The 112,788-nt window shown below is 60.5% G+C and carries 103 protein-coding genes and 5 pseudogenes (2 of these 108 cut by a window edge); 36 read left to right on the plus strand and 72 right to left on the minus strand.

Annotated features, from left to right (window positions below; genetic code table 11):
- Positions 1–75 carry the 5' portion of a UMP kinase gene (gene pyrH, locus ACSAMP_RS11710; RefSeq protein WP_147563509.1) on the minus strand. 642 nt of this gene lie to the left of the window's left edge, so the window shows 75 of its 717 coding nt (coding positions 1–75); the start codon lies at positions 73–75; its stop codon lies off the left edge, out of view.
- Positions 76–247: 172 nt separating this feature from the next.
- On the opposite strand from pyrH, the gene ACSAMP_RS11715 reads away from it, so the two are divergent.
- A complete protein-coding gene (locus ACSAMP_RS11715) occupies positions 248–1,078 on the plus strand; it encodes a putative RNA methyltransferase (protein WP_457800579.1) in 831 nt (276 codons plus the stop codon).
- A gap of 186 nt (positions 1,079–1,264) precedes the next feature.
- Here the strand turns inward: ACSAMP_RS11715 and gltX are convergent, their stop codons facing one another.
- A complete protein-coding gene (gene gltX / locus ACSAMP_RS11720) occupies positions 1,265–2,749 on the minus strand; it encodes a glutamate--tRNA ligase (RefSeq protein WP_457800580.1) in 1,485 nt (494 codons plus the stop codon).
- A 182-nt stretch (positions 2,750–2,931) separates the two neighbouring features.
- On the opposite strand from gltX, the gene ACSAMP_RS11725 reads away from it, so the two are divergent.
- The gene (locus ACSAMP_RS11725; RefSeq protein WP_457800581.1) at positions 2,932–4,152 is read left to right on the plus strand and encodes a hypothetical protein; all 1,221 of its coding nucleotides are present in this window, start codon (positions 2,932–2,934) and stop codon (positions 4,150–4,152) included.
- 105 nt (positions 4,153–4,257) lie between these two features.
- Complete coding sequence (locus ACSAMP_RS11730; RefSeq protein WP_457800582.1) at positions 4,258–5,973, plus strand: CvpA family protein; 1,716 nt, start codon at positions 4,258–4,260, stop codon at positions 5,971–5,973.
- 190 nt (positions 5,974–6,163) lie between these two features.
- Here ACSAMP_RS11730 and ACSAMP_RS11735 read toward each other — a convergent pair whose 3' ends face one another.
- The 11 genes and pseudogenes from ACSAMP_RS11735 to ACSAMP_RS11785 all read right to left on the minus strand — a co-directional run bounded on the left by ACSAMP_RS11735 (position 6,164) and on the right by ACSAMP_RS11785 (position 15,448).
- Positions 6,164–6,964, minus strand: a complete 801-nt coding sequence (locus ACSAMP_RS11735; protein ID WP_457800583.1) for an RnfABCDGE type electron transport complex subunit B — start codon at positions 6,962–6,964, stop codon at positions 6,164–6,166.
- 21 nt (positions 6,965–6,985) lie between these two features.
- On the minus strand, positions 6,986–7,582 hold the full coding sequence (locus tag ACSAMP_RS11740) for an electron transport complex protein RnfA (protein ID WP_147563880.1): 597 nt from the start codon (positions 7,580–7,582) through the stop codon (positions 6,986–6,988).
- A pseudogene (gene rsxE / locus ACSAMP_RS11745) lies at positions 7,582–8,258 on the minus strand (electron transport complex subunit RsxE). The gene ACSAMP_RS11740 and the pseudogene rsxE overlap by 1 nt, the downstream one beginning before the upstream one ends.
- Positions 8,259–8,274: 16 nt before the next feature.
- Positions 8,275–8,808 carry an RnfABCDGE type electron transport complex subunit G gene (locus tag ACSAMP_RS11750; RefSeq protein ID WP_457800584.1) on the minus strand — a complete coding sequence of 178 codons (534 nt, stop codon included), beginning with the start codon at positions 8,806–8,808 and terminating at the stop codon, positions 8,275–8,277.
- On the minus strand, positions 8,805–9,755 hold the full coding sequence (locus ACSAMP_RS11755) for an RnfABCDGE type electron transport complex subunit D (protein WP_457800585.1): 951 nt from the start codon (positions 9,753–9,755) through the stop codon (positions 8,805–8,807). The genes ACSAMP_RS11750 and ACSAMP_RS11755 overlap by 4 nt, the downstream gene beginning before the upstream one ends.
- Positions 9,755–11,065 carry an electron transport complex subunit RsxC gene (gene rsxC, locus ACSAMP_RS11760; RefSeq protein ID WP_457800586.1) on the minus strand — a complete coding sequence of 437 codons (1,311 nt, stop codon included), beginning with the start codon at positions 11,063–11,065 and terminating at the stop codon, positions 9,755–9,757. Before rsxC ends, ACSAMP_RS11755 begins: the two co-directional genes overlap by 1 nt.
- A 647-nt stretch (positions 11,066–11,712) precedes the next feature.
- Complete coding sequence (locus tag ACSAMP_RS11765; protein ID WP_457800587.1) at positions 11,713–12,717, minus strand: hypothetical protein; 1,005 nt, start codon at positions 12,715–12,717, stop codon at positions 11,713–11,715.
- A complete protein-coding gene (locus ACSAMP_RS11770; RefSeq protein ID WP_457800588.1) occupies positions 12,717–13,274 on the minus strand; it encodes an RNA polymerase sigma factor in 558 nt (185 codons plus the stop codon). The genes ACSAMP_RS11765 and ACSAMP_RS11770 overlap by 1 nt, the downstream gene beginning before the upstream one ends.
- A 142-nt stretch (positions 13,275–13,416) precedes the next feature.
- Entirely contained in the window at positions 13,417–13,572 is a 156-nt protein-coding gene (locus tag ACSAMP_RS11775) for a hypothetical protein (RefSeq protein WP_457800589.1), read from the minus strand.
- Between the two features lie 110 nt (positions 13,573–13,682).
- Positions 13,683–14,780, minus strand: a complete 1,098-nt coding sequence (locus ACSAMP_RS11780; protein ID WP_457800590.1) for an S-layer homology domain-containing protein — start codon at positions 14,778–14,780, stop codon at positions 13,683–13,685.
- Complete coding sequence (locus ACSAMP_RS11785) at positions 14,777–15,448, minus strand: redox-sensing transcriptional repressor Rex (RefSeq protein WP_457800591.1); 672 nt, start codon at positions 15,446–15,448, stop codon at positions 14,777–14,779. Before ACSAMP_RS11785 ends, ACSAMP_RS11780 begins: the two co-directional genes overlap by 4 nt.
- 731 nt (positions 15,449–16,179) lie before the next feature.
- Here ACSAMP_RS11785 and ACSAMP_RS11790 point away from each other — a divergent pair.
- Positions 16,180–17,215, plus strand: a pseudogene (locus ACSAMP_RS11790) (3-deoxy-7-phosphoheptulonate synthase).
- A 66-nt stretch (positions 17,216–17,281) separates the two neighbouring features.
- Here the strand turns inward: ACSAMP_RS11790 and sigE are convergent.
- The 9 genes and pseudogenes from sigE to nth all read right to left on the minus strand — a co-directional run bounded on the left by sigE (position 17,282) and on the right by nth (position 26,198).
- Positions 17,282–18,004, minus strand: a complete 723-nt coding sequence (gene sigE, locus ACSAMP_RS11795; protein ID WP_457800592.1) for an RNA polymerase sporulation sigma factor SigE — start codon at positions 18,002–18,004, stop codon at positions 17,282–17,284.
- Between the two features lie 19 nt (positions 18,005–18,023).
- Positions 18,024–18,887 (minus strand): sigma-E processing peptidase SpoIIGA, encoded by an 864-nt coding sequence (locus ACSAMP_RS11800; RefSeq protein ID WP_457800593.1) that lies wholly within the window; start codon positions 18,885–18,887, stop codon positions 18,024–18,026.
- A 120-nt stretch (positions 18,888–19,007) separates the two neighbouring features.
- A complete protein-coding gene (locus tag ACSAMP_RS11805) occupies positions 19,008–19,604 on the minus strand; it encodes a ribonuclease M5 (protein WP_457800594.1) in 597 nt (198 codons plus the stop codon).
- A gap of 107 nt (positions 19,605–19,711) precedes the next feature.
- Positions 19,712–20,749, minus strand: a complete 1,038-nt coding sequence (holA, locus tag ACSAMP_RS11810; RefSeq protein ID WP_457800595.1) for a DNA polymerase III subunit delta — start codon at positions 20,747–20,749, stop codon at positions 19,712–19,714.
- The gene (locus tag ACSAMP_RS11815; RefSeq protein WP_457800596.1) at positions 20,704–23,097 is read right to left on the minus strand and encodes a ComEC/Rec2 family competence protein; all 2,394 of its coding nucleotides are present in this window, start codon (positions 23,095–23,097) and stop codon (positions 20,704–20,706) included. Before ACSAMP_RS11815 ends, holA begins: the two co-directional genes overlap by 46 nt.
- Positions 23,098–23,133: 36 nt before the next feature.
- Positions 23,134–24,423, minus strand: a complete 1,290-nt coding sequence (locus ACSAMP_RS11820; RefSeq protein ID WP_457800597.1) for a replication-associated recombination protein A — start codon at positions 24,421–24,423, stop codon at positions 23,134–23,136.
- A 33-nt stretch (positions 24,424–24,456) separates the two neighbouring features.
- Positions 24,457–25,143 (minus strand): YczE/YyaS/YitT family protein, encoded by a 687-nt coding sequence (locus ACSAMP_RS11825; protein WP_457800598.1) that lies wholly within the window; start codon positions 25,141–25,143, stop codon positions 24,457–24,459.
- Positions 25,140–25,541, minus strand: coding sequence for a DUF2500 domain-containing protein (locus ACSAMP_RS11830; protein ID WP_457800599.1), 402 nt, complete (start codon positions 25,539–25,541; stop codon positions 25,140–25,142). Before ACSAMP_RS11830 ends, ACSAMP_RS11825 begins: the two co-directional genes overlap by 4 nt.
- Positions 25,538–26,198, minus strand: a pseudogene (nth, locus tag ACSAMP_RS11835) (endonuclease III). Before nth ends, ACSAMP_RS11830 begins: the two are co-directional and overlap by 4 nt.
- A gap of 213 nt (positions 26,199–26,411) precedes the next feature.
- Between nth and ACSAMP_RS11840 the strand changes: the two are divergent.
- A complete protein-coding gene (locus ACSAMP_RS11840; RefSeq protein WP_441795923.1) occupies positions 26,412–26,624 on the plus strand; it encodes a hypothetical protein in 213 nt (70 codons plus the stop codon).
- A gap of 79 nt (positions 26,625–26,703) precedes the next feature.
- On the opposite strand, the gene ACSAMP_RS11845 is transcribed toward ACSAMP_RS11840, so the two are convergent.
- From ACSAMP_RS11845 to ACSAMP_RS11915, 15 genes are all read right to left on the minus strand, one after another.
- A complete protein-coding gene (locus ACSAMP_RS11845) occupies positions 26,704–27,324 on the minus strand; it encodes a SpoIIIAH-like family protein (protein WP_441795924.1) in 621 nt (206 codons plus the stop codon).
- Between the two features lie 18 nt (positions 27,325–27,342).
- Positions 27,343–27,876: a SpoIIIAG-related protein gene (locus ACSAMP_RS11850; RefSeq protein ID WP_457800600.1), complete on the minus strand. Its 534-nt coding sequence runs from the start codon at positions 27,874–27,876 to the stop codon at positions 27,343–27,345.
- Positions 27,873–28,352, minus strand: a complete 480-nt coding sequence (locus ACSAMP_RS11855) for a hypothetical protein (RefSeq protein WP_441795926.1) — start codon at positions 28,350–28,352, stop codon at positions 27,873–27,875. The genes ACSAMP_RS11850 and ACSAMP_RS11855 overlap by 4 nt, the downstream gene beginning before the upstream one ends.
- Before the next feature lies 1 nt (position 28,353).
- The gene (locus ACSAMP_RS11860; protein ID WP_457800601.1) at positions 28,354–29,424 is read right to left on the minus strand and encodes a stage III sporulation protein AE; all 1,071 of its coding nucleotides are present in this window, start codon (positions 29,422–29,424) and stop codon (positions 28,354–28,356) included.
- On the minus strand, positions 29,421–29,810 hold the full coding sequence (locus ACSAMP_RS11865) for a SpoIIIAC/SpoIIIAD family protein (protein ID WP_457800977.1): 390 nt from the start codon (positions 29,808–29,810) through the stop codon (positions 29,421–29,423). Before ACSAMP_RS11865 ends, ACSAMP_RS11860 begins: the two co-directional genes overlap by 4 nt.
- A complete protein-coding gene (spoIIIAC, locus tag ACSAMP_RS11870; RefSeq protein ID WP_147561203.1) occupies positions 29,810–30,004 on the minus strand; it encodes a stage III sporulation protein AC in 195 nt (64 codons plus the stop codon). Before spoIIIAC ends, ACSAMP_RS11865 begins: the two co-directional genes overlap by 1 nt.
- A gap of 32 nt (positions 30,005–30,036) precedes the next feature.
- The gene (locus tag ACSAMP_RS11875) at positions 30,037–30,546 is read right to left on the minus strand and encodes a stage III sporulation protein AB (RefSeq protein WP_441795928.1); all 510 of its coding nucleotides are present in this window, start codon (positions 30,544–30,546) and stop codon (positions 30,037–30,039) included.
- Position 30,547: 1 nt separating this feature from the next.
- Positions 30,548–31,459, minus strand: coding sequence for a stage III sporulation protein AB (locus ACSAMP_RS11880; RefSeq protein WP_457800602.1), 912 nt, complete (start codon positions 31,457–31,459; stop codon positions 30,548–30,550).
- Positions 31,460–31,720: 261 nt separating this feature from the next.
- Positions 31,721–32,422 carry a nicotinamide riboside transporter PnuC gene (gene pnuC / locus ACSAMP_RS11885; RefSeq protein ID WP_457800603.1) on the minus strand — a complete coding sequence of 234 codons (702 nt, stop codon included), beginning with the start codon at positions 32,420–32,422 and terminating at the stop codon, positions 31,721–31,723.
- 16 nt (positions 32,423–32,438) lie between these two features.
- Positions 32,439–33,032 (minus strand): sugar O-acetyltransferase, encoded by a 594-nt coding sequence (locus tag ACSAMP_RS11890; protein WP_441795931.1) that lies wholly within the window; start codon positions 33,030–33,032, stop codon positions 32,439–32,441.
- A gap of 70 nt (positions 33,033–33,102) precedes the next feature.
- A complete protein-coding gene (locus ACSAMP_RS11895; RefSeq protein ID WP_457800604.1) occupies positions 33,103–33,525 on the minus strand; it encodes a DUF2000 domain-containing protein in 423 nt (140 codons plus the stop codon).
- A 5-nt stretch (positions 33,526–33,530) separates the two neighbouring features.
- Positions 33,531–34,367 (minus strand): helix-turn-helix domain-containing protein, encoded by an 837-nt coding sequence (locus tag ACSAMP_RS11900; RefSeq protein ID WP_457800605.1) that lies wholly within the window; start codon positions 34,365–34,367, stop codon positions 33,531–33,533.
- 123 nt (positions 34,368–34,490) lie between these two features.
- A complete protein-coding gene (locus ACSAMP_RS11905) occupies positions 34,491–34,682 on the minus strand; it encodes a LysE family translocator (protein ID WP_457800606.1) in 192 nt (63 codons plus the stop codon).
- A gap of 11 nt (positions 34,683–34,693) precedes the next feature.
- A complete protein-coding gene (locus ACSAMP_RS11910; RefSeq protein ID WP_457800607.1) occupies positions 34,694–34,921 on the minus strand; it encodes a LysE family translocator in 228 nt (75 codons plus the stop codon).
- A gap of 231 nt (positions 34,922–35,152) precedes the next feature.
- Entirely contained in the window at positions 35,153–36,073 is a 921-nt protein-coding gene (locus ACSAMP_RS11915; protein ID WP_457800608.1) for a LysR family transcriptional regulator, read from the minus strand.
- 174 nt (positions 36,074–36,247) lie between these two features.
- Here ACSAMP_RS11915 and ACSAMP_RS11920 point away from each other — a divergent pair, with 174 nt between their 5' ends.
- The 9 genes and pseudogenes from ACSAMP_RS11920 (at position 36,248) to ACSAMP_RS11960 (ending at position 43,912) form a co-directional block, all read left to right on the plus strand.
- Entirely contained in the window at positions 36,248–36,727 is a 480-nt protein-coding gene (locus tag ACSAMP_RS11920; RefSeq protein ID WP_147561195.1) for an Lrp/AsnC family transcriptional regulator, read from the plus strand.
- On the plus strand, positions 36,724–37,914 hold the full coding sequence (locus ACSAMP_RS11925) for an aminotransferase class I/II-fold pyridoxal phosphate-dependent enzyme (RefSeq protein ID WP_441795933.1): 1,191 nt from the start codon (positions 36,724–36,726) through the stop codon (positions 37,912–37,914). Before ACSAMP_RS11920 ends, ACSAMP_RS11925 begins: the two co-directional genes overlap by 4 nt.
- 91 nt (positions 37,915–38,005) lie before the next feature.
- A complete protein-coding gene (thrH, locus tag ACSAMP_RS11930; protein WP_441795934.1) occupies positions 38,006–38,605 on the plus strand; it encodes a bifunctional phosphoserine phosphatase/homoserine phosphotransferase ThrH in 600 nt (199 codons plus the stop codon).
- A gap of 64 nt (positions 38,606–38,669) precedes the next feature.
- Complete coding sequence (locus ACSAMP_RS11935) at positions 38,670–39,953, plus strand: DUF1015 domain-containing protein (protein WP_457800609.1); 1,284 nt, start codon at positions 38,670–38,672, stop codon at positions 39,951–39,953.
- Between the two features lie 15 nt (positions 39,954–39,968).
- Positions 39,969–40,391 (plus strand): annotated as a pseudogene (locus ACSAMP_RS11940) (4-(cytidine 5'-diphospho)-2-C-methyl-D-erythritol kinase); the annotation flags it as partial.
- Between the two features lie 223 nt (positions 40,392–40,614).
- A complete protein-coding gene (locus tag ACSAMP_RS11945; protein ID WP_457800978.1) occupies positions 40,615–40,923 on the plus strand; it encodes a 4-(cytidine 5'-diphospho)-2-C-methyl-D-erythritol kinase in 309 nt (102 codons plus the stop codon).
- Positions 40,908–41,525 carry a stage II sporulation protein R gene (locus ACSAMP_RS11950; RefSeq protein ID WP_457800979.1) on the plus strand — a complete coding sequence of 206 codons (618 nt, stop codon included), beginning with the start codon at positions 40,908–40,910 and terminating at the stop codon, positions 41,523–41,525. The genes ACSAMP_RS11945 and ACSAMP_RS11950 overlap by 16 nt, the downstream gene beginning before the upstream one ends.
- A gap of 301 nt (positions 41,526–41,826) precedes the next feature.
- Entirely contained in the window at positions 41,827–42,939 is a 1,113-nt protein-coding gene (locus ACSAMP_RS11955) for a pyridoxal phosphate-dependent aminotransferase (RefSeq protein WP_457800610.1), read from the plus strand.
- Positions 42,940–43,054: 115 nt separating this feature from the next.
- Positions 43,055–43,912, plus strand: coding sequence for an aldo/keto reductase (locus ACSAMP_RS11960; protein WP_457800611.1), 858 nt, complete (start codon positions 43,055–43,057; stop codon positions 43,910–43,912).
- Between the two features lie 68 nt (positions 43,913–43,980).
- Here ACSAMP_RS11960 and ACSAMP_RS11965 read toward each other — a convergent pair whose 3' ends face one another.
- Both ACSAMP_RS11965 and ACSAMP_RS11970 read right to left on the minus strand, forming a co-directional pair.
- The gene (locus ACSAMP_RS11965; protein ID WP_457800612.1) at positions 43,981–45,720 is read right to left on the minus strand and encodes a cobaltochelatase CobT-related protein; all 1,740 of its coding nucleotides are present in this window, start codon (positions 45,718–45,720) and stop codon (positions 43,981–43,983) included.
- A 12-nt stretch (positions 45,721–45,732) separates the two neighbouring features.
- Positions 45,733–46,587 carry an AAA family ATPase gene (locus ACSAMP_RS11970; protein ID WP_441795941.1) on the minus strand — a complete coding sequence of 285 codons (855 nt, stop codon included), beginning with the start codon at positions 46,585–46,587 and terminating at the stop codon, positions 45,733–45,735.
- Between the two features lie 211 nt (positions 46,588–46,798).
- On the opposite strand from ACSAMP_RS11970, the gene ACSAMP_RS11975 reads away from it, so the two are divergent.
- From ACSAMP_RS11975 to ACSAMP_RS11985, 3 genes are all read left to right on the plus strand, one after another.
- Positions 46,799–48,520, plus strand: a complete 1,722-nt coding sequence (locus ACSAMP_RS11975) for an RNA-guided endonuclease InsQ/TnpB family protein (RefSeq protein ID WP_457800613.1) — start codon at positions 46,799–46,801, stop codon at positions 48,518–48,520.
- 710 nt (positions 48,521–49,230) lie between these two features.
- On the plus strand, positions 49,231–49,608 hold the full coding sequence (locus ACSAMP_RS11980) for a BlaI/MecI/CopY family transcriptional regulator (protein ID WP_457800614.1): 378 nt from the start codon (positions 49,231–49,233) through the stop codon (positions 49,606–49,608).
- The gene (locus ACSAMP_RS11985) at positions 49,605–51,059 is read left to right on the plus strand and encodes a M56 family metallopeptidase (protein WP_457800615.1); all 1,455 of its coding nucleotides are present in this window, start codon (positions 49,605–49,607) and stop codon (positions 51,057–51,059) included. Before ACSAMP_RS11980 ends, ACSAMP_RS11985 begins: the two co-directional genes overlap by 4 nt.
- Positions 51,060–51,124: 65 nt before the next feature.
- Here the strand turns inward: ACSAMP_RS11985 and ACSAMP_RS11990 are convergent, their stop codons facing one another.
- From ACSAMP_RS11990 to ACSAMP_RS12005, 4 genes are all read right to left on the minus strand, one after another.
- The gene (locus ACSAMP_RS11990; protein ID WP_441795944.1) at positions 51,125–52,573 is read right to left on the minus strand and encodes an ATP-binding protein; all 1,449 of its coding nucleotides are present in this window, start codon (positions 52,571–52,573) and stop codon (positions 51,125–51,127) included.
- 157 nt (positions 52,574–52,730) lie between these two features.
- Positions 52,731–54,851, minus strand: coding sequence for an O-acetyl-ADP-ribose deacetylase (locus ACSAMP_RS11995; RefSeq protein ID WP_457800616.1), 2,121 nt, complete (start codon positions 54,849–54,851; stop codon positions 52,731–52,733).
- 178 nt (positions 54,852–55,029) lie between these two features.
- Positions 55,030–55,947: a LysR family transcriptional regulator gene (locus tag ACSAMP_RS12000; protein WP_457800617.1), complete on the minus strand. Its 918-nt coding sequence runs from the start codon at positions 55,945–55,947 to the stop codon at positions 55,030–55,032.
- A 183-nt stretch (positions 55,948–56,130) separates the two neighbouring features.
- Positions 56,131–57,693 (minus strand): HAL/PAL/TAL family ammonia-lyase, encoded by a 1,563-nt coding sequence (locus ACSAMP_RS12005; protein WP_457800618.1) that lies wholly within the window; start codon positions 57,691–57,693, stop codon positions 56,131–56,133.
- Positions 57,694–58,079: 386 nt separating this feature from the next.
- On the opposite strand from ACSAMP_RS12005, the gene nudC reads away from it, so the two are divergent.
- The 3 genes from nudC (at position 58,080) to ACSAMP_RS12020 (ending at position 60,697) form a co-directional block, all read left to right on the plus strand.
- The gene (gene nudC / locus ACSAMP_RS12010; protein ID WP_457800619.1) at positions 58,080–58,916 is read left to right on the plus strand and encodes an NAD(+) diphosphatase; all 837 of its coding nucleotides are present in this window, start codon (positions 58,080–58,082) and stop codon (positions 58,914–58,916) included.
- 93 nt (positions 58,917–59,009) lie between these two features.
- On the plus strand, positions 59,010–59,522 hold the full coding sequence (locus tag ACSAMP_RS12015) for a nitroreductase family protein (protein ID WP_457800620.1): 513 nt from the start codon (positions 59,010–59,012) through the stop codon (positions 59,520–59,522).
- On the plus strand, positions 59,519–60,697 hold the full coding sequence (locus tag ACSAMP_RS12020; RefSeq protein WP_457800621.1) for a PDDEXK family nuclease: 1,179 nt from the start codon (positions 59,519–59,521) through the stop codon (positions 60,695–60,697). Before ACSAMP_RS12015 ends, ACSAMP_RS12020 begins: the two co-directional genes overlap by 4 nt.
- A gap of 188 nt (positions 60,698–60,885) precedes the next feature.
- Here the strand turns inward: ACSAMP_RS12020 and ACSAMP_RS12025 are convergent, their stop codons facing one another.
- From ACSAMP_RS12025 to ACSAMP_RS12065, 9 genes are all read right to left on the minus strand, one after another.
- Positions 60,886–61,389, minus strand: coding sequence for a hypothetical protein (locus ACSAMP_RS12025; protein WP_457800622.1), 504 nt, complete (start codon positions 61,387–61,389; stop codon positions 60,886–60,888).
- 9 nt (positions 61,390–61,398) lie between these two features.
- Complete coding sequence (locus ACSAMP_RS12030) at positions 61,399–62,517, minus strand: exonuclease domain-containing protein (protein ID WP_441795952.1); 1,119 nt, start codon at positions 62,515–62,517, stop codon at positions 61,399–61,401.
- Between the two features lie 167 nt (positions 62,518–62,684).
- Positions 62,685–63,530 (minus strand): IS3 family transposase, encoded by an 846-nt coding sequence (locus ACSAMP_RS12035; RefSeq protein WP_457799222.1) that lies wholly within the window; start codon positions 63,528–63,530, stop codon positions 62,685–62,687.
- A complete protein-coding gene (locus ACSAMP_RS12040; protein WP_457799214.1) occupies positions 63,524–63,877 on the minus strand; it encodes a transposase in 354 nt (117 codons plus the stop codon). The genes ACSAMP_RS12035 and ACSAMP_RS12040 overlap by 7 nt, the downstream gene beginning before the upstream one ends.
- A 95-nt stretch (positions 63,878–63,972) precedes the next feature.
- Positions 63,973–65,778 (minus strand): TIGR03986 family type III CRISPR-associated RAMP protein, encoded by a 1,806-nt coding sequence (locus ACSAMP_RS12045; RefSeq protein ID WP_457800623.1) that lies wholly within the window; start codon positions 65,776–65,778, stop codon positions 63,973–63,975.
- Positions 65,771–66,145 carry a hypothetical protein gene (locus ACSAMP_RS12050; protein WP_457800624.1) on the minus strand — a complete coding sequence of 125 codons (375 nt, stop codon included), beginning with the start codon at positions 66,143–66,145 and terminating at the stop codon, positions 65,771–65,773. The genes ACSAMP_RS12045 and ACSAMP_RS12050 overlap by 8 nt, the downstream gene beginning before the upstream one ends.
- Positions 66,142–67,410, minus strand: coding sequence for an RAMP superfamily CRISPR-associated protein (locus ACSAMP_RS12055; RefSeq protein WP_457800625.1), 1,269 nt, complete (start codon positions 67,408–67,410; stop codon positions 66,142–66,144). Before ACSAMP_RS12055 ends, ACSAMP_RS12050 begins: the two co-directional genes overlap by 4 nt.
- Position 67,411: 1 nt before the next feature.
- Positions 67,412–69,373, minus strand: coding sequence for an RAMP superfamily CRISPR-associated protein (locus ACSAMP_RS12060; protein WP_457800626.1), 1,962 nt, complete (start codon positions 69,371–69,373; stop codon positions 67,412–67,414).
- On the minus strand, positions 69,370–70,854 hold the full coding sequence (locus tag ACSAMP_RS12065) for a Cas10/Cmr2 second palm domain-containing protein (RefSeq protein WP_457800627.1): 1,485 nt from the start codon (positions 70,852–70,854) through the stop codon (positions 69,370–69,372). Before ACSAMP_RS12065 ends, ACSAMP_RS12060 begins: the two co-directional genes overlap by 4 nt.
- A gap of 155 nt (positions 70,855–71,009) precedes the next feature.
- On the opposite strand from ACSAMP_RS12065, the gene ACSAMP_RS12070 reads away from it, so the two are divergent.
- Positions 71,010–71,543: a methylated-DNA--[protein]-cysteine S-methyltransferase gene (locus ACSAMP_RS12070; protein ID WP_457800628.1), complete on the plus strand. Its 534-nt coding sequence runs from the start codon at positions 71,010–71,012 to the stop codon at positions 71,541–71,543.
- A gap of 85 nt (positions 71,544–71,628) precedes the next feature.
- Here ACSAMP_RS12070 and ACSAMP_RS12075 read toward each other — a convergent pair whose 3' ends face one another.
- The 5 genes from ACSAMP_RS12075 to ACSAMP_RS12095 form a co-directional block, all read right to left on the minus strand.
- A complete protein-coding gene (locus ACSAMP_RS12075; protein ID WP_457800629.1) occupies positions 71,629–72,687 on the minus strand; it encodes a sensor histidine kinase in 1,059 nt (352 codons plus the stop codon).
- A complete protein-coding gene (locus ACSAMP_RS12080; protein ID WP_457800630.1) occupies positions 72,662–73,435 on the minus strand; it encodes a hypothetical protein in 774 nt (257 codons plus the stop codon). The genes ACSAMP_RS12075 and ACSAMP_RS12080 overlap by 26 nt, the downstream gene beginning before the upstream one ends.
- The gene (locus ACSAMP_RS12085; RefSeq protein WP_457800631.1) at positions 73,432–74,070 is read right to left on the minus strand and encodes a hypothetical protein; all 639 of its coding nucleotides are present in this window, start codon (positions 74,068–74,070) and stop codon (positions 73,432–73,434) included. The genes ACSAMP_RS12080 and ACSAMP_RS12085 overlap by 4 nt, the downstream gene beginning before the upstream one ends.
- A gap of 149 nt (positions 74,071–74,219) precedes the next feature.
- Positions 74,220–74,438: a helix-turn-helix domain-containing protein gene (locus tag ACSAMP_RS12090; RefSeq protein ID WP_457800980.1), complete on the minus strand. Its 219-nt coding sequence runs from the start codon at positions 74,436–74,438 to the stop codon at positions 74,220–74,222.
- On the minus strand, positions 74,438–74,644 hold the full coding sequence (locus ACSAMP_RS12095) for a helix-turn-helix domain-containing protein (protein ID WP_457800632.1): 207 nt from the start codon (positions 74,642–74,644) through the stop codon (positions 74,438–74,440). Before ACSAMP_RS12095 ends, ACSAMP_RS12090 begins: the two co-directional genes overlap by 1 nt.
- Positions 74,645–74,734: 90 nt before the next feature.
- Here ACSAMP_RS12095 and ACSAMP_RS12100 point away from each other — a divergent pair, with 90 nt between their 5' ends.
- Positions 74,735–74,893 (plus strand): hypothetical protein, encoded by a 159-nt coding sequence (locus tag ACSAMP_RS12100; RefSeq protein WP_457800633.1) that lies wholly within the window; start codon positions 74,735–74,737, stop codon positions 74,891–74,893.
- Between the two features lie 56 nt (positions 74,894–74,949).
- Here ACSAMP_RS12100 and ACSAMP_RS12105 read toward each other — a convergent pair whose 3' ends face one another.
- From ACSAMP_RS12105 to ACSAMP_RS12120, 4 genes are read right to left on the minus strand one after another with little or no spacing between them, the layout of a single operon-like run.
- A complete protein-coding gene (locus ACSAMP_RS12105) occupies positions 74,950–76,149 on the minus strand; it encodes an SbcC/MukB-like Walker B domain-containing protein (protein WP_457800634.1) in 1,200 nt (399 codons plus the stop codon).
- Positions 76,089–77,714: an AAA family ATPase gene (locus ACSAMP_RS12110; RefSeq protein ID WP_457800635.1), complete on the minus strand. Its 1,626-nt coding sequence runs from the start codon at positions 77,712–77,714 to the stop codon at positions 76,089–76,091. Before ACSAMP_RS12110 ends, ACSAMP_RS12105 begins: the two co-directional genes overlap by 61 nt.
- Positions 77,711–78,847 carry an exonuclease SbcCD subunit D gene (locus ACSAMP_RS12115; RefSeq protein ID WP_457800636.1) on the minus strand — a complete coding sequence of 379 codons (1,137 nt, stop codon included), beginning with the start codon at positions 78,845–78,847 and terminating at the stop codon, positions 77,711–77,713. The genes ACSAMP_RS12110 and ACSAMP_RS12115 overlap by 4 nt, the downstream gene beginning before the upstream one ends.
- 18 nt (positions 78,848–78,865) lie before the next feature.
- The gene (locus ACSAMP_RS12120; RefSeq protein ID WP_457800637.1) at positions 78,866–81,340 is read right to left on the minus strand and encodes an excinuclease ABC subunit UvrA; all 2,475 of its coding nucleotides are present in this window, start codon (positions 81,338–81,340) and stop codon (positions 78,866–78,868) included.
- A gap of 357 nt (positions 81,341–81,697) precedes the next feature.
- On the opposite strand from ACSAMP_RS12120, the gene ACSAMP_RS12125 reads away from it, so the two are divergent.
- Both ACSAMP_RS12125 and ACSAMP_RS12130 read left to right on the plus strand, forming a co-directional pair.
- A complete protein-coding gene (locus ACSAMP_RS12125) occupies positions 81,698–82,315 on the plus strand; it encodes a transporter substrate-binding domain-containing protein (RefSeq protein WP_457800638.1) in 618 nt (205 codons plus the stop codon).
- Between the two features lie 197 nt (positions 82,316–82,512).
- Positions 82,513–84,315, plus strand: a complete 1,803-nt coding sequence (locus tag ACSAMP_RS12130) for a GGDEF domain-containing protein (protein ID WP_457800639.1) — start codon at positions 82,513–82,515, stop codon at positions 84,313–84,315.
- Positions 84,316–84,389: 74 nt separating this feature from the next.
- Here the strand turns inward: ACSAMP_RS12130 and ACSAMP_RS12135 are convergent, their stop codons facing one another.
- Positions 84,390–89,102, minus strand: a complete 4,713-nt coding sequence (locus tag ACSAMP_RS12135) for a PDDEXK-like endonuclease domain-containing protein (RefSeq protein ID WP_457800640.1) — start codon at positions 89,100–89,102, stop codon at positions 84,390–84,392.
- A 154-nt stretch (positions 89,103–89,256) separates the two neighbouring features.
- Entirely contained in the window at positions 89,257–92,370 is a 3,114-nt protein-coding gene (locus tag ACSAMP_RS12140; RefSeq protein ID WP_457800641.1) for an S-layer homology domain-containing protein, read from the minus strand.
- 274 nt (positions 92,371–92,644) lie between these two features.
- Between ACSAMP_RS12140 and ACSAMP_RS12145 the strand changes: the two genes are divergently transcribed.
- The 7 genes from ACSAMP_RS12145 (at position 92,645) to ACSAMP_RS12175 (ending at position 99,236) form a co-directional block, all read left to right on the plus strand.
- Positions 92,645–92,929, plus strand: a complete 285-nt coding sequence (locus tag ACSAMP_RS12145) for a helix-turn-helix domain-containing protein (RefSeq protein ID WP_457800642.1) — start codon at positions 92,645–92,647, stop codon at positions 92,927–92,929.
- 368 nt (positions 92,930–93,297) lie between these two features.
- Positions 93,298–93,984: a hypothetical protein gene (locus ACSAMP_RS12150; RefSeq protein WP_457800643.1), complete on the plus strand. Its 687-nt coding sequence runs from the start codon at positions 93,298–93,300 to the stop codon at positions 93,982–93,984.
- Positions 93,985–94,111: 127 nt separating this feature from the next.
- On the plus strand, positions 94,112–94,585 hold the full coding sequence (gene greA, locus ACSAMP_RS12155) for a transcription elongation factor GreA (RefSeq protein ID WP_441795976.1): 474 nt from the start codon (positions 94,112–94,114) through the stop codon (positions 94,583–94,585).
- Between the two features lie 54 nt (positions 94,586–94,639).
- Positions 94,640–96,565, plus strand: a complete 1,926-nt coding sequence (lysS, locus tag ACSAMP_RS12160; RefSeq protein ID WP_457800644.1) for a lysine--tRNA ligase — start codon at positions 94,640–94,642, stop codon at positions 96,563–96,565.
- Positions 96,566–96,645: 80 nt separating this feature from the next.
- Positions 96,646–97,116 carry a hypothetical protein gene (locus ACSAMP_RS12165; RefSeq protein WP_441795978.1) on the plus strand — a complete coding sequence of 157 codons (471 nt, stop codon included), beginning with the start codon at positions 96,646–96,648 and terminating at the stop codon, positions 97,114–97,116.
- A 120-nt stretch (positions 97,117–97,236) separates the two neighbouring features.
- Complete coding sequence (locus ACSAMP_RS12170; RefSeq protein ID WP_457800645.1) at positions 97,237–97,797, plus strand: hypothetical protein; 561 nt, start codon at positions 97,237–97,239, stop codon at positions 97,795–97,797.
- Positions 97,798–97,970: 173 nt separating this feature from the next.
- Positions 97,971–99,236: a chloride channel protein gene (locus ACSAMP_RS12175; protein WP_457800646.1), complete on the plus strand. Its 1,266-nt coding sequence runs from the start codon at positions 97,971–97,973 to the stop codon at positions 99,234–99,236.
- A gap of 73 nt (positions 99,237–99,309) precedes the next feature.
- Here ACSAMP_RS12175 and ACSAMP_RS12180 read toward each other — a convergent pair whose 3' ends face one another.
- From ACSAMP_RS12180 to ACSAMP_RS12190, 3 genes are all read right to left on the minus strand, one after another.
- Entirely contained in the window at positions 99,310–99,576 is a 267-nt protein-coding gene (locus ACSAMP_RS12180) for a DnaJ domain-containing protein (protein WP_457800647.1), read from the minus strand.
- Between the two features lie 346 nt (positions 99,577–99,922).
- On the minus strand, positions 99,923–100,711 hold the full coding sequence (locus ACSAMP_RS12185; RefSeq protein WP_457800648.1) for a CPBP family intramembrane glutamic endopeptidase: 789 nt from the start codon (positions 100,709–100,711) through the stop codon (positions 99,923–99,925).
- 421 nt (positions 100,712–101,132) lie between these two features.
- Positions 101,133–101,828 (minus strand): Crp/Fnr family transcriptional regulator, encoded by a 696-nt coding sequence (locus ACSAMP_RS12190; protein ID WP_457800649.1) that lies wholly within the window; start codon positions 101,826–101,828, stop codon positions 101,133–101,135.
- Between the two features lie 87 nt (positions 101,829–101,915).
- On the opposite strand from ACSAMP_RS12190, the gene ACSAMP_RS12195 reads away from it, so the two are divergent.
- The 5 genes from ACSAMP_RS12195 (at position 101,916) to ACSAMP_RS12215 (ending at position 106,372) form a co-directional block, all read left to right on the plus strand.
- Positions 101,916–102,629: an ATP-binding protein gene (locus ACSAMP_RS12195; RefSeq protein ID WP_457800650.1), complete on the plus strand. Its 714-nt coding sequence runs from the start codon at positions 101,916–101,918 to the stop codon at positions 102,627–102,629.
- A 25-nt stretch (positions 102,630–102,654) separates the two neighbouring features.
- Entirely contained in the window at positions 102,655–102,810 is a 156-nt protein-coding gene (locus ACSAMP_RS12200) for a rubredoxin (protein WP_457800651.1), read from the plus strand.
- 25 nt (positions 102,811–102,835) lie between these two features.
- Positions 102,836–103,525, plus strand: coding sequence for a DUF2249 domain-containing protein (locus ACSAMP_RS12205; RefSeq protein WP_457800652.1), 690 nt, complete (start codon positions 102,836–102,838; stop codon positions 103,523–103,525).
- A gap of 23 nt (positions 103,526–103,548) precedes the next feature.
- Positions 103,549–105,147, plus strand: a complete 1,599-nt coding sequence (gene hcp / locus ACSAMP_RS12210; RefSeq protein ID WP_457800653.1) for a hydroxylamine reductase — start codon at positions 103,549–103,551, stop codon at positions 105,145–105,147.
- A gap of 301 nt (positions 105,148–105,448) precedes the next feature.
- On the plus strand, positions 105,449–106,372 hold the full coding sequence (locus ACSAMP_RS12215) for a DUF4300 family protein (RefSeq protein ID WP_457800654.1): 924 nt from the start codon (positions 105,449–105,451) through the stop codon (positions 106,370–106,372).
- A 241-nt stretch (positions 106,373–106,613) separates the two neighbouring features.
- Here the strand turns inward: ACSAMP_RS12215 and ACSAMP_RS12220 are convergent.
- The 6 genes and pseudogenes from ACSAMP_RS12220 to ACSAMP_RS12245 form a co-directional block, all read right to left on the minus strand.
- Positions 106,614–106,949, minus strand: a pseudogene (locus ACSAMP_RS12220) (ATP-binding cassette domain-containing protein); the annotation flags it as partial.
- Between the two features lie 200 nt (positions 106,950–107,149).
- Complete coding sequence (locus ACSAMP_RS12225) at positions 107,150–108,832, minus strand: recombinase family protein (RefSeq protein ID WP_457800655.1); 1,683 nt, start codon at positions 108,830–108,832, stop codon at positions 107,150–107,152.
- A 116-nt stretch (positions 108,833–108,948) separates the two neighbouring features.
- Positions 108,949–109,215, minus strand: a complete 267-nt coding sequence (locus tag ACSAMP_RS12230; protein ID WP_117465016.1) for a DUF6870 family protein — start codon at positions 109,213–109,215, stop codon at positions 108,949–108,951.
- A 433-nt stretch (positions 109,216–109,648) separates the two neighbouring features.
- Positions 109,649–110,059: an RNA polymerase sigma factor gene (locus ACSAMP_RS12235; RefSeq protein ID WP_117465015.1), complete on the minus strand. Its 411-nt coding sequence runs from the start codon at positions 110,057–110,059 to the stop codon at positions 109,649–109,651.
- A 430-nt stretch (positions 110,060–110,489) separates the two neighbouring features.
- The gene (locus tag ACSAMP_RS12240) at positions 110,490–111,362 is read right to left on the minus strand and encodes a hypothetical protein (protein WP_226818873.1); all 873 of its coding nucleotides are present in this window, start codon (positions 111,360–111,362) and stop codon (positions 110,490–110,492) included.
- Between the two features lie 131 nt (positions 111,363–111,493).
- Positions 111,494–112,788, minus strand: partial view of a sensor histidine kinase gene (locus tag ACSAMP_RS12245; protein WP_343221143.1) — the 3' portion only. Its footprint extends 118 nt past the window's final position; 1,295 of the gene's 1,413 nt are visible here — the last part of the coding sequence; its start codon lies beyond the right edge, outside the window — the gene reads right to left on this strand; it ends in the stop codon at positions 111,494–111,496.

Genomic DNA, 112,788 nt, shown 5'->3' on the forward strand with positions numbered 1-112,788 from the left:
CCCACGGGAGGCGTCGCCCGCCAGGGCCTCGCCGCTGATCTTCAGCAGCACTCGTTTATACTTAGGTTGCTCCATTGGAACCACTCCTGTCTGTTTTCTTACGGTCTATTCTAATATAATTCTATCCGTTTGCATAGGGGGAATCACAAAATTTTTCATTTTATTCCGCCGGAACCTGTTTTGCCGGACGAAATCGGGCTTGCCATTTTCTCCGTTTCACGCCATAATGGTAGTTGAGGTGAACCATGTGACAAGCTTATTCCGATGCCCCCTGTGCTCCGCCCCCCTGACGCGGGAGGAGCAGGGCTATCTCTGCCCCGGCGGCCACTGCTTCGACGTGGCCGCGGCCGGCTATACCCATCTGCTCCCCGCCAACCGAAAGCACTCCAAAAATCCCGGGGATGACAAGGCCATGGTGGCCGCCCGCTCCGCCTTTCTGGACCGGGGCTACTACGCCCCTTTGCGGGATGCCCTGTGTGCCCGGGTGGCGGAGGAGTGCAAGGCCCTCCCCTCCCCCGCTCTGCTGGACAGCGGCTGCGGCGAGGGGTACTACACCGCCGGGCTGTATCAGGCCCTGACCGCCGCCGGGTGTGTGCCCAGGCTCGCCGGAGTAGATATCTCTAAATTCGCCCTGCGCCGGGCGGCCAAGCGCCTGCCCCAGGGGGAATTCGCCGTGGCCTCCGTCTATCACCTGCCCCTGGCCGACGAGAGCGTGGACGCCCTGGTGAACGTGTTCTCCCCACTGGCCCCGACGGAGTTTTTCCGGGTGCTGCGCCCCGGCGGGCTGTTCTGCTATGTGGTGCCCTCCGCCCGGCACCTGTGGGAGATGAAGCAGGTGCTCTATGCCAGGCCCTATGAGAACCCGGTGAAGCGGGAGGACTACCCCGGCTTTGTCTGGCAGGGGGCGGACCAGGTCCGCTGCACCCTGTCCCTCTCCTCCAATCAGGACATCATGGCCCTGTTCGGCATGACCCCCTACGCCTGGAAGACCCCAAAAGAGGGCGTAGACCGTCTGTCCGCTCTGGAGCAGTTGGACTGCCAGGCGGGATTTGATATCCACGTATATCGAAAACAGTAAGAAACGGATTGCCGCGTCGCTGCGCTCCTCGCAATGACAAAAAATCGGCTGCTGCGTCAAAACAGCACCGTCCCGAAAACCTGTCATTGCGAGGAGGCGCAAAGCGCCGACGCGGCAATCCGTCTTTTTACAAAACCCTCGCTGCCGCAAAATTTTGGCGACAGCGAGGGTTTTTCTCTCTTAAATTTACTTCAGCTTCTCCAGCCCCAGCTCCAGGCGCTTCAGGGTCTCCTCCCGGCCCAGGATGCGGCAGATCTCCACCGCGCCGCCGGGGGTGACGGCCTTGCCCGCAGCGGCGATGCGCACGGGCCACATCAGGGTGGCGTTCTTTACCTCCAGCTGGGCGGCCAGGTCCACCAGTCCGTCGTGGATGGCGTCCTGGGTCCAGTCGGGCAGCTGGCGCAGCATGGGAATGGCCGCCTCCAGCATCCGCTTGGACACCTCGGGGTTGGTCTTGGACTTCTTGTTGGTGAACAGCTCCGCGTCATACTCGGGCAGGGCCTGGAAGAAGTCCACCTTCTCGGGGATGTCGGTGAGCTTCTCGCACCGGGCCTGGAGCAGGGCGGCGATGTCGTCGACGGAGATGTCCTCCCGCTGCACCGCCTGGCGGATATAGGGCCGGGCCGCGTCGGCAAAGGCCTCCGGGGTCATGGCCCGGAGATAGATGGCGTTGAAGTGGGTCAGCTTCTCGATGTCGAAGATGGCGGGGGACTTGGACATGCCCGCCAGGTCAAAGGCCTTGGCCAGCTCCTGGAGGGAGAACACCTCCTGCTCCGCGATGTCGCCCCGGGGGGACCAGCCCAGCAGGGCCACATAGTTCAAAATGGCCTCGGTGAGGAAGCCCTGGGCCCGCAGGTCCTCGTAAGAGGGGTCGCCGTGGCGCTTGGACATCTTGTTCTGAGCGTCCCGCATGACGGGAGAGCAGTGGACGTACACGGGCACGTCCCAGCCGAAGGCCCGATACAGCAGGTCATACTTGGGGGCGGAGGACAGATACTCGCTGCCCCGGACCACATGGGTGATGCCCATCAGGTGGTCGTCGATGACGTTGGCAAAGTTATAGGTGGGCAGGCCGTCCCGCTTGAGCAGCACCTGGTCGTCCAGGGTCTTATTCTCCACGGTGATGTCCCCGAAGATGGCGTCGTGGAAGGTGGTGGAGCCCTCCTGGGGAATTTTCTGGCGGATGACATAGGGCTCCCCCGCCTCCACGCGGGCCAGGGCCTCCTCCAAAGGCAGGTCCCGGCAGGGGTCGGCAGCGCGGGCAAAGTCGCCGGAGTCCTCCTCCGACTCGCACTTCTCGCAGAAGCAGTAGTAGGCGTGGCCCTTCTCCGCCAGCAGCTTGGCGTACTTGCCATAGGTGTCCCGGCGCTGAGACTGGATATAGGGGGCCACGGGGCCGCCCACATCGGGACCCTCGTCGTGGTCCAGGCCGCACTCGGCCAGGGTGCGGTAGATCACGTCGGTGGCGCCCTCCACCAGCCGGCCCTGGTCGGTGTCCTCGATGCGCAGGATAAAGGTGCCCCCGGCGTTCCGGGCGATAAGCCAGGTATACAGGGCGGTGCGCAGATTGCCCACGTGCATATATCCCGTGGGAGAGGGGGCAAAGCGGGTGCGCACCTTCCCCTTGGGGATCTTGGCCTCCATCTCCTCAAAATACTTCTGATCCAGCATATTGTTTCCTCCGTTACTGCGGCCCAGCCGCATGATCTCATTCTAGTCCCATATTATAGAGGAAATCCCCCCGTTTGGCAAGGGCGCTTTGCCGCCCCGTCCAAACTTCCTGTTGCCCGCCCCTCGGCCCCCATGATATAATCAAGAAAAAGAGACCACCCACATCTGGAAAGGAGCCGACCATGACTTCCGCCACCGGTCTGTTTCAGCTTCTCCTCTCCCCGCTCCTCAGCCGGAGCGCCATGGCATTCTTCCTGCTGCTGTTTTTCCTCTGCACGGTCCTGTTTTTCAAAAGCAGGGGCCGCCCTACCCTGCACCTGGTCAGCGGCCTGCTGGCCCTGGTCTGCCTGATCTATGGCCTGTTCATCCTCTTCTTGGTCTTCGCCTTTGGACACTCTGACGGCAGTCTGACTGAATTGTCCGGCGAGGTGGTGGAGTGGAGCACGGACGGGGACACCAGTCTCTCCTCCTTTGTGGTGCAGACGGAGGAGGGAGACCGCTTCGGCGTCCTGATGACCGGACAGGCCATCGTCCTGCCCAGCGACACCCTGTCGGCGGAGGACTTCCTGCGCCAGCCGCCGGAGGGCGTGGTGGTCTCCGTCTTCTGCCAAAGGGGCCGCCAGACCCTCACCGCCCAGGATGGCAGAACGCTGGCCGCTTTTTCCGCAGATCAGATCTCCATCATCGGCCAAGTGACGCAGAATGTCTTTGCTCTGTCCGACGGGACGGAGATCGACCTGATACAGTATGACAGCAGTCCCTTCGCCTCCAACATCTACCGCCTGCGGGACGGGAAGCAGCTGCTGCGGGAGCTCCCGCCCTCCGGCCCGGAAAACGTGTCCGTTGGCGGGGTGGCCAGCTTCGATGATCTCAGCCCGGCGGCCCAGGAGGCGGTCTCCGCCTACTATGACCGGCAGGGTCTGCTGTACGACATAAAGCAGCAGGTGGAGACGGCCTATCAGGACTATCGGACGAACCCGGACTTCCGTCCCTTCTATGTGGAGCGGACTGTCTCCCCCAGCGCCGCCAGCAGCCGGGTCATATATTTCCTCACCACCGTGACCCTGTTGAGCAATGACGGCTCCGGAACAGAGCTGCGCCTGGGGGACGCCTTTGACCGGGAGACCGGGGCGCGGCTGGACCCCCTCTCCCTGTTCTCCATTTCGCCGGAGCAGGTGCCGGAGGCCCTGGTCTCCCTGTCCAAACCCGAGAGCCCTACCCTGAAGGCTGAAATGATCGCGGCGTTTCAGCCGGACCATCTGGTCTTTCTCCCGGATGGTCTGGAGATAAATTTCCCCCTGGGGACCCTGCCCAGTCAGGAGTATGACTATATTGCAGCGCTGGACTACACCCCCCAGCTCACCGCCCTGCTGCAAAGCTGGGCCATCCCGCTAGACAACTGACAAAATTCCCGGGCGGGTCCTGTATGGCCCGCCCGGTTTGCTTTTTTCGGAAAAATCGTGTATCCTAATATAGCATCTATCCACCCACGTTAAAGGAGGTCTATTTTGTCACACAATCGAATACGCCTGCCCAAAAGCCGGTTTGGGCGCACCCTGCTCAGCCTGGCGGTGACGGCGGCGGTGGGCTTTGGGTACTTCTATGTCACCCTGCCCGCCCTGAACCCCCACGCCGGGGAGTTCTACAGCTTTCTCGGCCTGCTGTGCGCCGTATACGTCGTCTGCGTCTTTCTCCTGTCCGGCGCACCCCACGACAACGTGATCCGCACCCCCAAGGAGAAGCTCCGCGAGTGGCTGAAATTCATCAAGAGCCGCTGTCTGCCGGTGGGACTACTGTTTGTGGCGGTGGTCGTGATAGCCGCTGTGGGCAACGTCGTCTCCATGCCCCTGCTCCGGGCGGCGGCCTATCGGGACCTGCTGACGGTGCAGACCGGGGACTTTGCCTCTGACGTGGCCCAGATCTCCTTCAACGAGATCCCCACCCTGGACCGCACCTCCGCCGAATTCCTGGGGGATCGGCAGATGGGCACCCTCAGCGACATGGTCAGCCAGTTCGAGTACTCCGGCGACTCCACCCAGATCAACTATCAGGGCCGTCCGGTGCGGGTGGCTCCCATCGCCTATGCCGACCTGTTCAAGTGGCTGACCAACCGCGGCCAGGGCCTGCCCGCCTATGTGGTGGTGGACATGGTCACCCAGGAGGCCACCGTCACCCGCCTGCCCCAGGGGATGAAATACTCCTTCTCCGAGCCGCTGAACCGGAACATCGTCCGGCACCTGCGCTTCCACTACCCCACCATGATGTTCTCCACCCCGGAGTTTGAGATCGACGAGAGCGGCCACCCCTGGTGGATCGCCCCCCGGGTGGTGAAGACCATCGGCCTGTTCGGGGGCACGGACATCCAGGGCGCGGTGCTGGTGGACGCCATCACCGGCCAGTGCCAGTATTACAAGGAGGTCCCCACCTGGGTGGACACCCTGTATGTGCCCGAGCTCATCATGCAGCAGTATGACTACCACGGCACCCTGATCCACGGCTTTATCAACTCCCTGCTGGGCCAGCGGGACGTGACCATCACCACCGACGGCTATAACTACATCGCCATGAACGACGATGTATACGCCTACACCGGTGTGACCTCCGCCAACGCCGACCAGTCCAACCTGGGCTTTTTGCTGTGCAACATGCGCACCAAAGAGACCCACTTCTACGAGGCCCCCGGCGCGACGGAGGCGGCGGCCCGGGCCTCTGCCGAGGGCGTGGTCCAGGACCTGGGCTATGTGTCCACCTTCCCCCTGCTGCTGAACATCGCCGGGGAGCCCACCTATTTCATCCCCCTGCTGGACAACACCAATCTGGTGAAGAGCTACGCCATGGTCAACGTGGCCCAGTATCAGCTGGTGGCCACCGGGGCCACCGTCTCCGCCTGCGAGCAGACCTATATCCAGATGCTCTCTGACAAGGGGGTCACCACCCCGGAGGAGCTGCCCAAGACCCAGGCCAGCGGCGCCATCGCCGAGATCCGCTCCGCCGTTTTAAGCGGCAGCACCTATTACTTCCTTCGCCTGGAGGGCGAGACCGTGTTCTATGCCCTCTCCGCCGCCCAGGACCGCCAGGCCGTCACCCTGAATATCGGGGACCGGATCACCCTGGACCACGCCCTGCCCGGCGAGGAGGAGACCGACATTCTGGACGCCTACGCTTTGACCATCGACGGGCGGGCTTCCATCCAGAGCGTTTCTCCTGACACCGCTGAGGGCTGACTGCCCTCTCAGTCACGGCTCACGCCGTGCCAGCTCTCCCACAGGGAGAGCCAAGTACGCACCTCTCCCCTCCTTGCCTCCCCCTTTGGGGGAGGTGGCCAGTGCGCACACTGGACGGAGAGGGTCTCTTTATCACAAAAAAATTCCGTCTGCCTTGAGCAGACGGAATTTTTTATGGAGTATTGACTTTTTACTCGTTGGCGGGCACGTGGATGACGCCCACGGGGCACTCCTTCACGCACAGCTGGCAGCCCACGCACTTGTCCTGGTCGATGTGGGCCAGGTTGTTCTCCACGGTGATGGCCTCCTTGGGGCAGGCCTTGGCGCACTTCATGCAGCCGATGCAGCCCGCAGTGCAGGCCTTGCGGGTGTCGCCGCCCTTGTCCTTGTTCTGGCACAGGACCACGGGCTTGCGCTTGTGCTCGGGAATGACGGAGATGACGGAGTTGGGGCACACCGCAGCGCACGCGCCGCAGCCCACGCACTTGGCCCGGTCCACCTTGGCGATGCCGTCCACGATGTGGATGGCGTCGAAGGGGCAGGCCTTCACGCAGTCGCCATAGCCCAGGCATCCGTACTTGCACATGCCGTCGCCGCTGTACAGGCCCTTCACGGCCTGGCAGCTGTGGATGCCCTCAAACTCGAACTGCTTGCCGGTCTTCTCACAGGTGCCGGAGCAGCCCACCACGGCCTTCATGGCCACGGAGGCGCCGGCCTCCACACCCATGATCTCGGCGATGGCGGCAGCGGCCTTGGCCCCGCCGGGGACGCACTTATTTACGGGCGCGCCCTCTTCCACCACGCACTTGGCGTAGTCGGCGCAGCCGGCGCAGCCGCAGGCGCCGCAGTTGGCGCCGGGCAGAGCGGCGGTGATCTTCTCCACCCGCTCGTCCACGGGCACATACATGAAGATAGAGGCGGCCACCAGGATCACCGCGCCTACCAGGCCGATGACGGTGACAACGATAATTGCCATTAAAATAGGACTCATACTACTAACTCCCCCTCCCTATCACACACCGAAGATGGCTTCCACAATGCCGCCGAAGCCCATGAAGGACAGAGACGTCATAGCGGCGGCCACCAGGGTAATGGGCAGGCCCTTGAAGCACTCGGGCACGATGGCCTGCTCCACCTTGCGGCGCACGCCGGAGAACAGGACCATGGCCACCAGGAAGCCGATACCGGCGCCGGCGGCACAGACGATGCTCTCGGGGAAGGAATAGCCGTTGTCCAGGTTCAGGATGGTCACGCCCAGGATGGTGCAGTTGGTGGTGATCAGGGGCAGATACACGCCCAGGGACTTATACAGGGCGGGGATGAACTTCTTCAAGAAGTTCTCCAGCAGCTGTACCAGGATGGCGATGACCAGGATGAAGACGATGGTCTGTAAATACTCCAGGCCGTTGGGAGCCAGGATGCCCATGTACAGGGGCCAGGTGGCGGCGGTGGCCATGACCATGACGAAGGTGACGGCCAGGGACATGCCCACGGCGCTGTCCAACTTCTTGGACACGCCCAGGAAAGGACAGATACCCAGGAACTTGGCAAGGACGTAGTTGTCCACCAAGATCATGGTGAAGAAAATGCTGGCGAGCTTAATGGCCATTACGCATTACCTCCTTCCGCAGCGGGGGCGCTCTTCTTGGGGCGGGTGGTCAGCCAGGTGGCGCCGGCCATCATCACGCCGAACACGAAGAAGCCGCCGGGGGCGCTGGTCATCAGAAGAAGGAGTCGATGGACTCGGGGATGACGCGGATGGCGAAGTCAGAGCCCAGAGCGGGGATCAGGCTGCCCAGGCCGGACATCCAGGTGCCGGAGCCCAGGATCTCGCGGATGCTGCCCATGATGGTCAGGGTGATGGTAAAGCCGATGCCCATGCCGATGCCGTCCAGGGCGGAGTCCACGATGCCGTGCTTAGAGGCGAACATCTCGGCGCGGCCCAGGATGATACAGTTCACCACGATCAGGGGCAGGTACACGCCCAGGGCGGTGTCCAGATCGGGCACATAGGCCTTCACCAGCATCTGCACCAGGCTGACGAAGCCGGCGATGACGGTGATGAAGCAGGGAATACGCACCTGGTCGGGGATGATCTTCCGCAGGGCGGAGATGGCCACGTTGGAGCACAGCAGCACGAAGGTGGCTGCCAGGCCCATGCCGATGCCGTTGGACGCCATGGTCGTCACGGCCAAGGTGGGACAGGTGCCCAGCACCAGGCGGAGCACCGGGTTCTCATTCAGAATACCGTTGGTAAGAATGCTCAGTTTGCTATTATTACTCATCTTGACTCACCTGCCTTTAAGGAATCTGGTTGTAGGCTTCGATGGCGGAGTTCACGGCAGTCAGCACAGCGCGGCTGGAGATGGTGGCCCCGGAGTAGGCGTCGATGTCCTGGTTCAGGACCAGCGCCTGGGCGGCGGACACGCCCTCATACCGCTCCCAATAGGAGGGGGTGGCCACCACGTTGCTGCCGATACCCTTGGTCTCGGACTGCTCGGTGACCTTGATCTGCTTGATGTTTCCGTCGGGGGTGATGGCGGTCATGACCACCACGTCGCCGCCGTAGCCCTTGGCGCTGCTGGTAATGACCACGCCCACGTCGTTGGTGGTGCGGTACACATCGCTGACGTTGGCCACGTCGATGCCCTCTACCTTTTCAAAGCCCTGGGCGTCAGGCAGCAGCTCGGTACGGGCCGCCTCCTGGGCCGCCAGGGTGGCCGCCTCGATGATGGGGGCGGTCATGCCGTTGGTGGCCGCCAGCGCGCCGGTGACCACGATGCAGATGACGCACAAAACCACGATGGGCTTAAAGATCTTGTTCCAGTTGCTCATTTCGCTGCACCCTCCTTCTTGGCCTTGGCCTTGGCAATGCCCAGCCGGTCCTGACGGGTGAGGATCTCGATGTAAGGCACCAGCAGATTCATCAGCAGGATGGCAAAGGACACGCCCTCGTTCATGGTGCCCAGGAACCGGATGGCGCAGGTAATGATGCCCAGGCCGATGCCGAACACCAGCTTGCCCTTGTTGGTGGTGGGCGAGGTGACATAGTCGGTGGCCATGAAGAAGGCGCCCAGCATCAGGCCGCCGGAGAGCAGCTGCACGATGGGGTCATGGCCGGAGACGGCGCTGAGCACCGCCACGGTGGCCAGATAGGTCACGGGGATCACAGGGCTGATGACCTTGGTGGCGATCAGATAGATGCCGCCCAGCAGCAGGGTGATGGCGCAGGTCTCGCCCAGCACGCCGCCGTGGTTGCCCAGCAGCAGGGTCACATAGTTGGCCGCGCCCAAATCGCCGCTGACGGCCAGAGGGGTGGCGGAAGCCAGGGCGTCGATGCCGTTGGCGGGGTGAGGATAGTTGGCCATGCGGCTGGCAAAGCCCATGGCCAGGGCGATGCGGGCCACGATGGCGGGGTTGGCCACGTTATAGCCCAGGCCGCCGAACAGCTGCTTGACGATGACGATGGCGATGAACGCGCCCACGATGGCCATCCACCAGGGCAGGGTGGCGGGCAGGTTAAAGGCCAGCAGCACGCCGGTGACGGCGGCGGAGAAGTCGCCCACGGGGACCTCACGGCCTGTCAGCTTGCAATAGCCCCACTCGAAGAACACACAGGCGGCCACCGAAATGACCGTGAGGATCAGGGAGTTAAAGCCGAAAATAAGGATGGAAGCGATCAGAGTGGGCAGCAGGGCGATACACACCCGCTGCATGATCTTCTGCGTGGTGTCCGGCCCGGTGATGTGGGGCGCGGCGGTAACGATGAGTTTGTTGCCCATTACTTTTTCCCTCCGTTCTTCATCATGATCTTAGCCAGGGCGATGGAGGGGGCCAGAGGCCGCTTGGCCGGGCAGACGAAGGAGCAGGTGCCGCAACTCATACACAGGTCGGCGTTGAGCTCCTTCAGCAGGTCCACGTTCCCGTCCTGATAGGCCTGGACGATCTCCTTGGCGGACAGGCCCAGGGGGCAGGCGTTGGTGCACCGGCCGCAGTGGATACAGTTGGTCTGCTTGGGCAGATGGGCCCACTTCTTGGAGAAGGCCATCACCGCGTTGGTGTTCTTCAGCACGGGCTGGGACAGGTCGGCGATACAGGCGCCCATCATGGGGCCGCCGTAGAGCACCTTGCCCGGCTCGTCGGTGAGGCCGCCGCAGAAGTCCAGCAGCTCCTGAACGGGGGTGCCGATAATGACCTCTACGTTCTTGGCCTCCTTAATAATGTCGCCCTCCACAGTCAGGCGCTTGGTGGTCAGGGGCATACCGGTCTCCAGGTACTTGCCCACAAAGGCCACGGAGGTGATGTTCATCACGATGACCCCCACGTCAGAGGGCAGACCGGGGAAGGGAACTTCCCGCCCAGTGCAGTTCTCGATGAGCACCTTCTCAGCACCCTGGGGGTAACGGCAGGCCAGGGTCTTGACCTCGATGCCCGGGGCGTCGATGGCATCCTTCATCTTGGCGATGGCCTCGGGCTTGTTGCCCTCGATGCCGATGACGCACTTGGGGATGTTCAGATACTTCATCACGGCCTTGATGCCGCTGAAGATGAAGTGGGTGTCCTCGATCATGCAGCGGTTGTCAGAGGTGATATAGGGCTCGCACTCTGCGCCGTTGATGACCAGCGTGTCGATCTCGTCCAGGTTCTTGGGGGCCAGCTTCACCGCCGTGGGGAAGCCTGCGCCGCCCAGACCCACCAGACCGCTGGCACGCACCGCGTCCTGGAAGGACTTCAGGTCCGTGACCTCAGGTGGGGCCACGGCGGGGTCGGGGGTCTGCTCCCCGTCGGGGATGATGACCACCGCGGTCTGCTTGGACCCGTTGGACCCGATGATGGTAGTGATGCCATCCACCTTGCCGGACACGCCGGAGTGGATGTCAGAGGAGACAAAGCCGCCGGCCTTGCCCACCACTGTGCCCACATAGACCTGATCTCCCTTTTTCACCGTGGGCGCGGCGGGCGCTCCGATGTGCTGGGACATGGACAGGACAATCTTGGAGGGCAGAGGCATCACTACTGTCTCCAGATTGGAAGTCCGCTTCTCATGTGGGACCGCCGCACCGTGTGCGGCTCGCTTGAGAAAATTGCTCATTCAGATTTCGACCTCCCTATGACTGCAATCGCGCTGACCGGAAGATACTTGCCTTTCGTCTGCGGTCCTCCGGTGCTCACCTGTGTGTGCTTGGGCGCTTTGGATATGCCCGGAACTGCTTTCTGGATGCGCTTCGTATCTCCGTTCGTCCGCCCTGGCATGGGAACGGGCGCACGACAAAACCCGCCGGTCCGCCCCTGCGTCTAATTTTTTGTCAAAATCCCGGACGCAGAACAAAAGACCGTCGGCTTTCTTCACAGGGTATATCATACACCTCTTTTGTGAAAAATGCAAGATTGAATTCTATTCCGCCCAACCGAAGCTCGTCCCATTTCCGGGGGATTTTTCCGGTTTTCCGGGGAGAAATTCCGGCTTTTCCCCGCTGTGCCGTCCCCACGCCCCAAAACGGCTTTCGTTTATTTTGCATGGTTTCGTGCATCCTGCGCAATTTTAGGTGGTACGCTGTTCTTCATTTCGAAACATTGTGCTTTCCTTTTCCAGAAAACGCCGAAAATGCAGCCTCCCCTCCCCCCACCCCGCCATTTTCTTTTTCATGCTGCGGCAACAGTAAATCGACGAGGGCGTTCGGTGGGAAAATGGTCAGAGGGACGGTTCTCTGATTATAAGAACCGTCCCCGTGATTATGATTATTGAATATCAATTTGCGTATTTCCGATTTGAATTGCAGCTACCTCGTCGATGTTAATAGGGATTCTCCATTGATATGAACAAGCTAGTGTAACATCATCTGCAAGAACATAGCCGCTCCCGCTGCTGCAATCGACCGTTATTCCGTTATCCAAAATAGCTGTGATCGGCTCAGGTGGATCAATCTCTCCGTTATGATAATCATACTGAAAACGGATCTCTGTGCAGGTCAATTCGATGTTTGTAATTGTAACGGACGCATCTTCTTGTTTATAAGGATCATAGACCTGCATTTCGGCATCAGGTAATTTTGCAGTTTGAGGAAATTGGCTGCGGTCAAGCGTGAATGTAAAATCCCATGTTCCCTCTGCCAGCACTTTATCTACTTTTACATTTTTGTTTCGGACAAAGTTTGTCAACCTCAAAGTTATCTCTAAAGGGCTGTTATCTTGCTCGGTATCATTGTGACCCACATATTCATGCTTGAATAGCATCAAGGCCGTTCCGTCATTGTCAAGCCCCAAATATTGAGTTCCAAACCCTCCCACGCCGGAAGCGGCTGTAAAGGGATCTGGTTCAATTTTCGAGTCAAAGTCCTCAAATCCATAATCGTACTTTTCGGATAATTCCACGCCAGACACGCGTAACAGCAAATAGAAGCAGTCGTTGCCAACTGTCGCAGAATCCACACGAACCGTGACGCCTTCTGCAGATCGACTCATACCAATGTTCTGACTCAGATGGTCAATGATTGCAGCCTGATCGTTGCTCATAGGCTGTCCGGTAAGTGCCTCCCATTGGCTGGCAAACCAGCTTTGAATATCAGAGCCATAGATGGCCGCAGCTGCAGCCACTCCCATCAAAAGGACTGCAATTATAGCTGCGATCAAGGCTGTTGGAATACGCCGAAAATGGTGAACGCCTGTGTCTCGATATGCTTTAGCATCCTGTACGGCCTCATCATTGATTCCGCCGATGGCATCAAGAATCTTCTCATTTGTCATTACAAAAACGCCTCTCTTTCTAAAATAGATTGTAGTTTCTGTCTCTGCCTATGTAATATCATTTTCACCTTGCTCTGCGAAAAGCCAAACTGCTCGGCAATCGCTGAAATTGGGTCAAGATACCAATAGCGGCAGATAAAAACTCGTCGCTCCATAAGGGGCAAACTCATTACAAAATCATTGATTATCGTTTCCAATGTTGCGGCTTCTACTTCGCGTTCTACGCTATGGTCGGACGGAACACATTCCGCCAATTCATCAAGTGCCAACACAATTTCGCTGCCGCCACGCTTATCTGCGGTACGCCCCCGCCATTTATCAATGGATACTCTGCGGGTGATTTTTCCCAAGAATGTAGAGAGAATAGACGGACGGTGCGGCGGCATATTATGCCAAGCGTCAAGGTAGGTATCATTCACGCTTTCCTCCGCGTCCTCTGCATTTGAAAGAATATGATAGGCGATGGCATAGCAGTATTTCCCGTACTTTTCCGAGGTTTCTGTGATCGCATCTTCTGAGCGCGCCCAATAGAGGTCAATAATGTGATCGTCCTCCATCTTCATTTCTCCTCTCGTTGTGATAGAGCCTCTTCACCTATCTACTCGATAAATTTTCGTTTTGGTCACAGGTTTTTTCAAAAATTTTTGATAATGCAAAAGACGCGGACCCGCAGGCCCGCGTCTTCTGCCAAGTATTTGTTTAGCAGCAGCCGTTGTTGCAGCCACAGCCATTGTTGCAGCCGTTGTTGCACCCGCAGCCGCCCCAACCGCCGCCGCAGCAGCAGCACAGGATGATGATGAGGACGATGATCCACAGACAGCCTCCGCCGCCCCAACCGTTATTGCAGCACCCCATATGAGTACCTCCCGTTATGAAAGTTTTGAGATGGCTGTTTGCCGCTCTCAATCCTATCATATGCGCCGGGGGCAAATGGGTTCTGGCCGGTCAGGCCCTCTCAGACTATCTCAGGCCATCTTTTCGGAGAATGCCCGGAGCATGGCGGCCACCTCCGCCCGGCTGGCGCTCTTCTGGGGGCTGAGAGTCAGCCTGTCGCTGGAGGAGCTGCCCATGATCCCCGTGCCCACCGCCCAGGACAGGGCCTCTCTGGCCCAGTCGCTGGCCTGGTTCAGGTCGCTGTAGCCAGACAGGTCGGCCCGCTGGTCGGTCTGCTTGCCCAGATAGTTCCCCGCAAAGCTGTACAGCAGCACCGCCACCTGCTGGCGGGTCACCTGCTGCTCCGGGGCAAAGGTGTCCGGGCTGGTGCCCGCGGTGATCTTCTGGGCCGCCGCCCACTTCACATAGGGGGCGTACCAGGCCGAGTCGGCCACATCCCGGAAGGACACGTCGGCGCTCTGCAGCTGCCCCGAGGGGGAGCCGCCCATGCGGTAGAGCACCGTCATCAGCATGGCCCGGTTCATGGCCCCGTTGGGGCTGAAATGGTGGTCGTCCATGCCGGAGAACAGGTTTTTCTCATACACATACCGCACCGGCTCATAGTACCAGTCGGCGCTGCTCACGTCGTAAAACGGGGTGGCGGCGGTGCCGCCCTTGGTGGAGGTATAGCTGCCCTGCACCCCCATGCTGGCCCCGCCGGACAGAACGGTGAACTGGGCGGAGGTGTCCTCCCCCACCAGATAGCGGTGGTTCGTTTTCAGCGTCTGGCCGGAGGCCACCTCTCCCCCGGCGGTGACGTCCACCACCGCCCCGGCGTGCGTCACCCGCACGGTGCCCTCCAGCAGCAGGACCCCGCTGCCCGTGGGCAGGGTGACGGCGTCCCCCTCCCCCCAGCTCTTGGGGGCCAGGGTGGCGCTCTCCTCCTGCTTGCTCCCGCCGGAGGTGTTCTTCCCCGCCAAAGAATCTAACGTGGCCTTGGCGCTGTCATAGGTTTGCTGCAGCTTGTTATAGGCCGCCGTTGTCCCCTTCTCCACGGCGGAGGGGATGAACGTATTGTTCAGATAGCTCAAGCTCACCAGCCCGTCCGGGGAGGTGAGGGCCCAGGCCCCGCAGGCCATGGCCGCCAGCACCCCGGCGGCGCACAGCAACCGGATCATTCGTTTTTTCATTGGGGCTCCTCCTCCGGCGGTTCGTTCTCCTTCTCCGACTGGGAGATCATATAGCTCAGGGCCAGCAGACTATCGGAGAAGTGGACCGACTCCACCACCACGCCGCTGTCCTGGGGGATGTTCAGTTCGTAATTGGTGAAGTTCCAAAGGCCCTTCACCCCGGCGGCGGCCAGCCGGTCCCCCGCCTCCTGGGCGGCGGCCATGGGCACGGTGAGCAGGCCCACGTGGACCTGGTGCCCGGCCAGAAATTCCTCCAGCCGGTCCATGTGATACACGGGCACCCCCGCGATCTGGGTCCCCACCACCTTGGGGTCTACGTCAAAGGCGGCCAGCAGCTGAAAGCCGTTGCTGGAAAACTTAAAGTTTTTGATGAGGGCACGGCCCAAGTTGCCCGCCCCCAGCACCACAAGGGTGTGGCCCTGGTTGATGCCTAAGATCTCCCCGATCTTCCCCTTCAGGCTGTCCACTTTATAGCCATAGCCCTGCTGGCCGAAGCCGCCGAAGCAGAACAGGTCCTGGCGGATCTGAGAGGCCGTCAGGCCCATGGACTTACCCAAGGCGCTGGAGGAGATGCGCACCACCCCCGCCTCCTGCAATTCCGACAGCTGGCGGTAGTACCGGGGCAGACGGCGGATCACCGCCGTGGAAACTTTCGTATTTCGTTTCATGGCTCTGTCACTCACGCACCTTAAAACAGCGAGATTTTATGTTCAGTTTACTCTATCTCCCCGCCGGTGTCAAACCTTTTCCCGATAAACTCGTCCCGGCAGATGCAGCAGACCGTCCGCCGTGCTATGGGGCAGCGTGTCAATAAACCCGTTTCTGTCATTCCGAGGAGCGCAGCACCCGCAAGGGGTACGCCCCCCTCGTTCCCTTGGCTCCCCCTGTGGGGGAGCTGGCACGGCGTGAGCCGTGACTGAGAGGGCAGCCTCCCTTGTCAAAGGCCGATTCCCCTTATCAAGGGGAAATGTCCCGAAGGGACAAAAGGGATAGGGCTAGGTGGCACGGCGAAGCACCCGCAAGGGGTACGCCGCATCCGTAAGGCAGCAGAGCTGCCAACGGCTGCGCAGCCCGTGACGGAAGGATTCCGACCCTCGGAAAGCTATCCTAAAACCGGAATCCCTCAGTCAGCTTCGCTGACAGCCCCCTTTCACAAGGGGGCCAAGGGACGGGGGGTTACGGATTGCCACGTCGGGCTTTGCCCTCCTCGCAATGACAGGCTTTTTTGACACTCTCACCATGGGGATGGATGCGCCCCGCTCTGCCGGCACTGCACCCGGCACGGGCTGTTTCGACAGACTTTGTGAAAAAACGGCCCATCCGGTCAATCTTTCCCTTGTGTTACCGGGGAAAACGCAGTAAAATAAAAAGACTATTGATTCGTTAGGAGTATTCAGATATGCGGCAAAACGCCAGGTTCATTCGCAAACTGCCCATCCCCATGGAGATCAAAAAGGAGTTTCCCCTGTCTGAACGGGTCTCCGCCACGCGCCTGGCCCGGGTGGAGGAGATGCGCGCCATTCTGGACGGCCGGGACAGACGGCTGATGCTGATCATCGGCCCCTGCTCCGCCGACCGTGAGGACAGTGTGATGGACTACGTCCACCGCCTGGTCCCCGTGCAGGAGCAGGTGAAGGACAAACTCCTCATCGTCCCCCGGGTCTACACCAACAAGCCCCGCACCAACGGCGCCGGCTATAAGGGGATGCTCCACCAGCCCGACCCCAGCAAAAAGCCGGACATGCTGGCTGGCATTATCGCCATCCGCCGTCTCCATACCCGGGTGGTGGAGGAGACCGGTTTCGCCTGTGCCGACGAGATGCTCTACCCCGAGGACCACCGCTACCTGTCCGACATCCTGGGCTATGTGGCCGTGGGTGCCCGCTCGGTGGAGAACCAGCAGCACCGCCTGGTGGCCAGCGGACTGGACGTCCCCGTGGGCATGAAGAACCCCACCGGCGGCGACCTGAGCGTGATGATGAACTCCATCTATGCCGCCATGGGCGACCACATGTTTCTCTATCGCGGCTGGGAGGTGGAGACCTATGGCAACCCCTACGCCCATGCCATCCTGCGCGGCTGCGTAAACGAGCGGGGGGAGAGCCGTCCACAACTACCACTACGAGGACCTGGTCCAGCTGTACAAGCTGTATACGGATCGAGCCATCAAAAACCCCGCCTGCATCGTGGACTGCAACCACGCCAACTCCGGCAAGCAGTATCTGGAGCAGACCCGCATCGCCAAGGAAGTGATGCACTCCAAGCGGTACTCCGCCGACATCAACGCCCTGGTCAAGGGCCTGATGATCGAGAGCTATATCCAGGACGGCAGCCAGAAGATCACCGAGTGCACCTACGGCAAGAGTATCACCGACGCCTGTCTCGGCTGGGAAAAGACCCGGCAGCTGATCTTTGATCTGGCCGAGCTGCTGTAAGTCTCTCCCCCAAAATCTCACACAAAGCACAGGAAGCAGGAGCCGCCCGGCCCCTGCTTCCTCTTTTCACATCATTCTGACCAGTTCTTTTTTCAGCCGGGCTATAATTCGTTTTTCCAGGCGGGAGATATAGGACTGGGAGATCCCCAGCCGGTCGGCCACCTCTTTCTGGGTGCGCTCCCGGCGGCCATCCAGACCGAAGCGCATGGTGATGATCCGCCGCTCTCTGGGGGACAGGCGGGACATGGCCTGGCGGAGCAGCTGCCGGTCCACATCCGCCTCGATGGGCTTCATAACTAAATCCCCCTCGGTGCCCAGCACGTCAGACAGCAGCAGCTCGTTCCCGTCCCAGTCGGTGTTCAGCGGCTCGTCAAAGGACAGCTCCGTCTTCTGGTTGGCCGTCTTGCGCAGGTGCATCAAAATCTCGTTTTCAATGCATCGGCTGGCGTAGGTGGCCAGCTTGATGCTCTTGGCGGGTTGATAGGTCCCCACCGCCTTGATGAGGCCGATGGTGCCGATGGAGATGAGGTCCTCGATGTTGATGCCCGTGTTCTCAAACCGCCGGGCGATGTAGGCCACCAGGCGCAGATTGTGCTCGATGAGCAGATTCCGGGCCTGGTCGTCCCCCTGCTTCAGGCGGGCGATGAGGGCCCCTTCCTCCTCCCGGCTCAGGGGGGCTGGCAGGGTGTCGCTGCCCCCGATATACATGATCTTTCCCGGCTGCGCCAACCCCAGCCGGGCCAGCAGCGCCGCCAGCCGCTCTCTCAGCCCCCGTAGGAACCTGTTCATCCTCCATCCGTCCTTTCCATCATAAAGGGGCGATCAGCGCCCCATAGCCGCCCCCGTCCGACACCGGCGTGGGGGACAATGCCACCAGCAGCGGCCCCCTGTCCTCCCCCGCCAGCTGGATCTGGTCCACCCGCACCGCCAACAGCAGGCCACGGCTCACCCCCACCGCCCGATAGGGCAGCAGAGAGAACCGCCCCCGCCACGCGCCCCGGCCCAGCCGCACCAGGCCGGAGGTGGGGTCCTCCAGGTCATCCCGCTCCGGGCGGCACTCTTTGGGGAACAGAGCCGTCAGCCTGTCCCCCTCCGCCACCATCACCGGGCGGCCCGATGCCGGGTCGGTGAGGGTGTTCCCCGTGTCTACCAGGGCCACCAGCTCCGCCGTCCGCTCCCCTATGGTCAGCCGCACCGGCAGCAGCTCCCCGGAGGCGGCGGTGTGCCGCCCCACCCGGCTGAACACCATGGTCAGCGCCCCATAGCACCCCGCCGCCGACAGCAGCACCAGCTTCAGGTCCAAGGGGGAGTAAATGACCCCGCTGCGCCCCAGAGCCAGACCCTGGCCGCCCATCAGCCCCACCGCCAGCACACCCCCGGCAAAGGCGCAGGACAATGCCAGAAAGATGACCCCCTGGCGGACCAGACGGCGGCTGCCCCCATAGGCCGCCAGCAGCATCAGCACCGCCGCCGCCCCCCGGCACAGAGGATGGCGGAGAAAGGCCAGCCCCGGCAGGAAAATGGCCACCGCGTACCCCCCGCCCAACAGGGCGCCCAGCAGAAAGCGCAGCCGGGCCAGCGGCTCCCCCGCCAGCCGGGCCGCCGCCAGCAGCAGCAGATAGTCCACCATGGCGTTGAGCAGAAACAGGGTGTCCACATAGATCACCGTCATACCTGTCCCCCCTGTCGTGCCCTCTATTATACCGGCCAGGCCGGGAGAAAGCGGTCGCAATGGGGCATAGAAAAGGCCGCCTGCATTTTTAGCAGACGGCCTTTTTTCAAAATCAGACTTTTACGAAAGCCCCAGCAGCTCTCTTGCCTCCTCTCGGCTGTAACAGCCGTTTAAGACGTTCAGCAGGGCGTTGGCGCTCATGTGTTCGGGCAGCTCCAGCCGCTTCAGCAGCGCCAGACGGCGGGCGGCGCTGTCCGGTCTGCCGGTGAGCCCGGCGGAAAACAGGTCGGCCTTGGTCAGGGCGGGGGCGGTCTTTGCGTCCTGTCCGGGGGCTTCATCTAAAACGGTGGCCCCGGCCCGGCGGAGCACCTGCTCCAGTACGGCGGGGGTCATGCCCTCCACCCCCAGCTTGCCCTCTTTCCCCTGCTGGCGCTTGCGGCGTTCCTTGCCGTAGACGTCGGGGATGTAGGCGTGCTTCACCTGGCTCTGGGGCACCGCCCCCCGGATGCGGTTGCGGATGACAAAGCCCGCCCCGTCTGAATCGGTGAGGACGATGAGGCCCCGGCGCTGGGCCGCACGGCGCAGCAGGGCCATCTGCTCCGGGTCCTTGAAGATGTGAAAGCCCCCTGTCTCTAAGATCAGGGTGTCCACCACCTGGGACAGGGTGTTTTTGTCATAGCGGCCCTCCACCACAATGGCCTCTTTGATGCGCAGCATAGGTACTCTCCCATTCTAATTCTAATTTCGTGACCGTAGGGGCCGCTGTCCCCAGCGGCCCATTTTACGGTCTGGTTTCGGGCCGATGAGGACATCGGCCCCTACGGTCAGGTGGGGTTGGCCAGTTCCAGCATCAGGCCGGTGAGCAGCTCTTTTCCGTCCTGGCCGGAGGACTTCATGGCCAGGTCGATCTGGCCGCAGCGCACCACCGCCCGGCGGCACCACTTCAGGCTGAACCGCTTGGCGCTGCGCATCAGCTTCTCCGAGGGATAGGGCTTGATGCCCCACAGCTGGGCGACGTAGGCCGGTCCCCTGCCCTGCTCCAGGGCCAGGCGGGCGGAGTACAGCTGCCGCATCTGCCGCCCCACCGACCACATGATCTTGATGGGCGGCTCCTGCATTTGATATAGCTCCCCCAACACGGACATGGCCTGGTCGAACTTCCCCTCGCCGATGGCGTCGGTCATGCGGAAGACCACCGCGTCCAGCTGGGGGGTGGCCACCGCCTGGATGTCCCCCATGGTGATGTGCTTCTGCCGGGCGTATGCCCCCACTTTCTCGATCTCCCCGATGAGGTTGGTCATCAGGTCGCCGCACAGAAAGATCATGTCCAGGGCCAGGCGGGAGTCGATGTCCTTGCCCAGCGCCCGGAACCGGCGGCGCACCCAGTCCACCAAGTCCCCCTGATCCTGGCGGACGAAGTTGGCCACCGTGCCATGCTCTTTGATGGCGGCGGCCAGCTTGGTCCGGGCGTCCCCCTTATAGTCGATGAGATCATAGACAAAGACCACGCACACATAGTCGGGCAGCTGAGAAAACAGCTTGATATAGCCCTCCCGGTCCTTCTCCCCGCACTTGAACAGGTCGAAGTCGGTCACCTGGACCATGGTCCGCTCCCCCATCATGGGCAGGCAGTCGATGGCCTCCTCCAGGGCGTGGGGGGACATGTCCTTTGGTTCGATCTGGTGGAAGTTGAAGGTCCCCATGCCCCCGGTGAGCAGCTGCTCCCGCAGGCGGCCCAGGTAATAGTCCCGGAGATAGGTCTCCTCCCCGTGGAGGATATACAGCTGCCCCGGGCGCTGGTCCGCCAGGTCCTTTTTCAGTTTTTGATATCCGGCGGTGTCCGGCTTCTTCTTGGGCGGCATGGCTGCCCCTCCTCGCTTTTTGGTTTAGTCTGCCCCGCTGCGGACGGTGACCGTCCCCTGTAGGTCGGTGCGGTAGATGTTGGTCCCGGCCAGGGCCAGCCGCTCCAGTGTCTCCTGGGCGGGGTGGCCATAGCGGTTGTTTTTGCCCACGGAGATGATGGCCGTCTCCGGCTGTATTCATCCAGCAGGGGCTGGGTGGTGGAGGTGGCCGAGCCGTGGTGTCCCGCCACCAGCACCTCGATCTTGGGCAGCTGAGTGTGGGCGAGCAGCCGCGCCTCCCCCTGGCCGCTCATGTCCCCGGGGACGAGCGCATCAAAATCCCCGGCGGAGGCCAGCACGCACAGCCCCAGTTCGTTGGTCTCCCCCGCCGACTGCAAAGGTGGGAAGACGGTCAAACTTTGGCCGCCGGGGAAGTCCAGCCGGGTGTCCGAGTGAACGAACCGGACCTCCACGCCCCGCTCTGCCGCCAGAGTTAGTATCTCCTCCCGCAGGGGGTCGCCCTCCTCCACGTCGGGCAGGAGGAGCAGATCCACCTCCACCCGGCGCAGCAGCTCGGGCACACCGTTGGCGTGGTCGCTGTGGTAGTGAGAGACCACCAGCGCGTCCAGCTTGTCCCCGCCCCGGGTCTGGAGATAGTCCGCCGCCGTGTCCCCCGCGTCCTGTACTCCGTCGCCGCCGCAGTCCACCAGCACCAGGCGGCTGTCCAGCCGGAGGAGGACGCTCTGCCCCTGACCCACATCCAGCACCGCTGCCGTCAGCCCACCGGACTGAAAGCTCAAGGCGGTGAACCAGAAGCAGGCGGTCAGCGCCGTCACGGCTGCGCAGCCGGGGATGATCCACCCCTTCTGTCCCCGCACCAGGGCCGCCAGGGCCAGCAGCAGGCACAGATAGACGACCCACGCCTTGTAATAGAAGGAATTCAGGGGCAGCGCGGCCAGCGGCATCCGCCCCAGGCTCTGCACCACCCAGTTCAGATAGTGCCCCAACAGTGTAAAGGGAAAAGCCAGCACAGCCGCCGGTCCAGGCAGCACGCAGGCCACCAGGCCCACGCACAGGCCGCCCAGAAATAGTCCCGCCACCGCCCACAGGGTGAGCAGGTTGGACAGGGGCGACACCAACGACACCAGGCCGAAGTGCAGGGCCGCCAGGGGCACCGTCAGCACCGACGCGCCCAGGGTGGCCGACAGGGTGGCCACCAAAAACCGGGGCACGGCCAGGGCCAGCCGGACCACCAGGCTCTTTCTGGGCCGGTCCAGGTGAAAGAAATCGATCATGGCATCCTGCACCCGGTCCGACACCAGCAGAATACCCGCCACCGCCCCGAAGGACAGCTGCAAGCCCACGTGGGCGGCGGAGAAGGGGTTCCACAGCAGCAGCACCGCCAGGGCGAAGGCCAGGGCCGTGAAGCTGTCCCGCTCCCGGCCCAGCAGCGGGGCGATCTGGAGCAGGGCCAGCATCATCGCCGCCCGGCTCACCGAGGGGGTCCCTCCGGCCACACCCCAGAACAGCACAGCCAGGATCAACGTACACACGGCCCCGCTCCGCTTGCCCCGGCCCAAAAGCAGGGTCACCGCCCCTGCCAGAAAGGCCAGGTGCATCCCGGACACCGCCACCGTGTGAGACAGTCCCGTGCGCTGGAGGGAGCTGGTGAAGGTATCGCTGAGATTTTCCCGCCCGCCGGTGACGATGCCCTGGACCACCGGGGCCACGTCCGCCGGAAAGGCCCGGTCAATGCCCCCTTTCAGCGTTCGGGACAGATAGGCGGGCCAGTACTGCCAGGAGGGCTCCGCCCCCGGCTCCACTTCCAGCTTGCCGTATAGATCCGCCTGGAGAAAGATGCCCTTGGCGGTATAGTAGGTGATGTCCTCCCCCGTGCGGGTGTGGGTGGCGGCGGTGCAGTGGGCCACCCCTGTCACCCGGTCCCCCGGACGCAAACTAGCCCCCTGGTCATCGGTGAACAGCAGGGCGGACAGGGCTTTTTCGCCCTCCTCCCCGCCCTCCACGGGGACCTGCCAGCGGCCATGGTCCCGGCTGACGGGCCACTCCCGGACCACGGCCTCGAACCGCACCGTCCGCCCGTCCAGGGCCTGGACCGGGGTCAGAACGACTTGGCGATAGCCCACTGTGTACAGCAGGCCCAACGCCGCGCCGCCGCAGATGAGAGCCGCCCGAAGGAAGTTCCGGCGGCGTTTTGCCTCTGTTTTCGCCGTACACCGGCGCAGGAGGGCGCACAGGGTCATACCCGCCAGGGCGGCCAGGCCCATGGGGAGCCAGCTGCCCTCCGGCAGGACCAGGGTGCTGAACACAGCGGCGGCAAAGGCAAAGGCCGCCGTGGCCAGAATACGCACAGGCTCCCTCCTCTCTCGCCGGGTCATACCAGGAATTTACGGTTTTGTCTGATCCAGGTCTTTAGGCTTTTTGATCTCCTCCCAATACCGCCGGGCCGCTTGCTCCGTCTTGTTGGGGCCAAAGTGGTAATACTGGGTCCCCGCCAGCTCGTCGGGCAGGTATTGCTGCTGCACCCAGTGGTTGGGGAAGTCGTGGGGATAGAGATAGCCCTGCTCCCGCTCCATCCCGGAGGAGTCGGCGTGGACATTCTGCAAGTGCCGGGGGATGTCCCCGGTCTTGCCGTGGCGGATGTCCGCCATGGCGGCGGCCAGACCCTCGTACACCGAGTTGGACTTGGGGGCGGTGGCCAGCAGCACCGCCGCCTGGGCCAGGGGCAGCCGTGCCTCGGGCAGACCCAACTGCAACGCGTTGTCCACGCAGGCTTTCACAATGGGCACCGCCATGGGATAGGCCATGCCAACGTCCTCGCTGGCCGAGCACAGCAGCCGCCGGATGGCGGTGAGCATATCTCCCGCCTCCAGCAGCCGGGCCAGATAGTGCAATGCCGCGTCCGGGTCAGAGCCCCGCAGGGACTTCATCAGGGCGGAGGCGATGTCGAAATGGGCGTCTCCCTCCCGGTCATAGCGCATGGCCGACTTCTGGGCCACCGTCTCCGCGTCGCTCAGAGTGACAAGGAGTTTTCCTTGCTGGCGCTTGGCGGCACTGAGCAGAAGCTCCACCGCGTTCATGGCCTTTCGGATGTCGCCGCCGCAGGCCTGGGCGATGTATTCCTTCACCCCCGGCTCGCACTGGGCCTGGGCCCCCAGGCGCTGCTCCATAATGGAAAAGCCCCGCTCCACGGCGGGCAGGGCGTCCTGGGCGGTGATCTGCTTGAACTCGAACACCGTGGCCCGGGACAGCACCGCTCCGAACACGGCGAAGAAGGGGTTCTCCGTGGTGGAGGCGATGAGGGTGATGCGCCCGTCCTCCATGAACTCCAGCAGGGACTGCTGCTGCTTTTTGTTGAAATACTGGATCTCGTCCAGATAGAGCAGCACCCCCTCCGGGGCCAGCAGGGTGCCCACCTGGCCCATGATCTCCTTGATGTCAGAGATGGCGGCGGTGGTGGCGTTCAGCCGGTGGAGGGGCCGCCGGGTGCGCTGGGCGATGATGTTGGCCACGGTGGTCTTCCCCGTGCCCGAGGGGCCATAGAAGATCAGGTTGGGCACGTCGCCCCCCTCGATGATGCGGCGGAGCAGGCCGTCTTTGCCCAAAATGTGCCCCTGTCCCACCACGTCGTCCAGGGAGCTGGGGCGGATCTCATCCGCCAGAGGGCGGTATGCCATTTGCGTACTTCCTTTCTGAAAAAGCGGCGGTTTTTAAGCCATCCCCGCCGCGCGGCACATTTTTTCCTTAAAAAAGTGGTTCACCAGGGAAATGGCCCGGCCCACGAACAGCATGGCCAGCACCGTGCCCAGGCCCACCGCCGTGATCTTGCCCAGCGTCGCCAGGCTGAGGATCACCGTGAGGACCACGCACACCAGGTCGAAGCAGTTCTTGGCAAAGCCCTGGTCCCGGCCAATGAGATCGGCGATGGCCTGGACGATGCCGTCCCCGGGGTTGGGCACCAGGCGCATGTTCACCGTCATGGCCACGCCGATGCCGGTGACGATGATGGCCAGGGCCAGACAGACCAGGTTAGAGGGCAGGCCGTGCTTGGCCGGGTCATAGGTGATGAAGCGGTCATACAGATTCAACACCCGGCTGAACACCAGACTCAGGGGCAGCTGCAGCAGGTCATACCACTGCCGGTGCTTGCCCCGGATGATGAGCTGGGCGATCACGAAGATGGTATACAGCACGAAAGTGGCGTCCCCCAGGTTCACGCCCCAGATCTGGGTGCTGCAATAAGCCAGGGACAGAATGGGGGACACCCCCAGCCCCGTCTTGGTGTTCAGGGTCAGTCCCAGGGCCAGCACCAGCATCCCCAGCACATAGATGGCCCAGCGGCTCATCGTCTGTTTCTTTGTTCTCGTCTCTGTTCTCTCAGTCAATGTAAAGTTCAAGTCCTTTCCGCCTTTTCCCGTTCAAAGCCCAGGTATCTTGTCCCCTGGAAGGTCAGCTTGCCCCGGTCCCCTTCGGCCAAAAGGCCGTATTCCTGGCCGCTGACGGAGAACTCCATCCGGTCCCCGCTGTCCACCTGGAAGGTCACATAATAGGTGGTGCTGCTGCTGGTGTGGCACATGTCGGTCCCGTTGTGGCCGCCGTGGTGAAAGGTGGACACCTCAGTGCGGCGGCTCACCAGCTCGGCCTCCACCGTCAGCCGGGGAGACTGATTGTTCCGGTGCCATTGGGCCGTGCCCCGCACCGCCATGACGATGAACGAACCGATGACCACGATCACGAGGACGATGGCAAACGTGTTCTCAAAGGAGCTGAAACCAAAGCCGGGGTCCATCATCATGGAGTCTCCTCCTCTCCGTTTTTCATGAAGTAGTCGCACCAGGGCCGCAGGGTGCAGCTCTGGCACTGGGGCCGCCGGGCGATGCACACCGCCCGGCCATGGAGGACCATCCGGTGGCAGAAGTTGTTGGACTCCTCCGGGGGCAGCACCCGGCGCAGCTGCTGCTCCACCTTCCCCGGGTCCTTGGACCCGTCGGTGAGGCCCAGCAGCCCGGTAATGCGGATGCAGTGGGTGTCCGCCACCACCACCCCGGGCACGTGATACACGTCGCCCAGGATCAGGTTAGCCGTTTTCCGCCCCACCCCGGGCAGCTTTAACAGCTCCTCCATGGTGTCGGGCACCCGGCCCCCATACGTCCCGCAGCAGCATCTGGGCCGACAGGACGATGTCCCGGGCCTTGGCCCGGAAGAAGCCGGTGGAGTGGACCAAGCCCTCCACCTCCGCCACGTCCGCCTGGGCCAGGGCCTCCAGGGTGGGGAACCGGGCGTACAGGGCGGGAGTGACCTTATTCACCCGCTCGTCGGTACACTGGGCGGCCAGGCGCACGGCAAACAGCAGTTCATAATCCTTTTCATATTGCAGGGAACACAGGCTGTCTGGATAGAGGACCTTCAGCTCCTCCACAATGGCCCGCACCTGCTCCGGCGTTTTCCTCACGATGGCAGCGACTCCTTCTCATTTTTCGTTAAAATAAATCATACCATATCCGCCGCCGTTTTTCGAGCCTTTTTTCAAGCCGGGCAGAAATAATCATAGGGACGGTTCTTGTGATTAGTGCCTAATCAGAAGTCCCCGTGATTACCGATGCATTTCCAGGCACTGAAACAGCGTGCGAAATATTTCAAAGAAGAGCCGAAAGGAGTTGGGACTATGTGCCGAGCAGTGGAAGACCTTGTTAAGAAGGAAGTCGATAGAACTGTTGAAGATATTGTCAAGAAGCAACTCAACGAAGCGTTCCTTCAGTTTATCCAGAGCATGAGCGAACAGAAATTTTCACTTGCGCAGATGACCACATTGTCCAAACGCAGCGAGGACGAGGTCATTTCAGCGCTAAAGAAACTGGGGCTTCCTATCCCCGAGTAAAAATAGTCATAATCAGGGGGACGGTTCCTGTGATGAAAACCAATCACAGGAACCGTCCCCCGACTTTTGCTTAAATTGCTTAATTCACCTGAATGATCTTGATCTGGTCGGCGGTGAAGCCTGCGGTCTGGTTCACCACATCTACCAGCTTGGCGGTGTCCGCCTCGGTCAGGCCGCTCTCCGGCGCGGCCACCGCCAGACTGAGGGAGTCCTCCCCGATGAAGGCCACGCAGTCGGCATATCCCTTGGCCAGCACCAGATTTTCGATCTGGGCCTCGGTGACGGTATAGTCGGCCATGGTCTGGATGGCGGTGTTCACCTGGTCCTTCACCGTCTGGTCCGCGTCCTCCCGCCCCGCTGCGTCCTGGAGCAGAGACAGGGCGCTGTCCCGGGCCTGCTGGCGGTTCAGGCGGGCGGCGGCAAAGTAGTCCCCGCTGGCGCTGCCCGGCTCCGCCGTCTCCTGGGCGGGGGCGGAGGTGGAGGTGTCCCCGGCGGAGGCGTCCGTCTCCTGAGAGAGCAGGGGGTCCTGGCTCTGGCCCCCCACCATGGTGGACTGTCCCAGGGTCTTGCCCGCCTGGGCCTGCTGGTCATAGCTCCAGTTTAAGTATACCGCCGCGCAGACGAACAGGGCGATGGCCGCCACCACCGCGTTGCGCTTCCACAGCTGCACCCAGTTCGTCCCCTTTTTTCCCGTTCTCATGTTCATTCCTCCCGCTTGTTAATTTGTCCCCTGACAAATGGATATCCTGTCGCTGCCTAAGCCCGTGAGGGCGGCCACCGCCTGGCTCAGCCGCAGCCGCACCAGCGGGTCTCCGCCCCCGGGGCACACCACCAGCGCCCCCCGAAAGCTGGGGGTGAGGGTCTGCACCGGCACCACGCTCTGGTTCCCGGAGCCCCGGCCCACGGTGACCACGGTGGAGCTGCCGCTGCCGTCGCCATCTGTCTGGCTATCCCGGGCCAGCACGCTCCGGGCGCCCCCGTCCAGGGTGAGCACCACCCGGGTCTCCCCCGCCCCCTCCACCCGGGACAGGGCCTCCGCCAGCCGAGTCTCAAAGCCCTCCAGGTCAAAGTCCTCCGCCGCCCCGGCGCTGACCTCTGCTGACGCCTCACCGGCGTTTCTCCCGCTCCCGGTGGGCAGGGCCATGAGCAGCGCCCCCACCGCCACCACGATCAGCGCCCAGCGATAAGTGCCCAGCAGCTCCCGCCATCGCTGGTCCAGCCGGTTCAGAAGTTTGCTTTCCGGCTCCTTCACGGCGCGCCCTCCTCCCGAAACTCCTGCCGCTCCGGGGGCACGCCCAGTTCCTCCTCCAGGCAGCGGCGCAGCCCGTCCCAGTCCCCCTGGGACAGGTCCCCCGTCACCTGCACCCGGTCCGGCACATATATCTCTCCCTCCTCCCGGCAGTCCACCTGGGCCTGACAGTTCAGCCCCAGCTGCGCCCCTTTGTCCTCAATGTATGCCCGGTATTTCTCCCCTATGACGGCCATTTGGATTTCCTCCCCCTGCTCCGCCAGGGCCGCCCGGCTGTCCGCCAGGGTCGCCCGATAGTTGGTCAGCCATTGGCTCCCCGCCGCCATGTCCAGCGTCTTCACCGGGGAGAGCACCACGCACAGCAGCACCATGGCGCACACCAGCCGCCCCACCTGCTTCACGCTGCCTTTTGGGGACAGGTCCTGGGCGATGGTACACAAGATGGCCGCCGCGATGACCCGCATCAGCCACGTTTTCATCCTATCCACCTCCCACCGCCGTCAGGGCGGAGGCCACACTGACCAGCAGCACCAGCGCCCCCGCCCCCGTCATGCCCAGTACCATGCCGAAGGCCCCGCCCAACGCATCGATCAGGCCGCTGAGCCTGGGCTGGGCGATCAAAGCGCACAGAGCCGCTGCGGCCTTGTATACCAGATAGTGCAGCCCCAGGTGGAGGAAGGGGGTCAGACAGATGGCCAGCACCACCAGCATCCCCGCCGTCCCCACCGTGCCCCGCAGGACCCCCGCCCCGGCCAGCACCGTCTCTGACGCGTCGGCCAGAATCCCCCCCACCACGGGGATGGCCCGGGAGATGGCCAGCTTGGCCGTTTTCACCGCGGCGGCATCCACGCTGCCCGCAATGGCCCCGCTGGCGGTGAGATAGCCCACAAAGGCCAGCAGCAGCCCCGTTAAAATCAGGGCGGCGGCCCCCTTCATCAGCTCCCCCAGCTTTTTCAGCCCCGGACTGTCCACCGCCGCCCAGGCGCAGCTGACGGCCACATAGCCGTCGATGAGGGGGATGAGCAGGCCATCCATGGCGTCTAACAGCAGCTGGGAGAAGAGCACCGTCACCCCCTGGCCCACCGCCGCGCCGGACACCCGGCCTGTGGCGGCGGTGAGGGCGGCCATCACCGGCAGCAGAGCCTGGGCGAAGTCGTCCATCCGCCTCAGGGTCTCCCGCCCTAAGCCGATCATGGCGGCCACGTCGGTCATGGTCAGGGCGGTGATGGCCAGCGCTCCCGCCAGCTCTGCCGCCTGGACTCCCTCCTGCTGCCCCGGCAGGGCGGCGCTCTGAGCCAGGCCGCACACCAGCACCACCGCCAGCAGCTTCACTCCCGTGGCGATGCTCCGCCCCGCCAACGCTTTCAACTGCTCCAAACCCTGGACGACCAGTTGAGATAAGCCGCCCTCCAGTCCTGTGTCCTGGGACACGCCATAGTCCTCCGCCTGGTCCCACAGCCCATCCCAGCCGGGGACAGTCTCCCCGTCCAGCGCCGCCGCAGGGATAATACACAGCACCAGCGTCAATACAAATATCACCCATCGTCTCATATCAGCATCTCCGCCAGCAGGACCGTCACCGCCCGGGCCAGGGGCAGGGCTGCCCCCAGGGCCAGGATCGTCCCCGCCGTCTCCACAAAGGCGGCCAACCCTCCCTCGCCGGAGGAGCGGCACACCTCCGCCGTCAAACGGGTGAGGATGGACAGCGCCACCGTTTTCACCACCGGCTCCAGCAGGGCCTCGTCCAGCCCCGCCAGACCGGCCAGTTCCTCCATCAGGGCCACCGCCGCCCCCAGGCTGTCCGCCGCAGAGAGGAGCATCCAGGCTCCGGCGCACAGCACCAATACCAGGGAGAACTCCGGCGCGCCCCGGCGGAGCACCCCCGCCAGCAGGGCCGCCGTCACCCCCACGGCGGCCACCTGGACCATGCCGTCCATCACAGGTGGAACAAGGTCTTCACCAGGTCGAACAGGTCGGCGATCTCCCGCACCACCATCATCAGCACCACCACCAGCCCCGCCAGGGTGGTCATCATGGCCTGTTCCTCCCGGCCCGCCCGGCTGAGCACCTGGTTGAGCACCGCCACCAGAATGCCCACGGCGGCGATCTTAAAAATAAGGTCCACGTCCATTTCCGTCCCCCTCTTTCGTATCCCCGCCGCCTTTACAGCAGGAGAATGACCAAAAACGACCCTCCGGCGGCCCCCAGCGCCCGGCAGACCTTCCCCTGCCGCCGCTGCTCCTCCTCCGCCTGGGCGCGGAGGGTCTCGATGCGGCCCCGGACGGCGGCCACCCGGCGCTGCTGCTCCTGCCAATCGCACCGGCCCAGGGTGTCCCCCAGGGGACTTAAAGCCCGGCGGGCCTCTTCGTCCAGGCCGGGCAGGGTCTCCGTCAGCCTGCGCCAGCTCTGTGAGAAGGGCTCCCGGCTCAGACGATCCAGGCTCTCCCGGCAGCCCTGGAACAGCGCTCGGGCGGGGCCTGCGCTGCGGGAAATGAGCCGCTCCATCAGCTCGGGCAGGGGCGGGCTGTCCAGCTCCAGCTCCTGCTCCAGCAGGGACAGACCGTCCACCAGGGCATCCAGCGCCCGGACGCGGCGTTTTAATCCCTCCGCCGCGGACAGTCCCGCCCAGGCCGCACCCCCGGCCACCAGCACCGCACCCAGCAGACGCACCATGTCAGTTCAGCTCCTCCACCACGTATTCCCGTCCCGTCTGTCCCCGGCGGATGGTCACCAGGCGGCGGAACAGGCCCCGCTCCCACAGGGGGGCATACACCGCCCGCCGGAGCAGGTCCTCCCGGTTTTCCCCGTGGGCGGTGGCCAGCACCGTCACCCCGCAGCCCGCCGCTGCGCACAGGGCAGCCACGTCCTCCGGGGCGGTGATCTCGTCCACCGCCAGCACCTGGGGGTTCATGGCCCGCAGCAGCAGCATCAGCCCCTGGGCCTTGGGGCAGCCGTCCAGCACGTCGGTGTGCGCCCCCACGTCCAGCTGGGGCAGCCCCTGATACAGGGCGGCCACCTCCCCCCGCTCGTCCGCCAGGGCCACCCGCAGGGGTTCGCAGTCTGTCCCGTCGGACACCTGGCGGATCAGGTCCCGCAGAAGCGTCGTCTTGCCCAGCCCCGGGGGCGCTAAGATCAGGGTGTCCGTCAGCCGTCCCCCCTGGCACAGCCGGGGCAGCAGGCCGTCCGCCGCTCCCTTCACCTGCCGGGCGATGCGGACCGACGCGGAGGACAGGTTCCGCAGCTGGACGATCTCCCCCTCCCGCATCACCGCCGTGCCGCACAGGCCGATACGATGGCCCCCCTCTATGGTGAGAAAGCCCCGGCGCAGCTGGGGCAGGGCCGCGTGGACCGAGGCCCGGGTGGCCAGCTCCAGCAGCTGCTCCAGCTCTCGTGGCTCCACCGGCGGCCCACCCAGGCTCCGCTCTCCCGTTGGAAATACCACCGACAGGGGCTGTCCCGCCCGCAGCCGCAGCTCCTCCGCCCAGGCCCGCTCCCCCGGGGGCAGGGTCAGGGCCAGCCGCCGCAGCCGCTGGGGTAGCGCCCCCGCCGCCTGGTCAAAGGCCCAAGTCCGTTTTTCCGTCTCCATGCCTGTCCCCTCCTTTGCCCCCATCCTATGCCTGTCCCCCTTAGACTAGAACCAAAAACGGACCCGCCGCGGTTCAATCTCCCGCGACGGGTCCGTTTTACATCTTGTCATTGCGAAGAAGGGCGCAGCCCTGACGCGGCAATCCGTTCCTCTCGTCCAAAAGGACGGATTCCCACGTCGCTGCGCAGCCGTTGGCAGCTTTGCTGCCTTACGGATGCGGCGTACCCCTTGCGGGTGCTTCGCTCCTCGGAATGACATCACTCAGTTCTCTTGTTGTGCTTTCAGCATCTCCTGCTGCCGCTGCCGTCTGCGCCAGCTGACAAAGCCATATAGATCGTTGCAGAAAAACATGGCAAAGCAGATGGCCATGGACCAGTTGGCCGGGTCGTTCCGGGCGGCCAGCACCCACAGGCCGATGAGCACCAGGTCGTTGGCGGCGTAGGCCACGGCATACATGCTGCTGCGAAACAGCATGAGGTACGATGCCAAAAAGCTGGTGGTGACGGACAGGGTGCTCAGGGGCAGCTGAGCGGTATGGAAGTATTTTAAAATGTAGTAAAAGGCCCAGGTGGTCACCGCCGCGCTGACCGCCATGATCCGGCGCAGCCGTGGGGACAGGCGGGCTGCCTCCACCTGATTTTCCTCCTGACTGGGGTGGCGCAGCCAGGTGACCACCGTCATGGCGGAGATGGGCCCGGTCATGCCCATATAGGTGACCATCTCCCCATAATACTGGCACTGAAAGGACAGATAACCATAGACCAGGCTGAACACCACCATCAGCACCTGGCCCAGCACCGCCCCCCGGGCGATGTAAATGAGGGCCGTCACCCCGATGACGGGGCCCAGCACCCCCGCCGCCGTGGTCTGGCCCCCCAGCACACTGGCCAGAGCCACCACAGCCACCGAGAAAAGCCACAGCCCCCGCTCCCCGGGCGACAGGGCAAACCATTCTTTTTTCACGCCTTCGTCCTCCCCGTCAGAACAGAATGTCTTCCGGGGCGATCTTGTCCTCCGGGGTGATGGCCCGAATAACCCGGCAGGGCGCGCCTGCGGCGATGACCCCGGCGGGGATATCGTGGGTGACCACGCTGCCCGCGCCGATGACCGAGCCTGCGCCGATGGTCACGCCGCCGCACACTGTGGCGTTGGCCCCGATCCACACGTTCTCCTCCAGGGTGATGGGGGCGGAGGTGCCCACGCCCTGCCCCCGCTGCTCCGGGTCGATGGAGTGGCCGGAGCAGGCCAGACAGACCCCCGGGGCGATGAAGGCTCCCCCGCCGATGTGGACCGGGGAGGTATCTAAGATCACGCAGTTATAATTGATGACGGCCAGGCCGTGGAGGTGGATGTTAAAGCCATAGTCACAGTGGAAGTCCGGCTCGATGCCGGTCATAGGGCCGCAGGTGCCCAGCAGCTGCTTTAATATCTCCCGGCGCTTCTCCTCCTCGTCCGGGGCGGTGCGGTTATACTCCCAGCACAGGCGCTTTGCCCGGCGCTGCTGGGCCACGGGGGTGTTCTCATATCCGCTGGCATAGCCCGCGCTCCCCTTCATGATGTCCAATATGTCCATGTTCTGCTCCCTTCGGTGCGGTTTTGCCCGTATTATACCACATGTTCCGCCCCGACGCAAAGCAGCTCTGTCACCGCAGCAGCGGCAGGTTCCCTGTCAGCTTGTTCACCTTTTTCTTCGCCCCGCAGATGGCGACGCCGAAATAGCCCAGGTCGGTCTCCGGCGTCTGGCTCATCTTCCCTATGAACTCGTCATAGGTCTTGCAGCCCTGGGCCAGGTCGGAAAAATCCACCACGGTCAAATCGGAGAAGTCCGGGTCATAGAGCTTCTCCCGGATCTCCTTTAAGCGCTCCCCGCTCCCTTTCAAAATGGGCACGGGGAACTCGATGATCCCCAGGTGCTCGTTTCCTGTCTGGTCGGTCACATCCGCCCCCACCACCTGGGGCAGCTTCTTCCCCAGGGTGATGCCCATGATGGCTGCCGTGTTGGCGATCAGCCCCAGGGGCAAACGCTCGTCCATCACCATGACGCATTTTTCATTTTGTATATCCATGTCAGTCATCCTTTCTCTTCTGTTTGTGCTCTGTTGAAAAACATCTCCCGATATACGCCGGGGGCCAGGCCGATGAAGCGGCTGAAGTAGTTGGTGAAATGGCTCTGGTCGGAAAATCCCGTCCGGGCGGCGGCCTCGATGGGCGGGACGCCCTGCTCCAGCAGCGCCTTTGCCCGGTTGATGCGCACGGTCTCTAAATATCGGTACGGGGTAACGCCCTTTGCCCTGGTAAACGCCCGGAGGAGCGCAGACTTGCTCAGCCCCCCATGGCGGCATATCTGGTCTAAGCTGATCCGCCGGTCAAAGTTCTGCTCCATAAACGCACATGCCCGTTCGATCTCCCGGGTACACTCCGGCGCGCAGTCTTCAAAGGGCTGCCCATACTTCTGGATCAGGGCGGAGACCAGAAGCAGCAGGTTTTCCTCCGCACCAACGTCGGAGACGCCCTCCATCACCAGCTGGTGGAGGGAGCGCAGACAGCAGACGATCTCCTCGTCCCGGATGACGTTTTTACAAAAGCCGGGCAGTTCCCGCCGCCCCGTCACCTCCTCCGCCAGGGCCAGCATCACGTCCTTGGCGATATGAAAGCCCCGATAGTCAAACGTCCCGCCGCCCAGCTGGGCGCAGCCGTGGTCATCGCCCGGATCGAATAAAACGATGTCCCCCGGGGCGATGGAATACTCCCGATTTTTGCAGCTCAGCGTCCGCTGCCCGTCCTCCACAAGACCGATCACATAGTGCTCGTGAAAGTGGTTGGGAAAGGGCTGGGCAAAGCCCTGAAAGCGATAGGCTTCGATGTGCAGCGCGTCGTCATAGACCGCCGTCCGCTCCTCTTTTCTCATGCTTCTCCCCTCCTTTCCGGGCCCTATTTTAGCGCCGGAACATCCAAAAGTCTTGTAAAATATCTTCAATTTTATATCTGCCCACGACAAAGGGCCCCGCACGTGGCGGAGCCCTTCGGCAGCTTATTTCAGTATCCCATAGACGCACTCCAGCAGGGTCAGGGCCAGCAGGATGTTCACCGGCCTGTAGTGGGCCCGATAGAACCGCTGGATCAGCATGCCTGCGGCGATCCAGGTGCCGGTGGCGACAGTCCCGATGGTGGCGATCATCCCCTCGAAAAACAGCAGGGCGGGCAGGGCCGAAGTATAGGGCACGATATAGCCCGTCAGAGGGCCGTGATCCCGAACATATAGATCTTCACGTTGACGAACTGGAGCACAAAGCCCTTCCAAAAGGAGGCCGACTGCTCCCCCTGGTCCAGGTCGGGGCGGCTGAGGGCGATGTGGACGGCCAGCCACAGGATATAGGCCGCCCCCGCATACCTGATGACACCCATCACCCCGGGCAGCATGGCGTTCACCCCATACACCACCAGGGCGCACAAGAACTGCACGGCATAGTACCCGGCGAATATCCCGAAGAACAGCGGCTTTCCCTTTTCCAGCCATAGTTGGTCACCGTGTTCAGGGCCAGGATGTTCCCCGGCCCCGGCGTGAAGGAGTTCACCAGACAATAGATCAAAAAATTTACAAGGGCATAGGCGGGCATTCCCATCATCCTCTCTCTGTCCGGCATTATACCAGACGGAGAGTGCCCATACATAATTCCTATTCTTTATACAATTTCATAGTTTTTCCCTATAGCCATCCAGGGCATACCGTCTCATGGCGTCCACATACGCCTGCCCCAGGGGGCTGAGCTCCTGCTTCTCCGGCAGGACATAGCCGATCTGCATCCGGGCCTGCTCCGCCAGGGGCACCGCCACGATGCGCTCCCCGTTCAGATACTTGGGAAAGATGCCGCTGGAGATGGTGTAGGCATTCAGGCCCAGCATGAAATTGACCACGGCCCCCCGGTCATTCACCCGGATCTCTCGATCTGCGGGAACCGCGCTGAACAGCTCCTCGGCGTAATACACCGCCTCGTATGCCCCCTGCACAAAGTTCAGCCGGGGGTAAGGGGCCAGGTCGTCCAGCGTCACCCGGGCCTTGCCCGCCAGAGGGTGGTCCTTTTGCAGGAACACGTGGGGCCGGGCATAGAACATGGGCACAAAGACCAGGCCGTATTCCTCCAGCACCTTTCCAAGGGCGGCCTCGTTCTCCGCTGAGAGATAGATGACCCCCAGCTCGCAGATGCGGTTTTTCACGTCCTCTAAGATCTGATGGGTCCCCGTGGCGTTATAATAGAATTCATACCGATCCTGACCATACTCTTTTACCAGCTCCACAAAGGCGTTCTCCGCAAAGGTATAGTGCTGGGCGGACACGCCGAAGCGGACCTTTTCCGGGCGCTTGGCCACATAGCGGTCCTCCAGCACCTCCATCTGCCGCAGCACCTGGCGGGCATAGCCCAAAAACTCCATGCCCTCCCGGGTCAGGGTGATGCCCGTGCGCCCCCGCAGAAACAGGGGCCGCCCGATCTCCCCCTCCAGCTCTTTTATGGCGCTGGACAGGCTGGGCTGGGAGAGGAACAGCTGCCGGGCCGCCTCGGTGATGGACCCGGCCTCGGCCACCGCCACCACATATCTCAGCTGCTGCACCGTCATGTCTGCCCGCCCCTTTCTCGTCCATGTCTTATCCTGTTTATTTTATCATGCCGCGCCCGCCCCGCAAAGGGTAAAAAGCGCAATTCCGGGATTGTTTTTCTCCCCCGGGCTATGTATAATAAAATGAAGTATTGTTTGATACTGAAACACTCAAATGAGAACGGAGGAATCCACATGGATAAGCTGTTGGAGCTGTTGGAGCAGGATTGTTCCATGACCACAGAGCAGTTGGCGACCATCGCGGGGATGTCTGAGGCAGACGTGAAGGCAGCCATTCACAAATATGAGGAAGAGCGGGTCATTCTGGGCTATAAGGCCATCATCGACTGGGACCGGGTCCACAAGGAGGCCGTCACCGCCCTGATCGAGGTGAACGTGGTCCCCCAGTCCGCCGACGGCTTTGACCGCATCGCCGAGCGCATCTATCAGTATGACGAGGTAGAGAGCATGTATCTCATGAGCGGTGCCTTCGACCTGACCGTCATCATCTCCGGCCGCACCCTGCGGGAGGTGGCCCTGTTCGTCAGCGAGCGGCTGTCTACCATCCAGGGCGTCACCGGCACGGCCACCCACTTCATTTTGAAAAAATATAAGGAAAAGCACCTGGTGTTCCGCCCCCAGGACCCTGAGGAAAGGGAGTATATCTTCGTATGAACTATGAAAACATCCTGAACCAGCGCATCCAGGGGGTCAAGCCCTCGGGCATCCGCAAGTTCTTTGACATTCTGGAGGAGATGACCGACGCCATCTCCCTGGGCATCGGCGAGCCCGACTTCGTCACTCCCTGGCACATCCGGGACGCGGGCATCTACTCTCTGGAGCGGGGCCACACCAAGTACACCTCCAACGCCGGTCTGCTCCAGCTCCGCCGGGAGATCGCCGCCTATCTCAACCGCCGCTTCGACCTGCAATATGACTACGCCCACCAGATCGTGGTCACCGTGGGCGGCAGCGAGGGCATCGACCTGACCCTGCGCTGTCTGCTCAACCCGGGGGACGAGGTCATCATCCCCACCCCCTCCTTCGTGTGCTACGGTCCCCTGACCGAGATGGCCGGGGGCGTGCCCAAGTATCTGGAGCTGAAGGTGGAGAACAAGTTCCGCCTGACCCCCGAGGAGCTGCGCGCCGCCATCACCCCCAAAACGAAGGTGCTGGTGCTGCCCTTCCCCTGCAACCCCACCGGCGGCACTATGGACCGCCAGGACTTAGAGGCCATCGCCCAGGTGCTGGAGGGCACGGACATCATGGTCCTGTCCGACGAGATCTATGCCGAGCTGACCTATGGCCAGCGCCACGTCTCCCCCGCCAACCTCACCAGCCTGAAGGACCGGACCATCGTGGTCAACGGCTTCTCCAAGAGCCACGCCATGACCGGCTGGCGCATGGGCTATGTGTGCGGGCCGGAGCCCGTTATCCAGCAGATGCTGAAGCTGCACCAGTTCGGCATCATGTCCGCCCCCACCACCAGCCAGTATGCCGCCGTGGAGGCCATGCGCAACGGCGACCCCGACATCGAGCACATGCGGGAGGAGTATGACCGCCGCCGCCGGTATCTGGTGGAAAATCTCAACCGCATCGGCCTGTCCTGCTTCGAGCCCAAGGGCGCCTTCTATGTCTTCCCCGACATCCGCTCCACCGGTCTGAGCAGCGAGGAGTTCTGCGAGCGCTTCCTTATGGAGGAGAAGGTGGCCGTCATCCCCGGCAATGCCTTCGGCCCCGGCGGCGAGGGCTTCGTCCGCGCCTGCTACGCCGCCTCCATGAAGGACATCGCCGAGTCCATCGCCCGCATGGACAACTTCCTCACCAACCTGCGCCGCAAGCAGGGACGCAGTGAGGGATGAGTTAGGAGTTAGGAGTGATGAGTTAAATCACTCCTATCTCATCACTCCTAACTTATCACTAAATTAAATTTACAACGAAAGGGTGTTTACAATGAATGTTGTCTGTTTGGATATGGAGGGCGTGCTGGTCCCCGAAATTTGGATCGCCTTTGCCGAGGCCAGCGGCATCCCCGAGCTGAAGCGCACCACCCGGGACGAGCCCGACTATAACAAGCTTATGAACTGGCGGCTGGGCGTGCTGAAGGAGCACGGCCTGGGGCTGAAGGAGATCCAGGCCACCATCGCCACCATCGATCCCCTGCCCGGCGCCCGGGAGTTTCTGGACGCCCTGCGGGAGGAGACCCAGGTCATCATCCTCAGCGACACCTTTGAGCAGTTCGCCAAGCCCCTGATGAAGAAGCTGAACTGGCCCACCCTGTTCTGCAACACCCTGGAGGTGGCCCCCAGCGGCGAGATCACCGGCTTCCAGATGCGCTGCCCCCAGTCCAAGCTGACCACCGTGAAGGCCCTTCAGTCCTGCGGCTTCGAGACCATCGCCGCCGGGGACAGCTTCAACGACCTGGGCATGATCCAGGCCAGCAAGGCGGGCTTCCTGTTCAAGAGCACCGCCGCCATCAAGGCCGACCACCCCGAGCTGCTCGCCTTTGAGGAGTTTGGCGACCTGCTCGCCGCCATCAAGGCCGCCCTGTAAAACCGTTGTTTTCCCGCCCCTTCGGGGCGGGAAAACAAGAATTTGTGAGAACGAGGCGTATACCATGACTTACGAAGAACTTCCCTTCCGCCCGGCGGATATTCTGCTGCCCCAGGACTGCGACCTGTCCCTGTGGAGCGTGGTGGCCTGCGACCAGTATACTTCCCAGCCGGAATATTGGCAGCGGGTGGAGGAGCGGGTAGGCTCCGCCCCCTCCTCCCTGCGGCTCATCCTGCCCGAGAGCTGCCTAGAGGGTCCCAACGTGGAGACCGACATCACCGAAATCAACAACACCATGAGCCGCTATCTGCGGGATGGCCGCTTCGCCCTCTATCCCGGCAGCCTGTTCTATGTGGAGCGTACCCTCAGCAGCGGCAAGACCCGCCGGGGCCTCATTGGCATGGTGGACCTGGAGCAGTATGACTACGAACCCGGCTCCTCCGCCCCCATCCGGGCCACCGAGGGGACGGTCCTCTCCCGCATCCCGCCCCGGGTGGCCGTGCGGAAGAACGCCCCCATCGAGCTGCCCCACGTCATGCTGCTGGCCGATGACCCGGACAAGACGGTCATCGAGCCTCTGTCCGCCCACACCGGGGACATGACCCCCCTCTATGACTTTGAGCTGATGGAGCACGGCGGCCACATCCGGGGCTGGCAGCTGTCCCAGACCCAGATGACCCAGGTGGCCGACGCCCTGTGCCGTCTGGCCGACCCGGAGGCCTTCCGCGCCCGGTATCACACCGCCCCCGACGCCAGCGTGCTGCTGTTCGCCGTGGGCGACGGCAACCACTCCCTGGCCACCGCGAAGGAGTGCTATCAGCGTCAGAAGAAGCTCACCCCCCCGGAGCAGTGGGCCAGTCTCCCCGCCCGGTATGCCCTGGTGGAGCTGAACAACCTCCACGACGAATCCCTGGAGTTCGAGCCCATCCACCGGGTGGTCTTCGGCGTGGAGCCGGAGGACCTGCTGGCTGCTCTGAAAGAGTATTACCCCGGCGTTCACGCTGGCAAGGGCGAGGGCCACGTCTTCACCGCAGTGTACCAGGGCCATGAGCAGGACTACACCGTCCCCCACCCCGCCGCCCAGCTGGCCGTGGGCACCCTCCAGGCCTTCCTGGATGACTATCTGAAGGCTCATCCCGCCGCAAGGGTGGACTACATCCACGGGGACGACGTGGTGCGCCAGCTGTCCCAGCAGCCGGGGGCCATGGGCTTCCTGCTGCCCGCCATGGCCAAGGAGTCCCTCTTCCCCACGGTGATCTTCGACGGGGTGCTGCCCCGGAAGACCTTCTCCATGGGCGAGGCCCAGGACAAGCGGTTCTATCTGGAAGCCAGGAAGATCCGGCTGTAAGAAGGAGGTCCCGTCATGGATGAGATCACCGTTCAGGCCCCCGCCAAGCTGAACCTCACCCTGGACGTGCTGGGCCGCCGGGCGGACGGCTATCACGACCTGAAAATGGTCATGCAGTCCATCACCCTGGCCGACCGGCTCACCCTGCGCCCAGGCCAGACCCCCGGCATCCAGGTCAGCAGCAGCTTCCACTTCCTGCCCACCGGGGAGAAGAACCTGGCGGGCAAGGCGGCGGTGTGCTTCTATCAGGCCCTGGGCCGCCCCGCCCGTGACCTGGACATCGCCATCACCAAACACGTGCCCGTGTGCGCCGGAATGGCCGGGGGCAGCAGCGACGCCGCCGCCGTCCTCCGGGCTTTGAATCAACTGGAGGGCAGCCCCTTCTCCCCGGAGGAACTGGCCCATGTGGGCGAGGGTGTTGGCTCTGACGTGCCCTACTGCGTGCTGGGCTGCACCGCTCTGGCCCAGGGCCGGGGCGAGGTGCTCACCCCCCTGTCCCCCCGTGCCCCACTGCTGGGTGGTGGCCTGCAAGCCCGACTTCCCCGTGTCCACCCCGGAGCTGTTCGCCCGCATCGACAGCTGCCGCATCCGCCGCCGCCCCGACGCCGACGGCCTGATGGCCGCTCTGGACCAGGGGGACCTGATGGAGGTGGCCCGGCGGATGTACAACGTGTTCGAGGACGTGCTCCCCGAGCGGCAGTTTGCCCGGGTGGCCGACATCAAAAACACCCTGATCCAGCAGGGCGCTCTGGGGGCCAACATGAGCGGCACCGGCCCCACCGCCTTCGGCCTGTTTGCCAGCCAGACCCAGGCCCAAGCCGCCTACGACGCTCTGAAGCAGCGCTATCAAGAGGTTTTTCTGTGCCGAGACCGTTTAATCTTCCCACTTTCCGCCCATACTGTAAGCAAATTACTTACGGTATGGGCGGTTTTTTGCCGCCGGGAGGGATTTTTATGGATTGCAAACTGAGACGCTGGGAGTTGGCCCTGATGCTGGGGGTAACCCTCGCTCTGGTGCTGGGGGCCTGGCTGGGGGGCGAGCAGCGGGCTTTGGCCGGGCGGGTGGTCCGGCTCCACGTCATCGCCAACTCAGATTCGGCGGAGGACCAGGCTCTGAAGCTGGCGGTGCGGGACGGGGTGCTCTCCCAGGCGGAGGCCCTCTATCCCCCCGACGCCACCCTGGACCAGGCCCGGGCCGCCCTGGCGGATCATCTGGATGAGCTGGCGGCGGCGGGCCAGGCGGTGGTGGACGCCCACGGCGGCACAGACCGGGTCACCGCCCAGCTCACCCGCTGCTGGTTCCCCACCAAGACCTATGACGGCTTCGCCCTCCCAGCCGGGGAATATGAAGCCCTGCGGGTGGTCATCGGCAGCGGCCAGGGGCAGAACTGGTGGTGCGTGGCCTATCCTCCCCTGTGCCTGGGCGCGGCCAGCGAGACGGTAGACGACGCCGCCCAGGCCGGCCAGTTCACCTCCGGCCAGGCCAAGCTGGTGGCAGGCGACTCCGGGCCTTATGTGTTGAAATTCAAGGGCATGGAGCTGCTGGGGAAGCTGGAGGGGTGGTTTTCCTGAAAACCCCCGGCGGCCAGAGACGAAAATACTCTGGCCGCTGGGGTGCGTATGGATAAGCGGTCAACTTTTTTCATTCCCTCATCATCCTACTAAATTTTATCATTGACTTTATCATTGGCAAGGCCCCGTCCCCGGAGACATCCGGCGCCGGGGCCTTTCGTCATTTTATCGACACATTTTTTCTATTCTGATATTATCTTGTGCAACTATGCCAATTTCAGGTCACTATTCCCCGCTGGTTTCCCCGCTTTGCCCCGGTTCCATAGCCGTTTCCCAATTATAAATTGAAAGGAGCGTCCCTATGAATCTCCCTGTGAAGCCGTATATCAAAAACAAACTGAAAACCAGCTATGCCGTGGAGGGTCCCGAGACCCAGTATACCATCGACTGCGGCGACGGCGTGAACGTCCACACCGTCTCGGAAAAGGCCCGGCAGGCCCTTCAGCACCTGGACCACTCCCTGGCCCAGAACTATCCCCACACCGTGGTCATGAAGGAGAGCATCCAGCGCTATTGGCAGGACATCGTCCCCCTGGCCCCGGAGCGCATCTTCCTGGGGGAGGGCTCCCAAAGTCTGCTGTATGACGTGTGCCGCTTATTTTTAGAGCCTGGGGACCGTGTCACGGGCATCGGACCCTGCTACGCGGAGTTTGCCAGCGACGTGGGCATGTGGGGGGCGGAATATGACTTCGTCCCCCTGCGCCCGGAGAACCGGTTCCGCTTTGACCCGGAGGAGATGCTGGCCCACATCGGCCAGCAGCACAAGCTGGTGTACATCGACTCCCCCAACAACCCCACCGGCCAGGCCATCCCCCTGGCCGACATCCGCCGGGTGGTGGCCCTGGCGGCCCAGCTGTCCATCCCCGTCATCATCGACGAGGCCTATGGGGACTATCTGCCCCGGGAGGAGTCGGCCATCGGCCTGACGGATACCTTTGAAAATCTGGTGGTGCTGCGCAGCTTCTCCAAGGCCCACGGTCTGGCGGGCATCCGGGCAGGCTATGGCATCCTGCCGCCCCAGCTCATCGTACCCCTGGACAACATCACCCACCCCTACATCTGCTCCTGCCCCGCCCGGGCGGTGGCCCAGGCCGCCTTAGAAGACGAGGGGTTCTTAGACCACACCCGCCAGGTGACCGCCCAGCTGAAGGCCCCCTTCTTGACCGAGCAGTGGGACACCCTCACCCTCTCCTACACCCGCCCGGAGACCCCCATTTTCCTCCTCACCCACCCGGACCCCGCCGTGGACCTGAAGGCCTGCTTCGACCCCTTCCACATCAAGGTGGTGTCGGGCCGCTCCTTTGTGGGACTGGGCCAGAACTCGGCCCGGCTGCGGGTGCCCCTGCCCCAGGACCAGGAGGCCGTGCTGGAAGCTATCCGGCAGATCGACCAGCAGCTCAGTGAAAAGCGCTGACCTTCGTCAAATCCCGGCGGCGGCGAGGGCCCCTTTTTGTGTAGTTTTTCTCTTTTTCTCCCCCGTTTTTTGTCGTACACTGAGATGACGAGATAAACTGTTAGGAGGTCATTCCATGGACGTGAAAACCATCACCCTGGCGTCAGGCGCCACCGTCCCCGCCCTGGGACAGGGCACCTGGTATCTGGGGGACGACCCGGCTGCCCGGGCGCGGGAGATCTCAGCCCTGCGCACCGGCGTGGGCGCGGGGATGCGCCTGATCGACACGGCGGAGATGTACGGCGGCGGACGCAGCGAAAAGCTGGTGGGCGAGGCCATCGCCAACACCCCCCGGGAGGAGTTGTTCCTGGTGTCTAAGGTCCTGCCGGAGAACGCCGGAGAGAAGCATATCTTCCAGTGCTGCGACGCCACCATGAAGCGCATGGGCGTGGACTATCTGGACCTGTATCTCCTCCACTGGCGGGGCAGCGTGCCCCTGGCGGAGACCGTCCGCTGTCTGGAACAGCTGAAGGAGATGGGCAAGATCAAAAATTGGGGCGTGTCCAACTTCGACATCGACGACATGGAGGAGCTGTGGCGCATCCCCCAGGGCCGCAACTGCCAGGTGAACCAGGTGCTCTATCACATGGGCTCCCGTGGCATCGAATATAGCCTGCTGCCCTGGATGCGGGAGCACCAGGTAGCCCTGATGGCCTACTGCCCCCTGGCCCAGGGCGGCTCCCTCCGCCGGGGGCTGCTGAATGACCCCGCCGTGCTGACCATCGCCGAAAAGCACCACGCCACCCCCATCCAGGTGCTGCTGGCCTGGTGCGTCCGGGACGGGCACACCATCGCCATCCCCCGCACCGGTCACCCGGACCACACCCTGGAAAACGCCGGGGCCAACGCCCTGACTCTGGACGAGGAGGACCTGGCCCGCATCGACCGGCAGTACGCGCCCCCCACCCACAAGATGTATCTGGACATCCAGTGACGAAACGCTGCAAAAGCCGCCCCCCGGTAAGCCCGGGGAGCGACTTTTTTCTGTTAGGCTATTTTGCTTTACAATTGCAGCAGTATCTCGCTTAAGCGTTTTCCCGCCGAGCCGCCGAAGTCCTCTGCCCGGCGGATGCGCAGGAAGGCGGAGCCATAGATCATCCGCTCGTTTTCCAGCTCGTCGTCGTCCCCCAGAAAGATGCCCAGGACATAGGCCCCAGCCCGGCGCAGCTTGCGCACCTGAAAGCAGGTGTCCCGCACGGCCTCCTCCCCCACATACTTTTTGGGTTTGCCCGCCCGGACCCGCCCGCTGACCATGTCGTTGGGCAGGCCGTCGCTGAAGACGATGAGGATCTTGTGGTCCTCCCGCCGACGCATCAGGTCCACCCCGGCAGCGGCCAGGGCTAACCCGTCCCGGTTGTTGGACGTGGCCCGATACTCCAATATCTTTCGGTCCGCCGCCGGGCCGTCGTCATAGTCCCGGAAGCGGCGCAGCACCGTGTGATCCCCATAGGTGCAGTAGCTCATCACCCGGTGGGGGATGTGGATGGCACTGAGGGCGGCGCTGAACAGATAGCTCTGCATGGCCACCATGGCCTGGCGGACAGACTGCGAGCCGCTGGCGTCGATGAGCAGCTCCACCGCCACGGTGGAGTCATCCTGGCGGAACACCTTTTCAAACAGCTTGGGGTCCCGGCACCGGCCCGCCTTCCACAGGTCCCGGCTGACCAGGGCGCCCCAGCTTGCCCGATAGGTCTCCGGCTCGTTTTTCAGGTTCAGGGCGTTGCGAAAGGCCTGCTCGATACTGCGGATGCCCTGGCGGACGGAGCTCTCGTGCGCCTCCACCATCTTCCGGTTGCCCGCCCGGCTGGCCCGCAGATTCTCCGCCCGGGCGGAGGTGCCCTCATAGGCGCTCTCGGGCAGGCCGTCGGTGAAGAGCAGCTTGCGGTTTTCGTGGATGTCCACGCACACCGTCCGCTCCATCTCCTCCAGGGCCTGGGCCGTCTGATAGCTGGGGCCGAAGTTCTTCTCCAGGCTCTCCGGGATGGCCGCCAGGGCGTTCTCCGGCAGCTCGATGCCGTCGGTGAGCACATTCCCCGCCTTTTCATAGCTCAGTTCCGCCTGCTGTAGGTCGGGCTCCGGCGGCTCCCCCTCGTCCAGGGGCTGGGCCAGGGGGTCTGGCCTGCCCATATTCTCGGGCACCGGGTCCTGGTCGTGGTCGGGGGCAAAATAGCGGGTGAATATCTTTTTATACAGCAGCACCGCCCGCTCCACCAGGGCCTGGGCGGTCTGGCATTGGGTGCTCTCCTCCGTCATGGAGACGAAGCGCTCCACCACATCCTCAAACCCCTTGAGGTTCTGGAGGATGAGCTGGCTGTCACGGTCCGCCGCCTGGGGGAACTGGCGGACCATCCAGCAGATATACATCCAGTTCCGGGCGGTGGCGCGCAGGCGCAGGGGGTCGCCCTCCAGCAACTGCCGGGCGGCCTGCTGGGCCATGGTCTGGACGCCGGGGCGCTCCGCCCGAATGTGCAGGCGCACGGCATACTCCAGACACATGTGGGCAATGGGCAGCAGCACCTCCATGTTATAGTCGGCGTAGCGGTGCCGCCGCAGCCACACATTCAGCTCGTCCAGGCCGAACAGCTTGTCCGCCCCGCCTAAGATCACGCCCTCATAGGCCGCCGCCATGCCCCCCAGCTGGCGCACCGGGTCGCTCATCTTCTTCACATACTCCGGGATGGGCCGCTGCCGGTGGTCCTCTGACACCGTCAGGAACAGGCTTTCCTCTCTGTCAATGCTCACGATGCGCTCCCGTCACACAAATCTGGTCATGACAACGTCCTGGACCAGCTGATGCTCATACTCGTCAAAGCACTTATTTGTAATGCCCAGGGCGATGGCGTCCTTGGCGTCCATGCCGTCGGTCATCATCCGCAGGGCGGCCACCATGCCCCGCATGTCCACGGGCCGGGTGGAGATCTCCCCGTTTATCGCCTTCTCGTTCAGGTCCAGGAACAGACCCACACAGCGCTTCACGTCCTCCTCTGAGGCCCCGGGGGCGTCGGCCAGCAGCAGGCGGCGCAGCTGCCCCTCCTCCAGGGCGGGCATACGGATGACCACAAAACGGGAGACCAGGGCCTCGTTCAGCTCCCGGGTCCCGGCGTAGCCATAGTTCATGGTGGCGATGAACCGGGTGGCCGGGTGCATGGGGATGGGCTGATAGCCGGGCACGTCGATGAGACGGCGATAGTCCAGCACCGAGTGCATCACGGCCATGGCCTCGTTTTTTGCCATGTTGATCTCGTCCAGGATGCAGAAGCCGCCCTCCTCCGCCGCCTGGGCCACCGGGCCCCGGCGCAGCCGCACCTCGCCGCCGGTAAAGGTGTCTGTGCCGATGAGGGTGCTGCTGTCTGTGTTCACGTGGAAGGAGATATTATAGCTGGGCCGGCCAAACAGCCAGGCCAGATTATCCGCCAGAATGTTCTTGCCCGTGGCCTTCTCGCCGCACAGCAGGATATTTTCTCCCTGCAAAAGGGCGGCCACGGCCAGATCTAAGACCTCCTCGCCGATAAAGTCCACCGGCGGCTTGGCAATGCGCCCCCGGACCGCCGGGTCCACGGGATAGCGGGCCTTGAATCGCTCCAGTTCTGTCTTCAATTCTTCTCTCATAACGCGCTCCGTCTCTGCGCTCCGGCAAGAAAAAAGCGCCGGAGCAGCTGTTTTTGCAAGTTTGATTATAGCTTTGGGGCAAATGGTTGTCAATGGAGGGGTCTCGGCAGGAAATGTGAAGTCTTCTTGGTATTCGACAAACCAGCATTTACAGAATGCCCCAATTATGTTATACTGATATCATTCTATAATCTGAAAAGGAGGGATATCCGTGTCTGTTGTCTTGAAAACAGAGAAAATACGGCTGGAAAATTACGCGATGAAGATGCGGCTCTACCCCTCCCCCGCTCAGAAGGAACAACTGGACAAGATGTTTTGGGCTCTCCGTCTGGCCTATAACATGACCTTTCACGAGGTGTTCCAGCAGAACCCCGCCGTGTGCGGTGAGCCAGACGAAAACGGGAACGTCTGGCCCAGCTATAAAAAGATGGCGAACAAGGCCTGGCGAAAGACGCTCATCGACCAAAACCCGGCTATCGCTGATGCCCCTGCGGCTGCGATCACCACCAACAATGGCCTGTTCCTGTCTGACGGGCAAAAGGCCTGGAAAACCGGGATGCACAATCTTCCGGCCAACAAAGCTGACCGCAAAGACTTCCGTTTTTACAGTGCGTCCAAGCCTAGGCGAAGTTTTTTGGTCCAGATCCGCCCAGGGCATATTGTTCCCTCTGATACCAATCCAAAGGTCGCCAGGATCAAGCTGCCGAAAATAGACGGTGCCATCAAGGCCCGGGGATTCAACCGGAAAATATGGTTTGGCCCTGACGGAAAGCACACCTACGAGGAAGCGCTGGCCGCCCACGAGCTGTCAAATGACCTCACTGTAAGGGTCTCCAAAGACACCTGCGGAGATTATTTCATCTGCGTCACCTTCTCCCAGGGTAAGGTAAAAGACGACCAGCCAACGTGGGAATTTTATCAGGAAGTGCGGGTATCCCCCACCCCGGAGCCCGTCGGCCTTGACGTGGGTGTCAAAGACATCGCAATTTTGAACACCGGAACAAAATATGAAAACAAGCAATTCAAGCGGAACAGGACCGCCACGTTAAAGAAAATGTCCCGCCAGCTATCCCGCAGATGGGGTCCGGCAAATTTGGCTTTCCGGGATTACAACAAAAACATCCGGGCCGAAAACCGGGCGCTGGAAAAAGCACAGCAGGAGTTGGAGACTTCCGGCGCCGACCAGAAAGCTCCAGTGCTCAAATCTGTGGCACAGCCCAGCCGCCGGTATCTGACGATACAAAGAAACCGAGCAAAGCTGGAGCGGAAGATCGCCCGGCGGCGGGACACCTATTATCACCAGATCACAGCAGAGGTGGTCGGAAAGTCAAGTTTGCTTGCGGTGGAGACCTTACGGGTCAAAAATATGCTGCAAAATCACAGACTCGCCTTTGCACTGAGCGACGCCGCCATGAGCGATTTTATCTCTAAACTGAAATATAAGGCCCATCGCGTTCAGGTCCCCCTGGTCGCCATCGGTACATTCCAGCCCAGCAGTCAGACGTGCAGCGTCTGCGGCAGCATCAACCCAGCTGTAAAAAATTTAAGCATCCGAGCGTGGACCTGTTCCAGCTGCGGAACACGCCATGACCGGGACATCAACGCCGCAAAAAACATTCTGGCCATCGCCCAAAACATGCTGGAAAAGAAGGTCCCCTTTGCAGACGAGGCGCTTCCAGACGAAAAGCCGCCTGGCGCTCCGGCCAAAAAGGCCGCCCGAAAACCGAGGGACGCCGTGTTCCCGGACCACCCCGACCTGGTGATCCGATTCAGCAAAGAATTGACCCGGCTGAACGACCCCCGCTATGTGATCGTAAACAAGACAACAAATCAAATCGTTGACAACGCCCAGGGCGCTGGATATCGCAGCGCCGCCAAAGCAAAGAACTGTTACAAAGCAAAGCTGGCCTGGTCCAGCAAGACAAACAAATAAGCAGATATCAAATTTTAAAGTGGTGGGAGGTCTGTCCCCACCACGGGGTGCGAACCTTGTATGCTCATCATTGCCGTGAACGTTCGCACATCTGAACGACCATATCATCGCTGCCCTGCGACCATTCAGCGGCAATCGGGACGCAGGCACGATATGTAACCGTGCATTTCTGTGAACTGCTTCCAAACCGCACTGCTTCATTATGATCCTCCCTGTGCAGTCCTGCCGAAGCACTTCACAGAAGTGCATGGAGCAGAAGTATAGTATCAAGATAAGGTAGGAAGCCGAAAACGGAAGCACTTCACAGAAGTGCATGGAGCAGAAGGAAAACATCCCTGATAAGGTGATGCTCCGGGATCACGAAGCACTTCACAGAAGTGCATGGAGCAGAAGAACAAAGTACTCCCGGCAGAACTTGCGGTCATGGGAAGCACTTCACAGAAGTGCATGGAGCAGAAGGAGCAGGACTGTTGGCAGATTGCGCTGGCCCGGTAGAAGCACTTCACAGAAGTGCATGGAGCAGAAGATCGATATGCTGGCCGCATATCTCCGCACCTAATGAAACACTTTTCAAATCTTTCAGTACAAACTCCTCCAGCTTTGCGGCTGGGGGAGTTTTTTATTCTTCCCCTTGACAACTATCTTCTACGCTTGTAGAATATAATCAAGCTACAACTGTAGAACATTTTCATAGAAGGGAGGATAAAACTATGACCCGTGACACGCGGCGGCTGCCGGACGCGGAGCTGGCGGTGATGCAGGCTCTTTGGGCCTGCCAGACCCCGGCGGGGCGGAGCGACCTGGAGGGCGTTTTGCAGAGCACCCACCCCATGTCCGCCACCACCCTGCTCACCCTGCTGTCCCGGCTGGGGGACAAGGGCTTTGTCCGCAGCGAGAAGGTCGGGCGCAGCGCCCGATACACCCCCCTGGTCTCTCAGGAGGACTATCTGGCCGGGCAGAGCCGCCGGTTTTTGGACCAGCTGTGCGGCGGCAGCCTGTCCACCTTTGCCAACGCCCTGTGCAGCAGCGGGCTCACCCGCCAGGAGCTGGATGAGCTGCGCGACCTGTTGAATGGAGGGAAGTTATGAGCCTCACCGATAACCACAGCTTTCGCCTTTTCACTTTCGTGTTTCTCAGCCTGTTTGTGGGCTTTCTTTTGCTCTACCGGTGCAATGACGACGGGCCCCGCTCCCGCCAGGACTCCACCCACCGCTATCAGCCGCTGATGAACGCCGATCTGCTACCCCTTATGGTCTTCTTTTTGCTGCCCCTGGGGCTGCTGTTCGTGGGGCCGGGCCGCATGGCACAGCTTGCGCTGTCCGTGCTCTTCCAGTGCTTTCTTCACCTGGCCGTATACTATGCCCTGCTCCTGCCCCTCACGCCCCTGCTCCGCCGGTTCATCAGCGCCCGGGGCTGCGCCATGCTGTGGCTCCTCCCCAATTTTCTCTATCTGTGCTTCAATTCCGGTCTGATGCCCGACGCCCCCGCTTTCGTCCTGCGCACCCGGGGAAACTGGATCTGGCTGGTCCTGGGGCTGTGGCTGGTGGGGACCATTTCCGTGTTCGGGTGGAACACCCTGTCCCACCTGCACTTCCGGCGGCAGCTGCTGGAAGGAGCATGGCCCATCACGGACGAGGAAGTCTTGGACATCTGGCAGGAGGAGATGGACCAGGCCCAGATGGAGCCTCTCTCCTGCCCCCTGGTGATCTCCCCCCACACCTCCACCCCCCTGACGGTTGGCCTGTTCCGCTGGACCTTGCAGGTGGTGCTGCCCCTGCGGGCCTATACCCCCGACGAGCTGCACCTGGTCTTCCGCCACGAGATCGTCCATATCTGCCGCCGGGACAGCTGGAACAAGTTCTTTCTCATGTTCTGCACCGCCCTGTGCTGGTTCGACCCCCTCATGTGGATGGCCATGCGCCGCAGCGCCGAGGACACGGAGCTCAGCTGTGACGAGACCGTCCTCCTGGACGCGGACGAGGCCACCCGGCGGCAGTATGCCCAGCTGCTGCTCACCACCGCCGGGGACGGACGGGGATACACCACCTGTCTCTCCCCCGTAGCCGCCTCCCTGCGCTATCGCCTGCGCAGCGTGGTCGCCCCCCGCCGCCGGGTGGCGGGCGGCATTCTGGTGGGGCTGACCCTGTTTCTCCTTATGTCCTCCTTCGGCTATGTGGCCCTGTCCTTTGACGAGCGCCCGGGGGCTGAAGTTCTCTTCGGCGGCGACCCGGCGGGCTATACCCTCCACTCCGTCCGGCGGGACGGGGAGCTGCTGGACTGCTCTGACCCGGAGGCCCTGATGGACTACCTCTCCGCCCTGCCCCTGGCCCACCTCACCGGGGACTATGACTATGAGGACCAGGACCAGGCCACCTATGTGCTCTACTTCGACGCCCCCAAAGAAGTGACCAGGAACCTGTGCGTGGTTCTCTCCGGCCGGCAGTGCAAGATGGACCCCTCCAATGGCCGCGCCTTCCAGCCCTACTATCTGCCGGAGGGTGTGGATATTGAACAGCTGGATAGTCTGTTGACGTCTTAAATAAATATCTTTACAAAATGGCATCTGCAGACCGATATTCCGTCTGCGGATGCCATCTTCCATTCTTATTCCTTTCCCCGATATCCATATCGCTCTGCATTTCCCAGCAAATACAGAAAGGCAAAAGCCGGAATGCGGATCAGTTCTTTTCCATTTGGCGCATGATGTGTTCCGTAATCATCTGGCCGCTTTGTCACAATGATGGCGGCGCTGGCCTCGTCACTCAGGGTACAAATCGCAGAGTCGTCTGGAATGGGAGCCTGTTCCCGGTATTTCACTTCGATCAGAATGTTCTTGATGTTTGGGTAGTCCACCACCACATCAATTTCTTTATTCTTGCGTCCGCCCCGGTAATACCCTACCCTGGTCGCCTGTTGATAATAAAACGCCGCGACGTGCTTATAGACGGCCGTTTCTACCATTTTTCCAAGCTCAATGGGGTTTGTCAGCACGTCATCATCCATCAAAACGGCATTTCGGATCGCCGCATCCGCAATATAGATTTTCGGCTGGGCCTTCAGCACCTTGCGTCCGCCCATCTCCACCGGCCAGCTCTGATAGATCAAATTTGCGCTCTCCAAATAATTGATATAGCTCTCCACCGTCGGCCTGCTGACGCCGCTCAGTTCCTTTGCTATGGCTGTGAAGGAAACGATCTCAGAAGAGACATTGCAGAGGTATAAGAATATCCGCTCCAGCTCTGTCGCGCTGCGTATTTTGTAAAGAGAAGGCAGGTCCCGCTTCAGAACCTTATCTACCACATCCTCCCGCATGATCTGCTGGGCCATCAGGTCGTTCGAAGCCAGCGCCAATTCAGGGAAACCGCCCACTTGCAGATAGCGGGAAAAGTGGTTCTGTATTCCGTCCAGCTTCATCATCACACTGGTGCGCTCCTGCTGCGTCATTTTCAAGAACGCGGTGGGCCGTATATCCGGGCCAAGCTCCGGGGTGTCGACGCCAATCAGCGCGCAATATTCAAAAAAGGACAAGGTCGGGACCTGGATAACGCTCCACCGCCCCGCGCCGCTCTCTGTGCTTCCCTTTATCAGCGCCGGACTGGCCGACCCCGTTGCGACCATCTGCGTGGATGGCTGCAAATCATAAATCGTTTTCATCCACTTGTCCCACTCGCTGGCATACTGCACTTCGTCGAAGAAGTAATAGCAGTCTTTATCTGCCCACACGTTGGCGTGGTAGCAATCCAGAATATCATCCAGGCCGCTGAGCTTGAGCATGGGGTGGTCCAGGGAAATGAACACGATGCGCTGTGGCGGCACCCCTCGCTTCAACAGGGTGTCGATCATCTGATATTGAATGGTGGTCTTTCCCACACGCCGGGTCCCAGTCAGGACGACTGTTCGCCGCAGATCCCGCTGCTCCAGGCGTTTCATCGCTTCATAATAGGCAAAACGGCGATAGTGCTTTGTAAAGTCAGGGTGGACCGCGCCTGTGACCCACCAGGGATTAAACGCCTTTAAAACCTTTAATATCTGCGCCTGCGTCGCAATGGCCATCTCCATCACCTCGTCAATATTTTATTGCCTATTTTCCATTTTGTCAACATGATATTAAAGTATACTTATATTATTTGCTTCATGATATGATATTTTCGTAAAATAAAGCACACGCGCATACCGTTTTCGATATGCGCGTGTGCTGTTTCATCAGAACTTAACCCGCCACAAAGCGGATGACCATGCCGTTTTCTTTGCAGAAGGTCTGGAAGCGCTCGGTGCTGTTTTCGCCGCCGAACTCCTCCAGCAGCAGCTCGCCCAGGTCCTTCTCCAGGCCGTGCTTCCGGCGCAGCTGGACCAGCAGATGCCGTCCGGCCTCCTCGCCCATGTTGCAGCGGAAGGGATAGGGGTCCTTGCCGTGGGCGGCCTGGCTGGCGGGGCCACGGTCCTCGCCCACAAAGACCACGCTGTCGTCGGTCAGGCGGATGGCCCGGCTGCCCGCCTCAGAGGCGAACAGGCCATACTCCCCGTCCTCCAGGTCCCGGTCGATCTGCTTCCAGAATGGGGCGTTCCACCGGTCCTCCAGGCGCTCGGCCTCCTTCCGGGGCAGAGCCCGGACCTGCTGGGGCAGGGCCTCCTTCATGGGCACCCACTGGGGGTCGCCCTTGGTCAGCACGGTGCGGCTGCCGTCGGCGCCCATCTGATACAGGTGCTGCTCACCCTCGTCCATAGCATAGGTGACGAACAGGTCCTTCACCAGGCCGTTCATCTCCTGATAGGCGTTGGCCGTCTCGGTGTGGCCCTTCATGGGGGCCAGGGCGGCCAGCAGGCGGCCATAGTACCAGGCCTGCATGTGCTTGGGGGCGTTGAAGCGCTGCCACAGCTTGTCCCCCACCTTCCGGCGGTCATTGTACATGCTGTGCAGGTTGGCCAGCTTGTCGGCCAGGATCAGCTTCTTCTCCCGCAGCCCGGCGTCGGTGGCCTGGGCGATGGCCTGGAGCTTGCGCTGATACCACACCCGGCGCTTGTCCTCGGTGTGGGCGTTGATCTGGGTGGCCACATCCACGCCGAAGCGCTCGTAGATATCCAGCAGGGTGGCCTGGGTGTCCTCCAGCACATCGTGGAGAGCTCCGGCGGCCAGCAGATCAAAGTCGGCGTCCATGCCGTCCAGGGCGGCCACCGTGGCCACCGGGTGAAGGACATAGGGCCGGTCAGAGCCCTTGCGGGCGGCCCCGCTGTGGCAGGCAGCGGCATACTGGATGGCCCGCTCCACCACGTCCGCCTGGCCCTGGGCGGCGGCCTGGGTCTTCCAGTCCTTCTGACTGCCGTTCCAGATGGTCTGATACTGGGCGGTGGTCTCCTGGTCAAAGCAGGCAAACAGGATGCGCATGCCATACTTGGGGTTGATCTGCATCCAGTCGAAGGCGGTCTTCAGGGCGATCTGGGTGGCCTCCTCCTTGGGATAGCCATAGGCCCCGGTGGAGATGGCGGGGAAGGCGATGCTGTGCAGACCGTTCTGCCGGGCCAGCTCCAGGCTGTTCCAATAGCACCGGCGCAGCAGAGCGGCGTCCTCCTCCTTGCCAGAGTAGACGGGGCCCACGGTGTGGATGACGTGCTTGGCCTTTAAATTATAGCCCCCGGTGATCTTGGCCTGGCCGGTGGGGCAGCCCTTCAGCTTGCGGCACTCCTCCAGCAGCTTGGGCCCGGCGGCGCGGTGGATGGCCCCGTCCACGCCGCCCCCGCCCAGCAGGGTCTCGTTGGCGGCGTTGACGATGCAGTCGGTCTCCGCCTGGGTGATGTCCATGGTGGCAAAGCCCACGGTGTTCTCCCCGGGCTGGGGCAGGTCTTTGATGAAGATGCCCTGGATCAGGGGCTTAGACAGGAAAAAGGACTGGCCCCAGGGGTTGAGCAGGATGCCCGCCAGCTGAGGGTTCATCAGGGCCTTTTGCAGATAGGTGTCGATGGTCTCGGTGACGGTGGAGCTGCGCTGGCCCTTGTCCGCCTCCTCGGGGCTGGTAAAGGCGGCGTATACCATGGCGCCGCTCTTCAGGTTCAGGGTGCGGATCTTGCAGCGGAAGTCCGCCGGGAAGGGGACGGTGTCCCCGGTCTTGGTGCCCTCAGACACCAGCTTGTCCGCGGCCTCCTTGGGGATCTCCACCGGCACGGTGAGCCGGTCTCCCCGGGCCATGGCGTTCTGAACGGCCTCCAGCACGCCGGCGGCCAGCTTCTCCTTGGGCTGCTCCTCGTTGTCATACACCTGGGAGACGGCCTGCTCCACGCCCTCCATGGCCTGGGTCCGCTCCTGGCGGTTGATGTGAATGATAAAGTCTTGGTCCATTGGGTCTTTCCTCCTTCAATGGGTCCTCCGCCGGGGCGGATGATAGTTGGGTCCCCGGGGGGACAGTATCAGTTTACCAGATACGGCGGAAAAAATCTACTGCTTCCGGCCAATTCATTCCAAAAGCGTAAAAAACGGCGGTCCCGTCTCTTCTCCGGGACCGCCGTTTCAGCATTTTTCAGCCCTCTTCGCCCTTCAGCGCCCGGTCAAAGCGCTCCATCATCCACCGGGCCTGGCGGGACAGGGGGACGTCCGGGTCGCAGACATAGCCCGCCTGCATCAGGGTGTCCTCCCCCAGGATGGGCACCCGGCGGATCTCCGGGCTGCTGTAGGGGGAGCAGACGTCCATCACCCCCAGGCAGCACACGTCGGTGCGGGCCAGCATACTGGCGGCCAGGTGGTCGCTGTTGGTATACACCCAGTGGTCCAGCTCCTGGGCGTCCACCGCCCCCACGCTCACCGTCTCCAGGTGGTGCTCCACCGAGAAGAAGTCCCGCACGCCCCGGAGGAACTTCAGCTTAGACAGCTGGTCCACGTCCACCGTCTCCGCCTCATACAGGGGGTGCCTGGGCCCCACATAGAGACACAGCCGCTTTCCGCCCCGTGGCAGAAACTTCAGCCGCTTATAGCTGACGATGTTCCGAAAGACCTCCAGCCGCTTTTGGGCAACGAAAACGATGCCCAGCTCTGAAATACCCTGGTGGACCTGGTCCACGATCTCCTCCACGCTGCCCTGGTGATACTCGATGTGGGCGTCCTCCCCCCAGGCCTGATAGAAATCCACCAGCAGTTGGGGGATCATCTGGCTGGGATAGGCGGACAGGCGCAGGCTGTTCTCCCCCTCGGGCACGGCCAGAGAGGCCAGCTTTTCCGCGGCCTTGCGCATGATCATGGCATATTCCAGCACCGCCCGGCCAAAGGCGGTGGGCTGGACGCCCTTGCCGCTGCGCACCAGCAGCGGGCGGCCCAGCTCCTCCTCCAGGGCCCGGATGTTCTTGCTCACGTTGGGCTGAGAGGTGTTCAGACACTCGGCGGCCCGGGACAGGCTGCCCTTTTCATAGGCGGTCACAAATATCTCCAGCTGGCGCAGATCCACGCGTCTTCCCCTCTTTCCCTGTCGGTTTTACGGCTTGCTTCCAGTATAGCCAAAAATTTCAGGGTCGGCAAGGGCTGAACATTAGAAAATACAGCGAAAATAGTTAAAATATTTCACCTCCACGTAAAACACGCCGGATTTTCCAACTATTTCTAGTATTTTTCATCTTGTGGAAAATGCCGGTCACATCATGCTCCGCCCCAGCTGCGCCTCGGCGGTGTTCACCAGCTCCCCGCTGCGGACCATCTGGAACAGGGCCTCGATGTCGGGCTGGAAGAACCGGTCCTCCTTGGCATAGGCCACCTGCTGCCGCACCTGGTCGTGAAGACGGGCAGTCACGGGGGACTGCTTCTCCGGCAGCATGTCGATGGCCTGGAGGGCCACCATGATCTCGATGGCGATGACGTAATCCAGCTTGCGCACCGCCTGGCAGGCCCGGCGGGCGGCGTTATAGGACATGGACACCGGGTCCTCCTGCCCGGCGCAGGTGGGGATGGAGTCGATGCTGGCGGGGATGGCCAGCAGCTTGATCTCGTTCACCAGTCCGGCGGCCACATACTGGGGGATCATCATGCCGTTGTTCAGGCCCGGCTCAGCCACCAAAAAGGCGGGCAGGCCGTCGTTCAGGTTCCGGTCCACCATGCGGGAGATGCTCCGCTCCGTCTCCTTGCCCGCGATGGCGCAGGCCATGCCGATGATGTCCGCGTGGGAGCCCACGAAGGTCCCGTCGAAGTTGCCGCACATCAGGGCCACCCCGTCCCCGTCCTCGGTGCCGAAGATCTCCGGGTTGTCGCTGATGGAGTGCATCTCCTCCACAATGGCCGTCTGGGCCTCGCCCACTAAGCGGCGGATAGAGGCGTGGACCTGGGGCATGGCCCGCAGCAGGCAGGAGTCCTGGACCTTGTCCCCCGCGTGCTTCTCGCACAGCTCGCTGCCCGCGAGCATGTCCCGCATGAGCTGGGCGGCCTGCTGCTGCTCCGGGTGGGCCTTGGCGGCGTGGATGCGCTCATCCAGGGCCTTGGGGGTGCCCCGCAGGGCCTCGTAGCACAGCACTCCGGCGATCTCCGCATTCTTGGCCGCCAGGATCGAGTCGTAGCTGGCCAGCAGGCCGAAGGCGGTGACGGAGATGGTGCCGTTGAGCATGGACAGGCCCTCCTTGCACTCCAGCTCCAGGGGCTCCAGGCCCTCCCGCTCCAGCACCTGGGCGGTGGGCACCTTCTGGCCCTTCTCCAGGATATGGCCCTCGCCGATGTAGGCCAGGGCCAGGTGGGCCTCCACGCTGAGATAGGCCACCGAGCCCTCTCCGGGGGCATAGGGGGTGATGTCCCGGTTCAGGAACTGGCGGATGCGCTCCAGGGTCTCCAGGCGGATGCCGGAGTGGGCCTTGCCCGCGTTCAGAATGGTCATCAGCATGACGGCCCGGGCCTCCTCCTCCGTCAGCGGCTCGCCCACGGCGCAGGCGTGGGAGCGGACGATGTTCCGCTGGAGGGTCTTGGCCTCCTCCGGGGGAATGACATAGCGCACGTTCTCCCCAAAGCCAGTGGTCACGCCATAGATAGCCCGGTTCTCCGCCAGAAAGCGGTCAATGAGCCGCCGGTTGGCCCGGATGTTCTCGCAGAACTCCGGGGAGAAGATCAGCTCGGCGTGATAGCGGACCACCGCCATGAACTCCTCCAGGGTGTTCTTGCAGTCGGTGAGACAGACCTGCTTGATGCCGGCCGGATCTTGATTCAAAAGCGTATTCATAAAGGAAAGCTCCCCTTTCTATTTCATGCGTGCCTGCTTCCAGGCCGCCGTTTGTTCTTACGCTTTTATAAATAGCAAATCCCGTGCCAAGCACTCCCCTTTTGAAAAATTTATTTTCCCGTCAGAAAATAAGCGCTATTTTTACTGAGACACCGGGGTTTCTTTCGTTTTTTCTGCCCCGATGTTTCGGCGTTTGGGACGCTCCGGTCCCATTCCGCTTCAAATATACTGCAAATTTTTTTGTCATGTGCATAGAAATATTGCATCTCGTCCTTTTAAGCGGCGGACATTTTCTCCCTTTGCAAACAGGTCTGACTATGATAAAATAAACTGTCAAACAACAAAATTCCCGCTTGAGCGGCGTATCATTGCGAGGCTAACACACCATGATCCAAGACATATTTCCCCATGTATTTCACAACGAATTTCACGAGCGCGAGAGTCTTCCCGGCGATTTTGTCGCCGTTTTCTCCGGCGGGAAGACCTATCTGAGCCAGGGCGGCGCTCTTCCCACCGCGGCGGAGATAAAGGCCCTGGGGGTGAAAGAACACGAGCTGGTCTATCTCTTTGAGATCGATCAGACGGCCTTCTTCCTCCTCTGGACGGTGCCTGATGCCGTAAAAACGGCGCTGGTGGAGCAGGGCACCGGCATATTTCGCAATATGAAACCTACTTATCTGGCTCTGGCCGGGTCCACGGCCCTGCACCTGTCCGCCTGGTATCGCTCCAACCGGTTCTGTGGTCGGTGCGGCGCCGCCATGGAACGGGACAAGGTGGAGCGGGCCATGCGCTGCCCCAGCTGCGAACAGGTGGTCTATCCCCGCATCAACCCGGCGGTCCTGGCGGCGGTGCGCCACCGGGACAAGCTGCTGCTGACCCACTATGCCAACCGGCCCAACGCCACCCGCTATGCCCTGGTGGCCGGCTTCACCGAGATCGGCGAGACCCTGGAGGACACCGTCCGGCGGGAGGTCATGGAGGAGGTCCATCTGCCCATCAAGAACATCCGCTATCACGGCAGCCAGCCCTGGGGCTTTGCCGGGAACATCATGGTGGGCTTTTGGGCGGACCTGGACAGCGAGGACGAGACGGTGATCTTAGACCGCAGCGAGCTGGACGAGGGCGTGTGGCTCTCCCGGGAGGAAATTCCCGTGGACGAGAACCCCGCCTCCCTCACCCACACCATGATCCAGCTGTTCCGCCAGGGGAAGGACCCCAAGTAATTTCTGCAACACATAACGATATACAAACACACAATACAAACACACAAAAGCAGCCCCTTGGGCTGGCATACTTACGGATAGGAGGAATTTTCAATGGACTTTATGGAAACCGTCAAGAACCGCTATTCCTGCAAAAAATTTGATGGCCGCCCGGTGCCCCAGGACAAGCTGGACGCCATTTTAGAGGCCGGACGCCTGGCCCCCACGGCCAAGAATTTGCAGGAGCAGCACATCTATGTGGCCCAGACCCCCCAGGCCCTGGCCAAGATCGACGGGGTCACCCCCTGCCGCTATGGCGCGTCCACGGTGCTGGTGGTGGCCTTTGACCGGAACAACGTGTTCACCTATCCCGGGGAGCAGCGGGACTCCGGCGTGGAGGACGCCTCCATCGTGGCCACCCACCTGATGCTGGCCGCCGCCGCTCTGGGGGTGGACAGCTGCTGGATCAACTTCTTCGACCCGGCGGTGCTGGCCCGTGACCTTGGCCTGCCGGAGCAGGAGGAAATTCTCATGCTTCTGGACCTGGGCTATGCCGCCCCCGGCTTCAAGCCCCTGCCCAACCACACCAGCCGCAAGCCCCTCTCCGACACTGTGAGCTATCTATGAACACCCTGATCGAACTGTACGACGAGCGGGCCATTGAGAACATCCTCGCCCCGGACATGTTCCGCCCCCAGCGCATCGTCTATCTCTGCCCCGGGGAGATCGTCCGGGACCACACCCGCCAGGCCAAGCTGGCCGACTTTTTCCGGCGGCGGGGCTGGGAGCCGGAGCTTGTCTTTGTGGAGGCCAGCCTGTTTAAATCAGACCGCATCCTGCGCCAGCTGATCTCCATCGGGGAGAAGTATCCCGACTGCGCCCTGGACGTTACCGGCGGCAGCGACGCGGCCCTGTTCGCGGCAGGGATGTTCGCCGCCCAGCGGGGCGTGCCCGCCTTTACTTACTCCCGGAAGAAGAACCGCTTCTATAACATCTCCGGCGCGGCCTTTGCCGACGACCTGACCTGTCCCCTCGCCTATTCCATTGAGGAATTCTTCCTCATGGCCGGAGGGACGCTGCTGCCCGGGCGGGTGGACAACCACATCCTGTCCCGGTATCTGCCCGACTTCGACGCCCTCTTCGCCTGCTTTCTCCAGTTCCGCCGGGAGTGGAGCGATATCGTCGCCTACATCCAGCGCATCTCCCCCGGGGAGTACGGCCAGACCCCGCCCCTGTCCATCTGCGGCGGCTATACGGTAAAGGGCGACCACGGGACCCGGAACACCGCCAACGAGGCGGCCTTGCAGGCCCTGGCCCAGATCGATTTCATCCGGGACCTGCACATCGTCCCCGGGGAGCAGGTGTCCTTCTCCTTCCGGGACCTGCACGCCCGCGCCTGGCTGCGGGATGTGGGCAGCGCCCTGGAGCTGTACGCCTATAAGGCCTGCGTCGACTCCGGCATCTTCCACGACGTCATCAGCAGCGCCGTGGTGCGCTGGGACGAGGTGCTGGGCCACAGCAGCGTCTCCAACGAGATCGACGTGATGGCCGCCCGGGGCGTGATCCCGCTGTTTCTCAGCTGCAAGGCCTGCGACGTGAAGACGGAGGCCCTGAACGAGCTGGCCATCCTCCGGGACCGCTTCGGCGGAAAGGGAGCCAAGGCGGCCATCGTCACCACCGAGCCCTGCCACGCCGCCGCCCGCCACCGGGCCGCCCAGCTGGGTATCGCCGTCATTGATTTAGAAGAGCTGAAAACCGGCCAGCTGGTCCACCGGCTGAAGGTCATTATGAAAGTGGAATAAGAGAAAACTAATGCCCCATGACGTGTGGATTTTTACTCACAAAGTCACTAGCAAGAGCTATTTCAACCGGCCTTATCTATTACTTAAAAGCTGATTTCAAATTATATCAGAAGGCCCGCTATTTATGCGAAAATAAACTATTTTCGTCATAAATAGCGGGCTTTTTGCAAAACAGAAATATTTATCAATTAAATATTTCTGTTTTTTCCATAGAAAATTCTGCCCTGTTCCAGATTCTTCTTATATGCGCAGGCAGCAGCCATGATTGGGTCAGGATGGATACACTTTTTAGCATCGCTGCATGCTTCATATCTCCCACAGCAACCAAAACTTTCACTTGCAATCACAATTTCTGCTTCAGCAATTACAGATATGATAGATGCAAGTCCCAGTACATCATTAAAGTTTTTCACAATAATCCTGCTAAGGCCATTGTTAATATGTTCAATCTTATAGTCGGGGAACTTCTCGTCATAAATGCTCTTGTACTCGATGCGGATACCGCTTTTTTTGGAATCGACCTTTACAGCCAACAAATTTTTAGCTTTAACCGCGATGTAATTTTTATTTTGGATTACTTCAATAAATTGGCTATGCTGTTCTTTATCACAAATTTCTCTTTGCACAGCTTCATTTAGCTGCTCAGCTTCCGTTTTAATAATTGTATCAAAAGAAACCTGTCCGTTTTCCACTTCTACACCTCATTTGATAAAATAATCGCTTTCTCTCAAAATAGTAACTGGAATACCTTTTTCCTGTAACGACATGGCTTTTTTAACTTTAGTTCCATAGTTCCCTGCTATCCAAGCGGAACTGCCTTCATCGCCAACCAAAAGAATATTCGTTTTACTCGTTACTGATTTTTGAATTTTTGCACCACGCTCAATCAATATAGATTCTACTTTAGATTTACTTCCTATAGAAAATTCCCCAGAAAGAACAACATTCTTCCCTTTGACTTCTATAACACTACCGCTACAGGAACAATTAGTCCCCACAGGATCAAGTACTTTGTCACAGGCTTCTAAAAGTTTGCCATATTCATCATTTCCAATAATTCCATTTTCAAGTATTGACCCAATTCGGTGTGAAATCATATTACACGGATAGGTCTCTGACATTTCTGCATGTTCTTCTATCCAATTATGTAACTCCAACAATCTACTCGGCTCGATCTTGTCATCGCCAGTAATCGTAGCAAGGATGGTCTTCAACTCTAAAAGCGCACGTGTTTCCGACGAACATGTTCTCTTCCTCACTTTAACATCTGCTTTACAATCGCACTCGTTTAGAGAATACGGACGAATAAACTCCTTAACATTCAATCCTTTACTGCACATATCTAAAAACAGTTCTGCTGTTGCTCTGCAATCACTTCCAGAATTATGATGCTCTAGTTCAAAGCCTAAATAGTTGCATAATGTATTGAGCTTGTAATTTGGCAATTCTGGATAAATACAGCGTGCAGCTTTAACTGTATCAAGATAATGTATCTCTTTTTCTTCTATCCCATATGCAGCAAGCGTTTTTCGCAACACGGACAGGTCAAAAGGCGCATTGTGGGCAATTATTACGCGGTCTAAAAACAAGGGTCGCAGCTTAGGCCAGATATATAAAAACGTCTCCGCATCAATAACATCGCGCTCGCTGATTCCGTGAATATGGATATTAAACGAATCAAATTCACACTCTGGATTTACAAAAATGTTTTGGCTTTCTATAATCATTCCATTTTCAATTTCGGAAATGCCGATTGAGCAAATCCTATCGTTCGCACCATTCGGGGTCTCAACATCAAATACAGTGTATTTCTCTTCCATACGCGCATTTTCCTTCATAATGATGTATGAATAATTTTATCACTATCAATCATTTATTTCAAGTTTTTGTCTTATTCTGACGTGAACTGTGCATCTAAGCAAAAGCAGACGCTCACAAATCTGAAGTGACCCCCAAAAGTTAGACAATATTTTGAAGTAAAAATTGTTCAAGCAGCCGAAAGGGCTTGCTGTCTGTGAATTGCAGGCGGCAAGCCCTTTAGCTTTGCCTTGATGCGGCGGTTGTTGTAGTAATCCAGATATTCGATCAGTTCCAGTTTGAAGTGTTCCATGGAGCGGAACTCCTGCAAATACAGCAGTTCACTTTTGAGTAAGCCGAAGAAATTCTCTATCACGGCGTTGTCCAGACAGTTTCCTTTCCGGCTCATGCTCTGGCGAACACCTTTCTCCCGGAGCATCTGTTGGTATTGTTTGTGTTGGTACTGCCAGCCCTGGTCAGAATGGAGAATCAGGTTTGTTCCGGCCGGGATCTTTGCAAACGCCTCGTCCAGCATGGTGGTTACCATGCTGAGTACAGGACGATCCGATATGGTGTAACTGACCAGATCGCTGCTGCACAGATCGAGAATCGGGGACAGATAGAGCTTCTCTCCAAACAGGCTGAACTCCGTCACATCCGTGACCCATTTCTGATTCGGCTTTTCGACATGAAAATCCCGATTTAGCAAATTTGGTGCAATTTTGCCTACTTCTCCCTTGTAGGAACGATATTTTTTCATCCTGACACGACAAACTAAGCCCAGCTTCTTCATGAGCCGCTGGACAGTCTTGTGGTTCACAGAGAATTTACGCTTGCGAAGTTCTGCCGTGATCCGGCGATAGCCGTACCGGCCCCTGTTTTCGTGGTAAATTGCTGCGATTTCTTCCTTAACAGATGCATATTTGTCTTCTCTCTGCATCTGCTTCAAATGATAGTAGAAAGTTGCACGGGGCAGCTGAGCGATTGAGAGCAGAATACTGAGTGCGTGTTTTTGCCTTAGCTTCTGAACTACCAGCGTTTTCTGCGCTGGCGTCGCTCGTCTTCCAAAACCAAGGCTTGCAAGTTTTTTAGGTAATCGTTCTCCGCACGCAGTCGCTGCACTTCGGCCAGCAGATCTTCTTCCACCTGCTTCGGCAGCTGCTTTGGCGGACGACCCTTACTGCTGCGGCCACGCCGTTCGATGGCTAACCCTTCCGGCCCTTCTTCCAGGTAGATTCGCTCCCATGATTTGATTCGATCTCTACTGTTTACCTCAAATCTACGGCAGGTTTCGCTGTAACTCAATTTCTCTTTCTGCATGGTTTCAATCACCAGTTTTTTGAATTCCGGCGTATATCGTTTGTTTGGTACTCCTTTTGGCATAGCAAAACACCCCACTTGTTAGATAGTATACCATACTGTCTAACAAATGGGGTGCAGTTCAATCCGTGGGCGTCTGCTTTTCTGTGTTCTTCTATTTAATGGCGGCCATATTTTTGGGCCAGCTGGGCCATCAGCTCCTCCATGGTGGGGGCAGTTTTTTCTTCCGGCGGCTTCGCCAGTTCCCCCTCATCCGCCCGGAAGTCGGCCACGGTGGGCAGAGGCTGGCGGACGTTTTTATACTCCTCCAGGGCCATATAGCCCGCCCTCTCCCCTGGCTGGATTTGGCGGCGGAGATAAAAAAAGTCCTTTATCTCCGCCCGGCTGCGGATGGACGGCTGCTTCAGCCGCAACCTGTCTGCGGCATAGCGGTCATAGGCGCGGATGTAGTCCTCCACCCGGTCCGTCCGGTCCGCCCCTGCCGGGCCGCATAGATTTTCAGGGCTGTACAGCTCTGTCGGGTCCGTCTCCACCAGCCGGTCGATGTGCAGTTCCATCCGGCCCAGGCCCAGGGGCTTGCCCATGCCCAGGCTCTGATAGCAGCCCTGGTCCAGCCGCAGGCACCACAACAGCAGGCCCAGCTCGTCCTCGTGGAGGTTCTGAAAGCGAATGACCCCCCGGAACCGGGTCCCCTTGGGCAGGGGCCGCAGCGTGGACTGGACCTTCTCTTTTCCCGCCGGGACCTTTCCCGGCTCTTTCAGCCAATATTGCTTATAGCCCCGCAGGCAGAAGCCCTCCTGGGCATAGTTTTTCCCCTCCGCCACATAGCCGGGGTAATAGCTGGGCTTGGGTCCCGCCAGCACCGCCCCCAGGGGCGGCTCCGGCTTCACCTGGCCCAGGGCGGGAAGATCGCCGAAAGACACCCTTGAGCGATAGGCCCCCTCCGGCCCCGCAAAGCCCAATATCCCGTGGGGATAGTCCACCCCCGGCTCGGCCTGGGCGTCCCGGTGCCGCTGGGGCAGGCCCTGGGACAGGGCGCTGCCATAGCCGATGCGCAGAAACAGGCTCATACCGAAGTAGGTGTGCCCCTCATGGCGGAGGTAGAAGACGGGCTTCTCCTCCCCCGCTCGGGGCAAGGCCCAAAAGTTTGCCCGGCCCAGCACATTTTTCCGGTTCTCCCAGTCCTCCTGATAGGACAGCACGTCCTGGTCGCTCAGCTCCAACGCCGGTTTGTCCTCGTCCGCCTGGGGGAAGAGATACAGGTGGTTGGGCCTGCCCACCGGCCTGCCCGTGACCAGCAGCATCCCCCGCTCCATGCCGGGGACGGGGGCGGCGCTGCGGCGGAGGGCCGTGACCCGCTCCCCCGCCGCCTGATAGGCCACCGGCAGGGCCTGGGCCGGGTCCAGACCCAGGGCCGCCGCGTCCGGGTGCTTTCTGGACACCCGGAGATAGGTCCCGGCCACCGGCTGGATGATGTATCCCTTGTCGGTGCTGCGCAGATAGCCCGCCCGGACCTTGGTGGGGACGGAAACAGACCGCCCCCGGTCAACCTTCCGGGTCTCCACCCCCAGGGCCGCCTGGTAATACGCTTTCAGGGCGCCCCCGGCGCTCCCCCGGGCCGCCGCCATCTCCCGGAAGTAGATCTGCACGTCCTCAAAGTCCTCCCCCGGATGGACGCACCCGAAGCCCAGGATCTGCATGTTCTCCCGCACCATGCCCCGGATGGTGGAGCCGGGCAGGGCGTATTGACCGTTAGGGGCACGGAAAAAGTTGTCTCTCCCGTCTGAGACGAACACCGGGGTATCCGCCGTCATGGTCACGTGGATCTCGCCGCTTTTCAGGGCCGGGTCCATCCGATCGTGGCGGGGCAGCTCCTCCGGCCCGGCGTAGCGCAGCAGGACCTTGTTGGCGAAGGGCACAAAGTTATAGGGGGCGCGGACCTTTGATTGAAACTGCTCACGCATCTGCCTTGCCCTCCTTCCAGCCGCTCAGCCGGGTGGCCGCAATATAAGCCTGGCCGTCCTCGTCCCAGTCCATGACACGGGTGACGGTGATGGACCTGCCGAACTGCGGATTTTCGACAGGATATTCCTCTTCGATGACGTGGTCCTCCGGCTCCCCTGTCAGTTCCACGGCCCTCAGGCCGTCCTCCCCGGGGAAAATTCGGATCTCCCGGTCCCGGCTGAAAAAGCGGGCCTCCAGCAGCTCCTCCAGGTCCACCGCCAGGGGCGTCCGGCCCAGGGCCACCTGGCTGAGGGAGCGGACCCAGGCGAAGGGCAGCTTCTGCCCCGCTTCCAGGGCCGCCTGAAGGCTTATTGTCTCCTGTCTCATGTCCGTTCCTCCTCCAGCGCGCTCAGCCAGGTCTTGAAGATATCCTCCGGGTCCTCCGCCGTGCAGCGCCGCTCCCGGTCAAAGGTCAGCGACGCCCGCCTGCCGTCTGACAGGGTGGCGGTGAGCCGGTCCACCTGGACATAGCCCCGGCCAATGGCGCCGCCGCTGCCCAGGTTATACAGCCCCGCCCCCAGGTCCCGCAGGGCGTACAGCAGCAGGCCGCAGTCCGCCGGGGCGTCTGGGGCAGAGATGCGCAGTTCTAAGTCGCAGCGCAGCGGCTCCTCGGTGAACAGCCCGCCCCGGATCACGCCGCCGGTAAAGCGGTTGATGCGGATGCGGCTGATCTGCTTTTTCTGGGGCTGGGTGATAACGCCGTCCTCAAAAAATACCTGTCCGGGCAGACCGTTGTCCTCCGCCCCGGCCCCCCGGCCAAACAGGGCCTCTGTCCGCCCTTTGGACAGGACCAGCGCCGCCGCGATCTGCTCCGCCCTGGCCCGCACTGCCCCCTTTATGGAGGAGCCGGGGAGCACGGGCCGCCCGTTCTCCGTCAGGTTGGGGGTGTAGGCCCCCCGCCGCTTTTCCGTCTCCAGGGGCGCGCCGGAGCGAATGAGCAGGCTGTCCGCCCGTCCGGTGAGGACAAAGGTCACCCGCCCCCCTCCGGTCTCCTTGGGCAGGGTCAAAAGCTCTGTGGCGGGCTGGTCCGCTAGCCACGCTGTTCGGTCTGCCGGGTCCGTCAGGTCAAAGCACCGGCGGCGGACGGTCAGGCTCACCCGGCCAAAGCCGCCGCTCTTCTGTCCGCCCAGGCGGATCTGGCCGCTGTGCAGGGCCGCCAGCAGTCCTTCCACCGCCCGCAGTTCCCCCTCGTCCCGTGTCAGGTCCAGCCAGGTCAATGTAAAGGAAAACCGGCTGTCAGCGGCGAGGTGGGCCACGTCGAATTTTCCGCCCGCTGCCGCTGTCCCGGTGGCCCGGTCTATACGCAACCGGGACCGGGTCTGGCACTGGGCGTCGGCGTCGAACACCCCGTCGGACACGATCAGCCGCCCACTCTGTTTTTGGCTGCCGAACAGTTTCTCGGCCATGTCCGGATCCAAAGCCGCCAGGTGCTCCCGCAGGGCCCCGGCGATGGAGCTGCCCTGGAGCAGGGCGGTCCCGTCCCAGCTCCGCAAGATCTGTTCCGTGTCCCCGTCGCTCCCGCCGGTGCGCAGGGGCGTGGAGCAGCGGGCCTGGGCCTCATACCGGGCCGCGTAAGTATAGGTCGCCGCCATGTTATCCCTCCTCCCCGCCGTCCCGTTTCCGGCTATAATCAAACAGCATGTCCAAAAGCTCCAGCCGCCGGTCCGGGCAGTCCGCCAAACCCAAGGTCCGCGCCAGAGGGCGGTCCAGCACCTGGTGGACCAGGGCGGCCATCTCCTCAAATTTTCTGCCGTGGCGCATCCCCCGGTCATGCAGATTCTTGTCCAAATGGGCGTACAGCGCCCCGGCGTCCCCGCCGTGGGAGAGCGCCTGCTGGCACAGGGCCTGGAGGGTGCCGATCTGGCTGCGGGACAGCCCGCACTGCCGGACCTTGTCGGCGTGGTCCATGACCCAGCGGTATTCTCCGTCCCGGACGCTCCGGTTCTCCCGGCCCTGAACGGGGCGCTCCACGCTGGCCTTGTTTCGCAAATTCTCAAAGCGCTCCGGGGACAGGAACAGCACCTGGCCAAAGCCCTCCCCCCGGCGGACGCCCAGGCCCTCCCGCTCTATGGCACGGAGTCGTTCCGGGGCGGGCGCTTCGGAGCAGACCAAGTGGAACAGGCTCCCCCGGTCATACATGGTCACGGCGGGGGCGCGGCATTTCCAGGTGCGGTTATAGCCGCCGAATTCCGCCAGCGCCGTGCCGCAGAAGGGGGCCTCCACCCGCTCCACCCCCAGCTTGTCCGCCAGGGCCGCCAGATTCAGGCCGCAGGGCTCCCCCGTCTCCCCCAGCATGGTCAGGGGGGACACGGCCAGCAGATAAAGTTCTTCTCCCGGCTGTTCGATGGCATAGCCCTCCGCCCAGTCCGGGCCGGGCACCGATTGCAGTTCGGTCACGCTACACTTGCCAAAGCCCTCGAACCGGTCCGCTCCCAGCCAGACTGTGCCATTCAAGATGGCGCCGATCTGCTCCGACAGCCCCTCGTCCTCCAGGGCGATATAGCCCCGAAAAACTTGTCCGGCACTAAGATATCGGGTCTGGAAGGGACGGGGGTCCTCCCCCGTCGCCACATTGCGCTGGATGCGCATGGTCCCGTCGGTCCGGGCGCTCCAGAACCGGATGGTCCCCCCCTCCAACGTGCAGAAGGAGCCCAGCCGGGCCCGTTTCTTTCCCGGGGTAAACGCGCCGTTTACCACCACGCTCTCCAGCCCCGTCTCCTCCTTGGTCTCGTAAAAGCCCCGGATGGCGGGCAGCACGGGGCCGTCCACGGGGGCGGGCACCGCGTCCAGGAAGCGGATGCCGTCAGACAGCAATGCCCGGCGATTGGCCTGGAACCACTCCGGCTGCTGGGCGGCCAGGGCGCTCATCACCATGCCCCGGACGGCGGAGCCGGGGATATAGCCCCGGGTCTCATAGCTGTTCTCCCCGCTGCGGCTCAGGTCGGTGATGAGCACCGGTGTCTGGGTGGTCAGGGTATAGCGGTGCCACCGGCCCCTCACCTGGGGGCGCTCCCCCTCGGGCTGAGCCAGCCGCACTCCCCGGAGCCGCACCCGGCCAAAGCCCCGGCTGCGCAGGGTGCCCGCCCACTTGACGCCCGCCAGGGCGTCCAGCAGCAAAGCCTCGTCCTCTTCGGCGCAGGTCAGCTGGCCGGAGAAGCGCAGCCCCCGGCGGATGCAGGCCGCCATGCGCAGAGAGCCGGTCTTCACCACGCCCCCCTCTAAGCTGGTAAAGGTCCTGGTGGAGTAGCAGTCCTCCGGGTCCGCCGGGGGCTGCTCCAAAGTCAGGGCGGTGAGATGGACCCGGCGGGCCTCCTCCGTGCCGTCCCAGCCGGACTGCCCCAGCATGGCGTCGGCGTCCTGGGTGCCCCGTCCGGTCCAGGCCGCCAGGTTCTCCAGGCTCTCCCGCAGCAGGCCCTTCAGGGTGCTGCCCTTGAAATAGGGATAGCCCCCCTCGTCCCGGCACACGGCCACGTCCTCCCCACCGGGGATGCTGTAGCCCGAGCCGAAGATGGCGTCGGACAGCAGCTCCATGGTCACCTGTATGGTCACGCTCATGCCTGCACCTCCTCAAGGTCCACCCCGTGGTCGATGAGCTCCACCCCGTCGAAGAACAGGCAGCGGTCCACCCCGTCGATTTTCTGGAACAGGCCCTTCTCCAGGCCGTTCCCACTCTCTAATGCGGCCTGATAGACCCGCTTGCGCTCCTCCTCCGTCTGATACCGGGCGGCAAAGCTGTGGTAGAGCAGGTCGCTCAGCTCCCGGCTGCCCAGGTAGAAGGCCGCCGCCGTCTTTCCCTGCTTCACGGCGGTGCGCAGACCCTTCAGCTTGGCCCGGGCCGTCTGGCCATACTCCCCCCGCAGCAAGCGGTGCATGGCCTGGAAAAAGGCATAGGTGCGCACGCCGCCGGTCTTCTCCGCCAGTTTGGCCCGGTCCACCCCCTCCGGGGCCAGGACCACTACCGGGCGCAGCTCCATGCGGCAGCCGTCCTCCGTCTCATAGTCCTCCCGCTGGGTGGCCAGGCCGTCCTTCAGCTGGCCGAACTCGATGTGCCAGTCCATGGCGGACACCCGGCCCTGGTCGTCGATCTCCGCCCCAAAACGCTTGGCGCTGGCGCACAGCTCCTCCGCCAGGTCATAGGCCCGATGGAAGGGATACTTCTTGTGGACCATGGCCACCCCGGCGCAGGCGGCATAGGGCTGCCCCGGCTGACGGCAGTTCTCCAGGGCGGACAGCTTCTGCAAAAACACCCGGGCGCACTCCAGGCCGATGTTCCCGGCGGTGACAAAGCACACGTCGTCCCCCGCCAGCACCACCGGGCGGATGGGCAGCCTGTCCGGGGCATAGCCGCTGGCGATCACCGTCTCCACCGTCTGGCGGAAGGCCGTCTCAAAGTCGGCCTGGATGCCTTGGCTGAAGTCCTGCAAGGCCCGGCGGCAGTCCTCCCAATGGGTGCAGCTTTCATAGATGCGCTCCACCCGTCTGCCCATGCCGTTGCCGTCGGCGTGGACCACAGCGATGAAGTTGTCTGCTCCGGCCAGTTCCTCAAACTGGGCGGGAAAGCACCAGTGCTCCGGCACTTCGATCCCCCCGGCCACCCGGCCCGGGGGCACGGTCTCCCCCTGCGCCTGCTCCACGCCGAAGGTCGGGCGGCGGAAGGACGCCCGCCGCAGGGCTTTCTTCCCCTCCAGCGCGGCGGAGAGGGCCTTTAGGTTCTCCCCGGGGGTCTTGTTCTCGTCATAGTCCAGCTGCTTCACAAACAGCTCCAGCCCGGGGAACTGGACCATGGCCGTCTCGGTCACCGCACGGGCAAAGGCGTCGGCCCGCTCCCGGCTGTCAAATTGCAGCACCGTGTGGCCGCCCCCGGCATAGACCAGGTCCTCCTCTTCCCGATACAGCGGCCCCGCCGCCCGCTGGAAAAACCGGCTCTCGGTCACATATCGGATATCCTCTGAGCGGGCGGCATTCTCCCGCAGCCTGCGGCTGGCGAAAATATACGCCTGCTTTTGCGACACTTCCAAGATCATCAGCCGTCTCACGCCGTGATCCCTCCTTTTTTCAAAAAGGTCCCCTCCATTGTAACATATTCCCCAGCATTCGCCAAATTCTTTTCTTTCCGTAAAATTCCCTCTGGCGTCGCTCGAACATTTGTGTTAGACTATAGTCAGACAGAATTTTCTTGGAGGTGTGACCTATGACCTGTACCCAGCATTACGACTCCCCCCTAGGCGGGATGCTCCTGGCCGCTGACGAGGTCGGGCTTACCGGCCTCTGGTTCGAGGGGCAAAAGTATTTCGCCGATACCCTCCCCCAGGAGCACGTCCAGCGGGAGACTCCCGTCTTAGCGGAGACCCGGCGCTGGCTGGACGTCTATTTCTCCGGGCGCGAACCCGATTTTCTCCCCCCGCTCCACCCCCTGGGTTCCCCCTTCCGTCAGGCGGTGTGGGAATTGCTGCTGCAAATTCCCTACGGCCGCACCGTCACCTATGGGGACCTGGCCCGGCAGCTGGCGGAGCGGCAGGGGCTGCCCCACATGTCCGCCCAGGCCGTGGGCGGCGCGGTGGGGCACAACCACATCTCCATCCTCATTCCCTGCCACCGGGTGGTGGGGTCCGGCGGCAGCCTCACTGGCTACGCCGGGGGGATTGATAAGAAGATCCGCCTGCTGGAGCTGGAGGGGGCAGACATGACCGGTCTGTTCCGCCCCAAGCGCGGCGCCGCCCTCTGAGCTCAAAATAGAAACAGGCCCCGCTTTCCGAAAGCACTGTGCTCTCTGCAAAGCGGGGCCTGTTTTTTACTCGTTTGATCTCTCGTTATTTCTCGATGACCGTGAGGGCCTCTTCGATGTTCTTCACGCTCACCGGCTTGGGGATGTAGCCGTTCATGCCCGCCTCCCGGCATCTGCGCCGGTCGCTGGCAAAGGTGTTGGCCGTCATGGCGAAGATGGGGATGTCGTGGTCGGGGCGGCTGCTCTGGCGGATGAGCCGGGTGGCGGTCACGCCGTCCATCACGGGCATCTGCATGTCCATGAACACGGCGAAATACTCGTCCGGGGCCGAGGCCTCATAGCGCTGGATGCCGACCTTTCCGTTTTCGGCCCACTCCACCCGCAGGCCCACCATCTCCAGCAGCTCGGTGGCGATCTCGGCGTTCAGGGCGTTGTCCTCCACCAGCAGGACCTTTCGGCCCACATACTCGTGGCCCAGCTCCTCCCGCTCCTGGCGGGGGCGGAGAACGGTCTTGCGCTCCTCCTCCGTGGCCGCCGGGAAGGGGATCTCCACGGTGAAGGTGGAGCCCTCCCCCAGCTTGCTCTGGATGGACAGGGCGCCGCCCATCAGCTCGGTAAAGCCCTTCACCACCGACATGCCCAGGCCCGTGCCCTGGGTCTTGGACACCCGGCTGTCCTCCGCCCGGGCATAGTCCTCGCAGATGTGCCGGACAAACTCCTCTGTCATGCCGATGCCGTCGTCCCGGCAGGTGAAGCGATAGCGATTTTCCGGCAGCTCGTCCAGGCGCAGGTCGATGTGGCCGCCCGCCTCGGTATACTTGATGGCGTTGGAGATGATGTTGATCAGGATCTGTTTCAGGCGGTTGGCGTCGCCCACCACCACCCGGTCCTTGCAGCCGCACTGGACGGTGAGGTGCTGCTCCTTCTTGCCAAACAGGGGCCGCAGAATGTCCACGCTCTCCCGCAGGCAGGCCGCCGGGTCAAAGGGCTCCCGAACCAGCTCGATGGCCCCGTGCTCCAGCTGGTTCACGTCCAGGATGGAGTTGATGAGCACCAGCAGATAGTTGCCCTCCTTGGTGATGTTGGCCAGGGCGTTGTCCAGCTTTGCCCCGTCGTTTTTATACTTCTGGGCCACCTGGGTCATGCCCAGCACCACGTTCAGGGGGGGTGCGGATGTCGTGGCTCATGTTGGACAGGAAGGTGGTCTTGGCCTCGTTGGCGTCCCGGGCGATCTGAAGGGCCTGGCTGAGCTGGCGGTTGTGGACGGCCTGCATCTTCGCCCGCTGCCGGGAGGCCCGCAGGAGCAGGCACACCACGATAGCGGCCACCAGGGCCGTCACCGCCGTCACGGCCATCATGGCCTGCACCGGGTACCGCCGGGCAAACAGCAGCACAGAGCTGGAATCCGGGTGGAGGTTCCCCGTGCTGAGATAGCCCGCCAGCTCGTCCTCAGAGATGCTGTAGATATAGTTGTTCATGGCGGCCAGCAGCTGGGTGTCGCAGTCCCGGGACACGGCGATGTCCGCGTCCATGTTCTGCCCCGGCAGCAGACTGGTGACCAGGGTGCTGCCCGTCTCATAGATGTAATACTCCAGCCCGGCCCAGGTCCCGGCGGCCACGTCGGCCTTGCCGGCCTCCACCGCCTCCACGCACGCCTTGGAGTTGTCACACAGGAGCACCGTGCCGTATTCCTCCGTGGGGATCTGCTCCTCCAGCCCCTTCACCATGGCGATGGTCTGCTGACCGGGGTCGCCGCCGCTCTTGGTGGGGTGCTGGGCATAGGCCAGGCCCGCCTGGATGGCCGGGGCGCTGTTGATAAAGCCCAGCCCCGCGCACATGCCAGAGGTGAGGGGCGCGCCGATGAAGGCGTCGTAATGCCCGTCGGCGATCATCTTCTGGGCGCTCTCCCGGTCGGGGCAAAGGTGTATTCCAGCTTCAGCCCCGCCTTTTCGGCAAAGTTGTTCAGGATGGACACCAGCATCCCGGCGGGGGCCTCCCCGGTCCGATAGGCATAGGGGGCCGCGTTCTCTGTACACAGCACCCGCAGGGTCCCCATGTCCGCCAGGGCCGCCTTCTGGGCGTCAGTGAGATAGAAGGCGTCGTTGACCACCCGGAAATAGTTGTCATAGAGACTGTCCTGCAAATTGGGCTCCACCAGGTCGATGCGCCGGATGGTCTCGTCCAGCTGGTCGATCAGCGCCGCGTTTCCCTTGGTGGAGACGAAGTAATAGGGCCGGGGGGCGAACTGGGCCACGATGCGGGTGTTGGCCACCGGGGACAGAGACACGCTGGAGATCACGTCCACCGCCCCGCCCACCAGGGCCTGCTGCTGCTCCGCCGCCGTGTCGTAATAGACGATCTCATAGGGCAGGTTCTCCGACTTTAAATAGGTGAGCACCTCGCCGTTGCGGGTCTCCGCCGTCTGCCAAAGGCCCACCCGCAGCACGTCCCGGTCCCGCAGGTTGTTTTCCCGCAGACTGCCCGCGGCCTCGTTGCCATCGGCGCTGCCATAGGGGACATACTCCATCTTTAATCATACTACGGCGGCGCAAAAAAGCCATACGAACTTTTCGTTTTTGCCGTTGGCAAAGTGTACAATTTCATTCTGTACCTTTTGTGCCTTTTACCGTTTCCAATAAAGAAACACCCCCGGCTGCCGCCGGGGGAATGATCGACTTAATATTCCTGTTTTCGGTTCGTCCGCCCCGCCAGATAGTCCAGCGACACGTGATAGAAGTCCGCCAATTGAATGGCTAGCTTTAACGGCAGGTCCCGCTCGCCTCGCTCATACTTGGAATAGAGGGACTGGTCGCAGAAGAGCAGCTCCGCCACCTGCTTCTGCGTCAGGTCGGCATCCTCCCGCAGGTCACGAATCCTCAGCTTTGTGTGTGACATCAAATTGGCTCTCTCCTGTCGCTGACGCCTAAGATATAATCGGTGCTGGTGTGATAGAACTTGGCCAGCTTAATGAGGACCTGTGTGGGGATGTCGTTTTCCTCTGTCTCATACTTGGAATAGCCGGTCTGAGACATCCCTAAAAATTTGGCCACCTGGGTCTGATTCAGGTCCGCGTCCTCTCTCAAATCCCGCAGTCTGTTCATGGCGCTCACCTCGAACAGAGTATGTCATAACCTGAAACAGGGTATTTACTTTTAACCTGTTTCAGGTTAAAATGGCCATGAGGTGATCCTATGCCGGACTATAAAGCAATGTATCTCTCTTTATTTCATGCCACCGAGCAGGCCATTGATACGCTCATCGCCGCCCAGCGGGAATGCGAGGAGCTGTATCTGAATGCCCCGGACGAGGCGCTGACCCTTCTCCCCCAGGAACCCGAGGAGCCGTCATGATCTGTTTGCTGCCACAAAAATAGCCGCTGCGCGATGCAGCGGCTATTTTTGTGATCTTATTCCCCAATGATCGTCGCCCGGCTCTGGCCGGTCTGGTCTTTTTTCACCACGATCTGGCGGTCAATTTTTTCTTTCAGTTCTGCCACGTGGGAGATGACCCCCACCAGGCGGTTGCCCTGGGTGAGACCGGCCAGGGTGAGATAGGCCTTGTTCAGGGCCTCGGAGTCCAGGGAGCCAAAGCCCTCGTCCACGAACAGGGTGTCCAGGTGGATGCCGGTGGACATCTGCACCTCGTCGGACAGCCCCAGTGCCAGGGCCAGGGAGGCCAGAAAGGCCTCGCCGCCGGACAGGGTGTTCACGCTGCGGCGGGTGGTGTTGATGTGGTCGATGATGTCCAGTTCTAACCCGCTCTGGCTGCGCTGGTCACTGGCGTTTTTCCGCCGCTCCAGATCATACTGCCCGCCGGACATCTTCCGCAGGCGCAGGTTGGCCCGGTCCAGGATGCGGTCAAAATAGGCCGCCTGGATATAGGTCTCCAGCATGACCTTGTCCTTTCCGGACAGGGTGCCGTTGGCCGTGTCGGACAGGGCCTTCATCCAGGCATATTGGGCGTCCAGGGCCGACAGGGCCTGCTCTTTCCTGGCGATGCCCTCCCGGGCGGCGGCGTTGGCCGTCAGGCGGGCGTGGACCGTTTTGGCCTGGGCACTGAGATCGGCCCGGCGCTGGAGCAGCTCCCCCCTCTGCCGGGCCAGGGCCTCCCCGTCCGTCTCCGGGGTATCCGCCAGCTGCCCTTTCAGCTGTTCCATGGCGGAGCGCACCGCCGTCAGATGCTCTTTCCCGGCGTTATAGGCCGTCTCGGCCTGGGCCTGGGCATTTTTCAGCCCCGCCAGCCGCTGACGGCGGACCTGGATCTCCCGGTTCAGGGTCGGCTTGTCGGGATAACCCAGCTTCTCCTCCATGGCGGCCACCTGGTCAGCCAGCTCCCAGGCCGCGGCGGTGAGGGCCGATATCTGGTTCTGGGCCTGGGCCAAGGTCCCGTCCGCGTCGGCCAGGGCCTTCTCCCGGGCGGGGAGGAGCTTATCCAGCTGGTCCCTTCTGGCCGCCCGGCGCCCCATCTGGGCGATCTGCCCCGCCAGCGCCTGTAATTGGGCCTCTAGCTGCTGCTTCTCTGCCGCTCCGGCGGCAGGCGCCTGCTCTACAGGCAGGTCTCCGAACAGGGCGGCGCTCTTCTCCCGAAAGGCCCTCTCCGCCGCCATGACAGAACCCCGCTGGGCGCTGGCATTGGCGCTGGCCTGCTCCGTCTGCTTCTGGGCCGCCTCATAGTTCTCTTGGCCCCCTTCACGTCGGCCTCGGTGGGTGCCTGCTGAGAGATGGCGGCCAGCCGGGGGTGATGCACAGACCCGCACACCGGGCAGGGCGTCCCCGGCTGCAATCCGGCGGCCAGAATGCCCGCCTGCTCGTCCAGAAAGGCCCGCTGCATCCCGTCATACCGCTGCCACAGCTGGGCTGACCGGTCTGCGGCGGCCCGATAGGTCTGCTGCAGCTGCCCCAGCCACTGCTGGGCCTGGGCCAGGGCACTCCCGTCCCCCATCAGCTGGAGCACCTGCTCCCGGCGCTGGTTCAGCCACTGGCGCTGGTTTTCCAGTCGCTCCCGCTCCGCGTCGGCCCCCTCCAGCCCTTTCCGCTCCTGGGTCATGGCCTCCAGCTCCCCGGCCAGGGCGGCCCGGTGCTGCTGCCAGCTCTGCTGGGCGTTTTTGGCCGCCGCCAGGGTCTGCTCCTTCTCCTTCAGGCTCCGGCGCTTCTGCTCCAGGGCGTCATAGTCGGGCTGCATGGCCTCTAACGCGGCGATCTGACGGGTGAGCTGCTCCTGTTCCGGGAGCGTGGCCCGGGCCTGCTCCAGAGACGCCGTCAGCTGGGCCAGATAGGCCGTCCACTGACCCTCCTCCTGGTTTCTGGCCGCCAGGGCCTGCTGCGCCCGCTGGCGGGTCTGGGCCTGGGTCAGTCCGGCCACCACCCGCTCCATCTCCCGGTCAGTCTGCTGGCTCTGACCGGTCAGCTCCTCCTGCCGGGCCGTGTCCTGGGCCAGCAGCTTTTCCAGCAGACGGGCCACCTCCGCTGTGGGCAGCGACCCGCCCCAGGCGCGGGCCACCTCCATCGCCAGAGGGTCCTCCCCGTCGCAGACGATGCTCTCCACAAACTGCCGGATGCCTGCGGCGGCCTGGTCCCGCCGGAGCTTCACCTGGGCGGCGCGTTCCTTCAGTTCCTCCTGCAAAGACACATACAGCCCCGTGCCGAAGATGTCCCGAAAGATCTTCTGCCGCTGCTTGGTGTCCGCCTGGAGCAGCTGGCGGAAGCTGCCCTGGGAGATCATGGCCACCTGGGCAAACTGCTCCCTTGACACGCCGATGATGTCCCGGACGGCCCGGTCCACCTCCTTCAGCTTGGTCACCACCCGGCCATCGGGATAGGTGAGCTGGGCGTCCGCCGCCTGGCGGGTGATCCCCACGCCCCGGGCCTTCTTCCGCTCATACTCCGGGCTGCGGCGGACGGTGTACTCCTTCCCGTCATAGGCAAAGGTCAGCTCCACATAGGTGGGGGCGTCCAGCCCGGCGTATTTGGAGCGGAGCATGTCCGCGCTCCGGTCCCCGCCGCTGGCCTCCCCGAACAGGGCGAAGGTGATGGCATCGAAGATGGTCGTCTTCCCCGCCCCGGTGTCCCCGGTGATGAGGTATAGGCCCCGCTGGCCCAGCTTTGTAAAGTCCAACTCCTGTACATCGGCATAGGGGCCGAAGCCGGCGATGGTCAAGTTCAGCGGTCTCATGCGTCCTCCTCCCTCAGCTGCTCGATGAGCCGTTGTGCAAAGTCCCGCTGCTCCTGGCTCATGGGCTGGTTGTTCTGGGTCTCATACAGTTCCTCGAACAGCTCCAGCGGCGACTTCTGCGCCACGCGCTGTGCCCGGTCCACGCTCTGGCTGGTCCGGGTGCGGGTGTTGTCATAGCTGAGCTTTAAAATGTTGGGGTAGACGAGCCGCAGGCGGCCCAGGGCCTCGGGCACATCCTCCTCGTCGGTGAGGATGATGTGGAGATAGTCCTCCCGCTCCCCGGCGGCGTCGCTGTTTTCAGCCGTGAGCTGGGCGAAGGTCCCCTGGATCACCCGCATGTCATGCCGGGGCGTGAGGGGGACGGTGTGCAGCGTTAAATCGCCCTTCTCCCCCAGCTCTGCCACGGTGACGCTCTTATATTGGCTTGCTTCCGAAAAGCTGTATTTCAGGGGCGTGCCGCAGTAGCGGATGCGGCTGGAGCCCACGTTCTGGGGCCCGTGGAGATGCCCCAGGGCCACATAGTCAAAGCCATCGAACACGGCGGCATCCACGTTGTCCGTGCCGCCCACGATAAGCTCCTCCGACTCGCAGGTGGCCGCCCCGGTGACGAACTGGTGGCACAGCAGCACGTTCCGGCGGCTGGGGTCGATATTCATATGGGCGATGGCCGCCCCCACGGCGTCGGTGTAACTGTCGATGGTTTCCTCCGGGTAGAAGCGCCGCAGGTGGGCGGGCTTTAAAAAGGGCAGCAGCCAGAAGTCCACGGGGCCGTGTTCATCTGTCAGGGTGATCGGCTTTACATTCCCATCGTACACAGGGGACAGATGCACCCCCGCCCCCTCCATCAGCCGGGAGCCGAAGGCCAGCCGCTCCGGGGAGTCGTGGTTGCCGCTGATGACCAGCACGGGCAGCTTCCGCCGGGCCAGGCGGCAGAGGAAGTCGTCAAACAGGGTCACCGCCTCGGCAGAGGGCACGCTCTTGTCATACACGTCCCCGGCGATGAGCAGGGCGTCCGGCCCCGCCCCGTCCACGATGTCCAGAACCCGGTCCAGGATATAGGCCTGGTCCTCCAGCATGGACACCTCGCCGACCCGCTTGCCCAGGTGCAGGTCGGATAAATGGATGAGCTTCATGTTCTCTAACCTCCTGTGTTACAGATATCGCCCCGTGATGCTGTCCGGGTCGGCCTGAACTTCCTCCGGGGTGCCGCTGGCGACGATTCGTCCCCCCTGCTCCCCGCCGCCGGGGCCCATGTCCAGAATAAAATCCGCGTTGCGGATGACGTCCAGGTCGTGCTCGATGACGATGACGGTGGCCCCGTTGTCCAGCAGGGCCTGGAACACCCCCAGCAGCACCTGGACATCCAAGGGGTGCAGGCCGATGGACGGCTCGTCAAAGACGAACACCGTGTCCGTCTGGCTCCGCCCGATCTCGCTGGCCAGCTTCAGCCGCTGGGCCTCGCCGCCGGACAGGCTGGGGGTCTCCTCCCCCAGGGTGAGGTAGCCCAGGCCAAGCTGCTTCAGCGTCTCCAGCTTCTGGCGCACCGTCTTTCTGTCCTGACAGAAGTCCAGGGCGGCGGTCACGTCCATGTCCATCAGTTCGGGCAGCGAGGCGGCCTGTCCGGCCTTGTTCACCAGCTTCACCTCCCCGGCCTGACGGCCATAGCGGGAGCCACGGCAGTCCGGGCAGGGGATGGTCACGTCGGGCAAAAACTGCACATCCAGGCTGACCACCCCCGTGCCGTCGCAGCCGGGACAGCGGAGCCTGCCCGTGTTATAGGAGAAGTCCCCGTTTTTATAGCCCCGCTCCTTGGCCTCCGGCGTTCTGGCGAAGAGCTTGCGCAGCTCGTCGTGGACCCCGGCGTAGGTGGCCACGGTAGAGCGGACGTTGACCCCGATGGGGGTGGCGTCGATGAGCTTCACGTGGGCGATGCCAGGGGCGTCCACTCCCCGGATGTGCTCCGGCAGAGGCCTGTCCCCGATTTTGGCCTCCAGGGCGGGGATCAGGCTCTCCAGCACCATAGTGGTCTTTCCGGAGCCGGACACTCCTGTGACCACGGTGAGTCGCCCCTTGGGGATGTCCACTTCCAGGGGCTTTACCGTGTGAACCTGATCTGTGGACAGGTGGATGGTGCCAAGGGCAAACAGGTCCTCTTTGGCTGCCCGGGGACGCCGGGTCTCCGCCCGTCCCGCCAGGAAGGGGCCGATCTGAGAGACGGGGTCGGCCTTGATCTGGGGGATGGTCCCCTGGGCGATGACGTGGCCGCCCCCGGCCCCAGCCTCCGGGCCCATCTCCACCACCCAGTCCGCTTCTTTCAAAATCTGCGTGTCGTGGTCCACCAGAATAACGGAGTTGCCGTCGGCCACTAAATCGTGCATCACCCCCGTCAGCCCCACGATGTTGGCCGGGTGCAGGCCGATAGACGGCTCGTCCAGCACATACAGCACCCCGGTGGTGCGGTTGCGCACCGCCCGGGCCAGCTGCATCCGCTGCCGCTCCCCGGTGGACAGGGTGGCGGCGGAGCGGTCCAGGGTGAGATAGCCCAGCCCCAGGTCCAGCAGCCGCCGGGCCGTGCCGGTAAATGCCTCGCAGATGCTCGCTGCCATGGGGCGCAGCTCCTCCGGCAGGCTGGCGGGGACGCCCCCCACCCAGTCGTTCAGGGCGGACAGGGTCATGGTGCAGGCCGCGTCCAGGGTGATGCCCCGCAGCTTGGGCGCTCTCGCGGCGGCGGACAGGCGGGTGCCATGACAGGCCGGACAGACCTCCTCCTTTAAAAACTTCTCCACCCGCTTCATGCCCTTCTCGTCCTTCACCTTGGACAGGGCGTTTTCCACGGTGTACACCGCGTTGAAATAAGTAAAGTCCAGCTCTCCCGCCTGGTTGGAACCCTTGGCGTGATAGAAAATGTGCTTCTTCTCCGCCGGGCCGTGGAACACGATGTCTTTTTCCCGCTCCGTCAGCTCCCGGAAGGGCACGTCGGTGCGCACCCCCATCTCCCGGCACACGTCGGTCATCAGGGACCACATTAGGCTGTTCCAGGGGGCCACCGCCCCGCCGTCGATGGTCAGGGAGTCGTCAGGCACCAGGGAGTCCAGATTTACCGTGCGGACCGTCCCCGTGCCTCCGCACTTCTCGCAGGCCCCCTGGGAGTTAAAGGCCAGTTCCTCGGCAGAGGGTGCCCAGAAGGCCGCGCCGCAGGTGGGACAGATCAGCTCCTTCCCGGCGGCCACCGCCAGGGTGGGCGGCACATAGTGGCCGTTGGGACAGCAGTGGCTGGCCAGGCGGGAGAACATCAGCCGCAGGCTGTTCAAAAGCTCCGTCCCCGTGCCGAAGGTGCTGCGGATGCCGGGCACTCCTGGCCGCTGGTGCAAGGCCAGGGCGGCGGGGACATACAGCACCTCTTCCACAGAAGCCCGGGCCGCCTGGGTCATCCGGCGGCGGGTATAGGTGGACAGGGCCTCCAGATACCGCCGGGAGCCCTCGGCATACAGCACCCCCAGGGCCAGGGAGGACTTCCCCGAGCCGGACACCCCGGCGACGCCCACGATCCTATTCAGCGGGATGTCCACGTCCACATTCTTCAAATTGTGGACCCGCGCCCCCCGCACCAGCATCTTGTCGATCATCGTGTTCACTCCAATATTCTCTAAGCCCGTCGGGCCGTTCTCTTCCCTTTCAGTATAGTCAAAATATCCCGGACGGGCAAGCGTCATAAAACTTCAATCGCAGGTCCGCCCCATATCCGCCTTCAATTCATTTAAGAAAAACAGAAAATAGATACGAATAACAATCAAAGCATCTGTTACCATGTCCAGCTCCATGCCAAATCTCACCAATATTTTTTCAAAAGCCGCTGGATATCTTCTGTCCGTGTGCTATAATAAAGATATCCGCCGGTCACGGACAGATCGACCCCGGTCCGGCGAGAGACGATCAGACCCGTCTGGGGACAGGCGCTTCCTGACCATTTAGGAGGGTCATTTTTGAATAAACAGACCATAAAAAAGCTCGTTCCTGCCGTCCTGTCGGTTTTGACTGCGGCGGGTATTTTGTGCGCCTGCCAGCAGTCCGCGCCGCCGGACGCCCAGGCCGGCCAGGGCGAACAGTCCCTCCCGGTGCTGAAGATCGGCGTGGACACCCTGCGGCCTTTTTTCTACATCGATGAAAACGGGAACTGCGCCGGGATCGACGCGGAGATCGCCGCCGAGGCCTGCCGCAGGGCCGGATATCAGCCCGACTTCATCCAGATCTCCTGGACGGACCGGGATGAGGACCTTCAGAACGGGACGGTGGACTGTCTCTGGAGCGCCTTCATCAAGAACGGCCGGGAGGACGACTACCGCTGGACGGACGCCTATCTGCAAAGCGACCTGCGGGCCATCGTGGACGTCAAAAGCCCCGACCAGGACTTAAACGAACTGAACGCTGGCCCTGGCATGGCGGTCCGGGCCGGTTCCAAGATCGAAGAGCTGCTGCTCAGCCGCGCCGACAGCCGCCCCACCCTGCATATCTACGCCTGCGGGACGTTTGAGATGGCGGAGACCGCCTTTGTCAAGGGCTATACCGGGGCCCTGGGCGGCCACGAGGCCGTGTTGCAGTAGGTATTGACCAGCTTATCCGGGGCAATATCGCTTTCTGGACGGCTCTATGCTCACCGCCGACCTGGCCGTGGCCTTCCGCCTGGACGACGACACCACCCACTGCCAGGACATCGACGCCGCTATTTAGGAGATGAAGGCCGACGGCACCATCGACACGATCTATCAGCGGTATACGTCCGCAGGAGAGGAGGCCGCCCATGTGCATCATTAAGCGCGCAGCTTCCCGGTGGCTCCAGTTGGCCGTGGGCGTCTTCCTGGTGGTCAGCATTTTCGTCTTTGTCGCCGTGGGGGTCATGGTCCAGTATCAGGACCTGGCGGAGACCTATAAAATGGCGGAGGAGACCACCGCCTTTGTCCAGGCCGAGTGCGAAAAGTTCGACAACTACACCCGGGGCAGCTCCGCCCGGGCCCTCCAGGACCTGCTGGATAAGGCGGACGGGCTGAAAAAGTTCATCTCCCCCCAGCAGCTGACCGACCCCGCCTTTTTAAAGGAGTTTATCTACACCGAACATGTGGGCGGCATCGTCATCCTGGACCAGGACCTCCAGCCCATCGCTCAGGCCGACATGGACCACCAGAACACCCTGTCCCTGTGGACCGAGACCACGGCGAAAAAGAACATGCAGGACATTCTGGCCCACCCGGAGAAGACCTATGTGGACCACATGACCCTGAACGATGTCCCCTATGACATGGCGGCCACCGCCACCGACGACGGAAGCCGCCTGATCCTGTGCTATGCCTCCACGGAGAAGCCGGCCTCCGACCCATACGAGCTGACCATCCGCAGCATCCTGACCAACAACAGCTTTGACAAAAATCCCACCCTGGTCATCACCGACGGGACCCAGGTCCTGTCCACCAACAGCGCCATCGTGGACGAGCTGGGCACCACCCAGTATCACCAGCTGGCCTCCACCATCCAGTGGAAGGACGGGGCCTTTACCAAATTTGAGTATCAGCACACCACCTACTATGGTCTGCGCCGGGTGTACAGCAGCTATTATGTCTATGCCGTCTACGCGGCGGAGGACATCTTTACCCACCGCACCGCCTATCTGGCCTTCGGCTTTATGGCCTATCTGGGGGTGGGCATCATCATCCTGGCCATCCAGCGCCACTATGACAAGCTGAGCATGAACAAGATGGAAAAGCAACTGCGCATCATCAACGCCATCAGCACCGCCTATAACTCCACCTTCCTGCTCCACACGGACAACATGACCCTGGAGCCCATCCGCCTGTCCGGGCGGCTGAAGGCCATCTTCAAAAAGCACCGGGACCCATACGACTTTCTCTTCGCCGTGTGCAAGACAGAGGTAAAAGCGGACTACTACCCCACCGTGATGCACTTTTTGGACCTGGACACCATGCCGGAGCGCCTGAAAGGCAAGCCGTTTTTGGGCTGCGAGGTAAAGGACTGCCACGACGCCTGGTTCTCCGTCATGCTCATCCCCCAAAAGTTCGACGGCTATGGCAACATCCAGGCTCTGCTCATCACCACCCGGGATATCACCTCGGTGAAGCAGACGGAGGAGCTGTCCTTTAAAGATAAGCTCACCGGCCTGCACAACCGCAACTATATGGAGTCCCGCAGCAAGCGCTTCGTCCGCGCCGGGGACCTGCCTGTCAGCCTCATCATGGCCGACTGCAACTATTTAAAGCGGACCAACGACACCCTGGGCCACGAGTATGGCGACCTGCTGTTGCAGCGGGTGGCCAATGTCATCCAGGAGTCGGTCTCCCCCAACGACGTCGCCATGCGGGTGGGCGGGGACGAGTTTTTGATCCTGTGTACCCACTGCCCCAACGACCAGGCCCACGCCCTGGTGGACCGCATCCGCCAAAAGCTCTCCCAGCACAGCGACGAGCACCTGACCCTCAGCGTCTCCTTCGGCGTCTCCACCGTGGAAGGCGGCGAGTTCTCCTTTGACCAGGCCTATGAACAGGCCGACCAGGAGATGTATCGGGATAAACAGGCGTCCAGGGTACAGCGGTAGGCCTGGTTTCAACCCAATAAGCCCAGAAAACCGGCAAGGCAGGGATGTTACCCGCCTTGCCGTTTTGTTTACCATCACTTCTCCATCCCCGGCAGCACCATCTGAACAGGCCCGCTCTTTTCTTTGACCCGCTGCGGGACGATGCGCTTGGGGTCGAGGGCGGCCTGGATGGTCTCCAGGTCGATGGGGTCCTCCTTGTCGCGTCTGCTCTCCAGGATCTGTGCGGCGCGAAGTTTCACCCGGCTCAGCAATTCAGAGGCGTCTTGTCCGCCTGTACCGCTGTCTTCGGCGGCTTCCGGCTCGATGCCAAAGGCCGCAAGCTGGGAGATGACCCGCTCCATCGTCTTCTCCGGCGCGCGGTAATATTCGCTGCCGCGGATGCGGATGAAGCGCCAGCCCAGCCGCTCCAAGATCGTCTGCCGCTCCATGTCCTCCCGGACCTTCTCCGCGCCGCTGTGCCAGCGCTCCCCGTCGCACTCAATGGCCGCCATCTTTTTGCCGCACAGGGCGACCATATCCAGGCGGTAGGCCCCCACCGCCCACTGCTGGACCAGGTGATATCCCCGGTCGGCGAGGTCCTCCGCCACGGCCCGCTCGAAGGGTGACTCCGCATGCGCTTTGATCTCCCCGTGCTGTACCTCCGCCGCGTGAGGGTCCGCCGCATAGTCGATCAGGCGCTTTCGCATGTCCCCCGGCTTCAGATCGTTGGCCGCGTCCAGGGAATGCACCACCCACAGCTGATCCTTCGCCCGGCTGGCGGCAACATTATAGCGTTTCCGCATGGCGTTGTCCACGCCGAAGCCCATCATGGGCAGAGGGCCGGTCCCGTCGCCGCTGTCCACCAGGCTGAGGAAGATCACGTCCCGCTCGTCCCCCTGGAAATTCGCCGAATTTCCGCAGAGGATGTTCCTGGCGACGATCTCTTTGGCGTCAATCTCCCCCTCGATCTCCCGCTGGATGACCTTGACCTGCTCATCCCCCAGCAGAGAGATGACGCCGAAGGTCTTCCCCCGGTACTCCTCCTGCTCCAGGCAGGCCTTCAGCAGGGCGACGACGGCCTCGGCCTCCTTGGGATTGGTCTTCAGCCGCCCCATGCGCTGACCGTCGGCCACCCGATAGCTGACCACCGCCGGAAGGAGGGCGCTGCTGCTGGCGTCCCGCAGGGGCTTGATCTTATAGTCATAGGAGAGCATGTTGCTGAACCCGATGATCTCGGGCACACAGCGGAAGTGCTCCCGGAGCATCAGCGGCTGGAACGTGGTAGCCGCAATGTCATAGATGGACGTCTTCGCGTTGTACAGGTGGGAATTTGGAATTTTGTCCTTCAGATACATCTGCTCCAGGGCGCTCATTTTGTCCGTGTCCGTGCCCACGGCCATGGGGCTGACCTGTTTGTCATCGCCGACGATGATGAGCTTTTTGCCCATGTACAAAATGGCAAGGGAGGAGATGTCCGACTGGCTGGCCTCGTCGATGACGACGATATCGAACCGGTTCTCTTTGGGGTCCAGACTCTCCAGCGCGCGGCTGATGGGCATGATCCAGCAGGGCACCGCCGACTGGCACCGTGCCATCAGCTCCCGCGCCTTGGCCTTCAGGGCCGGAGCGGTCTTGCCCGTGCCCTTGCCGATGCGCTTGACGGTCTGCTTCCAGCCCTGGAGGGCCTGCTTCATGTCAATGTCGGCCTCTGTTCTGCGCAGAAGGTGATACCAGCCGCACGTCTCCGCATACTCCGCCGTGACGGCCCGATATTCCCGGCTGAGCCGCAGGCTGTCCGCCTGAAGTTGCTCAAAGGGTTCCCGTGTGATCTCGTCGATCCTGCCGGAGAGCTGCTTCCACTTCCACGCGTCCTCGATGGTATCCGGGACGGTATCCCCTCCGTGGACCCCCTCCCGGTTCTGGATCGCGTCGGCCCACTGGGGCGCGATGGGCTTTAAGATGCTCAGCAGCTCCGTGCGCTCCCGCTGCAACGCATACTTTCCATGCGTCTCTTCCAGGGAGGAGAACGCGTCCCCATATCTTTGCGTGTCGCCCGCTGAGACCGCCTCTGCCAGCGCGGTGCAAAGAGCGCTATTCACACGTTTCCCCGAAAGCAGCGTATCTCCGGTCCGCCGGAGGACGGCCTCCCGCTCGTCCAGGTCAAGGACGAGGGCGATGGCCTCGCACAGCCTAGGAATGGTGTGCTCCACGGCACTCAGAATTTTATCCGTGGCGGACAGGTCGGAGTCCATCGGACTGACGCCAAACAGCCGGTCAGCGGGGACGCCCGCCGCCGTCAGCTTCTCACGCAGCTGCGCATAGTCCTGCTGATACCAGTTCAGATATTTCTGGATGTGAGGGACCCAGTTGCGGGCGATGCGTTCGGGAGAGACCGCGTCCAGTTCCAGGAACTTCGGAACGCCGTGGCTCCCCAGCAGCTCGTCCCAGTAGGCGGCGCATTTCCGGCGCGCCTCTTTCAGTTCGATCACGTGGAGCACCAGGTCGCAGTCCGCCGCCGACTGGGCCAGCTTGCCGTTGATCGTGACGCTCTCGTGGGCGGCCACATAGTCCTTGTGGAACATCCGGGTGAGGGCCGGGATCTTCCCGTTGGGACCCAGCACAGTTTTCAGGGCCTGGAAGGCCGATTTTAAGTCGCCTGCGCGGTCGGGCTGCGCAAAGACGATCTCCACGCCGAACTGCTCCTCCACCAGCGCCTCTCCACAGCGGCAGGTCCCTTCGATCTGTTCGATGAGCAGCTCCCAGCGGCGGAGATAAGGGCCGCCGTTTTTGCCGTCCACCGCGGCGGCCCGCATCCACGGGTCGATGGAGGAAAATCCGCGCACGTACTCGGAAAGCTCTTGCAAGGCGTCCCGCTGGGGATAATGGATCGTGATTTTTCCGTTCAGGCCGTCCAGGCCGTCAACGTCCAGCTGCTGTTCCAGCGGGCGGTCATCGATCGTCCACACTTTCGTCTGCTCGATCTCTTTCAGCCGGTCCTGCATGGAACGAAGTTCCGCCTGGATGCGCTGGAACTCCGCCGGGTGCGGCAGGTCGGCGGGGTCGGGCAGATCCACCGCAAGCTCCGCTTCGTCCAATTTGGACACCAACCGGTTGCTCCGATAGAGCTCCGTCAGCTGCTGAAATGTCAGGGGCAAAGGGGCGTCCAGGCGGACCCGGCCCTGGATATAGGACAGGTCGCCCTCGTGGGCCAGCACGAACGCCGCGGCCCTGGACGGGGAGATTTCTTCCCCGTTGTACACCATGCAGCTGCACTCCCGGTTCAAACTCGCGAAGATCTTCCGCCGGACAGCGGCAAGCCGGGCGATGATGTCCCTGCGCTCCCCGGCAAGGCGGTCCATCTCCCGCTGCATCTCGTGGGCGGTGGTCTTGGACATCTGATCGGTGATGCCATCCACCGAGCGCTCCATGTCCAGATTGGAATCGTCCAAAACGGACACGCACAGGCTCCGCAGCCCCGGCGCGACCTTTTCCTTCAGGACGCTCAGCGCCTTTTTCGTGTGGCTCGTCACCAGGACGCTCTTCCCCTGGGCGAGAAAATGACCCATCAGGTTGGCGATGGTGTGGGTCTTGCCCGTGCCCGGGGGGCCCTGCACCAGGACCGCGTTATACTGCTCGATGCGGTGGGCGATCTCCAGCTGTTCTTTGTTGGCCTCTTTGGACAGCAGCACGTCCACGCTCTCGCCGCCCACGGCGGCCAGCTGCTCTTCAATGGACCACTCGCCGTCGTCCTCCGGCAGATCAATCTTGCCCCCGCTGACCAGGTCGGCGATGGGCGCGGGCACGATCCCGGTCTGCTGGATGTTCTCAATGATCTTCTCGATGGCCTTGGGGGTCCCGTCCAGCCGCTTGCGGACGATGTAGCATGGCTCCAGATACAGCAGCAGGCGGTTTTTCTTGCTCCACCCCTCCGGGACCCCCGCCGGGGAGAACATACTGTCGGCGGAGAGCTGACGCACCAGCGCTTTCAGAAAGTCCGGTGTGCCGATCCTGTCCAGGGGATGATAGTCGTTGGTGCGCAGGTCGTCATTCAGGCGGTTGATGGCGTCCAGATTGACGCCATCCATCATCTGAAACAGCACGGAGTAAAGCTCGGAGGCGCTCTCTGTGTCGTGGACGGAAATGACGTTTTCCATGGCGTCATACGCCAGCTGCACCCGGTGGGTCAGCACGGGATGCGCCACGCCGGGGGTCTTCACGTCCCGCAGGATGCCGTTGGCCACGATGATCTCCTCGGTCTCCGACTCCCGCTGTAGCTGGAAATAGAGCTGATACAGGTCGGTAAACAGTTCCCGCGTCTTTTCGATGACCCCCTGTCTGTCCGCCCACGCCGTGCGCAGCGCCTGCCACCCCTGATAGGCCGCCACCCGCTCAGGGCTGTCCTCAAACCGTTCCACGGCGGTGTCTTCCTCTGGAGCCTCTCCCCCATCCTGATCTTCAGCGGGAATATTTCGCTCCAAGATCACCTCCGCGTCCCCGTGATGATCGTCCCAGCCGGGGGCCAGCCAGTGGGAGAAGCAGTCATCGGGAGCCGGGCACTCCTCAAACTCCGGCTTGCGGACGGAGAGCAGCAGATCGTCCGCCGTCTCGCTCTCTTCCTCCACCCGGTCCCGATAGCAGACCTTGATGTACTCTGGAAAAACGGGGATGTCAGAAAGGGCCACGTGCCACGGATAGTCCCTGAGGTTCAAAACGACCTTGTGCTTGAGCTTGTTCAGCTCTTTGATGAACTCAAACAGCGAGATGGTCTTTTCCTGTTCCGACAACGTCTGGACCGCCTTGTCTGCCAATACGATCACCTCCGAATATCTGTGCAGTTTTCTTAAAATCAGTATAGTGTTTTTGTCAGAATCAGTCAATAAAAATCCAGTTTTAATATGTTTTCAGGCATGAAAAACCCGGCGGCTCCTCAGAACCGTCGGGTTTTCTTAGTCTAAAAGGGATTTACTTCTCCAGCAGCTTGGCAAACTGCATGAGCATCACGGACATCTCGGCGCGGGTGGCCCTGGCTGTGGGGTCCACGGTGCCGTCGCTGCGGCCGGAGATGATGCCGGCGTAAGCGGCCCAGGACACGGCCTCGCTGGCCCAGGTGGAGATGCTGTCAGCGTCGCTGAACTTGGACAGGGACATGCCGTTGGGGATGACCTCCAAGCCCTTCAGCTTGGCATAGCTATAGAGCATGGTGGCCAGCTGTTCCCGGGTGATGTTCACCTCGGGCATGGTGCCGTCGGACACGCCGCTCTGGGTGGCCCAGGTCATGGCCTTGTCATACCAGGGGGAGGCGCCGGACACGTCCTGACCGTCCAGGCGGGCCAGCACGGTCCACATCATGGCCCGGGTGGTCTGGGCGTCGGGGGCGAAGGTGCGGGGCGCGGTGCCGCTCATCAGGCCCTTGTCCACCACATAGTTCACGGCCTCGGCATACCAGCTTCCGGACACCACGTCGTCAAAGGAGACGGCAGGCTTGCTCTGGGTGGAGGAGGAACCGCCGCCACCGCCGCCGCCGGAGGGCGCGGTGTAGGTGAACTCATATTCGCCGTTCTCGTTCTTCACGGTGGTGTTGCTGCCGGCCTTGACCTCGCCGTTGAACTGGAACTCGCCCTTGTCCAGGGTGAACTTCACGGTGCGGTCAACGGTGACGGTCTCGTCGTTGTCAGCCAGCAGGACGATGGTCTCGCCGTTCTTCACAGCGGCCACGGCGTCAGCCAGGGCGGCGTAATAGGTGTCGCCGATCTTGGCGGCGGCAGTGGAGGTCACTACGAAGGTAGAAAAGCCGTTGGGGTTTGTGAAGACAGCGGTCTTGCCGTCCTCAGAGACCTTGGCTTCGTAGATGTAATTGGGGGTGGTGGTTTTATTGTCATCCTTGAAGTGCTGGACATAGATGGTCTTATCACTGGGAACGGGGAAGCCGTCGGGCAGGGCGATGGTGATGTCCACGGGGGTGGTGACGGTCATGGGCTGGGCTTCCTTGACGATGACGGCATTGGCCGCGCCCTCGTTATCAGTCGGCAGCTTGATATCGTCGGCGTTGTCAGCCGTGGTGGCAACCACGTTGTACTTGGCGGAGATATCCAGGGTCAGGGTGTTCTTCTCCTTGTCGGCACTCTTCACCGCAACATCCAAATAGGGCTGGACGAACACGGTGATGTCAGTGCTTTCGGTCACAGTCACGCTGGCCTTTGTCAGAGCGTCTGCAGCGTCCTTCCTGTCGCCCACGACCTTATCGTCGTTTGTCATACCGGCAGAAGCGGCGGCCTCGGTCAGATCAGAAGCGGACTTGGCGGCGGCTTCTTTCACATCGTCCGCAGTCAGCTGAATATCAGTGGGGACTGTGACCGTTGGCTCGCCAGCCGCCACGGCGGTGTCCACGTCGATATCCTGGGCCCTGTCGCCGACCTTATAGGCATACCCAGCCTTGTCACTGGCCACCAGGGCCTTGTTGGGACCAAAGTAGGCGGAGGGGTCAGTGGTGAAGTAACCGCCGAGAATGGCGATCTGAGCGCCCTCATTGGCGGCTTTCACATGACCGTTAAGCATGAAGAGATCGGAGATGTTCAGCTTGCCCTCATCAGCACCACCGGAGATATACGCAGCGGCAATATTTCCATAAACAGTGCCGCCGCTGATAGAGGCTTTGTTGAAGTTATAGATGCACCAATAATTGCTGACAGGCTGGGTAAAGGTCCCAGCGGTCATGGTAACGGAGCCATAGTCGTCGTTCTTCAGGGTGATCACGCCGCCGGTGAAGCTGCCGCCGCTGATGTTCAGGACGGACTCGACCTTGTTGGTGTTCTTGCTGCCGTCATACCAGCCATTGTGGATTAGGGAAGAGAAGAGGCCGGTGTTGGCATCGGAGAACTTGAAGGTACCGTCGGCAATGGTCATCGTGCCCTGGTTTTCGATAACGTAGTAGGAATTGTTGCCGGAGTTTTTATCGGAGGTGCTGGCCTCGGCGCTGCGGGTATAGCTGCCGCCGTTGATGGTGACGGTGCCGCCCACATTGTTCAGCACAGCGGCCTTCTGGTGGCTCACGTTGTCGACCGTGCCGCCGCCGTTGATGGTCAGGGTGCCGTTATTGGTGATGGTGTGGCCCTTCGCGTTGGTCAGGGTCTTATCATTCAGGTCCAGAACGGTGGTCTTGTCAGGGGGGATGACCACGTCCTCGGCTGTGTTTTGCAGCAGTTTGATGTCGGCAGCGCCGTCAGCCAGGGCATCAGCGATGGACAGGTACAGCTTCTCGCCGGACTGGGCAACCGCGGCTTCTTCCAGAGACTTGACCGTATAGGTGTTGCCGTTCTGGATGGAAACATAGCCGTCCTCGCAGAAATTGGTGCCCTCCCCCTCGGCCTTGCAGTTTGCCGGGTCAAAATTTACAAACGTGCCGCCGGTAACAAACATTTTGGCGGTCCCGTTTGCGCGATTTTCGTCGTACAGGTTCAATACAAACTCATATGCTCTATCGGCATTGGGATACGTCTGCTGGATCGAGTAAGTGCCGCCTTGAATATAGGCGACGCCGATATTAACATACACAGCATGAATGTTGCCGATGAAAGTGCCGTTTTTAATGGTGACCGCCGCGTTGTCGCCCTGCACGTCAACGGCGTAACAGTCGTTTTCTTTGGCGGCCAGCTTACCGCTGCCGGTGATGGTCAGGTCTCCGTTCTCGCGGACCGAGATCAGCGACCAGTCATTTTTACCGCCCCTGGTCCAGATGTCATCTGAATTGCTCAGCGTATGACCGTCCAGGTCCAGGGTGAGTTCTTTGGTGATAACGAGGGTCTGGGCAACATCGATGTCGTCCGTCAGTGTGATGGTGCTGCCGCTCTCAGCGGCGTTTACGGCCTTGGCCAGGGTCTCAAACTGTGTGCCGTCTTCCGTCTCGGCCACATAGGTGGTCTGCGGCGCTTCGGCGGTCTCTGTGTCCGCTTCTGCTTGCGCAGTCTGTTCAACCGCAGACGGCTGTTCTTCGTCTGTGCCCTCCGCAAACGCTGCTGTGGGGAGCAGGGATACCACCATTGCCGCGGACAACAGACAGGCCAAAAGTTTTCGTTTCATCGTGTCTGATTCCTCCTATCGTGTCTATCGTGTGTGTTGGGGAACGAACTCCGGCCACGAGACAGTTCATCCGCTCCCGGCGGCGCGGACCGGCGGGACGCCCTGGGTCAGGGGGGCGGACGGCTGGGACAAGCTGACCTCCTTTCTGCTTCGTGCTACAGCTCCATTGTAGCAGAAGAAAATTTAAATATCAACTAATATGCATAGTAAACATTTCTAACGGAAATATTTTGCCATGTATAGTAGTAACGTAGTAATAAGGGGGGATGGCCACATGGTGGAGTTTTCACAGCGGCTGAAGCAGCTGCGCAAGGACAAACATCTGACGCAGGCCCAGGTGGCCAAGCGCATCGGCGTGACGGCGTCTATGGTCTCGTCTTACGAGACGGACATCCGTCTGCCCTCCTATGAGGTGATGGTGCGCATCGCCGACGTGTTCGGCGTGACGGTGGACTATCTCCTCTGCCGCCAGCCCCGGCGCTTTCTGGATATCTCCGAGCTGAACGAGGAAGAGGCCGCCGTGGTGTGCAGCATGGTGGAGCTGCTGAAACGAAAATAAAAAACGCCCTGCGGTACACAGATTGATCTGCGTGCTGCACGGGCGCTTTTTTATGGTGCGGTATAACTGAAAGGCTCAATCAAGCAGCAACTCACAAAATTGGAACGAACAGGATATATTTTCGGATTTTTTCTTCAAATTCACCTGGATTATAACACGTTTATAGGGAAATACAAGAGGGCCGCGAGAAAATGTAACGAAAGCAAAGAAAATTGTGCTATTTTCTATAAAGAAACAGGGCTTGCAGATATACTCCTGGGGGAGTATAGACATGTAGTCTTATGTCAACCTCAGTTGTATTGGTTTTGAAAAGCGGCAGTCCTGTCCGCCCCCTCCCCCGCATATCCTCTTGGGGAGGGGGCGGTTTTGTGCTGGGGCAGCTGGTGTTTGACGGAGGGCGGGGCGGGCCGCGGCGGGCTTTGCTGTATGGGCTGCCGGTGCTCCGGTGTCAGGCCGACCCGGAGGGCTTTTGGGGGGAGCGGCGGCTGAAACGGGCGGGCCGCAGTCTGTGCGCCGGGGGCGCGGTCCGGGCACTGGTCCCGGCGGGCTTTGACCGCTGGCCCCTGCTGTTGAAGCTGGGACTGCGTCCGGTGGACCCGGGGGCTTTTCTCCGGGCCCAGGCGGCCCCTCTGGCGGCATCCCTGCTGGAGCGGCAGGGGCGGGCCCCGGACCGGGCCACGGTGGCCCTGCGGGGCCGTCGGGCGGACGGGGAGATGCTCCGGGCCGCCCTGGCCCTGTGCCCCCGGGTGCGGCGGCTGACCATCTCCGCCCCCCAGGGCGGGGAGGAACTGGCGGCCTGGCTGCGGCGGGAGTACGGCCTGCCCATTCTCCCGGCGGACGCCCCCGCCCAGGCGGCCCTCCTGCTCCAGCCCGGAACAGAACCGGAGGATGCTAACCCCTGCCCCGCCCTCACCCTGTTCGGCCCCGAGCCCGATCTGGCGGGACTGCGCTTTTCCGCGCCTGATCTGGCCCCAACGGACCGGGAGGACCTGCCCCTGCTGTCCGCCCTGTGGGAGGGCGGGCGATTGGGACCTGAGCAGCTGAAAATCACTTGACTTGATACTTGACATCCCGGCCAGAAACTTCTATACTAAGTGATACTGCGTTATTATGCCCAAAATTTTTGGGTCATCTGCCGCCGGGGGCATTTCCGGCGGCCATATAGAAAGGTGTGCGACGAACATGGCGAAGGAATACAAACTCAGCCCCCAGCGTCTGAAGGCTCTTCAGGACGAGATGAACTATCTGAAGACCGTCCGGGAGAAGGAGGTGGCCGAGCTCATCAAGGAGGCCCGCTCCTTCGGCGACCTGTCTGAGAACAGCGAGTATGACGAGGCCAAGAACGAGCAGGGCAAGCTCTACTCCCGCATGGCCGAGCTGGAGGACATCCTCTCCAACTATGTGGTCATCGAGGAGGAGGAGAAGGAGGGCGACTTCATCCGCCTGGGCTCCACCGTCACCGTGCTGGACAAGGAATTCAACGAGGAGGAGACCTATAAGCTGGTTGGCTCTCAGGAGGCCGACCCCGCCAAGGGCACCATCTCCGAGGACTCCCCCTTCGGCAAGGCCCTGCTGGGCCACAACGAGGGCGAGGACATCACCGTGGACGCCCCCGGCGGCCCCGTGGAGTATAAGATCCTCAAGGTGGAGCGGTAATTTCACCCAATGCGGCCATTGCGGCCGAGACACGATATAGATAGGAGTGGCAACATGGCCGAAAAGAATCAGGAGAATCAGGAGAACCTGTCCCAGCTGTTACAGATCCGCCGGGACAAGCTGAAGGAGCTTCAGGAGAGCGGAAACGACCCCTTCCAGATCACCAAATACGACGTGGACAACACCGCCGCCAACATCAAGGAGAACTTCGACGCCCTGGAGGGCCAGGAGGTCTCTGTGGCTGGCCGTCTGATGAGCAAGCGGGGCATGGGCAAGGTGTCCTTCTGCGACATGCAGGATAAGTCCGGCCGCATCCAGCTCTATGCCCGCAAGGACGAGATGGACGAGGCGGAGTATGCCCGCTTTAAGAAGTATGACATCGGCGACATCGTGGGCGTGAAGGGCATCGTGTTCCGCACCCAGCGGGGCGAGATGTCTGTGCGGGTGGTCACCTGCACCCTGCTGAGCAAGTCCCTCCTCCCCCTGCCCGAGAAGTTCCACGGCCTGACCAGCACCGAGCTGCGCTATCGTCAGCGCTATGTGGACCTGATCGTCAACCCCGAGGTGAAGCGGAACTTTGTCATCCGCTCTCAGTTCATCAAGCACCTGCGGGATTATCTGGACAACATGGGCTATATCGAGGTGGAGACCCCCGTTCTGAACACCATCGCCGGCGGTGCCGCCGCCCGGCCCTTTGTCACCCACCACAACACCCTGGACATCGACATGTACATGCGCATCGCCACCGAGCTGCCCCTGAAGCGGCTGATCGTGGGCGGCATGGACCGGGTGTATGAGGTCGGGCGCATCTTCCGCAACGAGGGCATGGACCCCAAGCACAACCCCGAGTTCACCACCGTGGAGCTGTATCAGGCCTATGCCGATTTCCACGACATGATGGACATCGCTGAGGGCGTGTACACCACCTTCGCCCAGAAGTATCTGGGCACCTATGAGTTGGAATGGATGGGCGAGAAGATCGACCTGACCCCCGGCTGGCCCCGCATGACCATGGTGGAGGCCGTGAAGAAGTATGTGGGCATTGACTTCGACGCCATCTCCGACGATGCCGAGGCCGTGGCCGCCGCCAAGGCCAAGGGCATCGAGTTGGCCGACGCCGCCGAGAAGACCTGGGGCAACGCCCTGTACGCCTGCTTCGATCAGAAGGTGGAGGAACAGCTGATCCAGCCCACCTTCATCACCATGTACCCCGTGGAGGTCAGCCCCCTGACCAAGCGCAGCCCCAAGGACCCCCGCCTCACCGAGCGCTTTGAGTTCTTCATCTGCCACAGCGAGATGGGCAACGCCTATTCCGAGCTGAACGACCCTATCGACCAGCGCCAGCGCTTTGAAAAGCAGGTGGAGCAGCGGGAGCGGGGCGATGACGAGACCGAGATGATGGACGAGGACTTCCTCACCGCCCTGGAGTATGGCATGCCCCCCACGGGCGGCATGGGCATGGGCATCGACCGCGCCGTCATGCTCTTCACCGGGGCCGAGACCATCCGCGAGGTCATCCTCTTCCCCACCATGAAGCCCCTGGACACCCCCAAGAAGGAGGACAAGCCCGCCGCTGCCCCCGCCGCCCAAGCGGAGGAGAAGATCGACTTCTCCAAGGTGCAGATCGAGCCCCTGTTTGCCGACTTTGTGGACTTTGAGACCTTCTCCAAGTCCGACTTCCGGGCCGTGAAGGTCCTGGCCTGCGAGGCCGTGAAGAAGTCCAAGAAGCTGCTGAAGTTCACCCTGGATGACGGCTCCGGCACCCCCCGGACCATCCTCAGCGGCATTCACGCCTATTACGAGCCGGAGGAGCTCGTGGGCAAGACCTGCATCGCCATCACCAACCTGCCCCCCCGCCCCATGATGGGCATCGATTCCTGCGGCATGCTCATCTCCGCCGTCCACAGCGAGGAGGGCGAGGAGCGCCTGCACCTGCTGATGGTGGACCCCCACATCCCCGCCGGCGCTAAGCTGTACTGAGAATAAAATGATAAATGGGCAGTCCCGATTATAATGGGGCTGCCCATTTTTTGAAAAAAGAGAAAGTAGGATCTTGCGTTATGAGCGAGAATATAAACGGAGAAACATTTCCGGTTTCTCATGGCGGAGTAAGTTTGCCATTTGAATGGTATTCCAAAGAATACATTTTAAAAGAACTGACAAACAATGCGTCATATTTTGGAGACATCATCGAAATAAAACAGGCAACAAAAGCGAAAATAAAGAGCTGCCGCAAAGGGAAGAACGAATATTTCGCTTATATTAAGTTTTTCAGCATCAATGGTAAAAGCTATGGGATCGTTGCCGGAAAGACCAATTATTCTAACCCTGATTTGTTATTTGACGATTGGAAAGATAAAAAAGATCACAGATATGCCAGAATATTTTTGAAGAATACAAGTGACGCTGCGTGGAGTGATACCATCATAATCGTGAATCACAAACCGTCTGCTTCTGAAGAAGAGGACAAACAGGCGGCTTTATTCATCGAATGCTATTTGCAGCGTAAATTTAATCTGTTTAATAGCTGAATATCTACTGCGTGAGTTCCCATTCTTTTCGTGATCTCCATTGACATTTCTCCCGACTTATTGCATGATGAAGTCAGAGAAGTGTCCGCCGCCCTGCCGTTTGACAAGGAGGTCCGGTCTATGAAAACTGTGTGGAACCGTTTTGGCCTTTTGTGCGTGATTTTCCTCTGTCCCCTGCTGCTCTACGCCGTGGGGGCGTGGGGGCTGATGCTGCTCCCCGGTCCGGTATGCGGTCCGCCGGAGGACGTGGTGCTGACCTTTAACTCCGACCAGGAGATGGCGGACCGGTGCGGCTGTCTCACCTATGACATGGCGGGGTTGACGGTGGACAGCGCCAGCCGCACCCTGCGCTGCCTTTCCGGCGGCGAGGAGGACCCGGACCGGTGGGACCAGCTGGACGCAGACTACACGTTCTCCGGCGAAAACCAGCCTCTCTCCGCCCTGTCTGTCCACGTCTATTTCGAGAACCGCACCAGCACAGAGACGTTTCCCGATCAGAATTTCCCTCAGCAGCGCCAGAAGATCGACGGCACCCTGGTCTTCTGGCAGCAGCCCCAGGACAGCCCTCTGATCTATGACGTCCTGTTTCAGCACAGCGACTATACCTACCAGCTCCGGCTGGAACTGGCGGACGGGGCCGAGGAGAGTTTGGAATCCTGTCTCTCCCCCATCCTCCCCTAGTCCTGTCATTGCGAGGTGCCCCACAGGGGCGACGTGGCGATCCGTTTTTTCTCTATACTTGACGCACCTCCACCGGAATGGTATACTTTCTTTATAAAATCTTAACACGTCAAAGCCCGCCGCCGTTTTCCCGGAGGCGGGCTTTGACCGATAGACAGATAGGAGAGAAACCCATGCAACCTGCCCCCTCTGACGAGCGGACGTCTATGTCCGTGCTGCAATATCTGGTCTTTTTGAAATGGCTCCTCTATTCCTGCCTCATCGGCATCGTGGTGGGCGGGGTGGCCATCTCCTTCCACTATGGCATCGACTGGGCCACCCAGCTGCGTGGGGCCCACCCCAACGTGATCTTCTTCCTGCCCCTGGGCGGCGTGGCCATCGTGCTGTTCTACCGGGCCTGCCACATGGAGAAGGACCGGGGCACCAATCTGGTGCTGGTGGCCGTGCGGGAGGCCGAGCCCATGAAGCTGCGCACCACTCCCCTCATCTACTTCTCCACCATCCTCACCCACCTGGTGGGCGGCTCCGCCGGGCGCGAGGGAGCGGCTTTGCAGCTGGGCGGCTCGTTGGCCGCGTGGCTGGGCCGCCAGATCAGATTGGACGCCAAGGACAGCCGGATCATGGTCATGTGCGGCATGGCCGCCGCCTTCTCCGCCCTGTTCGGCACTCCCCTCACCGCCGCCATCTTCGCCATGGAGGTGGTCAGCGTGGGCGTGATGTACTATGCGGCCATGGTGCCCTGCGTGCTGTCCTCCCTCATCGCCTTTCAGTTTGCCCGGGTGTGCGGGCTCCACGCCACGGTGGGCTACTCCATCCCCGACGCAGCGGCCCTGTCCCCCCTGACCATGGTCCAGGCGGCGGGGCTGGGCGTGCTGTGCGCCATCGTGTCCATCCTGTTCTGCGAGGTGATGCACGCCGCCCCCAAGGTCTATGCCAACGTGGCCCCCAATCCCCTGATCCGGGCAGCCATGGGCGGCGTGCTGGTGCTGGGGCTGACCCTGATGGTGGGCAGTCAGGACTATAACGGCGCTGGCGACTTTGTCATCCGCCGTCTGCTGGCCGGGGAGACCATTCCCCAGGCCTTCCTGCTGAAGATCGCCTTCACCGCCGTCACCCTAGGCGCGGGCTTCCGTGGGGGTGAGATCGTCCCCGTGCTGTTCACCGGCTGCGCCTTCGGCACCCTGGCCGGGCCTATCTTAGGGCTGCCCCACGCCTTCTCCGGGGCCATGGGCATGGCCGCCGTGTTCTGCGGGGCCACCAACTGCCCCATCACTTCGATCCTGCTATCCTACGAGCTGTTCGGCGGCGAGAGCCTGCCCCTGTATGCCCTGTGCTGCGTGGTCTCCTATCTCCTGTCCGGCTACTATGGCCTGTACAGCGAGCAGAAGATCGTCTATTCCAAATACCGCCCCGAGTGGATCGACCAGAAGGCGCAGTAAGGCTTGACGCAAATAACACATAACACAATGATCGCCCTCCCAAGCTCAACACTCGGGAGGGCGATTTTTTAGCTTACTGTGAAGAGTCTTCTTCATTCCATCGCAGCAGGTCATATTCTGCGGAAATCTCCTTGAAAATATCGGCAGCTTGAACTTCAGTAGAAACATCTGGGTGATACTTTTTCGCAAGCTCTCGGAACTCTTTCTTCAGCACCTCCATATCTGTACGCGCTTTTTCAGAAAACCAACTGTCTCCAAATAGCCTTTCCAATCCAATCGTCTCCTCATTGGCGTTATCTTCAGAGGGACGATGCGACTCTATTTCCCCCTCCGGTGCCATATAGAAGAAGCCGCCGTCCGTAGTATAGAGCTTCCACCTACCTTTACTGGCGAGGATCTTTTCCAGATAGTCTGGATCAGAATAAAGATGAAGCAGATACTGAACTGTTCGAGAACTTGACCGTCTCCAAATGTCAACGCGTTGTTCCGCTGTTTGAATTACATTTTGCTTTCGATTGCAGTTGGCAGACCGCAATCTTACTTTAGCAAAAGGAGTTTTTTTCGTCTACTCTCCGCTTAAGCTTTTTGGAACCACTCGCCTAGCGAGTGGTTTTCGGGCTACAAAAAACAGCGGCACAGAGAGTTTGCTCTGTGCCGCTGTATGCTTTATACATTGTATAAAAACCTTACATGCTATCTGCTCTTTTGCCCTGCCGGAGCGAGCGGCAGACGACATACCCCGCCGGAGCGATCATGATCAGAATAAAAATGCTGATCAGTTCATTCACTTCGGATAGCGCAAAGCCCTGCAGCATAGTAATGAGGTTGTTTGCGAAATGCACGAGGATGGGAAACAGCAGGTTCCTTTTCTTCTCGTAAAAGATTCCTGCGGCAATGCCCATAAGGGTGGCATAGGCAGCCTGCACGATATTCAAGTGATAAACGCCGAAGAGTACAGATGATATTAGAATCGAGGCCCAAGCTGGGGCGAATTTCCGCATGGAGCGAAGCACAATGCCGCGGAATAGAATTTCTTCTACAATAGGTGCAGCAATCACCGCAATCATAAATGTTCCAAATGCATTTCCACCGGCAATATTTTCAGCACCGGCGTTCATTGCCTCAACGCTTTTTTGAAGCGAGGGAAGCTGTTCTGCCAGCATGATCCAAAGACCGGAGATCCCGCAAATGCCAAATCCCACGACCAGACTGCCGAGCACATCTTTGAAATTTGTCGCTGTGCGCGGTTCGCTTATCTCTTTCCTCCAAAGCAGTTTATAGAGCGTGAAGAATACGAGGATAAGAACAGCGTAGATCAAAATCTCGCCCCAATATGAGTGTTTCATAAATTGTTGTGGGGGGATATGAAAAACATCCAAAACGAGCCTTTCCACAAGGAAATACAACAGATTGGACAGCAAAAAATGCAGTGCGATTGCAAGAATGGGAAAAGCAAAATATCTTTTTTTCATCATACGGTCAATTTTTTCTCCTGTCTGTATTTTTGAGGGGGTTGCAACAGTGTAACAGATTTAACTTAAAGTCTTCGTTAAGGGGCGAAGCTGCAATCTTTTAAAAGCAGCATCACAAAAGGACGCGGTTCATCTTCCTTGCCGAATCCTATGAATTTTGACCCCTCTCTAAAAGATGTTTTCCTCATAGTCAGTGACATGCTGAATTTGGCATTAGACTCCTTGAGCTCTGCAAAGCTTTCGGAGTTCAAACAGAAAATACCCACAGCCAAAGCGACTGTGGGTATGATCAAATCAGATTGTACGAGCTGACGCTGTCCTGCCGATCTCTACAGACCGTAGCTGCTTTTTCCATCTGCAAAACCTCGACGCTCCGTGGCTGACGGGGTTATCCGCACTTGCCAATACGCCCAAAGGGGGCTCATTAACGCGCAGAAGGAAAGGGACGGTCAGCCTCCGGCGTTTTGAGAAGGAAATGGCTTTTGTGAAAGTCGAGCAGGCCCTCATCCCGCATTTTTCCAAGCTCCAGCGACAGCCCGCTGCGCTCCACGCCGAGATAATCCGCAAGCTGCTGGCGGGAGAACGGAATGTCGAATTCATAGCCGCCCCGGCGCTGTGCCTCGGCGGAAAAATAGGACATCAGCTTTGCCCGGGTGGTGCGCTGGCCCATGTGGGTGAGCTTTTCGTTGAGCCGCAGGTTCTTCTCCGCTAACTCGCCCAGCAGATTGCGGATGATCCGGCTATGGTGGGAGCAGGCGGAGGGGCACACGTTCAAAACGCGTCTTATATGCAGAAACATCACCGTCACCGCGCTCTCTGCCTCCACGCTCACATTCAGTACCGACCCCGGCGCACAGGCGAACACCTCCGCGAAGGTCTGCCCCGGCCCGATTTTGGAGAGGATGCTGCGGTTTCCCCAGATGTCCTCCTGCACAACGAGGGCGCTGCCCGCCAGCACAAGGCCCACTTCCTCCACCGCGTCTCCCGCGCGGAGCAGGCGGGCACCTTTGGGAAAGGTGTCGATCCTCGCCTCAAGGCAGGAGAGCATGACGGCAAGCTCCTCGTCGGAAATGCCGGAGAAAAGGGGCGCAGCGTGGAGCACAGGGAAAAATTCTTTCATAAAAAGTCCTCTTTCGTTGAAAATTCAACCGACTTGTTGCTTTTAGTATAGTACAATGAACGCACAAAAGCAACAGGAGGACCGAAGATGAAACGACGGATCATCGAGATCGACGAAAATAAGTGCAACGGCTGCGGCGCCTGCGCCGCCGCCTGTCACGAGGGCGCCATCGCCATGGTGGACGGCAAGGCGCGGCTCATGCGGGAGGATTACTGCGACGGCTTGGGCGACTGTCTGCCCACCTGCCCCACCGGGGCCATCACCTTTGTGGAGCGGGAGGCGGCGGCCTATGACGAGCAGGCCGTCATGGAAAATAAGCAGCAGAAAATGCGGAAGGAGGGCATGACCCTGCCCTGCGGCTGCCCCGGCAGCCAGTCCCGGAATATTCAGCGTCAGGAGGCGCCCGCCGTGGAAACGCCGCAAGCCCAGCAGACGAGCCGCCTTTCCCAGTGGCCGGTGCAGATCAAGTTAGTGCCGGTGAACGCCCCGTATTTTGACGGCGCGCGGCTCCTGATTGCCGCCGACTGCACCGCTTACGCCTACGCCGCCTTCCACGAGAGGTTCATCAAGGGACACATCACCCTCGTGGGCTGCCCCAAGCTGGACGGCGTAGACTATTCCGAAAAGCTGACCGAGATCATCCGGGAGAACAACATCAAGAGCGTCACCGTCGTGCGGATGGAGGTGCCCTGCTGCGGCGGGCTGGAACTGGCGGCGAAAAAAGCGCTCCAACAGAGCGGGAAATTTATCCCGTGGCAGGTCGTCACCGTCACGGTGGACGGCCGGCTGAAAGAGGACTAAAGCGGGACGCGAAAGGAGAATCGTTATGAAATACGTTTGTACCGTCTGCGGTTGGGAATACGACGAGAGCGTGGGGTATCCCGAGGGCGGCATTACGCCGGGAACGCCCTGGAGCGAGGTACCGGAGGACTTTGAATGCCCCCTGTGCGGCGTGGGTAAGGATTCCTTTGAAGAGGCGTGAGCTTTCTGCAAGAGAGGCAAAGACTATGAGTTATGAAAACTGGAAGAATAAGGCGCAGGGGTTTCAGACCGTGGATGTGCGCCATATACAGGGCAGCTTCTTTGAAGGGCTGAAGAAAAGAGCCGAGGCGTTAGAGGTGGGCGAAGGATTACACATCATCCAAACCTTTGAGCCGCATCCGCTGTACGCTGTCATGGAGGGCTTGGGCTACGAGCACCACACCGAGCAGCGGGGTGAGGCGGAGTTCCATGTCTGGTTCTGCCGTGTGGAGAAGAAGGAAGGCGACAGCTCCGCTCCCTTCAAGCCGCTGGCTCTTTTGAACTATCCCATGATCGACGAAAAGCTGGGGCAGATCGCCGTGGATTTCTGGGAGACCACATGGCAAAGCGAGAAGCGCGTACTGCCCTACGAAATGCGGCTGCTGCTGTCCCTGACCAACGCAGTGGGCGCAGGCCGGATGCGGCAGGCGGCGCGAGAGCTGGTAAAAGCATATATCCACGGCGTAGAGAGCGCCGCGTTGGACGATGTGTTTGAGCTGCTGGCATGGAATCAGGGCATTGGCTTTTTCAGCAGCGAGATTGGCCCCTCGGCGCTGTTTCAGGCGTACAAGCTCATTAAAAACGGTGAGAAGCAGGGCAAGTCCCGGGAGGATATCTGCAGCGCGCTGCGCGAGAAATTCGGGGAGAAGAACCCGGAGATGCAGGTCCTGAACTAAAAAGCAGAAGGAGACGAACGACAATGGATAACAGGATGTTTTGCTTTCAGTGTGAGCAGACGGCTGGCTGCGCTGGTTGTACCGGAAAAGCCGGTGTCTGCGGAAAAACCGCTGAGGTGGCGGAGCTCCAGGACCAGTTGACTGGCGCTCTGGTTGGACTGTCCCGTGCGGTAGATAATGCCCCGGACGCGAATGAGGGGACTTGGCGGCTGATGATCGAGGGGCTGTTCACCACCGTCACCAATGTGAGTTTCAACGAAAAGACCATTCGGGAGCTGATCGATCGGGTACACGAGGAAAAGGCCCGCCTTGTTCCAGGCTGTTCCGGCTGCGGCTCCCGCTGCGGGCGAAACGATGATTATGATATGAACTTGCTCTGGAACGCGCAGGAGGATATTCGCAGTCTCAAATCCCTGATCCTCTTCGGCGTGCGCGGCATGGCGGCCTATGCCCATCACGCTATGATGCTGGGCTATGCCGACGAGAAAGTGAACCGCTTTTTCGCCAAGGCTCTTTTTGCCGTGGGCGAGGACTGGGACATGGACGCGCTGCTGCCCATCGTGATGGAGGTGGGCGAAAAGAACCTCCAGTGCATGGCGCTGCTGGATAAGGCCAACACCGAGACCTACGGCACGCCCACGCCCGTGACCGTCCCGCTGACGGTGGAGAAGGGGCCGTTCATCGTCATCTCCGGGCACGACCTGCACGACCTCAAACTGCTGCTGGAGCAGACGGCGGGCAAGGGCGTGAATATCTACACGCACGGCGAAATGCTGCCAGCCCACGGCTATCCGGAGCTGAAGAAATACCCACACCTCAAGGGCAACTTCGGCACGGCGTGGCAGAACCAGCAGAAGGAGTTTGCCGACATCCCCGCACCGGTGCTGTTCACCACCAACTGCCTGATGCCTCCACGGGCGAGCTACGCAGACCGTGTGTTCACCACGGCGCTGGTATCCTACCCCGAAATCACCCACATCGGTGAGGACAAGGATTTCACCCCTGTCATCGAAAAGGCACTGGCTCTGGGAGGTTACGCCAAGAATATGGTGTTTACCGGCATCAACGGCGGCAGCACGGTCATGACCGGCTTCGGTCACGGTGCGGTGCTGAGCGTGGCGGAGCAGGTGATCGACGCGGTAAAGGCTGGTGCAATCAAGCATTTCTTCCTGGTTGGCGGCTGCGACGGAGCCCGCCCCGGGCGGAACTACTATACCGAGTTTGTCAAGCAGACGCCCGCCGACACTGTGGTGCTGACGCTGGCCTGCGGCAAATTCCGTTTCAACGACTTGGATCTGGGGACCATCGGCGGGCTGCCGCGGCTGATGGATGTAGGACAGTGCAACGACGCCTACGGGGCTGTCAAAATCGCGCTGGCCTTGGCGGACGCCTTTGGCTGCGGGGTCAACGACCTGCCCCTATCTCTGGTGCTCTCGTGGTATGAGCAGAAGGCGGTGTGCATTTTGCTGACACTGCTGCACCTGGGCATCAAGAATATCCGCCTCGGCCCCACCCTGCCGGCGTTTATCTCTCCCAATGTGCTGAACTATCTGGCGGAGAACTTTCATATTGCCCCGGTCACCACGCCGGAGGAGGATCTGAAGGTGCTGCTGAAGCGCTGACAGACCGTAATGCGGCTGCGGAGAGGGACATCTCCGCAGCCGCACTTTATTGAAAGCAACCATGAGTGGCGCGGCCATTTATCCGCGCCACTCATGAGCGTTTACTTTTGGTTCTTTGCTTTGATATTCCTACACGACGCTGGCTCCAGATAATACTTCTCATGTCAGAGCACCCGGAGAAGTGAAGAAAACTGCTTACTTCAACATCCCAGCATCTGTATCTTAACATAAGATTTATGGCTCGGTGCTATAATAACCTCAGCAAGCTGGGCGATCGCCAAGGAAAGGATAGATCAGGACCATGAAATCACGACGGGATGGCATTTTTATTTTATGCATTGTGTTTATTGCCGCCGTACTTACAGGCTGCGAGGGCGCGGCTGAGCAGCGACCGGCATTGGATAGGATCGAGTATACGAACCTGAACGACAGTGGATCAAGGGAGCTTTTGCAGGAGCTGCTCTCCGACGCAGGCGTATCAGACGGGCGTATTCAGGGCTTTTTCCGCCGTGTGGACCGCTTTAATGACGGCGTGAAGCAGGAATGGCTTACGGATGGCTTTGAGGAAGCAGAACTGCTGTATACGAAATATGACCCTTACGCGATGCAGGACGAATGGACGGCGAAAAACGGGACGTTTCCGGGCTATAACTGCCGGATCACCGCCATGAACCTGTTTGGGGACTTCCTCTCCGTGAGCGCGGACTCTCAAATCAATGCCGGTGAAGATGTGCTGTTTGTGGACGAGGAAGCGCTGAAAACAAGATCTGCCGATGCGCTGGGCGGAAGCAGCCTTGCGGATTTCCGCGCGTTGTATTCCTCTGTGAAGACGGAGGATACCACGGAGATCAAGCGTCATGTACAAACCGTACAAGAGGAATGGGCTTCCCGCGGCGTTACCTTTCGGGAGAATGAACGAATCCGCCTCATCACGGTGTTCTTCCATGATAAGCCGACCGAGGAGGAATCTCTGCTGTTTGTCGGGCATGTTGGAGTACTTTTGACGGCGGAGGACGGGACGCTGTACTTTGTAGAAAAGGTTGCCTTTCAGGAGCCGTATCGGATGCTGCGCTTTGCCGACCGAACGGCACTGAGCGATTACCTTATGGGGAAATATGACACCTCATGGGGGCAGGATACGGCGAGCCCCTTTATCATGGAGAACGACGAACTTATGGACGGCTGGCGTCCAAACCCGGATAGCGGAAGCTCCGCGCTCGGCTAAGGAATGCGCGTTGCTGCCAATATAAGAAATTCCCGACTCCGATCGGGGATTTCTTATATTATCTTCCGCTGAAGCTGTGGAGAAAACCAGACAAAGTATATCAACGCTGCAAAGTGAGACGGGATTTGTCAAGGGGGGATTTTGCATAAAACTACGTGTTCTAATATAATTATAATAAAAGGACAGGAGGCATTTTTTTGTGTTTCCTGTCCTTCACTACCTTGTGTGACAGATGTTTTTATCATCTTTCCATTTGCAACCTTGCCATATTGCTAAAAATACCACCATTTTTCATTAACTCTTCTGGATTGCCCTGTTCTGCAACTCTGCCATTTTCCAGTACTACGATTTTGTCTGCTCCTGCTATTGTGCGCATACGGTGAGCAATCACGAGCACAGTTTTGTTCCGCAGAAGCTCTGATAACGCTTCCTGCACCATACTTTCATTTTCCACATCCATAGATGCAGTAGCTTCGTCCAGAATTATAACTGGTGCATCTTTCAGAATCGCACGAGCAATGGAAATTCGCTGACGTTCACCACCGGAAAGGGTGCAGCCATTTTCACCAATCATTGTTAATTGCAACATCCCCTGGCCCCATATATACACAATTCCGGTTATCAAACATACATTCAAATCTCCCTTTCAGGCAATGCTCAATACTGATAACATCCTGTTCCATACCACTTTGATAACAGGTATCACTTTGAAAGTCCGTTACCATATGATTAGCGCCTATTAGGAAAACACACTGTCAAAGGGGTTCGTAGCGGGGGTTAGCCCGCTACTGTGGTATCTTCCGTAGTGTTGATTTCAATGTACTCGGCAATCTTGCGGAGCTCGTCAGCAAATTTGAATTTCACGCTGATATTGCCGTTTTCATAGACCTTGATATAGTCCACAAGTTCAACCAAGATTTCACGGTTGAGGGCTTCAATGTTCTGATACTTCATAAAGGCTACCAGTGCAGGATGCTCGTTGTCCACACCGTTTGCCAGTTCTGCGCGTTCAGCGTTCAGCCGGGTAAGCACCGCGGAAATATCAGAAGTCTGCCGTTCGTAGTCAGCCTTCATATCCCGGTATTCCTGCTGGGTGATTTCACCGTCTTTCCAGTCCTGATAAAGAGATTGCTTGTAGCGTGTTATCTTTGTCAGTTCCCGCTCTTTTGCAGCTATCAGATCGTCCAGTCGGTAAGACTGGCTTTTTTTGATTGGAGCGGAATTGATCTGCGTGACGATTTCCGAGTAGGAAACAGCCAAATGTACCTGATGCTGTACAGCGAACAAAACAGCAGCCTCCAGCCGTTCATGCTTGATTGAGTGCATGGTGCAGGCTGTCCGGGAACGGTTCTTGTAGGTTGAGCAAGAATAATATACACTGTTGTTCTTGCCAACGCATCGGGTAATGGCCCGCCCGCAATCGGCACATTTCAGAAAGCCGCTGAATAAATGTACCTCACGGCCTTTCGGGGAAGTACGGGTATCACGCTGTAAGAGAGCCTGTACCTTGTCGAAAGTTTCATAGTCGATAATGGCCTCATGCGTTCCAGCCACTTCCACCCATTCCTCGCGTGGAACAGCTTCAATCTGGTGTACCTTGTAGCTTTTCACCCGGCTTCGGCCTTGGGCTAAATCCCCGGTGTAGGTCGGATTGGTAAGAATGGAGTGGATCATGCGGACTCCCCACATAGGATCGTCATACCCTCTTGTCGAAACAGGCAAGCCCTTTTGTACCTTGTAAGCCGAGGGGCTCGGTACGCCGTGTTCGTTCAGGTACAGCGCGATAGCACGTTTTGATGACCCTTGAATAAGCATTGTGAAAATGAGTTTGACATTTTCAGCAGCATCGGGATCAACAATCAGCCTGTGCTTGTCCTTTGGGTGCTTTACATAGCCGTAAGGAGCAAATGCTCCGATATACTGGCCGTTGCGCCGTTTGTAATCAAATACCTGCCGGATCTTTTTGGAAGTCTGATAGCAGTAATTATCGTTCATCACGTTTGTAATGGGAACGATGATATTTGAAACGCTGTCGGGGTTCTTGTAGCTGTCCACATTCTCAGCAAGGCTGATAAAGCGAACACCCATTTGAACAAACAGGTTATCGATCAAACTTCCGGCATCGCTATAATTTCGTGCGAAGCGGGACAGGTCTTTTACTACCACGCAGTTAATTTTTCCGCTCATTACATCGGAAAGGAGCCGCTGGAAGTTCTCCCGGTTGGCGTCCGTTCCGGTGTGTCCATCGTCTACATATTCGGAAACACTTTCAAATTCTCCGATATGCTTCTGGTAAAAGTCATTGAGCAGATCACGCTGGTTGATGACGCTGTTGCTGTCGTCCTTTCCCTTTTTCAAGTCCTCCTTGGAGAGCCGGATGTATGCGCCCAGCCGCCAGCGGCGGATGGTATAAGAGGGAGAGAAACTCTGTTGCAACCCTCTGTTTTTTGTTCGTGCCATTGTTCCTCCTTCCCTATCACATTACATCTATATTATACCTCTGCTCGGGCGGGACAACAAGGATGCCTCCGCCTCGGGACACTTTGTCTCGAAGTAGAAACGGGCCATAACCGAAGTTACAGCCCGCTTTTTTGCCGGAGAAGGAAGTCCGTCAGCGTGTCCTGCAAGGACGGCCCGCTTTCCGCAAATTCAATTTTTACACCGATCCCGCCGATGCAAAAGCAGTATGGATTTTCTACCGCCTGCAAAAACAGAGCGATCCGCTCCTCCCGGGGGAGAGAGGTGTCAAAGATCATACCGCTCACATCCGGCAGGGACTCGGGAGCCACTGCGCCGATGTCAACGCTTTTCATTTGTTCCAGTTCCTTTGCCGTTAATCTCACGGTAAAACCTCCTTATCAAAAATAGGATACGCCTCCCGCATATCATGGGGAAACGCAAGAGGGCAGCACCCAAACGATGCTGCCCTCTTGCCTCACTCCATGTAAGTATAAAATAGAGAACGCCGCTCCCATTTTCTTGCCCTGTCCAAAGACAACCATGCTCAAAGCGGCGTTCCCTCGCAGATAAGGGAACAGCCCGGAGGGACAAGCGGCCAGCCTGTCCTATGCCGGATCGTGGCCGTGGGGCGGCCCGGCCCAGTTGCGGCGTTGGTGTTGTTCGCTCGTTCTTCCGAAGAAAAAGTCACAGCGCACCCGCCACCCGGCTCCCCGGACTATGCCCGGGGCCGCCGCTGTTTATCTGCGAAAAGAAGAATATCTTCTTTCATAAACCGAGACATTTTTTCATCATTTTCAAGTGGGGAAAATGAAAAAATCAAAAAGTTTTTTTCATACGCTCAAGGCCACGCTTGATCGACTGGCGGACAGACTCCTCATGTACGCCCTCGGCCTCGGCAATTTCCTTGATGCTCTTTCCAAGAATGATGTGGGCATCAATCCTGCGGCCCTGGATCTCCGGCAAAGAGTTGAGTGCGTTCCACAGACGGATGAACAGCTCCATGCGCTCCAGAAGCTCCTGGGGCGTTGGCTCATGCAGGCAGGCGGAATATTCGATCCCGTCATCGCAGTCCAGAGAATACTGCGCCTTATGCCGGGAGAGCCGCCGCTGGTAGGCCATTTCGTGCCGGGCATCGGACACAAACACTTCGGCTACCTCGTCAGAAACCTCAATAAACTGATCCTGTGTGTACCAATAATAAAAATCCTTCAGATTGATTGTAGTCATAAATAAACCTCCGTTTCGGTGTTGGGTGGATGAGTGACCGAAACGGGGCTCGGTGGGGAGCGGCATCCCGGGGAGCCGCCCCGCACCTCGGGACAATTTGTCTCGAAGTACAAAAAAGCGCCCGCACAGCAAGACGCTATGCAGACGCATGAAATTACATTATCATAATTGTACTGATATATTGTACCTTCATAGTCAGACTGTCCCGGAGGGGGAGCTACGCTTTTTTTAGCTGGTGAAGGTCATGGGAATTGTAAGAAAGTAAGATGGACACGGCGACACCCTCCTATGGGCCGCCGTGGGGTTACTGAATATCCAAAGAGAAACGGCGGCTCTGAAAATTGAGCCGCCGTTTCAAATAGGCGTATTGATAGGCTGCTGTACGACGGCTTTTTTTCTTTTGCCGTCGTGCGGCAGTTAAATGCTTTGTTTAGTTATGGCTTGCATTACCTATGGATTGGTTTCCAGATATTCCGGCCTGTGTATGCTCGTCAAACTCCTCTTGACTGTATTTCTCGATGCCAGTTAATGTTCCGTGATGTTCGCTGTTCAAGTGGCCGTAATCACGAACGGTATAAATGTCTATTGTACCAACACCACTTCCAAGCGTTCTCATTTCGCCTCGGAATTTTCCGCTGGTGAGACTTTCACCATTAGAAGTGAGAACATCCCGGAAATAGCGGACTTCCTCACCATTGAAATACCACTGATCTTTTTCGGCATCATAGGTTACTCCAAATGCCTCATACTCTGCAACGAGCTTTGCAGTTTCGCTATCTTCAAGCGGCGTTCCTGCCATGGCAACGGATGTGCTGTTTTTCAACGCCTCAATATCCCGTGCGTCAAATTCCTGCTGGGTAAACTCTTTTAAGCCAATCAGCTTACCCGCCGGATCAACGGAGCCGTCAGCCGCTTTTGAAAAGCTCTCTAAATCCCGTACAGCATACACATCTACTGTGCCGTTTTCATTTAGAAAATCAATACCGGCGGTTTCATTGTTACCGATGGGATAATAGTCCTCAAACCATCGAACCAAATTCCCGTTATAGGTAAGTTCATCTTTGACCGCATCATAGGTCATCCCATATTGTTCATAAGGTGCAAACATTTTTTCTTTGTCTGCGGCGGAAAGTGCCGAGCTATCCTCGCTGTTTCCAAGCGCCTCAGAGCTGCCAAGAGGTTGACTGATTTCTTCCTTGATAACGGGATTACCTTGTTCCTGGCTGTTCTGTGGTGTCGTGCTGCATCCAGCCAAACAGCCTAATAAGAGCATAGACGCAGCGCATAATGCCATTCTTCTCATAGTGTTTACCAATCCTTTCTTTGAATGTACCCCAAGTATAGCAAAGCATTTTGGGATACCTTTGGGATTAGTTTGTGATTTATGTGTAGTTAAAAAAAGCGGCAGGTTGTTCACCTGCCGTTGATTGTCCGCTAAATAGTGAAGAAGAATTTAACACCGTTTTCTGTGTTGCAAGCCTCACAATAGCTGTTATGTTGTTGTAAAATTCTTTGAACCATATAAAGCCCTAAGCCGCTACCGCCTGTTCTTCTACTGCGGGATTGCTCCATACGATAAAAAGCGTCAAACAATTTGGGAATATCATCTTCTGGTATATGTGTACCTGTGTTCTCTACGGAGAACAAAAAGCGTCCGTTGGTATTTTGCAAAATAATATCAACGCTTGCTCCATGCGGCGAATACTTTACAGCATTTGAAATCAAATTGGAGAACACCTTTTCAATCAGCAATTTGTTCCCGTTTATAAAAGCGGGAGACTGTATAGCAAGATGTATTTGCAGTTCTTTTGTTGCCACTAAATCATCAATCTCCCTCAAATAGCCATGTATCATGGGAGCGCAATCAAAATGCTCCATTTTGAAATCAACATTGGTTTCCAGCCTTGAAATCGTTAATATTTCCTGCACCATCGTTTCAAGCGTAGCCGCAACTTCCAAGGATCGGGCAAGATACTTTTCGTGGTCTTTATATGCCCCTATACCCAATAGCATCCCCTCTAATTGACCCTTGATAATGGTGATAGGGGTTTTCAGTTCATGGGAAGCAGAAGAAAAGAAATCCTGTTGTGCCCGTTCCAGCACCTTTTGATGTTCAATATCCTTTTGGAGCTGGAGATTTGCACTTTGCAACTCTTCCAAGGTAGCAGACAGTTTCCGGGACAGCGTATTCAAGCTATTCTCCAGTACACCCAGCTCGTCAGAACGGCGTTCCTCAAGTTGCCATTCCAGCTTCATATCAGACATTTCTTTAGAAATCCGACTGATTTTTAATACCGGGTTTGTAATGATACGAGAATACACCCAAGCAGTTGCCAACGATACAAGGAGAATAACGCAAAACAAAATCGGTAATACGCTTACAAATGATTGCCGCAGTTCTGCGATTTGAGAGGCTTCTCCGTAAACTGTTAAAATATATTGGCTATTATCATCTGCAAATGAGAAGTAATAGCTGTTGGATATAATCGGCGCACTTTCATAAGATGCTCCGCCAAGAGCCTCCCCGGTGATCCCATCGTTAAAGCTATTTTGGTTAGACGGTGTTTCCACCAGAACACCATCAGCAGTATAAAGCTCCACCATGCTAATTGTTGTGTTTTGAAGAAACTGATCAAAAAGTCCGCCGCTATCCTGCATACGGATATGTTCTAATTCATAAATAAAGTCGCTGGTCTGTTCATCTAATGCCGCATTGAGATTGTTAGAAT

The organism is Flintibacter sp. SJQ-8, from assembly GCF_054108085.1.

What these genes read in the sequence shown, in the direction of transcription:
- gltX (WP_457800580.1), bottom strand. Translation starts at nt 2,749, where the DNA reads ATGCTGGATCAGAAGTATTTTGAGGAGATGGAGGCCAAGATCCCCAAG.
- ACSAMP_RS11725 (WP_457800581.1), top strand. Translation starts at nt 2,932, where the DNA reads ATGACTTCCGCCACCGGTCTGTTTCAGCTTCTCCTCTCCCCGCTCCTC.
- ACSAMP_RS11735 (WP_457800583.1), bottom strand. Translation starts at nt 6,964, where the DNA reads ATGAGTCCTATTTTAATGGCAATTATCGTTGTCACCGTCATCGGCCTG.
- ACSAMP_RS11740 (WP_147563880.1), bottom strand. Translation starts at nt 7,582, where the DNA reads ATGGCCATTAAGCTCGCCAGCATTTTCTTCACCATGATCTTGGTGGAC.
- ACSAMP_RS11750 (WP_457800584.1), bottom strand. Translation starts at nt 8,808, where the DNA reads ATGAGCAACTGGAACAAGATCTTTAAGCCCATCGTGGTTTTGTGCGTC.
- ACSAMP_RS11755 (WP_457800585.1), bottom strand. Translation starts at nt 9,755, where the DNA reads ATGGGCAACAAACTCATCGTTACCGCCGCGCCCCACATCACCGGGCCG.
- rsxC (WP_457800586.1), bottom strand. Translation starts at nt 11,065, where the DNA reads ATGAGCAATTTTCTCAAGCGAGCCGCACACGGTGCGGCGGTCCCACAT.
- ACSAMP_RS11765 (WP_457800587.1), bottom strand. Translation starts at nt 12,717, where the DNA reads ATGACAAATGAGAAGATTCTTGATGCCATCGGCGGAATCAATGATGAG.
- ACSAMP_RS11770 (WP_457800588.1), bottom strand. Translation starts at nt 13,274, where the DNA reads ATGGAGGACGATCACATTATTGACCTCTATTGGGCGCGCTCAGAAGAT.
- ACSAMP_RS11775 (WP_457800589.1), bottom strand. Translation starts at nt 13,572, where the DNA reads ATGGGGTGCTGCAATAACGGTTGGGGCGGCGGAGGCTGTCTGTGGATC.
- ACSAMP_RS11780 (WP_457800590.1), bottom strand. Translation starts at nt 14,780, where the DNA reads ATGAAAAAACGAATGATCCGGTTGCTGTGCGCCGCCGGGGTGCTGGCG.
- ACSAMP_RS11785 (WP_457800591.1), bottom strand. Translation starts at nt 15,448, where the DNA reads ATGAAACGAAATACGAAAGTTTCCACGGCGGTGATCCGCCGTCTGCCC.
- sigE (WP_457800592.1), bottom strand. Translation starts at nt 18,004, where the DNA reads ATGAACAGGTTCCTACGGGGGCTGAGAGAGCGGCTGGCGGCGCTGCTG.
- ACSAMP_RS11800 (WP_457800593.1), bottom strand. Translation starts at nt 18,887, where the DNA reads ATGACGGTGATCTATGTGGACACCCTGTTTCTGCTCAACGCCATGGTG.
- ACSAMP_RS11805 (WP_457800594.1), bottom strand. Translation starts at nt 19,604, where the DNA reads ATGCTGCGCATCAAAGAGGCCATTGTGGTGGAGGGCCGCTATGACAAA.
- holA (WP_457800595.1), bottom strand. Translation starts at nt 20,749, where the DNA reads ATGCCGCCCAAGAAGAAGCCGGACACCGCCGGATATCAAAAACTGAAA.
- ACSAMP_RS11820 (WP_457800597.1), bottom strand. Translation starts at nt 24,423, where the DNA reads ATGGCATACCGCCCTCTGGCGGATGAGATCCGCCCCAGCTCCCTGGAC.
- ACSAMP_RS11830 (WP_457800599.1), bottom strand. Translation starts at nt 25,541, where the DNA reads ATGATGATGGACCCCGGCTTTGGTTTCAGCTCCTTTGAGAACACGTTT.
- ACSAMP_RS11840 (WP_441795923.1), top strand. Translation starts at nt 26,412, where the DNA reads ATGTGCCGAGCAGTGGAAGACCTTGTTAAGAAGGAAGTCGATAGAACT.
- ACSAMP_RS11845 (WP_441795924.1), bottom strand. Translation starts at nt 27,324, where the DNA reads ATGAGAACGGGAAAAAAGGGGACGAACTGGGTGCAGCTGTGGAAGCGC.
- ACSAMP_RS11855 (WP_441795926.1), bottom strand. Translation starts at nt 28,352, where the DNA reads ATGAAAACGTGGCTGATGCGGGTCATCGCGGCGGCCATCTTGTGTACC.
- ACSAMP_RS11860 (WP_457800601.1), bottom strand. Translation starts at nt 29,424, where the DNA reads ATGAGACGATGGGTGATATTTGTATTGACGCTGGTGCTGTGTATTATC.
- ACSAMP_RS11865 (WP_457800977.1), bottom strand. Translation starts at nt 29,810, where the DNA reads ATGGACGGCATGGTCCAGGTGGCCGCCGTGGGGGTGACGGCGGCCCTG.
- spoIIIAC (WP_147561203.1), bottom strand. Translation starts at nt 30,004, where the DNA reads ATGGACGTGGACCTTATTTTTAAGATCGCCGCCGTGGGCATTCTGGTG.
- ACSAMP_RS11875 (WP_441795928.1), bottom strand. Translation starts at nt 30,546, where the DNA reads ATGGTGCGTCTGCTGGGTGCGGTGCTGGTGGCCGGGGGTGCGGCCTGG.
- ACSAMP_RS11880 (WP_457800602.1), bottom strand. Translation starts at nt 31,459, where the DNA reads ATGGAGACGGAAAAACGGACTTGGGCCTTTGACCAGGCGGCGGGGGCG.
- ACSAMP_RS11890 (WP_441795931.1), bottom strand. Translation starts at nt 33,032, where the DNA reads ATGGACATATTGGACATCATGAAGGGGAGCGCGGGCTATGCCAGCGGA.
- ACSAMP_RS11895 (WP_457800604.1), bottom strand. Translation starts at nt 33,525, where the DNA reads ATGGATATACAAAATGAAAAATGCGTCATGGTGATGGACGAGCGTTTG.
- ACSAMP_RS11900 (WP_457800605.1), bottom strand. Translation starts at nt 34,367, where the DNA reads ATGAGAAAAGAGGAGCGGACGGCGGTCTATGACGACGCGCTGCACATC.
- ACSAMP_RS11915 (WP_457800608.1), bottom strand. Translation starts at nt 36,073, where the DNA reads ATGACGGTGCAGCAGCTGAGATATGTGGTGGCGGTGGCCGAGGCCGGG.
- ACSAMP_RS11920 (WP_147561195.1), top strand. Translation starts at nt 36,248, where the DNA reads ATGGATAAGCTGTTGGAGCTGTTGGAGCAGGATTGTTCCATGACCACA.
- ACSAMP_RS11925 (WP_441795933.1), top strand. Translation starts at nt 36,724, where the DNA reads ATGAACTATGAAAACATCCTGAACCAGCGCATCCAGGGGGTCAAGCCC.
- thrH (WP_441795934.1), top strand. Translation starts at nt 38,006, where the DNA reads ATGAATGTTGTCTGTTTGGATATGGAGGGCGTGCTGGTCCCCGAAATT.
- ACSAMP_RS11935 (WP_457800609.1), top strand. Translation starts at nt 38,670, where the DNA reads ATGACTTACGAAGAACTTCCCTTCCGCCCGGCGGATATTCTGCTGCCC.
- ACSAMP_RS11945 (WP_457800978.1), top strand. Translation starts at nt 40,615, where the DNA reads ATGTACAACGTGTTCGAGGACGTGCTCCCCGAGCGGCAGTTTGCCCGG.
- ACSAMP_RS11950 (WP_457800979.1), top strand. Translation starts at nt 40,908, where the DNA reads ATGGATTGCAAACTGAGACGCTGGGAGTTGGCCCTGATGCTGGGGGTA.
- ACSAMP_RS11955 (WP_457800610.1), top strand. Translation starts at nt 41,827, where the DNA reads ATGAATCTCCCTGTGAAGCCGTATATCAAAAACAAACTGAAAACCAGC.
- ACSAMP_RS11960 (WP_457800611.1), top strand. Translation starts at nt 43,055, where the DNA reads ATGGACGTGAAAACCATCACCCTGGCGTCAGGCGCCACCGTCCCCGCC.
- ACSAMP_RS11970 (WP_441795941.1), bottom strand. Translation starts at nt 46,587, where the DNA reads ATGAGAGAAGAATTGAAGACAGAACTGGAGCGATTCAAGGCCCGCTAT.
- ACSAMP_RS11980 (WP_457800614.1), top strand. Translation starts at nt 49,231, where the DNA reads ATGACCCGTGACACGCGGCGGCTGCCGGACGCGGAGCTGGCGGTGATG.
- ACSAMP_RS11985 (WP_457800615.1), top strand. Translation starts at nt 49,605, where the DNA reads ATGAGCCTCACCGATAACCACAGCTTTCGCCTTTTCACTTTCGTGTTT.
- ACSAMP_RS11990 (WP_441795944.1), bottom strand. Translation starts at nt 52,573, where the DNA reads ATGGCCATTGCGACGCAGGCGCAGATATTAAAGGTTTTAAAGGCGTTT.
- ACSAMP_RS11995 (WP_457800616.1), bottom strand. Translation starts at nt 54,851, where the DNA reads ATGGACCAAGACTTTATCATTCACATCAACCGCCAGGAGCGGACCCAG.
- ACSAMP_RS12005 (WP_457800618.1), bottom strand. Translation starts at nt 57,693, where the DNA reads ATGAATACGCTTTTGAATCAAGATCCGGCCGGCATCAAGCAGGTCTGT.
- nudC (WP_457800619.1), top strand. Translation starts at nt 58,080, where the DNA reads ATGATCCAAGACATATTTCCCCATGTATTTCACAACGAATTTCACGAG.
- ACSAMP_RS12015 (WP_457800620.1), top strand. Translation starts at nt 59,010, where the DNA reads ATGGACTTTATGGAAACCGTCAAGAACCGCTATTCCTGCAAAAAATTT.
- ACSAMP_RS12020 (WP_457800621.1), top strand. Translation starts at nt 59,519, where the DNA reads ATGAACACCCTGATCGAACTGTACGACGAGCGGGCCATTGAGAACATC.
- ACSAMP_RS12030 (WP_441795952.1), bottom strand. Translation starts at nt 62,517, where the DNA reads ATGGAAGAGAAATACACTGTATTTGATGTTGAGACCCCGAATGGTGCG.
- ACSAMP_RS12040 (WP_457799214.1), bottom strand. Translation starts at nt 63,877, where the DNA reads ATGCCAAAAGGAGTACCAAACAAACGATATACGCCGGAATTCAAAAAA.
- ACSAMP_RS12045 (WP_457800623.1), bottom strand. Translation starts at nt 65,778, where the DNA reads ATGCGTGAGCAGTTTCAATCAAAGGTCCGCGCCCCCTATAACTTTGTG.
- ACSAMP_RS12050 (WP_457800624.1), bottom strand. Translation starts at nt 66,145, where the DNA reads ATGAGACAGGAGACAATAAGCCTTCAGGCGGCCCTGGAAGCGGGGCAG.
- ACSAMP_RS12055 (WP_457800625.1), bottom strand. Translation starts at nt 67,410, where the DNA reads ATGGCGGCGACCTATACTTACGCGGCCCGGTATGAGGCCCAGGCCCGC.
- ACSAMP_RS12060 (WP_457800626.1), bottom strand. Translation starts at nt 69,373, where the DNA reads ATGAGCGTGACCATACAGGTGACCATGGAGCTGCTGTCCGACGCCATC.
- ACSAMP_RS12070 (WP_457800628.1), top strand. Translation starts at nt 71,010, where the DNA reads ATGACCTGTACCCAGCATTACGACTCCCCCCTAGGCGGGATGCTCCTG.
- ACSAMP_RS12075 (WP_457800629.1), bottom strand. Translation starts at nt 72,687, where the DNA reads ATGACCCAGGTGGCCCAGAAGTATAAAAACGACGGGGCAAAGCTGGAC.
- ACSAMP_RS12080 (WP_457800630.1), bottom strand. Translation starts at nt 73,435, where the DNA reads ATGATCGCCGACGGGCATTACGACGCCTTCATCGGCGCGCCCCTCACC.
- ACSAMP_RS12085 (WP_457800631.1), bottom strand. Translation starts at nt 74,070, where the DNA reads ATGGAGTATGTCCCCTATGGCAGCGCCGATGGCAACGAGGCCGCGGGC.
- ACSAMP_RS12090 (WP_457800980.1), bottom strand. Translation starts at nt 74,438, where the DNA reads ATGTCACACACAAAGCTGAGGATTCGTGACCTGCGGGAGGATGCCGAC.
- ACSAMP_RS12095 (WP_457800632.1), bottom strand. Translation starts at nt 74,644, where the DNA reads ATGAACAGACTGCGGGATTTGAGAGAGGACGCGGACCTGAATCAGACC.
- ACSAMP_RS12100 (WP_457800633.1), top strand. Translation starts at nt 74,735, where the DNA reads ATGCCGGACTATAAAGCAATGTATCTCTCTTTATTTCATGCCACCGAG.
- ACSAMP_RS12105 (WP_457800634.1), bottom strand. Translation starts at nt 76,149, where the DNA reads ATGGCGGCGGAGAGGGCCTTTCGGGAGAAGAGCGCCGCCCTGTTCGGA.
- ACSAMP_RS12110 (WP_457800635.1), bottom strand. Translation starts at nt 77,714, where the DNA reads ATGAGACCGCTGAACTTGACCATCGCCGGCTTCGGCCCCTATGCCGAT.
- ACSAMP_RS12115 (WP_457800636.1), bottom strand. Translation starts at nt 78,847, where the DNA reads ATGAAGCTCATCCATTTATCCGACCTGCACCTGGGCAAGCGGGTCGGC.
- ACSAMP_RS12120 (WP_457800637.1), bottom strand. Translation starts at nt 81,340, where the DNA reads ATGATCGACAAGATGCTGGTGCGGGGGGCGCGGGTCCACAATTTGAAG.
- ACSAMP_RS12130 (WP_457800639.1), top strand. Translation starts at nt 82,513, where the DNA reads ATGTGCATCATTAAGCGCGCAGCTTCCCGGTGGCTCCAGTTGGCCGTG.
- ACSAMP_RS12140 (WP_457800641.1), bottom strand. Translation starts at nt 92,370, where the DNA reads ATGAAACGAAAACTTTTGGCCTGTCTGTTGTCCGCGGCAATGGTGGTA.
- ACSAMP_RS12145 (WP_457800642.1), top strand. Translation starts at nt 92,645, where the DNA reads ATGGTGGAGTTTTCACAGCGGCTGAAGCAGCTGCGCAAGGACAAACAT.
- greA (WP_441795976.1), top strand. Translation starts at nt 94,112, where the DNA reads ATGGCGAAGGAATACAAACTCAGCCCCCAGCGTCTGAAGGCTCTTCAG.
- lysS (WP_457800644.1), top strand. Translation starts at nt 94,640, where the DNA reads ATGGCCGAAAAGAATCAGGAGAATCAGGAGAACCTGTCCCAGCTGTTA.
- ACSAMP_RS12165 (WP_441795978.1), top strand. Translation starts at nt 96,646, where the DNA reads ATGAGCGAGAATATAAACGGAGAAACATTTCCGGTTTCTCATGGCGGA.
- ACSAMP_RS12170 (WP_457800645.1), top strand. Translation starts at nt 97,237, where the DNA reads ATGAAAACTGTGTGGAACCGTTTTGGCCTTTTGTGCGTGATTTTCCTC.
- ACSAMP_RS12175 (WP_457800646.1), top strand. Translation starts at nt 97,971, where the DNA reads ATGCAACCTGCCCCCTCTGACGAGCGGACGTCTATGTCCGTGCTGCAA.
- ACSAMP_RS12180 (WP_457800647.1), bottom strand. Translation starts at nt 99,576, where the DNA reads ATGGCACCGGAGGGGGAAATAGAGTCGCATCGTCCCTCTGAAGATAAC.
- ACSAMP_RS12185 (WP_457800648.1), bottom strand. Translation starts at nt 100,711, where the DNA reads ATGATGAAAAAAAGATATTTTGCTTTTCCCATTCTTGCAATCGCACTG.
- ACSAMP_RS12190 (WP_457800649.1), bottom strand. Translation starts at nt 101,828, where the DNA reads ATGAAAGAATTTTTCCCTGTGCTCCACGCTGCGCCCCTTTTCTCCGGC.
- ACSAMP_RS12195 (WP_457800650.1), top strand. Translation starts at nt 101,916, where the DNA reads ATGAAACGACGGATCATCGAGATCGACGAAAATAAGTGCAACGGCTGC.
- ACSAMP_RS12200 (WP_457800651.1), top strand. Translation starts at nt 102,655, where the DNA reads ATGAAATACGTTTGTACCGTCTGCGGTTGGGAATACGACGAGAGCGTG.
- ACSAMP_RS12205 (WP_457800652.1), top strand. Translation starts at nt 102,836, where the DNA reads ATGAGTTATGAAAACTGGAAGAATAAGGCGCAGGGGTTTCAGACCGTG.
- hcp (WP_457800653.1), top strand. Translation starts at nt 103,549, where the DNA reads ATGGATAACAGGATGTTTTGCTTTCAGTGTGAGCAGACGGCTGGCTGC.
- ACSAMP_RS12215 (WP_457800654.1), top strand. Translation starts at nt 105,449, where the DNA reads ATGAAATCACGACGGGATGGCATTTTTATTTTATGCATTGTGTTTATT.
- ACSAMP_RS12225 (WP_457800655.1), bottom strand. Translation starts at nt 108,832, where the DNA reads ATGGCACGAACAAAAAACAGAGGGTTGCAACAGAGTTTCTCTCCCTCT.
- ACSAMP_RS12235 (WP_117465015.1), bottom strand. Translation starts at nt 110,059, where the DNA reads ATGACTACAATCAATCTGAAGGATTTTTATTATTGGTACACACAGGAT.
- ACSAMP_RS12240 (WP_226818873.1), bottom strand. Translation starts at nt 111,362, where the DNA reads ATGAGAAGAATGGCATTATGCGCTGCGTCTATGCTCTTATTAGGCTGT.